Consider the following 114,586-nt stretch of genomic DNA (forward strand, 5'->3'; position numbering starts at 1 on the left):
CGGTGATCCGGGGCGCGGACATGACCGCAATGTTACGAGTACCAGGCCGCTAGATTGGCCCTGTGCATGTGGACAAGGTGATCCTGGCCGCTCCCCGGGGTTTCTGCGCCGGCGTGGAGATGGCCATCAAGGCGCTGGCCTGGCTGGTCCGCACCTTCGACGGGCCGGTGTACTGCTACCACGAGATCGTCCACAACAAGCTGGTGGTGCGACGCTTCGAGAAGCTCGGCGTGGTGTTCGTCGACGACATATCCGAGGTGCCCCCCGGCCACCCGATCATGCTGTCGGCCCACGGCTCGGCCCCCGAGGTGGTGGCCGCGGCCACCGAGCAGGCCAGCTACATGGTCGATGCGGTGTGCCCGCTGGTCACCAAGGTGCACCACGAGGTCAAGGTCCGGGCCGGCAAGGGCTACCGCATCATCTACGTCGGCCACGAAGACCACGAAGAGGCGGTGGGCACCATGGCGGTGGCCCCCAAGGCCATCCACCCGGTGGAGTCCACCGAAGACGTGGATGCGCTGCCCGAATTCACCGAGCCGGTGGCCCTTTTGGCCCAGACCACCCTGTCGCACCGCGACTGGGAGGGGGTGCTGCACGCGGCCCGCGAACGGTTCCCCGACATGTGGACGCCGGGGCGCAGCGATCTGTGCTTCGCCACCACCAACCGCCAGGCCGCGCTGACCGCCATCGTCAGGCGGTGCGACACCTTCGTGGTCGTCGGCTCGGCCAACTCCTCCAACACCCAGGCGCTGGAGAAGCTGGCCCGCGAGCTGGGCTGCGAGAACGTCTACCGGGTGAACCGGGCCGCAGAGCTGCCCGACGACATCACCGGGGTCGTCGGGGTCACCGCGGGGGCATCCGCGCCCGAGGAGCTGATCAACGAGGTGTTGGAGCGCCTCGACCCGGCCGAGGGCATCGAGGAGGTCTCGGTCACCGGCGAGGACGAGTACTTCCCCCCGCCCCGCAACCTCCGAGAGCTCATCGAGGCCTCCGGCTCGCTGGCCTCCTTCACCCTGGGCGGCCCCCCCTCACCCCCCAAGATGGTCGACCGCCAAGTAGCCGCCAGCGACGTCCTAGACGTCCTAACCGCCACCCGCTAACTGTCATTAACGAAGTGGGGGGCTGGGGGCGGGGGTCGGTAGAATCTCGGGCGTGAGCCGCGCCGTGCGGGCCCTGCGGGGCGCCACCACCATCGACGTCGACACCGCCGAGCAGATTGAAGAGCGGATCATCGCGCTGTTGTCCGAGTTGTTCGACCGCAACGACATCCACCACGACGACTTGATCAGCATCGTGTTCACCGCCACCTCCGACATCAACTCGGTCTTTCCGGCGGCACCGGCCCGGTCATTTGGCCTGGGCGACGTGCCGCTGCTGTGCGCCCAGGAGCTGGACATCGACGGGGGCACGCCGCTTTGTTTGCGGGTGCTCATCCATCTGAACACCGAGCGGGGGCGCGAAGAACTGCACCACATCTACCTGGAAGGCGCCCAGGGCCTGCGCGACGACCTTCCCGAGTGATGATGGGCAAGCAGGCCGCCATCATCGGCACCGGCCTCATCGGGGGCTCCATCGGCCTGGCCCTGCGCGAGCGGGGCTGGCAGGTGGTGGGCACCGACGAGGACGAGGCGGTGGCCGCCGAGGCTCTGCGCCGCGGGGCGCTCGATTCACTGGGGCCGCCCACCGACGCCGACATCGTGTTCGTGGCCACCCCGGTGGGGGTGGCCGCCGCCGAGGCCCGCAAGGCACTGGCCGAGGGCGCAGGACTGGTAACCGATGTGGGCAGCGTGAAGGCCCCCATCGTGGGTGCGGTGAACGACCGCCGCTTCGTGGGCGGCCACCCCATGGCCGGCAGCGAGCAGGAGGGGGTGGCCGGCGCCCGGGCCGACCTGTTCCAGAACGCCGTGTGGGTGCTGACCCCCACCGACGACACCGACGACGACTCGTTGGTGCAGATCCGCTCGGTGGTGGCCTCGCTGGGGGCCGATGTGGTGTCGCTGGCCCCCGAGCGCCACGACGCCTTGGTGGCGGTGGTGTCGCATGTGCCGCATCTCACCGCGGCCACGCTCATGGCGATGGCCGACGAACGCTCCGAGGAGCATCAGGTGATGCTGCGCCTCGCCGCCGGGGGCTTTCGGGACATGACCCGCATCGCGTCGGGCCATCCGGGGATCTGGCCCGACATCTGCGACGAGAACTCCGAGGCCATCTGCTCGGTGCTCGACCGGTTCATCGCCGCGCTGACGGGCGTGCGCTCCCTGGTGGCCGAGGGCAACCGGGGCGGGCTCTTGGAGCTGTTGGAGCAGGCCCGAAGCGCCCGGGCCCACCTGCCCTACGGCTTGGATCGAGACGTATCGCTGGCCGAGGTGCGGGTGCCGGTGTTCGACCGCCCCGGCGAGCTGGCCCGAATCACCAGCCTCACCACCGACGTCGGAGTGAACATCTTCGACTTGGAGATCGCCCACTCGGTGGAAGGCGGCCAGGGCGTGGCCATCTTGGTGGTGAACGCCGAGGCAGCCGACGGGCTGCTCGAGGCGCTGGGGAAGCAGGGCTACGCCCCGTCGTCAAGAGCCCTGTCGTGACGGCTTTGACTGTCGGCGGGCCGCGTCCCTTTGTCGGACGAATACGGGTGCCCGGCGACAAATCGATCTCGCACCGGGCGCTGATGATCGCCGCCCTCGGCCGGCAGCGCTGCACCATCCAGGGCCTGTCCGACGGCGACGATGTGACCCACACCCGCCTAGCCGTAGAGGCCTTGGGCGCCCGGGTTGAGGACCATGGATCGGGGGGCGTCACTGTATCCGGCGGCCTGACCGGGGCCTCCGATCCCATTTACCTCGGGAACTCCGGCACCGGCATCCGGCTGCTGACCGGTTTGGTGGCCGGATACGGCTTCACCACGACCCTGGACGGCGACGCCTCCATCCGGCGACGTCCGATGGATCGGATCATCGAGCCGCTGTCGGCCATGGGGGCGTCGGTGCGCGGCAGCGGTGAGGGCGGCACCCTGGCACCGCTGAAGGTGCAGGGCCGGACGCTGCGGGGCATCGACTACACCCTCCCGGTGGCCTCGGCGCAGGTGAAGAGCGCGGTGCTGCTGGCCGGTCTGCGGGCTGAGGGGCCGACCACCGTTCGCGAACCGGCGCCTACCCGGGCCCACACCGAGGAGATGCTGGCCGACGCCGGCGTCAGGGTGGAATGCGGCGACGGCTCGGTGACCGTTTGGCCCGGCGACGTCGAGCCCCCCCATTTAATAGGTATACCTGGCGACCCATCGCAGGCCGCCTTCTGGCTGGTAGGGGCGTGCATCGCCCCAGACAGCGACCTAACGGTGGAAAACGTGTACCTCGGCTCGGCCCGGGGCGGCTTCGTCGACGTGCTGGCCCGCATGGGCGCCGACATCACCGTTGACTCGGATTCTGGTGACATCCGGGCTCGCACGAGCGAACTGCGGGCCACCCACGTGACCGCCGACGAGCTGCCGGGGTGCATCGACGAGGTGCCCATCTTGGCGGTGGCCGCGGCGGCCGCCGAAGGGGTCACCGTGTTCGAGGGGATTGCCGAGCTGCGGGTCAAAGAGAGCGACCGAGTGGCGGCCATCATCGAGATGCTAAACGTGCTGGGGGCCGAGAGCGAGATCGACGGGGAGACGTTGGCGGTGTCGGGAGACGGACGTCTGGGCGGCGGTACGGTGGACTCCCATGGGGATCACCGGATGGCGATGGCCGCGGCCATCGCCGGAGCCGCGGGTTCGGCCCCAGTGACCGTCGAGGGATTCGAGGCCACTGCCACCAGCTATCCGGGCTTTGCCCGCGACCTGAGCCGCGTCACAGGATGGACCCCATGAGGGTGATCGAGGATGAGCGCTCGGGAGGGTGATCAGATGAGGGTGATCGCCATCGACGGGCCGGCGGGGTCGGGCAAATCGACGGTGGCCCGGCGGCTGGCCGAGCGGCTGGGGCTGGAGTACCTGGACACTGGGGCGATGTACCGGTCGGTGGCGTTCGCGGCGATGTACCGGGAAGTGGATTTGGCCGACACCGACGCCATCGTGGAAGTGGCCCGATCCAGCGATATCCGCGTCGACGACGCGTCGGTCACCGTGGACGGCGTGGACGCCACCACCCAGATCCGAGGCCCGGAGGTGACCCGGTCGGTGAGCACGGTGGCGGCCATCTCCGGGGTGCGGGAGGTGCTGCGGGTGCGCCAGCGGGCGTGGGCCATGGAGCGGGGCGGCGGGGTGCTGGAGGGCCGCGACATCGGCACCGTGGTGTTCCCCGACGCTGAGCTGAAGGTGTATCTGAGCGCCTCGACCGAGGTGCGCGCCGAGCGCCGGGCGGGCGAGGTGAGCGCGCTCGACTACGAGACGGTGGCCGCCGATCTGGCCGCCCGCGACGCGGCCGACTCCACCCGCCAGCACGACCCGCTGGCCCAGGCCCCCGACGCCATACACATCGACACCACCCGCCTCACCGTCGACGAGGTGGTGGACCTGCTGATCGCCCGGCTGGCATGAACCGGCCCGAGCTTCACCCAGAGGAGTTGGAGGCCAAGGGGCGCCTGGCCGGCGTGGTGTTCCACTTCTTCGTGCAGAGGCTGGCTCGGGCGGTGTTCGGGGCGTACTTCCGGTGCTACACCCGGGGGCGTCGCAACCTGCCCCGGGAGGGCGGCGTGATCATCGCCCCCACCCATCGCTCCAACCTCGACACCCTCTTGGTGGGTGCGTCAGCCGGCCGGGCGCCGCGCTATTTCGCCAAGAGCGGCTTGTTCCGGGGCCCGATCACCACGCGGTTTCTGGTGACCATGGGCGCCTTTCCCGTTCGGCGGGAGATGGTCGACCGCAGCGCGCTGAAGGCGGCGCTGACGGTGCTGGAGGCCGAAAAGACGCTGGTGGTGTTCCCTGAGGGTGAGCGCAAGTCGGGCTCCCGCATATTCCCATTGCTGGACGGTGTGGCCTGGCTGGCGGGCAAGGCCCGGGTGCCGGTGGTGCCGGTGGCCGTCGGCGGCACCGAGCGGGCCATGGGCATCGGCATCCGCATGCCCCGCCCCCGCACCGTGAGGATTGTGTGGGGCGAGCCGCTGGCCCCGCCCGAAACCGACGACCGGGGACGGGTCAGCCGGGAGGCTCTCACCGCATACTCAGTGGAGCTGCGGGAGATCCTTCAGACCATGTTTGACAACGTACAACAGGAGTTGGGGATACCCACTGCGCCGCCCGATCACTCATCGGATTAAGAGAGTTCAGGTCCCGTCGCCCCCGAACTCAGAATCGGTGGCGGTGCCGGTGCGCTCCAGCGCTCGGACCTCGGTTTGCGACAGCTCTCGCCACTCACCAGGCGCAAGGCTGCGGTCGGCTAGCGGACCGATGCGGGTGCGCACCAGGCGGAGCACCGGGTGGCCCACCGCCTCGCACATCCGCCGCACCAGGCGGTTGCGGCCCTCGTGTACCACGATGCGCACCACCGAGGGCTCCAGCAGCGACACCGCCATGGCCCGGGCCGCCCCGTCGTCCAGCTCCACCCCCTCGCGCAGCCGCCGCAGCGCCCCTCGGCTGGGGCGGCCCTCCACGTGGGCCAGATACTCCTTGTCCACCCCGAACGAGGGATGGGTTAGCCGGTGGGTCAGCTCGCCGTCGTTGGTCAACAACAACAGCCCCTCGCTGTCGGCGTCGAGGCGCCCCACCGGGAAAACCCGGGGCTCTTCCGGCACCATCTGAACCACCGTGGGCCGCCCCTGGGGGTCGGAGGCGGTGGTCACCGCGCCGGGGGGCTTATTTAATAGGTAATACACGAGATCGGCCCGCAGCCCCACCAAGGCCCCGTCCACCGCCACTGAATCATGGTCGGGATCGACTCGCTGGCCCAGCCGGGCCGGCTGCCCGTTCACGGTGATGCGGCCCTCGGCCACCATCTCCTCCACCGCCCGCCGACTGGCCACCCCCGCCCGAGCCAGCACCTTCTGAATCCGCTCTGGCGCGCTACCCATACGGGGTTACCATGGCATGCGTTGGCTGATGTTGCCGAGGCATTGGGGTGGGACAAGCATATGGGTGTGGGTAGTTGCGCCGTATTGAGCTCCTGGCGGGTCGCAGGGGCGGCTGCTTTGGTGGGGGCTTTGGCGCTGTGGGGCGCCTTGCTGGCCCCGATGCCCACCGCGGGGGCCCAGCCGAGCGTGCCCGCTGAACCGGTCAATGTGACGTCGACGCCCGGCGACAGCCAGGTCACGCTGGCTTGGACCCCGGGCGACGACAACGGCAGCACCATCATCCGCTACGAGTACACCTACGACGAGAACGGCGTGGCGGTCAACGTGTGGTACCCCATTCCCGGCAGCAATCGCCACACCACCGGCTACACGGTCACCGGCTTGACCAACGGCAACACCTACCGGTTCCATCTGCGGGCGGTCAACTACGAGGGCAACGGAGCGGTGGCCACCGCGGTGTCGCTGCCCTCCATACCGGCCACCACCCCCGACCCGGTCACCGAGCTGATAGCCACTCCGGGCAACTCCCAGGCCACATTGACCTGGATTCCCGGCTCCGACGGCGGCTCGCCCATCCTGTACTACGAGTTCCGGCAGAGGTCCGGCGACGGCCCCTACAGCCCGTGGACCATCATGGTCGGCTCTACCGGTGCCACCACCAGCTACATCGTGACCGGCTTGACCAACGGCGTCACCTACTGGTTCCAAGTTCGTGCGGTGAACGCCATAGGACCGACACCAGCGCCGCCCGAGCCTGAGCCGGAGGAGGAAGAGCCCGAGGAAGAAGAGCCCGAGGAAGAAGAGCCGGAAGAAGAAGAGCCCGAGGAAGAAGAGCCCGAGGAAGAAGAGCCGGAAGAAGAAGAGCCCGATACCACCGAGCCCGAAGACGACACCGAGTCCGAGCCGGAGACCACCGAGCCCGAAGACGACACCGAGCCGGAGGAGGACGAGTCCGATACCACCGAGCCCGAAGACGACACCGAGCCGGAGGAGGACGAGTCCGATACCACCGAGCCCGAAGACGACACCGAGCCGGAGGAGGAAGAGCCCGATACCACCGAGCCCGAAGACGACACCGAGCCGGAGGAGGACGAGCCCGATACCACCGAGCCCGAAGACGACACCGAGCCAGAGGAGGACGAGCCCGAAGCCACCGAGCCCGAAGACGACACTGAGCCGGTGGAGGAAGAGCCCGATACCACCGAGCCCGAAGACGGCACCGAGCCCGACATCCCGGTGGTGCCGCCGGCTGGCGGACTGTTCTACTCAGGCGTCATCACCGGGCCGACCTTCTGCGCCAACCAGTCGCTGGGCGGGCCCATCACCTATCCGCACGACTCCGATGACGACGGCGTGGCCGATGTGTGCTCGCTGCCCTACACCCGCCGCGAGGCCATCGCCCGCCAGCAAGCGCTGGTTGCACTGGCCCACCAGCACGCCGACATCTACACAAAGCTGGTGAACCAGGCCTGTGCCGCCACCGAGGGCACCGCGGCCTGCGGCGGCAAGACCCTGAGCGAGCCGCCCCCCGTCCCTCCCGCCGGCGACCCGCTCTACTCCGGCGAGATCATCACCGGCCCGGGCTTCTGCGCCAACCTGTCGTTGGGCGGCCCCACGACCTACCCGCACGACTCAAATGGCGACGGTGTGGCCGATGTGTGCTCGCTGCCCTACACCCGCCGCGAGGCCATCGCCCGCCAGCAAGCCGCCATCACCCTGGCGGCAACGTTCCCCGCGCAGTATCGAACCCTGCTACAGAACAGTTGCCAGGCCCTGGCCAACACCGACTACGGCGACAACCCCGCCGATCTAGCCAACGACATCTGCGCCTAAGCGCCGCCGCCAGCCTCCCCGCCACCGGCCCCGTCGCCGTTGGCGTCAGAAACCGGGGTTGGGCGGCTGTCGGCCATGAGGCTGGTCTCCAAGGCCTCGATCACCTCGGCGCCGGGCACGAAGTCCACCAGCGGGGGCAGGTCGCGCAACGAGTCGAGCCCCAAGCGCTCCAAAAACGCCGCGGTGGTGGCGAACAGCCGGGCGTTGCCCGGGCCGGGGTCGCGCCCCGCCTCATATATAAGGCCCCGCTGCTCGAGCGTGCGCATGGCCCCCTCGGCGTTCACCCCCCGAATGGCCGACACCTGGGCCCGCGACAAAGGCTGCTTGTAGGCCACGATGGCCAGCGTCTCCAAAGCCGCCGACGACAGCCGGGCGCTCTGGCCGCTCACCACGAACCGCTTCACGTAGCCCTCGGCGTCGGGATGGCTGCGGTAGCGGTAGCCGCCGGCGGCCCGCACCAGCTCGAACCCCCGCCCCTCGGCCCGGTACTCGTCGGCCAGCTCGTCGCAGATGGCCTCCACCTCGCCGATGGGGATCTCGATGAGCTGGGCCATGAGCCCCGGCGCCACCGGCGCCTCGGCCACCATCACCATGGCCTCCACCGCCCGGCGGGCCTCTTGGCGGTCATCCCTCATAGGCGTATATCCCCACGCCGCCACACTAATGCGCCACCCCCAACGCCACGGTGACTCCCCCGTCGGGGCGCACGGCGACATCAATTGGACCTTGGCGGCCAAATCACCCCAACGCCTCCCGACTTTTTGAACGATCAGTCCCCACAACCTGGTAGGATTGAGAAGTCATGACAGCCGGCTCCCATGGCTTGCGACCGCGCTCTGAGCGCTCTGATGAGGCGTATCTCACCAAGCTCAGATGGCCCGACGCAGTGGTGTGCCCCAAGTGCGGCTCCGCCGATCTGTCCATCAGAACAAAGCGGCCCGTGACCCAGTGGCGGTGCCGAACCTGCCGGGGGGATTTCACGGTCACCACCCACACCGCCATGCACGGCTCCAAGGTGGGAATCGCCAAATGGATTGCGGCAGCACAGCGTGTAGACATCAGCCCTTCTGCACTGGTGCGTGAGTTGGGAGTATCGGCTCCCGCGGCTCGCCGTATCTCTGCTGCTTTGGAAATGACGGGAAAGCCGGCGGGAGAAGACCGCTTGATGGCGTTGCTGCACCAACACCACGATCCCGCACAGGCGCTGCGAGACCGGCTTCCCGCCACGTTCGACCCCGACGACAACCCGGTTGCCGACCTGAGCAGGGGGCAGCGGGCCGTGATGGGAGTGCTGCGGAACCGGATCAGGGGCACCGCCCTCGATCAAGTCGCCGCCGAGGCCGGTCTGTCCGAGGATCACGCCCGCCGGTGCCTGAAGTCGCTGGCGCAGCGAGGCTACGCCCGTTGCGAGCAGGCCAGCGTGCCGTGGGGCTACGGGTCGCTGAAGCTGCCCCTGTGGTCGCTCGACCTCAACGAGGAGTGCATCACCGCAATGGCGTACCTGCCGCCGCGACCAGAAAAGACAGACCACGCCTGCCCCGAGCAAGTGCCGCCCGAGTTCTGGAGCCTGTTTTGGAGCGGGTCGAGCGCCAAAGACCTCAGGCTCCCCGAAGATGCCTTCTTCGTGGCCACGACCCTCCTCGACGGCCCCGACCCTGTGGCCCGAACCTGGGCGCTGCGATGCCTGCCAAAAGAGGCGCTGCAAAGGTGCCGGAAGATGCGCGGCTACGACACCGGGGAAATCGCCGCCCGCATCGACAAAGCCCTTGCCCAACGCGTCCATGCCTGAGATCGACGCCTGGAGCGACATCTTGTCGCCGGAGATGCGCGAAGTGTGGCCCATCTTGCAAACCGCCACGCGGCGCATCGACGGTTGTCTGATGGGCGGCACCGCTTTGGCCATACACCTGCGCCACCGCATCTCCTACGACCTCGACTACATGACCCACGAGGGCTTCTCCGGCGACAGTCTCGCCCGGCAGTTCAAAGAGGCCGCAGGAGACATCGAGGTGGACGCCAGCGGTCCCGACCAGATGCACGCCAGGGTCAGGGGAGTCTTGGTCCAGGTGTTCCGAACCCCCCAAAGGGGGGCCAACCCCGGCCACGTCAAGACTCTCCAGCGGCCCCTCGCAATAGACGGGCTGCCCGTGGCGTCGCTGCCCGACCTTTTGGCCTCCAAGCTCGATGTCATCATGTACCGCCCGAAGCTGCGCGACTACATCGATCTGATGGCGATGGACACAGCAGGCCCCTACACCCTCGAAGACGGACTCGCCTTCCACATGCAGCGCTACGGGATCACACCGGCCTCCAGTGACGCCGCCCGCATGGTCGAACTCCTTGAAGCCCCCGGCGATCTCGACCTCGACCCGATATTCGAAGACCGCAAAGACGAGGTGCTCCAATACCTCTCCCGCCGCGCCGCCGACTTGGAACAACGCCTGTACCAAATGCGCCGCGCGCCGGTTGGCCAAAGCCAGCCCGAGCCCTCAGATAGAAAAGGCCAAGCTGGCCTGACCTCATCCTTCGACGAGGCAATCAAAGGGTCGCGCCCACAGCCTCCACCGCCCGGCGGGCCTCTTGGCGGTCATCCCTCATAGGCGTCGGTCTCCAATAGCGATGCCAATCCGTCGTCGCCGGCGTCGTCGCCGCTCCAGGCGATAACGATGCGCCCGAACACCGACGCCTGCGACACCTCCACCAGCCCCCGCTTGAACAGCTCCAACACGGCCAAGAAGTACACCACCACCTCGATGCCGGTGGCCAAGTGCTCGGTGAGGTCCCGAAACCCCACCGGGCCCATAGCAGGCAGCCGGGCGGCCAGGTCGGTGGCCACCTCGTTCACGGTGAAGGGGATGTCGGTCACATGGGCCAGGCTCACCTTGGGCTCGGGCCGCACCGCGGTGGCCCGCACAAACGCCGCCCGCAGGTCTTCGGGGCCGATCCCGGCCAAAAAGTCGGGCACCAGGTCCATATAGCGCTCATCGGGCCCCGCAATGCGCCCCAGCCCCCGCCCGGCCGCCGAAGCCAGCTTCTCCAGCGCCGCCGAGGCTGCTTTGAAGGTGTGGCACTCCAACAACCGGGCCAACAGCAGGTCGCGCTCGCTCCACAGGGCCAGCTCCTCATCGAGGTCCACCGAGCTGGGATCGGGCAGCAACCGGCTGCTTTTGAGCTGCACCAGGGTGGCCGCGATCAACAAGAACTCGGTGGCCACCTCCAAGTCGAGCTGCTCCATGCGGTCGAGCTCGGCCAGGTAGGCGTCCACGATGTCGCCCACCACCACCTCGTACAGATCAACCTCGTCGCGCAAGATGAGGTGCAACAACAGATCGAACGGCCCCTCGAACACCTCGGTTCGCACTTCGAACGGCCCGTCGGAAACCTCGCTTCGCACCACCACCGGCCCCTCGGAAACCCCGGTGTCTGGCGCTGCTGTCACGCCGCCACAATACTGCCCTGTCTCAACGGCTTTGGGGACTCATTACATTCATTACAGAAGCGTTAAGAAAGTTCACAACTAATGGGCCAAAGGCTTGTATCTCAGTACCTGACCTCATAGAGTGTCCCCTATGGCTAAAAATGTTTTCTCAGGATTTCGCTCCGCGCGGCATCGCCACGTGGAGTCTTCGCGCGCCCGGCGACGGGTAACAACGTGGGCCGCGCTAGGCATTCTAGCGCTGCTGGCCACGCTGTTAACACCGTTGTCCACGGCAAGCGCGCAGCCGAGTGCGCCGGCGGCGCCCACGGTTACATCGGCGACCCACGGCGATAAGAGCGTGACGCTGACGTGGAACGCAGGCGCTGACGGCGGTGCCACCGTCACCCGGTGGGAGTACACGTATTCCGTGGGTGCCGCTGGCTCGGAAGTTGCAACAAATGTGTGGACCCCGATACCGGGCAGCAATCGCCACACCGATCGGCACACCGTCACCGGATTGACCAACGGCCAAAGCTACGTCTTCGACCTGCGGGCCGTAAACGACGCCGGAAACGGGGCTGAGGCCTCCAGCGTTTCTGGTGAGGTTACCGCCAATCGCACCGCTGTACCGTCTACCGTTCCGTCGGCGCCCCTTAACCTGAGGGGCACGGAGGATAATTCGCAGGTCGTGCTGACCTGGACGGCAGCCGCTCCCGATGCCACCACCATCAACCGCCAGAACGGTTGGTCGCCGATCACGAGGTACGAGTACCAGCAGAAGACGGGCGACGGTGACTACTCCCCGTGGAGCATCATCATCAATCCTGATCCCGCCACCACCCCCAATGCCGCGCTGGCCACTCATACGGTCACCGGGTTGACCAACGGCAACACCTACCAGTTCAAGGTTCGGGCGGTAAACGACAACGGCAATGGTGCGGAAACCGAATCGGCGCCGGTCACCATCGCCACCACCCCAGGGCGTCCCCGCTCGCTGACCGCGGTACCGGGCAACGCCCAAGTCACGCTGTCGTGGGTGGCCAGCGGCGACGGCGGCTCCCCGATCCTGAGTTGGCAGTTCCGCCAAGCATTGAGCACTGAGACCTTTGAGCCCACAACCCCCGCCTGGGTCACGATTCCGGGCAGCAACGCCGACACCACGAGCTACACCGTGGTCAGCTTGGACAACTCCCTGCAATACAAGTTCCAGATCCGAGCGGTGAACGCCGAGGGTCCGGGCAGCACCGCGGAGAGCGCGGTGGTGGACCCAGGAATGCCCCCTGGCGCACCGACAGCCGTGCAGGGCGCCGCAGCCGAAAACTCCGTCACGGTCACCTGGACCCCGCCGCTGAACGAAGCTGGCAACGCCCTCAATGACGGCGGCTCCCCGATCATCCGCTACGAGTACTCGCAGAAGACCGGCAGCGGCGACTACGGCGAATGGGCAGCCATAGCGGCGAGTGACCTCTTCACCACTACTAGCGCTGAAGACCGCACCCTCACCGCTACCGCCGTTGAAGTCAATGCCACGCAGGGGACGATGGGCTTCGTCGTTCGCGGTTTGACCCCCGGCACGGCGTACCAATTCCGGGTTCGGGCCGTCAACGCCACGGGCCCCGGTGAGGCCGGTTCCATGCCCGGTCCTGCATACCCGGGCACCAAGCCTCCGGCCCCGGCCAACCTGAGCGCCCGGGCCAACTACGACGCCGCATCCGGCGATGCCACAATCACCTTGACGTGGACCTCCGGCGGCGACGGCGGCTCCCCCATTACCCATTGGCAGTATCTGACCAACACCTCGCTGGCTGATCTGTCCACCGCAGCGGGCGCTGATGCGACCGAGTGGGTGAACATCTGTGACAACTCCACTGGCATGGCTCCGACTTGCGGATCCACCACCAGCGTCACAATTCCCCGTGCCGATCCAGACGGACCGACTGGCCCAGCACCGGCCCCCGACGGCACCTTGACCTATGTGGATCGGACCACTCCTGGAACTCCAGCCTTGAGTCAAGCTGAGCACCACTTCGTGGTCCGGGCCGTGAACGCCCGCGGCAACGGCTTCCAGTCTGGTACCGACAGCGCCCGGTTCAGCCCGACTGTCCCGTCGGCGCCCCCGGCCGTGTTCATCGGCGCGACCACGGGCACGAGCATCACTTTGACCTGGAGGCCCTCGGTTGATGGCGGCTCTGCCATTACCCGCTACGAGTACTCCCTGAAGGTCGGAGACGGTTCATACGGAGCATGGGTTGCCGACGACACCCCCACTGATAACAGTGCGACCTACACCGTGCCCACCGGCACACCGGCTGGCACCGTGCATACCTTCCGGGTTCGGGCTGTGAATGTGCGGGGCAACGGTAGCCATACCGAGTCTCCATCGATCATCCCCGGTGCCCCCGGTTCGCCTGGTGCGTCTGTAGCCGCCGATGTGGCCGCTGGCACCGCTCCCCGGCTCACGGCAAGCCCGGGTACCACCGAGGTCACCCTGGCCATGACTGGCGCCACCGGCGGCGTCGTTGCTTCCGGCGGCGTCACCCAGTGGGAGTACTCCTACAAGGTCGGTGATGGCGACTGGGGCGGCTGGCTGTTCGCTGGCCAGGACGGGGAATTCGCTCCTGGTGAGATCAACCCCTCCCTTACTACTGGCAGCACCATTGACGGCTTGCAGAACGGCGTGGTGCATCAGTTCAGGATTCGCGCCCGCAACGGCCCACTGGCCGGCCCGGTTCTGGTGTCCAACCCGGTCACTCCCGGGGTTGCCCCGCCCGCGGCGCAGGGCTTCACCGTGGCTGGCGGCGACCGGAGCGTCACCTTGTCGTGGACCTCAGGCGGCAGCGGCGGCCCAGCCATCATGAAATGGCAGTACTGCGCCCTGACGGTGTCGACACCTCCTGTACCTCCCGCCACCACGCCCACGGTTGTCAGTCAGGATTGCGACAACGACGTCGCCAATGCCGCTCAATGGGTGGACATTCGCGGAGGCGGTGAGGTCACCAGCCACACCATCGGCATTCCGCCCGCCCCTCGCCTGGTGAACGGCACCACCTACACCTACCGGCTGCGGGCCATGAACGCCATCGGCAACGGCGCTCTCGCCCAGGCCGCACCGGCGACGCCGGGTCGGGCGCCGACAGCTCCTGCTCGGGCGCTGGTTGATCCCGGCGACGGCCAGGTCACCATCACGGTGGATCCGCCATCGTCCAACAACGGCAGCCCGGTTGTGGGCTACCAGGTTCGCAAGAGCCAGGACGGCGGTCCCTACGACGCTTGGGAGTCCTTGGGCACGACTGGGAGGAGCCCGTCTGCTCTGCGCGGCGCGGTGGTTTCCGGTCTAACCAACGGTTCGAGCTACACCTTCCAGGTGAGGGCGGTGAACGCCTACGGTCCCGGTGCTGAGGTCGATACCGCTTCGACCACCCCAACCGGTGCTCCCACGGCCAACCAGCTGTCAGCCGATCCCGGCGACGGCCAGGTGGCCCTCAGCTGGAATCCGCTCAGCAGCGGCGGCAGCACCATCGTCAAGTGGCAGTATCGCCAGAGCGAGTCCGGCGGCGGCTACGGCGCCTGGATGGACATCGCCGACAGCGGCCCGTCCACCACCTCCCATACGGTGACCGGACTGTCCAACGGTGTCAGCTACGCCTTCGAGGTGCGCGGTGTGAACGTGAACCTCGAGATGGTCAACGCCGAGCCGATCACTTCGGCTGCGGTCATGCCGTCTGCTGTTCCGCCGGCGCCTTCGGTGTCGGCTGAGCGGGGCAACGGCCAGGTCGACCTGACCTGGACTGCTGGCACCTCCGGTGCGGCCGGCGAGGCTACCTACGCCGCTCCGACCACTGGTTGGCAGGTCCGCACCAATGACGGTGCCTGGACCGACGTGCCCGACAGCAATGCCGACACCACCAGCCACTCTGTTACCGGCCTCGACAACGGCACCGCCTACACCTTCGAGGTGCGGGCAGTGAACTCCGAGGGCGGCGGCGCGGCTGGCAGCGCTGGCCCGGTAACCCCGGCCACCACGCCTTCGGCGCCTGATGTCTCCGCTGAGCGGGGCGACGGCAGCGTGACGCTGTCGTGGACCGCCGGCGACGACGGCGGCTCGGCGGTCACCGCCTGGCACCTCCAGGTGAATGACGGCGAGTGGATGGCTATCGACGGCAGCGATGCCGACACTGCCAGCCACACCGTGACCGGCCTCGACAATGGCACTGCCTACACCTTCGGTGTGCGGGCGGCCAACGACGTGGGCGACGGTGCTGCCGGCAGCGCCTCGGCCACCCCGGCCACCACGCCTTCGGCTCCTGAGGTCACCGCGATCGCCGGCGACGGCACGGTCACGCTGACCTGGACCGCCGGCGATGACGGCGGCTCGGCGGTCACCGCCTGGCACCTCCAGGTGAACGGCGGCGACTGGAATGACCTGTCGGCCTTCGGCCTCGGCCCCGACACCCGGGCCGTGCCGGTGCCCACCCTCACCAACGGCACCACCTACACCTTCGGTGTGCGGGCGGCCAACGATGTGGGCAACGGCGCCGCCGGCGAGGCCACGGCCACTCCGGCCACCACCCCGGCTGCGCCGACGGTCACTGCCTCCGGCAGCCTCGGCCAGATCGAGGTCTCGTGGACCGCGGGCGATGACGGCGGCTCGGCGGTCACCGCCTGGCACTACCGCATGAAGTTCGGCGCAGGCGACTACGGCGACTGGAATGAGGCCTCGGCCGATACCACCAGCGTCACCCTGTCTGATCTGGACACCGGCACCGGCGTGCTCACCTACACCTTCCAGGTGCGGGCCGTGAACGCCATCGGCGAAGGCGCCACCGGCACCTCCAACGATGCGATGCCGGCCATGGCCTCGCCGGAGAACGGCGTGTTCTACACCGGGGTGATCACCGGTCCAGACTTCTGCACCAACTTCTCCCTCGGAGGGGCGCACCTGATCGCCCACGACTCCGACGGCGACGGCGTTGCCGACGTGTGCTCGCTGCCCTACACCCGCCGTGAGGCCATCGCTCGCCAGAGTGCGGTTGAGGCCCTGGCCGTCCAGTACGCCGACGCCTATGCGGCGCTGGTGAACGCGGCCTGCGCCATGGTGGAAGGCGACGACGACTGCGGCGGCGAGATGCTGGCCGATCCTCCGGCGATCCCGATCAACGACGGCGGTGCCTTCTACTCCGGCATCATCACCGGCCCGAGCTTCTGCGCCAACCGCTCGCTCGGCGGGCCCGCCACCTATCCGCACGACTCCGACGGCGACGGCGTCGCCGACGTGTGCGCACTGCCCTACACCCGCCGCGAGGCCGTCGCCCGCCAGATCGCTGGCGACACCCTCGCAGCCATGAGCCCCGCATCGTTCAGGCGTGAACTCGCCTCGGCGTGTCGCGGTCTCACCGGCGGCGACTACGGCGACGATCCGGCCCACCTGGCCAACGACGCCTGCGCCTAAGGGGCAAGAACCCATAGCCGGCCCCACGAGGGACCGGCCCTGAGAAAACAAAAACCAAACCCGGCTCCCCCGGTAGGCCCAGCCACCGGGGGAGCCGGCGTTTAACCCCGGGGCCGGTGGTCGGCCCGTTGCGGGCTTACCGATGCGGGGTTAGGGCGGCGGCGAAGCTTCCCCCTTTTCAAGCTCCTCTTTTGAAGGGGGGATGGTATGGGTTCGTATTGGCTTGCGCTGGTCGGTGTTGCTGTGACTCAGGCGGTTAATATCGGGATCATGTGGGCGAAGGGGAGGCGCCAGGAAAAGGGCGACCGGATCTCCGATTTGCAGGCGGCTCAAGACACCCGCTTCGACGACATGAACCGGCGCTTCGACGAATCGCGCGACGACATGAACCGGCGCTTCGACGAATCGCGCGACGACATGAACCGGCGTTTCGACGAAGCCCGCGCCGACTCCGACAAGAAGTTCGCCGAGATGCGCGCCGACTCCGACAAAAAGCACGATGCCCTCGTCGCCTTGATCACCGCTCAGGGCCAAGAGATCAAAGAGCTGGAGATCAAGTTCACCGAAAAGCTCAACGCCGGGCTGGGCGACCTCCGCACCGAGATGCACAAGGGCTTCCGGGATCACGGCGAGCGCTTGGCCCGCATTGAGACCCGGCTCGAGTTCAGTCACCCCATCCCCGATCCCGACCACACCCCGGCAGATTCCGAAGCCACCGTGTTGCCTGGACCCGGGCGCAGCTGAACGACCACATCAGCATGCACGGATCCCAGTGCATCATCAGTAACTGACACAGACACGCCGAAGCCGGGTAGAGTTCCGGGCGAAGTCCCTAGTCTCTGTCGTGTGGCTAGGCCCATCAGAAACCCGCTTCGGCGGGTTTCTGTGCTTTATGACCACAACGCAGCTCATCCCACGGCCCTTTCCGGTCAACTGGCCATCTCGCTGCCGCCACTGCGCACCGTCCTCAGCGACCCGGCTCCGGGGCGACGAGGCCGGCGCCGGCGCCCGGTTGGCCCAGCCGTTGGGGGAGCAGGCGTTTCACCCTTCCCGCATCGGCGCTGAGGCTCGAGATTTCGGCGCGACAAGTTGTTGGAAGTTTTTTTACGAAAAGTGTTGTAAGCGAACTGTAATGAAGTAATGTGCTCTTCATGACAAAAAGAGCTTTTACAGCATTGAGTTCTATTGGGGTTCGCCCCACAACCCCTGGCGGGCACTCACGCGCGCCCCGGCGGCGGGTCACTATGTGGGCCGCGCTGGGCATTTTGGCGCTTTTGGCCACGCTGTTGACACCGCTGACGTCTGCGAGCGCGCAGCCGGGAGTGCCGGGTCACGTCACTGATCTTGTGGCGACGCCTGGTGATGGACAGGTCACGCTGAGCTGGACCAGGCCGGTGGAGAATCAAAGCACGATCCTCCGGTATGAGTACCAGCAGACGACTCCGGCGACGAGTCTATGGATACAGATTCCGGGCAGCAGTCGGGACACCACCCGCCATACCGTCACCGGCTTGCGGAACGGCACCGGGTACCAGTTCCAGATTCGGGCCGTCAATAGTGTGGGCAGCCAGCCTGACACCTCGACCTTTACGCTGTCGGGTCCCAGGGTTGCTGGCACTATCACCCCCGGTACTGTCACGCCGTCTACTGTTCCGATGGCGCCTGCGAACCTGCGGGCTGTGGCTGGTAACTCCGAGGTCGGATTGCACTGGACGGCGCTCACAGCTACCCCGGGCCGTGAGCAAGGGTTTTCAGTCATCACGTCGTACGAGTACCGGCAGAAGACGGGCGACGGTGACTATTCCCCGTGGACCATCATCATCGGCTCTGGTGCCACTACCGGTACCTCGGTTGGTACTGACGGTACTCTGGGCACCGCTGACGACGTGCCGGGCCACACGGTCAGAGGGTTGACCAACGGCATCACCTACCAGTTCGAGATCAGGGCCCGCAACGCCAATGGTGCGGGAGCAGCCGCTGAGACCGACCCGGTCACCATCGCTTCTGTTCCGGGGCGGCCCCGCTCTTTGACCGCAACGCCGGGCAACAAGAGCGTCACCTTGGAGTGGACGCCGAGCAGCGACGGCGGCTCCCCCATCGTGAGCTGGCAGTTCCGCCTCCAGAGTTCCGCTGACGACACTCCGATAACTGGTGATTTCCCCGCTGCCACCGCATGGGTCAACATTCCTGACAGCAACGCTGACACCACGAGCTACACCGTGCTCAGCTTGGACAACGCCATGATTTACCGGTTCCAGGTCAGGGCGGTCAACGCCCGCGGCGTGGGTGGTGTGGCCCAGAGCGCGGTGGTGAATCCCGGAATGCCGCCGGGTGCGCCGACCGTCCTGGCCGATAGCGCGACGGCCAATTCCGTCACCTTGACGTGGATGCCGCCTCTCACCGGTGGCGCGCTCAATGACGGGGGCTCCCCGATCCTCCGCTACGAGTACTCCCAGAAGGCCGGCGACGGCGACTACGGCGAGTGGACGGCCATCGCAGCCAACGCTCTGTTCCCGACAACTGGAGCTACCCTTACTGCGACTTCTTCGGCCGGTGATCGGGTACTCAATACCGCCACTCCGGTAGACCTTTCTGATACCACTGATGACGTAGCCGGTATGGGTACGACGATCAGGGGTTTGACCGCGGGCACCTCCTACCTGTTCAGGGTCCGGGCGGTCAACGCCTCCGGCGGTGGCCAGCCTGCGGTGTTGGCCCGTCCGGTGAACCCGGGCACCAAGCCCCCGGCACCGGCCCGGTTGAGCGCCACCGCGGTGTACGACGCCCCAAGCGGCAATGCCCAGATCATGCTGTCGTGGACTTCCGGCGGCGACGGCGGCTCCCCCATCACCATGTGGCAGTACGTGACCGCCACCTCGCTCTCCGATTTGGCTACCGCGGCGGCTGGCGCGGATACCTGGGTGACCATCTGCGACAACTCTCGAGGCGCAGCTCCGGATTGTGCAACCACCACCAGCGTCTCGGTGCCCCGTGCACCAACCGCCGCTGGCACGTTGCCCGACGGCGACTTGAGCTTCGTGGATAGGACCACTGCCACCGACCCGGCGTTGAGCACAGATGAGCATCACTTCATCATCCGGGCAGTCAACGCCCGCGGCAGCGGCTTCCAGTCGGGTACCGACAGCGCGAGGTTCAGCCCCACAGTCCCATCGGCGCCCGCAGTCGTGCATATCGACTCGACCACGGCTACGACCATCGTTTTGAGCTGGCCGCCTTCGGTTGACGGAGGTGCCAAAATCACCGGCGGCACTACTCTTCGCTACGAGTACTCCGTGAAGGTCGGCGACGGTTCGTACGGTGGCTGGGTGACCGGCGCTGCACCTGCAACCGCCACGGCAACCTACACCGTGCCCACCGGCACGCCACCCGGCACTTTGCACACGTTCAGGGTTCGGGCCCTCAACGCCAGAGGCGCCGGTGCTGCCACCGAGTCGGCCTCGGTCGCCGCCGGTGCCCCGGGTACGCCCGGCGCCGACGACTTGGCCACTACCGCCACCATTGGCCGCGCGTATAACGCCCCGGCCCTAGTGGCAGTACCAGGGGTAACTCGGGCCACCCTGCACTTGGTGGGCACCACTGGCACCACCACCGCCGCCACCCGCTGGGAGTACTCCTACAAGGTGGGCGACGGCGATTACGGCAACTGGACGTTCAACACGAACGCCACCAATTTCAACGGCAGCGCCGGTACCGGCACTCTTACTGAAGGACTGGTCATCGACGGTCTGGAGAACGGGATGGCTCACACCTTCAGGATCCGCGCCCTCAACGGTCCGCTGTCCAGCCCCATTCTTGAATCCGCACCCGTCACTCCGGGGGTCGCCCCGCCAGCGCCGCAGGGTCTCACCGCGGCTGCCGGCGACAAGAGCGTCACGTTGACGTGGACCTCGGCAGGCAGCGGCGGACCGCCGATCCTCGAGTGGGAGTACTGCATCTCCGGCCACACGGCACCTGATGCTCCAACCACGCCAGTGGCTCCGGCGGACGCCAACACCTGTGCCATTGGCGACGCCGACGACGCCGGCGGCTGGACCGACGTTCCCAGGAGCAATGCCGACACCACCGAGCACACCGTTAAGTTGACCGCGGTCGCCGATCCCACTTCGGTGCTCACCAACGGCAACACCTACACCTTCCGGGTTCGGTCCAGGAACATCATCGGTGGCGGGGATCCCGCTCAGTCCAACCCGGCGACGCCGGGCAAGGCCCCGAGCGTTCCCGCCCGGGTGTTGGCGGTTGCAGGCGACGGCCGTGTCACCATCACGGTGGATGCGCCGCTGAATATCCCTGGCGACCCCGGCCGCACGGTCACGGGCTACCAGGTCCGCAAGCGCCAAGGCGACGGCCCCTACGACGCGTGGGAGTCCCTGGGCACGAGCGCACCGCAGCCATTGTCTGCTCATAGAGGCGTTGCGGTGACCGGCTTGGTCAACGGCGCCACCTACACCTTCCAGGTGCGGGCCGTGAACGGCTTCGGCCCCGGCTTCGCCACCACCTCGAATCCGGCCACCCCGAGGGGTGCTCCCACCGCCAACATGCTGGGCGCTGATCCCGGCGACGGCCAGGTAGTGCTCAGCTGGGCACCGGGCACCTCCGGCGGCAGCGCCATCACCAAGTGGCAGTACCGCCAGAGCGAGTCCGGCGAGGGCTACGGCCCATGGACCGACATCGCCGACAGCGGCCCGGAAACCTCCAGCCACACCGTGACTGGCCTGTCCAACGGCATCAGCTACACCTTCGAGGTGCGGGCTGTGAACCGCCAGGGCAACGCTGTGCCGATCACCTCGGCTGCGACCATGCCGTCCGCCGTTCCGCCTGCACCCACGGTGTCGGCTGAGCGGGGCAACGGCCAGGTCGACCTGAGCTGGACGGCCGGTACCTCCGGTGATGTCGGCGAGGATGACTACGCCGCTCCGACCACTGGTTGGCATGTCCGCCACAAGGCTGGCGACGGCGAGTACGGCGCATGGACCCCGATTGCCGACAGCGGCCCGGACACCACCAGCCACTCGGTGACCGGCCTAGACAACGGCACCGCCTACACCTTCGAGGTGCGGGCCGTGAACGCTCTGGGCAGCGGTGAAGCCGGCGAAGCTGGTCCGGAAACCCCGGCCACCACGCCTTCGGCCCCCGACCTTTCCGCTGAGCGCGGCGACGGCGAGGTGACCCTGTCGTGGACCGCTGGCGACCACGGCGGCTCCGCAGTCACCGTCTGGCACCTCCAGGTGAACGACGGCGAGTGGATGCCCATCGAGGGCAGCGGTGCCGACACCGATAGCCACACCGTGAGCAGCCTCGACAACGGCACCCCCTACACCTTCAGTGTGCGGGCGGTCAACGACGTGGGCAACGGTGCCGCTGGCACTGCCTCGGCCACCCCGGCCACCACGCCTTCAGCGCCTGAGGTCACCGCGACCGCCGGCGACGGCATGGTGACCCTGTCGTGGACTGCCGGCGACCACGGCGGCTCGCCAGTCACCGCCTGGCACCTCCAGGTGAGCGGCGGCGACTGGACCGACCTGAGCACCTTCGGAGTTGGCCCCGATGCCACTGGCGTGCCAGTGCCTGGCCTCACCAACGGCACCACCTACACCTTCGCGGTGCGGGCGGCCAACGATGTGGGCAACGGCGCAGCAGGCGAAGCCACGGCTACACCGGCCACCACTCCGGCGGCGCCCACGGTTACCGCTACCGGCGCCGCTGGCCAGATCACGGTCTCGTGGACCGCTGGCGATGACGGCGGCTCGGCGGTCACCGCCTGGCACTACCGCATGAAGTTCGGTTCCGGCGACTACGGCGAGTGGAATGAGGCCGATGCTTCCGCCAGCAGCGTCACCCTCACCGGGCTCGACACCGGTACTGGCGTGCTCACCTACACATTCCATGTGCGGGCTGTGAACGCCATCGGTGAAGGCGAAGCCGGCGAGTCCAACGACGCGATGCCCGCCATGGCGTCGCCCGAGAACGGCACCTTCTACTCCGGAGTGATCACCGGTGCGGACTTCTGCACCGACTACTCCCTGGGAGGCGCCCACCTCATCGCTCACGACTCCGACGGTGACGGCGTTGCCGACGTGTGCTCGCTGCCCTTCACCCGCCGTGAGGCCATCGCCCGCCAGAGTGCGGTCGAGGCCCTGGCCGTACAACACTCCGACGCCTATGCGGCGCTGGTGAACGCGGCCTGCGACATGGTGGAAGGCGACGACGACTGCGGCGGCGAGATGCTCGCCGATCCTCCGGCGATCCCGATCAATGATGGCGGTGCCTTCTACTCCGGCATCGTCACCGGCCCGAGCTTCTGCGCCAACCGGTCGCTCGGCGGGCCCGCCACCTACCCGCACGACGGCGACGGCGATGGCGTCGCGGATGTCTGTGCCCTTCCCTACACCCGGCGCGAGGCCGTCGCCCGCCAGATCGCTGGCGACACCCTCGCAGCCATGAACCCGGCAGCCTTCCGCCGTGAGCTGGCCTCGGCCTGCCGCGGCCTCACCGGCGGAGACTACGGCGACGACGCCGAAGACTTGGCCGCCGACGCGTGCGCATAGGCGCAAAAACTCAAAGCCGGCCCCACTAGGGACCGGCCCTGAGAAAACTAGCCAAAGCCGGCTCCCCCGGAAGGCGAAAGCCTCCGGGGGAGTCGGTGTTTAACCCCTCAGGTGATGTCGGTGCCTGAAAGCAGTTCGAGTCGAGCCTGCCGGACGGGGCGCTATGCGCCCCTCCTGCTGTCCCGCCCCTGCACTTAATGAGGGCACCGACAACGGTGGGGCAGCTCATCTGGATATTCGACCGGCTCTCCGAGTCAATCGAACAGAGCAGCGAGGGCCTCTCCCAGGCCGTGGTGGATGGAATCATGAAGCGCCTCCAACACTGGGTTTCCCGAATTTCCCGAGGGATTCAGGGCCTCTGACCGGCCAGCAGCCCCCTAAGGCGAGCCGTCGGCCCGCTAGTGGGACACTTGCCTTTTCGCCGGATACCATGTATACACAGCATGTTGAGGAGGTGTGCGATGAACGAAAGCCAAGTCGAAGCGAACTATGCCGCCTACCAGGCAGAACACAAGGAAAGGTTAGAGCGGGATCATCAGGGCAAAACCGCCCTGATGCACGACGGTAAAGTCATCGACATCCTGGAAGACCAGGGAACCGCCTACCAGACCGGCTTGGACCGATTCGGGCTGGGCAATTTCTCCCTGATCGTTGTCGGCGAGAAACCCGTTCACATGGGCGTGCTCACCGTGAATCTCGGCTAACTGGCAAATCAGACCATGCCGACATTCAATGTCGAGGTCGCAGACGACCAAATAATCCTAAAGGCATCAATCCTCATCCCAGGGGCAGAAGATGACAACCCCCCTCCGGCTTTCGACGCCCTGGTTGACACGGGGGCTCAAATGACCATGGTCTCGAGTAGGGTTATCGAAGAAGTGGGGGCTGAGAGCACGAGCAGCCGCAAGATCATCCCGGTCAGCGGAGAGCCGCTGACCGTCCCCACTTATTGGCTCGGAGTCTTTATCCCAATCGCTATGGACAATGCCGATCCGAACATCTTCGCCGCGGGAAGAGAGCTAAGGGTCGCCCAGCTCCCCTATGAGCCGTTGAACTACGACATTCTCCTCGGAATGGACCTGCTTATTGGCTTCCACATCACGATGGTCGGCGGTCACTTCGTCCTCAGCAACTGACTGCCCCCAGCGTGCGGCCGTTTCCCCGACACCTTTGTCCACACCCGGTAGCGAGCGTAAGAGGGAACAGTCGGCATCTAGGAGATCTGAATGTCTTAAGCGGCTTCCTAGACAGGAACGATGCAAAGGCGGCCTCTTTGGCTGCGAACGAACGCAAACGGCTGCGCCAAGCCGCAAAGCTGCTCCGTCGGGCGGGAGGCGGTGACTTTTTCGGAGCTGCAACCCGCTTCGAGCAATTGCCGAATGACGCGAGCAGCCGCATGAGCGGCTTCCCACAACCTCCCAGCGGAGCCGCAAGCGTTTAACCCTTCATCTCCACTTACCCGCATGACTCGGATGGCGACGGAGTGGCCGATGTGTGCGCCCTGCCGTACACCCGGCGCGAGGCCGTCGCCCGCCAGATCGCTGGCGACACTCTCGCAGCCATGAACCCGGCAGCCTTCCGCCGTGAGCTGGCCTCGGCCTGCCGTGGCCTCACTGGCGGAGACTACGGCGACGACGCCGACGACTTGGCCGGGGACGCGTGCGCATAGGCGCAAAAACTCAAAGCCGGACCCACTAGGGACCGGCCCTGAGAAAACTAGCCAAAGCCGGCTCCCCCGGAAGGCGAAAGCCTCCGGGGGAGCCGGTGTTTAACCCTACGTTTCGGCTGGCCAGGCTCTAGGATGGCGGGCTGTGGCTCGTGTGTTTTCGGGGATACAGCCGTCGGGCGGGATGCATCTGGGCAACCTGCTGGGGGCGCTGCGCAACTGGGTGGCCTATCAGCACGAGCACGAGGCGGTGTACTGCGTGGTGGACCTCCACGCCCTCACCACCGCCCCCGACCCCGCCGAGCTGCGCCGCAACACCGTGGCGGCGGCCACTTTGCTCATGTCGGTGGGCATCGACCCTGAGCGCTCCACGCTGTTCGTGCAGAGCGCGGTAAGCGAGCACGCTGAGCTGGCCTGGATGATGGAGTGCACGGTGGGCTTCGGGGAGCTGCGCCGCATGACCCAGTTCAAGGACAAGTCCGACCGCACCGAGTTCGTGTCGGCCGGGCTGTTCACCTACCCCGCCCTCCAGGCCGCCGACATCTTGTTGTACGACACCGACCTGGTGCCCGTGGGCGACGACCAGCGCCAGCACATCGAGCTGTGCCGCGACATCGCCGAGCGGTTCAACCACCGCTACGGCGACACCTTCGTGGTGCCCGCCCACGTGATCCCCGAAGCCGGGGCCCGGGTCATGGACCTCCAGAACCCCGACGACAAGATGTCGAAGTCGCTGGAGTCGGCGGGAACCGTGGGCATCTTGGAAGACGCCGACGGGGTGGCCCGCAAGTTCAAGCGGGCGGTGACCGACAGCGACGGTGAGGTGCGCTACGACCCCGAGGCCAAGGCGGGAGTGTCCAACCTGTTGGGCATCTTGGCCTCGGCCACCGGGCGCACCCCCGAGGCGGTGGCCGACGACTACGCCCAGTACGGCCCGCTCAAAGCCGACACCGCCGACGCGGTGAACGAGCTCCTCGACCCCATCCGCACCCGCTACGCCGAGCTGTCATCCGACCCCGCCGAAGTAGCCCGCCTCCTCCACACCGGCGCCGACAAAGCCCGCACCGTGGCCGTCGCCACTCTAAAAAGAGCCCGATCCAACGCCGGCCTCCTCCCCCGTTCCTAGCCCACTACGCCCTCCTAAAGTTTAGGTAATGATATAATTGACTAAACTCTAGGAGGGAGTGTTTAGGTGTCAGTAAAGGGCTGGCCGGCTGCGGGCCGACGGGCTGTCGTCGTCGACAACGAGCTGTACCGCCCCTGGATCGACGACAGCGAGCCGCGTATCACAGTCGTGCAGACAGTGCCCGCGGCGATAGCGGATCAGCCGGTGCCGCCGCCTGGGCGGCATGCGACCCAGGCGGTTGAGGCGGCCCGAGATGAGATCGGCCGCTTGCGGGCCCACTCGGGGAATGCGACCGGGGTGCTGGGGCACTTGAGCGCGGTGTTGATCCGCGCCGACGCGGTGGCGTCGTCGCAGATCGAGCAGATCACCACCTCGAGCGAGGCGTTGGCGGTCGCGTTGGCCGATCTGGGAGACGAGGGGGCCGACCCGGTCCCCCGGGGCACTGAGTTGGTGGCGGCGAACGTTGCGACCGCGCTGCACGCCTTTCGGTCCGACGAGGCGGTCGATGTCGAGTGGTTTCACCGGCGACACCGCAGCCTTTTGGCCGCTGACTCCGAAATGTTGCCTCGGTATCTCGGAGCGTGGAGGGACTGCGCGGTGTGGATCGGCGAGAACCGCCAGACCGCGGACTTCGAGGGCCCGCCCCACGACCAGGTGGCGGCGCTGATGGACGACCTGGTCCGCTTTGCTGCCCGCCGGGACCTGCACCCCGTGATTCACGCCGCGATAGCGCACGCCCAGTTCGAGACGATCCACCCCTACGTCGACGGGAACGGCCGTGTCGGCCGGCTGTTGATCCACCCCCTCCTCGACGCCGGGCCGGCGCCGGTTCCAGTGGCCCACGGCCTGTTGCACGACCCGGCGGGCTACGTGGGAGGCCTCAGCGCCTACCGGGCTGGAGACGTTGACGCCTGGGTGGCCGCGTTCGCGGCCGCGGTGGCCGACGGCGCCATCGCCGCTATCCGCCTCGTCGGGCGAATCGACGACCTGCGACAAGCCTTCCGAGACCGCATCCGCACCCGGGCCGGATCGGCGGTGGACCATATCTTGGACTCGCTCATCCACACCCCGGCCATCACCGCCCGCCACATACAGGAGACCTACGGCGTGACTCCAGGCCGGGCATCGCAAATACTCCACCAGCTCGCCGAAGCCGACGTGCTCAGATCCAGTACCCACCGAGCCGACCGATCCCAGGTGTGGGTAGCCCACCACGTCATCGACGCCATCGACACCATCAACACCACCCTCCCCCGCCGCCACCTCCCCACCCCCTAACCAGAGCCGTAACCGCGCCCCAGCGACCACTAAACACCACACCGCTGATATTCTCGATCCGTGACTCGCGCCCTTTGTGGAGCGACCCGAGTCCCGAATAGCTGAGGAACCCCATGTCTGAGATCACCCCGTTCACTGTCGATATTCCCGACGCCGCTTTGGAAGACCTGCACCGGCGGCTGCGGGACGCCCGCTGGCCCGACCAGCTTCCTGACGCTGGCTGGGACTACGGGGCTGAGATGGGCTACATCCAGGAGTTGGCCCGCTATTGGGCCGATGAGTACGACTGGCGGGCCGCGGAGGCCGAGCTGAACCAGCTCGACCACTACACCACGACCATCGACGGCCAGAACATCCACTTCATCCACCAGCGCTCGCCCCACCCCGACGCCTACCCGCTGGTCATCAGCCACGGGTGGCCCGGCACCGTGGTGGAGTTCCTCGACATCATCGGCCTGCTCACCGAGCCCGACGACCCCGCCGATGCCTTCCACGTGGTGGCCCCCTCACTGCCCGGCTACGGCTTCTCGGGGCCGACGGCTGACCGGGGCTGGGACGCCGTGCGCACCGCCCGGGCGTTCGGCGAGCTCATGGGGCGCCTCGGCTATGACCGCTACGGCGCCCAGGGAGGCGACTGGGGGTCGTTCATCTCCCAGAACATCGGCCGCACCGACCCCGACCACTGCGAGGCGGTGCATGTGAACTTCTTGTTCGGCACCGCCCCCGAAGACGGCCCCGGCGAGCTCACCGAGGCCGAGCAGGCCGGGCTGGGCCGGGCCAACCTCTACTTCACCGAGGGCGCCGGCTACATGCAGATCCAGAGCACCAAGCCCCAGACCCTGGCCTACGGCCTCACCGACTCGGCCGTGGGGCAACTGGCCTGGATCGCCGAGAAGTTCTTGGCCTGGACCGACAACGACGGCACCATCGAATCGGCGGTGAGCCGCGACCGCCTGCTCACCAACATCTCGCTCTACTGGTTCACCGCCACCGCGGGCTCCTCGGCCCGCATGTACTACGAGGTGCTGCGCCCCGGCGCGCCGGGCATCACCGACCCCCTCGACACGCCCTTGGGCATGGCCAGCTTCCCCCAGGAGATCATGCAAGCCCCCCGCCGCTGGCTCGAGGACAGCTACAACATCGTCCACTGGAGCGACATGGAAGAAGGCGGCCACTTCGCCGCCATGGAAGAACCCGAGGCCCTAGCCCAAGACATCCGCCAATTCTTCCGCCGCTTCCGCTAACCCGAGGGCGAATGAGTCAACTGTCGCGCGGGTATGCTGGCCAGGTGGAAGTTGCCGTCAACATTCCCGATGACCTCTTCAAACAAGCCGAGAGTGTTGCTTCTGAGCAGCGCATAACCCGCTCTGAGCTCTATGCCCGAGCCTTGGAGTCCCTCTTGGCTTCTAACGGTCCCTCTGATACGTCGTCCGCCCCTCCTCACCCAGCATGGTTGGCATTTAGTGACGAGGAGATCACCCGGAATCTCAACGAGCACGCTGCCAAACACGACCCCAAGCTTGATCCTGGCCTCGCCGAAGCCCAATTCAGGACTCTCCTGAAGCATTGGGAGTGGGAGGAGTGAGGAGAGGCGACGTCTACTGGGTCAACCTCCGCAACCCCATTGGCTCCGAACCCGGCTACCGGCGTCCGGTGCTGATCGTTTCTGCTGACAGTTTCAACGAAAGCAGACTGGGAACTGTTGTCGCCGCCGCCATCACTTCCAACCTCGGACTCTCCGACATGGCGGGTGTGGTGGCAATTCCAGCGAACGGAACCGGACTAGAACGTGATTCGGTGATCAACCTGACCCAACTTGCCACTCTCGACAAAGATCAGGTGACCGACTGGACCGGAGCGACCCTCGAGGGCGAGGTGATGCGCCAAGTGGACGCTGCCTTGTCGCAGGTTCTGCAACTCGACCGCTGATGAGGTTGCCGTCGCTGCCTCGGGGGTTGGCCGCGGGGGTGGCTCGGGGGGCGGGGCGGCTGTCGCAGCGGCTGGGGCGGGGCGGGGGGACGACGCTGCCTGGACTGGTGCTGACGCGGTTGCGGCCGGAGGCCACCGCGGAGATGGCCCAGAGCGTTCCTGGGGGCGTGATCTTGTTGTCGGGGACCAACGGCAAGACCACTACCGCTCGGCTGATTCGGGCCGTTCTGGACGCCTCGGGCGCTCGGGTGGTGGCCAACACCGCCGGATCGAACCTTGAGCGGGGGGTGGCCGCCGCGCTGCTCGACGCCGAAGGGGCCGAGATGGCCCTGTTCGAGGTGGACGAGGCCGCCCTGCCGGGGTTGATGACCCAGACCCGGCCCCGGGCGGTGGCCCTGATGAACCTGTTCCGCGACCAGCTCGACCGCTACGGCGAGCTCGAGCACCTGGTGGACCGCTGGCGGGAGGCGGTGGCCGGGCTCGATCCGGCCACGGTGGTGATCTACAACGCCGATGACCCCGCGGTGGCCGAGGTGGCCGGCCAGCACCCCACCACCGTGTCCTACGGCATCGACGACGCCCGGGTGGGCCGTGACCGCCTCCCCCACGCGGCCGACACCACCGACTGTCGCCGCTGCGGTGCGCCGCTGCACTACGACATGGTGACCATCGCCCACCTGGGCCGGTGGTCGTGCCCCGAATGCGGCCTGAGCCGGCCTCAGCCCGACGTAGGGGCCACCAGGGTGGAGCTGCACGGCATGGGCGGCCAGCGCCTGGCTCTGGACGCCCCTGGTGGCCCCATCGAGCTGTCGCTGCGCCTGCCGGGCATGCACAACGCCTACAACGCCGTCGCGGCCACCGCCACCGCCCTGGCCCTGGGTCTGGCTCCCGAGTCGATCGGCCCGGCGCTGGCTCGCCGCCCGGCCGCTTTCGGGCGGGCCGAGCGCACCTCGGTGGGCGATGCCCGAATCACCACGCTGTTGGCCAAGAACCCCGCCGGGGCCAACGAGAACATCCGCACCATGCTGTTGGAGGACGGCCCCCTGCACGTGGTGGTGCTGCTCAACGACCGCACCGCCGATGGCCAAGACGTGTCGTGGATCTGGGATGTGGACTACGAGCTGCTGTTGGACAACGACCGGCTGGCGTCGCTCACGGTGGGCGGCGACCGGGCCTACGACATGGCCCTGCGCTTCCGCTACGCCGGGCTCGATACCGACCGGATATCGGTGATGCCCTCGGTGCCCGCCGCCCTCGACGCCGGCCTGAGGGCCTGTGGCACCGGCGAGCTCTACGTGCTGCCCACCTACACCGCCCTGTTGGAGCTCCAGGGCGTGCTGGCCGACCGGGGCCTGGCCCCCGCCTTCTGGGAGGACCAGTGAGCACCGCTGACACTCCCCCGGTCCGGCTCTGCCACCTGTACCCCGACCAGCTGAACATCTACGCCGACCGGGGCAACATCGCGGTGTTCGATCGCCGCCTGAGGTGGCGTGGGTTGGCATTGGAGGTGGCCGAGGTGGGCCTGGGCGATCCCATCCCGGCCGACTGCGACCTCTACTACCTGGGCGGCGGCCAAGACCGCGACCAACTTCTGGTGGCCGAGGACCTGGCCCACAAGGCCGACCCGCTGCGCCAGGCCGCGGCCGATGGCGCGGTGGTGCTGGGGGTGTGCGGCGGATACCAGCTCTTGGGCCACCGCTACGTTGCCGCCGACGGTGGGATCATGCCCGGCATCGGGCTGTTGGATCTGGAGACCACCGCCGGTGGCAGCCGGCTCATCGGCGACGTGGTGTTGGAGGTGACCCTGGAGGGCCGCACCGCCACGGTGGTGGGCTATGAGAACCACGCCGGGCGCACCCACCTGGGCGGTGGCTGCACGCCGCTGGGCCGCCTGCGCCGGGGCCACGGCAACAACGGCGCCGACGGCTGCGAGGGGGCGGTGGCCGGTCGCACGGTGGGCACCTATCTGCACGGGCCGCTCCTGCCCAAGAACCCCTGGCTGGCCGATACCCTGCTGGGCTGGGCGCTGGACCATGCCGGGTGCCCGGCTGAACTGGCGCCGCTGGACGACGACCTCGAACACGCGGCCCACGCCGTGGCCCAAACCAGAGCAGGACAAAGACGATGAGCGCACCATCTGACGCCCGCCCCCGCCCCATCATCATCGACACCGACCCCGGCCAAGACGACGCCATCGCCATTCTGGCCGCCCTGGCCTCCCCCGAGCTCGAGGTGTTGGGCATCACCGCGGTGGCCGGCAACGTGCCCTTGGCGCTCACCGCCCGCAACGCCTGCATGCTGGTGGAGCTGGCCGGGCGCCCCGAGGTGCCGGTGTTCGCCGGCTGCGACCGCCCGCTGCGCCGGGAGCTGGTCACCGCCGAGCACGTCCACGGCAAGACCGGCATCGACGGGGCCGACCTGCCCGAGCCGGCTGTCGCCCTGCAACCCCGCCACGCGGTGGACTGGATGGCCGAGACCGTGCTGGCCGCCGGCGAGCGGGAGATCACCATCTGCCCGGTGGGCCCGATGACCAACGTGGCCACCATGCTGGAGGCCGCCCCCGAGGCGGCGGCCAACATCCGCGAGATCGTCTGCATGGGGGGAGGGTTCTTCGGCGGCGGCAACACCACCCCCACCGCGGAGTTCAACGTGTTCGTCGACCCCGACGCCGCCCAGATCGTGCTGCACTGCGGGGCCCCGGTCACCATGCTGCCCCTGGACGTGACCCACAAGGCGCTGATGGAAGACGCCTGGATCAACCGGGTGCGGGGGTTGGGCACCAGCACCGGGGCCGCCGCCGCGGGGATGCTCGACTTCTACGAGCGCTACGACGTGGACAAGTACGGCACCACCGGCGGCCCCCTCCACGACCCCAACGTGATCGCCTACCTGCTGCGCCCCGACCTCTACGGCGGCCGCCACTGCAACGTGGAGGTGGAGACCGACTCCCCCCTCACTGCCGGCATGACCGTGGTCGACTGGTGGGACGTCACCGACCGCCCCCCCAACTGCCACTACATCACCGACGTGGACTCAAACGGCTTCTACGAGCTGCTCTACGACCTCCTGGGCCGCCTTCCCTAGCCGCTCGGCGGTCAGGCCTCAGTCAGCCCGCACGGCCGGCCAGAGCGTCGATCTCGGCGTCGTCGTAGCCCAGCTCGGCCAGGATTTCGCGGGTGTGGTGGCCGGGGTGGACGGGGCCGGTGCCCACCGCGGCGGGGGTGTCTGAGAAGGTGAGGGGCAGCCGCAGCGCGGCCACCTCGTTTCCGTCGGGGCCGGGGACCATCGAGAACACGTTGAGGTGCTCCACCTGGGGGTCGGCAAACGTCTCGTCCACCGCCAGCACCGGCCCGCACGGGCACCCGGCGGCGTTGAGCCGCTCCACCCACTCGGCGGTGGTGGCGGTGGCCAGGCGTTGCTTGATGATCTCGTCCAGTTCCTGGCGGTGGGCTCGGCGGGTTTCGAGATCGGCGAACCGGGGATCGGCCACCAGCTCGGGAGCGCCCAGCGCTTCGGCGAAGGTCTCCCACCGGGCCATGGGGGCCACGTTGACATGCCCGTCGGCGGTGGGGAACATGCCCATGGGCACCACCGTGGGGTGGTTGTTGCCCTCCTGCGGGGGCACCTCGCCGTCGGTCAGCCACCGCACCGCCTGGAAGTCCATGAAGTTGATGGCCGCCTCCAGAAGCGACGTGTGGACCCACTGGCCCTTGCCGGTGCGCTCCCGGGCCAAGAGGGCGGCCAGCACGCCCTGGGTGAGAAATGTGCCCGCCGCGGTGTCGGAGACCGCGATGCCCACCCGCCACGGCCCGCTGCCTGGTGGGCCGGTCACGCTCATCAGCCCGCTCAGCCCCTGGGCGATCTGGTCGACCCCCGGACGGCTGGCGTAGGGCCCGTCCTGGCCGAACCCCGACAGGCTGGCGTACACCACCCGGGGATTGCGGGCCGACACCACGTCGTAGTCGATGCCCAGCCGGTGCTTGACCGCGGGCCGGTAGTTCTCCACCACCACGTCGGCTCGGTCGGCCAGCCGCAGGAACGCCTCCCGGCCCTTCGAGTCGGCCAGATTCAGCACCACCGAGCGCTTGTTGCGCCTCAGGTTGAACCGATCGGAGTCGCCCAGCACCAGCCGGCCCGGCCGGTCCACACAGATCACCGCCGCGCCCATGTCGGCGAGCTGGCGGGTGCAGGTGGGGCCGGCCCGGGCGGTGGTCAGATCGATCACCCGCACGCCGGCCAGCGGCCCGTTGCCCGCACTCTGTTGGTCGTACAGCGACATCGTGCTACTACTACCAGATGGCCCAACCAGTGGAAACCGGCACCGACAAGTTGATCGGCGAGATCGACGGCGCAATCGGCCGCATCACCTTCGACAACCCCGAGCGCCACAACGCCATCACACCCGACATGTTCGCCGCGCTGGCCACCGTTGTCGACGCCTACGAGCACGACCCCGCCATCCGGGTGGTGGTGATCTCCGGGGCAGGAGGCAAGGCGTTCGCCTCCGGGGCCGATATCGGCAACCTGGACTCGGCTCGGGGCCCGGGCCGCGAGCCCTCCTCCGGCGATGCCCGCACCAGCCGGGGGCCGGCCGCGCTGGGCCGGCTCACCAAGCCGCTGATCGCCGCGGTCGACGGCTACTGCCTGGGGGGCGGGCTGTTGGTGGCGCTGCACGCCGACCTGCTGGTGGCCACCGACCGGGCCCAGTTCGGCATTCCCGCCGCCCGCCTGGGGGTGGGCTATCCCATCGAGGGGGTCGAGCAGCTCGTCGGGCGGGTGGGCGACGCCAACGCCGCGCTCATCTTGATGACCGGGAATCGGTTCAGCGCCGAGGAGGCCCGGCGGATGGGCCTGGCCCATGCGGTGGTGCCCCCCGGCCGGCTCGACGATGAGGTTGATCGGCTGGGCGAGCGCCTGGTGGCCAACGCCCCGCTCACCCTGCGGGCCGTCAAGCTGTCGATCGCCGCCGCGGCCGGACGGGGCGATCGCCAGGCCGCCTTGGACGCCATCGCCGACTGCTGGGCCAGCGAGGATTTCGCCGAGGGCCGGGCTGCCTTCGCCGAGCACCGAGACCCCCGATTCCAGGGACGCTGAGCGTAGACTTGCCCGCACCGCGCTATGTCCACGGTTGCCGCTTTCTTCGTCTTTCTGCTGATCATGCTGGCGCTGGCCACCCTGGCCATCATCTTGGACTGGATGGGCAAGCCCATCCGCCGCACCTTCCGCCCCCGCACCACCGGAACACCAGGCTGGCTGGCCACCGACACCCCGGTGCCGACAGAGACCCCGGTGCCGACAGAGACCCCGACCCCCGACTTCGCCGCCCCACCAGCGGATTCCTCCCCCGAGCCCCTAGCCCCCGAACCACTAGCCCCCGAACCGCTAGCCCTCGAGCCAGGAGACCTGCCCGAGCCGAGCTTCGCACCCGAACCAGCACCCCAACCCCAGCCCGCCACGCCGTCGGGCCCGTGGCAGGCCGGCGACTCCATCTTCAAGCTCACCCCCCGGGGCACCCTCCCGTCGATCACCGCAGTGCGCCGCCGCTACTGGAAGAACCTCTCCGAGCGCCGCTCGTCGCTGGTGTTCGGCGAGGCCAACCGAGCCCTCATGGCCATAGGCCAACCCCCCCAGCGCTTCAACCCCAGAACCGGCTCCATCGAAGAACTCGACCTCCCCGAACCCATGCTCCGCCAAGCCTGGACCACCGGCCGAAACCCCACCCCCACCTGGAACGACCCAGGCCTAGACCCCTACGCCACCCCGTCCTAGCTGCCGCACTTACTAGTTTCGTTGTAGCGGTTTCAGTCTTGACCTTCGGTCTGGTGCGATATGATGAGCCTGTGCAAGCGCCAGATCCCGAACCAAGCGTTGGAGCGGCGGAATCAAGCGACGGCTCATCCCAATCCTGGCCCGATCTGCCGGAGTTCGAACTCTACAACGACACATTCGCTGAGAAGGGCGCCGCCACCCAGTACCGCTCCGAGGAATAGACGGGGTACTACCCCAACGGCGGATGGACACAAGATGGTATCCGAGGGGCGCGGGGTGCCCGTAGCTAACATCATGCCCGCCACCCACGGTCGGCTTGGGCTGCGGGGCTTACTGGTCGGCCTGGTCGAGATCCCGTCGGACGTCGACGTCGACGCGCTGGAGACAGTCGATGACAACTGGTTGGAGGCATTTCTCGCCAGATGGGACGATGAGCTAGACACCGGAGAGGGATGGGCCTCTGCGGATTGTTGACGCCCGCTCCTAGTTGGCATCGGGAGCGTAGAATGCTCCGAACCGCCCTATGTCTTCAGTCGCCGACCACGCCCCCCTCAGCGATCAGTTTGCCGATGGGGCTGAGACGGTTTGGTATGGGGGGCGGGAGGTGAGGCCGCTGCTGCGGTTGGCGGTTTCGGAGGGGACCAGGGTGCGGGTGGAGCGCATCAATGCTCGGCCCGACCGCCGCCAGGCCCTCAAGCTGGCCTGTGTGGACGGCCTCTTGGAGGTGGACGAGGCGGTCTCGGAGATTATCTCGCTGTGGTCCGACACCAGCCCCGCCGCAGTGGAGATGACCGTGCTCGGCGCCCGGGCCCGGCGCCTCGAGGTGTGGAACGCCTGGGATCTGGGCGGCCTCGAATCGGCCTGGCTGGGCAACGCCGGCATCATCATGGAGCCCAGCGAGCACCGCCTGACCCTGCATTGCAGCGACGGCCTGGGCCCCCCCACCTTCACCGACCTCCAAGTCCACCTCGCAGTAGCCCAACCGGGCTGATTCGCGGGAAACTCTTGCATGGCCATTTCGCTCGACGACCTCACGGCTGACACTTCCTTCACCCAGCACGTGAAGGGCCAGGTAACGTTTCTGCCCGAGCCCGAGCGGGCCGACCGGTGGACGCCAATGATCTCGGTGGACGACCACATTGTGGAGCCCCCTGGGGCGTTCGCCGACCGGTTCCCGGCCAAGTATGCCGACGACGCCCCCCGGGTGGCCACCCTCGACGACGGGTCGGAGACCTGGCTGTATGCCGGGCATTCGCTGCCCAATGTGGGGTTCAACGCGGTGGCGGGCCGCCCGGTGAGCGAGTACAGCTTTGAGCCCACCCGCTTTGAGGACATGCGCCGGGGCTCGTGGGACATCGACGCCCGGATCGCCGACATGGACCTCAACGGGGTGTACGCCTCGCTGTGCTTCCCGTCGTTCCTCCCCGGCTTCTGCGGCCAGCGGTTCCAACAGCTCACCGACGACCCCGAACTGGCCCTGGCCGCGGTGCGGGCCTGGAACGACTGGAACATCGAGGAGTGGTCCGGGGCCTACCCCGACCGCATGATCCCCTGCCAGCTCACCTATTTCCTCGACCCCGAGGTGGGCGCGGCCGAGGTGTACCGCAACGCCGAGCGGGGTTTTAAGGCCATCAGCTTCTCCGAGGCTCCCCACTCGTTGGGGTTCCCCTCGCTGCACTCGGGCCATTGGGATCCGATCATGGCCGCCTGCGAGGAGACCGAGACGGTGGTGTGCCTCCACGTCGGCTCGTCGGGCACCTCGCCGGCCACCTCCCCCGACGCACCGTCCGACACGGTGGGGGTGCTGTTCTTCGGCTACGCCATGTTCGCCGCGGTCGACTGGCTGTACTCCAAGATCCCGGTGCGGTTCCCCAACATCAAGATCGCCCTCAGCGAGGGCGGCCTGGGCTGGGTGGCCGGGCTGTTGGACCGCCTGGAGCACGTCCGCAAGTACGACTCCATGTACGGCACCTGGAACGACGTGGAGCTCTCCCCCGCCGACACCTTGCGCCGCAACTTCTGGTTCTGCGCCATCGACGACCCCTCGGCCTTCGACCACCGCCACTACATGGGCCTGGAGAACCTCATGGTGGAATCCGACTACCCCCACGCCGACTCCACCTGGCCCAACACCCAAGAACTGCTCCGCAAACAACTCGCCGGCATCCCCGCCGACGAAGTAGCCCAAATCTGCTGGGCCAACGCCAGCGCCCTCTTCCGCCACCCCATCCCCAACTCCGTAATAGCCAACCCCAACAGCTTCTAGAGCCGCCCGAGCAATGCCGCTGGCTGGTGAAATGTTGTTGTGGTCTGCAAATGGGCTGGGTAGGATGCCCTCGGTGGAGCTGGGGGGACTCGAACCCCCGCGGCGAGGTGTCAAGTCTGCACCGCCCCGACCTACCGGGCAGCCCCAAGTGGAGAAAGCGAAGCTCTCTCCAAGGGCCGCACCGGGTCTCCTACAAAGGCCCGGTGCGGCCCTTAGTATTGTACGGAAAGACATGACACTTCTCAATAAGTCTGCTAATATATTCAAATATACTGAAAGGGAGGACTCCCGCTGAACGAACTTGCCGCCGATCCTGAGGTGGCTGCTGGCTATGTGGCTGCTGGGTGGTGGGGGGATGACACGCCCACCGACCTGATTCGCCGCAACGCTGCTGAGCGGCCTGATGACACTGCGTATGTCACTTGGAGCCGGCCCAAGGGTGAGACCGAGGATGCGAGTGGGAGCATCGACCGGACTTCGTGGGCGGGTTACGACCGGCTGTCCGACCGGGTGGCCGCTGCTCTGCTGGCCGCGGGGTTGGATCGGGGCGACCGGGTGGCGGTGATCTTGCCTGACGGCGCGGCGGTTCACGCCGCCTTCACCGGGGCCGACAAGGCCGGGGTAGTGGTCATGGGGATCGGCCACCGGGCCGGGCCGGCGGAGATCGCCCATCTGGTGGAGAAATCCGGGGCTCGGGCCATCATCACCGGGGCTGAGCACCGGGGGCGCCCAGCCGACGACACAGTGGCTGAGTTGCGGCGCAGCATTCCCGCTCTGGCCCACCACATCACCATTGACGGCCCCGGCCAGGGGGCGGCCATCAGCCTCGACGGTCAGCCCGCCCCGTCTCCAGATTCGGTCCTCAGCTTCGCCGAGGCCATTGAGGCCCGCCGCCTGGGCGCCTCGGAGCTGTGCCTGTTGAACTCCACCTCGGGCACCACCGGGCTGCCCAAGTGCGTGATGCAGACCCACAACCGGTGGTTCTACTTCCACCAGAAGGCGGTGGAGTACAGCGGGCTGGGCTCCGACGAGGTGTTCTGCGTGCCGGTGCCGGCCCCGTTCGGCTTCGGGCTGTGGACCGCCCACTACTCCCCCACCATCTTGGGGGTGCCCACCGTGGTGATGGCCGACTTCGACGCCGATGCCCTGATCCGGTTGATCGAGGCCGAGCGGGTGACCGTGCTGTGCGCGGTGACCACCCAGTTCATCATGATGCTGAACTCTCCGGTGTTCGACGACCACGACCTGTCGTCGCTGCGGCTGATGTTCACCGGAGGCGAGGCCATCCCCTATCAGCGGGCATCCGAGTTCGAGGACCGCACCGGCTGTACGGTGCTCAACTTCTACGGCTCCAACGAGACCGGGATGCTGAGCGGCACCCGCCTGAGCGATCCCCGTTCGGCCCGGCTGCGCTCCGGCGGCAAGTGCGAGCCGGAGATGGACTGCGCGCTGTACGACCCCGACGACGGCCAGCGGCTTCCCGAGCTGAGGGGCCGGGGTCAGCCCGCCTGCCGGGGACCGGCCACCGCGCTGGGCTACTACGACGACGCCAAGGCCAACACCGAGCTGATGACCGACGATGGCCGGATGCTGATGGGCGACATCGTGGAGATCGACGACGACGGCTACCTGCGGGTGGTGGGCCGCACGTCGGACTTCATCATCCGGGGCGGCAAGAACATCAGCGCCCCCGCGGTGGAAGACGAGGTGATGACCCACCCGGCAGTGGCCATGGTGGCCGCCGTGGCCGCCCCCGACCCGGTGTTCGGCGAGCGGGTGGCCGCCTACGTGGAGCTGACTGCTGGCACCAGCCTGGATTTGGACGGGCTCCGGGAGCACTTGGCCGGCCGGGGCGTGTCCCGGGAGTGGTGGCCCGAGCACCTGTTCACAGTGGACGCCCTCCCCCGCTCCTCCGGCGGCAAGGTGGCCAAGGGCCAGCTCAAAAAAGACGCCGCCGACCGGCTGGCCGCAGGCTCCGGCAACTAGCGCTGGGTCAAGACGATGGCCAGCCAGCGCCCGCTGAGCGGGAACTCCACGAGCTGGGCCATGGCATCCACCAAGAACTCCAGCGCCTTTTTCGGGTCTTGGCCCTCGGGCAGCTCATACACCAGGCCCCGCTTGATGTGGTCTTGGCGCCGATTCCACCCCTCGGGCTCGCTCACCCCCCGCTCCTCCAGCAGATTGGCCGCGTGGCGCCCGCCGGCGTGCTGCAAGCCCACCGACGCCGCCTGCCATTTGTCGCGGTAGTGGTGGCCCGGCACCCAGGTGCCCAGCGGGATGGCCGGCCCCTTGGCGGTGAACAGCTTGAATATGGCCGACTCGGGCGGCCGGTGCTCGTCGGCCACCACCGGCTGCACGTTCATCCACCCCTTGCCGTCGCCCCGAGCCGCCAGGGTCAGCATCTCGTGGGTCACTTCCTCGAGGGCCAACCGCTCAAACCGGATATGCCGCTTTTCGAGCGCCATCGCTAGCGGCCCGCCGTCAACGCCATCAGACCACCGTAGCCACCCGTCGCCCTGCCAGACACCGCCCAACCAGAGATCAGGCCGCCGCGCTCGGTAGCCTCGGAGCAGATGGTTGACCCTCCCGCCGACGTCATCGCCCCCGACCGGCCCCTGCGGGTGGCCGTTTTGGTCAAGCAGATCCCGGTGTTCGAGGACATGGTGCTGGGCCCCGACGGCCGCATGGTGCGAGACGGCATCGACCTGCACATGAACGACTACTGCCGCCGAGCGGTGGCCAAGGGCACCGAGGTGGCCCGGGCCAGCGGGGGCACGGTCACCGTGGTCACCCTGGGGCCGCCGTCGGCCGAGAACGTGTGCCGGGAGGCCATCCTGTTCGGGGTGGACGGCGGCATCCACATCTGCGACGACGAGTTTGCCGGCTCCGACACCTGGGCCACCGCCAAGGCCCTGGCCGCCGCCCTGGAGCGGTTCGGGCCGTTCGATCTGGTGATGATGGGGCGCAACTCGGTGGACGCCGACACCGGCCAGGTGCCGCCCCAGATGGCCGAGTTGCTGGGGCTGCCGTTCGCCACCGGGGTCCGCCATTTCTCACTGCACGGCGACCGCCTGGAGCTCCGATTGGAGCACGACGACGAGTGGGTGGACGTGGCCGTGGAGCTGCCCGCAGTGGTGTCGTGCGCCGAACGGCTGTGCGATCCGTGCAAGATCAAAGATCCGGTGGCCTGGGCCACCGTCGACGGCTCGCTCATCCAGACGGTGAGCGCCGCCGAGTTGGGCCCCGGTCCGTGGGGCCAGGAGGCCAGCCCCACCTCCGTTGGCCCCGTCCACATGATCGACGTGCAGCGCTCTCGTTCGATGCTGACCGGCCCGCTGGAAGACCAGATCGATGAGGCCATGGCCATTCTGGCCGACCGGGGGGCGCTGGTCGGCAGCTCCAACCCCGAGCCCGCAATAGTGCCCGGAGGCTCGTCAATCGACGCCAGCGGTGCGGCCATCGCCGTGCTGGTGGAGCCCGGCCGGGAACGGGTGACCCGAGAGCTCTTGGGGGCCGCGGCCGACCTCGCCGCTGACATCGGCGGGTGGGTGGCCGCCGTTGGCCCCGGCCTCGACGATCCCGACGAGGACCTCGGCCCGTGGGGGGCCGACGGGCAGATCGGCATCGCCGACGGCCCCCGCGGAAGCGCTCCAGCGGAGGAGGACTTGGCCGCGGCCATCACCGCGTGGGCCGCCGATGCCCAGCCGTGGGCCGTGTTGGCGCCGGGAACGGCCTGGGGTCGGGAGGTGGCCTCCCGGATGGCGGCATCGCTGGGGGCCGGGCTCACCGGCGACGCCGTCGGGCTGCAAATCGACGACCAGGGCAAGATGATCGCCATGAAGCCGGCTTTCGGCGGCTGGCTGGTGGCCGAGATCGGCTGCTCATCTGTGGTGCAGATGGCCACAGTGCGCCCCGGCGTGCTCCCCCTCCCCCGCCCCAACCCCGACCGGCCGCCGGCCCGCCGCCGGTCGCTGGCCTCGCCGGGCCGCAGCCGCCTGGAGATCACCCGGCGCTACCGGGACGACGACAGCGACGAGCTGGCCACCGCCTCGGTGGTGATCGGCGTGGGCCAGGGGGTGGTTCCGGCCGACTATCCCAAGCTGGAGAAGCATCGGGCCGCGATAGGCGCCGCCCTGTGCGCCACCCGCAAGGTCACCGACTACGGATGGATGCCCCGGGCCCGCCAGGTGGGCATCACCGGCCACAGCATCAGCCCCCAGCTCTATTTCGCCATCGGCATGAGCGGGAAGTTCAACCACACCGTGGGAGTGCGCAACGCCGGCACCGTGGTGGGGATCAACCCCGACCCCGAAGCCCCGCTGTGGGACGTGGTGGACATCGGCATCGTGGGCGACTGGGCCGAGGTGTTCGACGCCCTCATCCCCCGCGTGGCCGAAGCCCAGGGGGGCTGACGGCCCAGACGACCGGTGGCCCAGCCGACAAATGGCTCAGGCCACCACCAGCTCTTTGGGCGATCGGGTGAGCCGCCGAGGGCCGTCGTCGGCCACCAGCACGGTGTCTTCCACCCGGGCGCCGCAGATGCCGGGGAGGTACACGCCGGGCTCCACGGTGATGACATGGCCGGTTTGCAGGGACTCCTCCGCGCTGGCCCGCACCCAGGGCTGCTCGTGGATGTCGAGGCCCACGCCGTGGCCGGTGCCGTGGACAAAGGCGTCGGCCCATCCCTCGGCGGCGATGCGGTCGCGACAGGCCTTGTCCACCTCGGCAATGGGGGTGCCGACCGCCGCCTGGGCCACACCGAGCTGCTGGGCGTCCCTCACGGTGTCGAACACCTTTTGGGCCTCGGGATCGGGCTCGCCCACCGCCATGGTCCGGGTCATGTCGGAGCGGTAGCCGTCCACCACCGCGCCCATGTCCACGATGACTAGCTCACCGTGGCCGATGGGTCGGTCGGTGGGGCGTATGTGGGGCAGCGCGGCGTTGGGGCCGGCGGCCACGATCGTTCGAAATGCGCTCCCGTCGGCCCCCCGACGGCGAAGGGCGGTGTCCAAGGCCAGGGCCACCTCGGCCTCGGTGGGGCCGGCGGCCAGCATGGGGCGGACCTCGGCCAGGGTGTCGTCGGCGATGGCCGCCGCGGCGGCCATTCGGTCGATTTCACCGTCGTCTTTGATCTGGCGGCAGCGCTCCACCACCCCGGCAGTGGGCACCAGCTCGGCCTCGCTGAACCATTCGGCGTACTTGCGCTGGTCGGCCCAGCTCACCGAGGCCGCCTCCAAGCCGATGCGACCCACCCCGGCGGCGGCTGCGGCCAGGATCTCCTTGGGGGCGTCGTTGGTGATCTCGATGCGCACGGTTGCCCCGGCTTGGCCGGTCTCGGCCTCGGATTGCTCGGTGTAGCGGCGGTCGGTGACCAGCACCAGCTCGTCGGCCCCCAGCCACACCAGCCCGGCCGAGCCGGTGAACCCGGTGAGGTAGCGCACGTTGACCATGTTGGCCACCACCAGTGCGTCGCAGCCGGCATCTGAGGCCGCAGCCCGCACCCGATCGGCCCGCCCCGCCACGTCCATGGGGGCGAGGTTGGCGAGGTCGGTCACTTTGACATCATCTGGCGAGCAGCCGGGCCACCGCTTCGACGGCCAGCTCGTAGCCGTGGCCTCCGAAGCCCACGATGGTGCCGGTGGCCACCGGGCTGACCACCGAGGTGTGGCGCCAGGGTTCCCGGGCGTTGGGGTTGGACAGGTGCAGCTCCACCACCGGGCCCTCGAAGGCGGCCAGGGCGTCGTGGATGGCCCAGGAGTAGTGGGTGAACGCCCCGGGGTTGATGATGATGGCCCCACAGCGGCGCCGGGCCCCGTGGATGTGGCCGATGAGGGTGGCCTCGTCGTTGGACTGGTGGTGCTCGACGCCCAGCCCGTGGCGCTCGGCGGTTGCGGTTGCGGTGGCCACGTGGTTTTCGAGGGTGTCGGTGCCGTACACCTCGGGCTCCCGATCGCCCAGCAGGTTGAGGTTGGGCCCCGACAGCAACAGGATCGTCGAGCTCATCGGATGGCCTCCAGGGTTTCGAGCATGAGGGCGGGATCGAGCCCGGTTACCGCCTCGATGCCGTGGGGGCCGTCCAGCATGAAGGTGACCCCCCCGACGGCCTTCTTGTCGCGGCTGAACAGTTCGACCAGGCCAGCGGCGTCGGCATCGGCGGGCAGCGAGGTGGGCAGGCCGTAGCCGCTCACCACCCGGCGGTGTTCATCCACCCGGTGGGCGTCGATGCGCCCGGCGCGGTGGGCCAACTCGGCGGCGTACACCAGGCCGACGGCCACCGCTTCGCCGTGGCGGAGGTCGTAGCCACCGTGGGCTTCGAGGGCGTGGGCCAGGGTGTGGCCGTAGTTGAGCACCGCCCGGCGGCCGGACTCGCGCTCGTCGTCGGCCACCACCTCGGCCTTGATGGCCACGCAGCGGGCGATGCGCTCGACCAGGGGCAGCGAGTCGAGTCCGGCATCGGCGATGAAGTGGTACTTGGCCATCTCCCCCAGCCCCGACCGCATCTCCTCGGGGGGCAGGGTGTCGAGGGCCTCGGTGTCGCACAGCACCGCAGACGGCTGCCAGAAGGCCCCCACCAGGTTTTTGCCCTCGGGGAGGTTGACGCCGGTCTTGCCTCCCACCGAGGCGTCGATCTGGCCCAACAGGGTGGTGGCCACGTACACCATCCGGATGCCCCGGTGGTAGACGGCGGCGGTGAACCCGGCCAGGTCGGTGACCGCGCCCCCGCCCACGGCCACCACCGCGTCGCGGCGGGTGAGCCCCCATTGGGCGAACTCGCGGCACAGCTCCTCGACCGCGCCCAGCGTCTTGATGTGCTCGCCGTCGTCGGTGATGAACACCCGGTGCTCGACGCCGGGGTCCACGGTGAGGCCCGCGTCGGCCACCGCCGCCTGGGTGACCACCGCCACCCGGCTCGCCCCGCCAGGGACGACCTCGGCCAGCCGATGGCGGACGCCAGGGCCCACCCACACGTCGTAGGAACGCTCGCCCAGCTCGACCGGCACCCGCAGGGCCTGGTCCAGGTCAGTGCCCGCGGTCATCGCCGCGCCTCGTCAATGTCGGTTGACGCGGTCATCGGGCCGCGGTCTGCTGGGGTCGGATGAGCCTGATCCGCTCCGCGACCTGGTTGGCCTCCAGACCGTCGATGTCGATTACCCGGTGGGCGGTCTCGTGGTACAGCGCGGCCCGGGCGTCGCTGATCTGGATTAGGTCGGCCACGGGGTCTTCGCCCAGCAGGGGGCGATTGTCGCCGGAGCGCACCCGCCGGCTGAGCGTCTCTATGGAGGCCCGGAGCCAGCACACCCAGGCCCGCTTGCGCAAAAGCGCCCGATTTCCCGACCGCAGCACCGCTCCCCCGCCACAGGAGACCACCAGCGGCTGCTCCGACGTCAGGCACTCGGTCAGCTCCGACTGCTCCATGTCGCGAAAGCGGGCCTCGCCGTCGTTCTGGAAGATCTCCTGAATCGACCGGCCCTGGCGCTCTTCGATGGCCGCGTCCAAGTCCACGAACCGCAGTCCCTCCGACTGGGCCAGCCAGAACCCCACCGTCGATTTTCCCGACCCCATCATCCCGATCAGGGCCACGTGAGGTCGAGGGTCCACGGGAAAATACTACCTGTCACCAGTATGTGGGCACCGCAAGGGTTATCACCGCGGCGGCGGTGGCCATCGCGGGGCCGAAGGGGAACACGGTGGGGCGGGGATTGGAGGGATCGGCCAAGGGATCAGGCAAAACCTCGTTGCCCCACTGGCGCATGCCCCATACCAAAAGGCCCATAGCGGCCCCGAAAAGCGAGGCCAGCAAGAAGGCGAAGAACACCGCCAGCATCGACTGTCCGTAGTCGGTTGCGATCCAGCCCAGCGCCAGGCCCACCGGCAGGGCCAGCTTCACGTCGCCCAGGCCGAGGCTGCCGCCCGAGAACACGTAGAGCAGCGACATGATGGCGCCGTAGAAGCCGGCGGCCGCGGCGGCTTGCCCGATGGTTCCCGGTTGATTTCGCAACAGCGAGATGAGGGTCATCAGCATCAACAGCAGGGCGACGGTGGGGAACACGATGCCGTTGGGTATGCGGTAGAGGTACAGATCCACGGTGGTGACCCCGGCCAGGCCGATGAACAGCGCCCACACCGGGACCACATCCCAGGTGGTGCCCAATACCCCGCCCGCGGTCCCCAGGGCGATGGCGGTGAACGACGGGACCAGCACCCGCAGGGATCGGCTGTCGCGCACGCCGAAGGTCCATACCAGCCGCAGGAGGTTGCGGCCCGCGACGGTTCCGATGGCCAGTCCGGCGATGACCATGGCCATCCGGGTCATCGCCCCTCTTCCCTACTGCGAAGAGCTCGGCTCATCTCCTGGCCAGCGCGGCGGTGGCCGCCGCGGTCATGGCGTCGACCGGCGGCTCGGCCCCGGTCCAGATCCGAACGGCGTGGGCTGCTTGGTGTACCAGCATCCCCACTCCGGTGGATGCGGGCACGCCCCGGCGCCGGCATTCGGCCAACAGCGGGGTTTGCAGCGGGTTGTAGACCAGCTCAGCCACGTGCTGGCCGGGGTGGAGGAGGTCGGGATCGAGGGGGAGGTTGCCGGCGCCCTCGGTCTCGGCCATCCCCACCGGGGTGGCGTTCACCACCAAGCGGAACCGGCCGATGTCGCCGGGGCCGGCCACTGTTCCCGCCGAGCCGGCCAGCTCGGCGGCCGACGCCGCCCGCTCGGGGCGACGGGCGATCACCGCCACTTCGGCAGCCCCTCGGCGGGCCAACTCGGCCACTACCGCCCGGGCTGCTCCGCCGGCGCCCAGAACGGCACAGGCGATGTCGGCCAGCTCCACCCCGTCGGCCCCCAGGGCGTCGCAGAATCCGGCGCCGTCGGTGTTGTGGCCGATGAGGCGGTCGCCGTCGCGGCTAACGCAGTTCACCACTCCCAGGGCCGTTGCTGCGGGGCTGAGCTCGTCCACCGCGATGGCCACATCGGCCTTGTGGGGCATGGTCACCGACAGCCCGGCCATGCCTCGGGTTCTCATGTGGTCGAGCGCCTGGGCGGCCTCTCCGGCGGGCACCTCGAACGCGGCGTAGATCCAATCCAGGCCCAGCTCGTCGAACGCGGCTTGGCAGATGACCGGCGACAGGGAATGGCGCACCGGAAAGCCGATCACCCCGGCGGCGACTTCGGTGTCGGGGGCCATCCCGATGGGAGTCAGCACCCCAGATCCCTCTCTCGGCAGAGGTCCACCGCCACCTGGTGCTCCTCGAAGGTGTTGCTGAAGGTGTGGGCGCCGGGCACCGGTTCGTCGGTGCGGGCGTAGAACAGCCAGAAGCCGTTGGCGGGGTTCAGCGCCGCCTCCAGCGACGCCCGCCCGGGAGCGGCGATGGGGCCGGGCGGCAGGCCGGTTCGGTTGTACACGTTGTAGGGGTTGTCCACCCGCAGGTCGGCCAGCGTCAGCGGTTCGGAGGGCTTGTTCAGCGCGTAGCGCACCGCAGCGTCGATCTGAAGCGGCATGTCGAAGCCCAAACGGTTGTAGATCACCCGGGCGATCTTGGCCCGGTCCTCTTCGATGAGGGCCTCCTTTTCGATCAGCGAGGCCACGATGACGACTTCGTACGGGCTCAACTGCACTGTATTGGGGGCGGCGTCCAAGCCCACGTCGGCGGCCACCGCGTCGAACTGGTTGATCATGCGGACCACGAGGGCGGCCTCGTCCTCGGCGGTGGCCGAATCGAGCAGATAGGTGTCGGGGAAGAGCATGCCCTCCAGTGTGCTGGTGGGCGGCTGGTAGTCGGACCGCAAGGGCGGGAAGGCCATGGCCCGGGCCAGATCGTCGGCGTCGAAGGTGGGAAGCTGTTCCAGAAGCTGGCCTTGCATCTGGGCCAGAGTGAGGCCCTCGGGCACCACCACTCGGAGGGCGTCTTCGGCCGGGCCGGGGGCCGGGCCGGCCAACAGCACGTCTTTGGCGTGCCACACCGCCATGTTCTCGTTCAAGACGTAGTTGCCGGCCTGGAAGTCGCCGGCGCCCTTGTAGCGCAGGTAGTAGCGGAACACCGTGGAGTTGGCCACCACGCCGTCGTCTTCGAGGATGCGGGCGATGTCGTTGATGGACGCCCCCTGGGGGATGTTGACCACCAGCTCGGGGCCCTCGTCGCCGGGCGGGTCGAGGCGGTCGTCGACCCAGCCCTTGATCACCAGCCCGGCCACCAGCATGACGACCCCCAACGAGGCCAAGATGATGAGCACCCGGGTGAGGGTGGAGGTCCGGCGGGGCAACCAGTCCCAATCTTGGGGATCGTCGTCGGTCATGGGGATTCCTGCGGCGAATCCTGTTGGGCCGCGTCCAGCCAGCCCTGGAGGATGACCGACGCGGCCACCATGTCGACCCGTTTGCGGCGGGCTTTTCCGCTGAGGCCCGACTCGGCCAGGGACCGCTCGGCGATGACGGTGGTCAGCCGCTCATCGTGGGTCAACACCGGCACATCCAGCGCGGCCTCGAGCTGGCTGACCTCGCTCTGGGCGCCGCGGGCGGCGGGACCGGCGGTGCCGTCCAGCGACAGGGGCAGGCCCACCACCACGAGCTCGGCCTCGTATTCGGCCACCAGCTCGGCGATGCGGCGGTGGTCGCCCGGGCGGCTGCCTGAGCGCTCGATCACGGTCAGCGGGGTGGCCACGCGGCCCTCGCCGTCGGACACCGCCACGCCGATGCGGCGCTCACCGAGGTCGATGCCCAGTGCCCGGGCCGCCATCAGCTCCCGATGCCAGCAGCCGCTCGCACCTGGCTCAGAGCCTCATCCAAGCGCGACGGGTCGCGGCCCCCGGCGATGGCCAGCTTGGCGTCGCGGCCCCCGCCGCCGCCGATGGTGGCGGACGCCTCGGCGATCAGCTCGCCGGCGTGCAGGTCGCTATCGGCCGCCACCGCAGCCACCAGGGCTGCGCCGCCGCCGTCGGGGGCCGCTCCCAGCACCACCGCGGCCACGCCGGGGCGATCCCGGGTGGCGATGGCCAGATCGCGCAGCTGACCCCGGTCTAGGCCTTCGACCAGCGCCACCACGACTCCGTCGACCGCCTGCTGGGCCAGATCTCCGGATTGATCGGCCGAAGCCGCCTTGCGCAGCTCGGCCAGCTCGGCCCGGAGGCTCTTGATCTCGGCCATGCGCTTATCGGCCCCGTCCACCAGCTGATCGGCGGGGACGCCCAGGCGCTCGGCGGTTAGGGCCACCAGCTGCTCCTGTTCGGTGAGCAGCTCGACCGGCCGGGTGCCGGTGACCGCTTCGATGCGGCGGATGTTGGCCCCGATCGAGCCCTCGGAGACGATCTTCACCGGGCCGATGTCGCCCAGGGCCCGCACGTGGGTGCCGCCGCACAGCTCGATGGAGTGCGGGCCGGCCTCCAGCACCCGGACCCGCTCGCCGTACTTGTCGCCGAAAAAGGCGATGGCCCCGGCCGCGGTGGCCTCGGCCATCGACGTCTCGTAGTTGCGGGTGGCGGGGTTGTCCAAGATGTCGGCGTTGGCCAGCCGTTCGATCTCGGCGATCTGGTCGGCCTTGACGGCCTCGAAGTGGGTGAAGTCGAAGCGCAGCCGGTTGTCGTCCACCAGCGAGCCCTGCTGTTTGACGTGGTCGCCCAGGGTGGCCTTCAGCGCCCAGTGCAGCAGGTGGGTGGCGGTGTGGTTGCGCCGGATGGCGGCCCGGCGGTCGGCGTCGATGGCCGCGATCACCGTCTGGCCCACGGTGATCTCCCCGTCGATCTGTCCTTCGATCTCGTCGATGTGGTGCAGGTGCAGCTCGGGCACCACATAGGTGGTGTCGGCGATACGGGCCGAGCCGGTGGGTGAGGTGATGGTGCCGGTGTCGCCCACCTGGCCGCCGGCTTCGGCGTAGAACGGGGTCCGGTCCAGGATGATCCCGTCATCGGTGACGGCCACCACCACGGCCTCGGCGGTGTCGAACTCGCGGCCAATGAATTCGGTGGGGCCGTGCTCGTTGACCAGCGCGAAATAGGCCGAGACGTCGGCCGAGGTGGCGTGGCGGGCGTCGAAGTCCTCCCGGGCCCGGGAGCGCTGGCCCTCCATGAGCTGGTCGAAGCCCTCCCGGTCTACGGCCACGTCTTGCTCGCGGGCCGTCTCCTCGGTGACCTCGAACGGGAAGCCGTAGGTGTCGTGCAGCAAAAAGGCCAGATCGCCCGACAGCGCCTCGCCCTCACCGAGGCGGTCGATGGCGTCGTCGAGGATCTGCGATCCCTGGGCCAGGGTCGACCGGAAGCCCTCCTCTTCGCGGGCCACCACTTCCCGCACGAAGCTGTGGTTGGCGGCGATGTCGGGGTAGTCGTGGCCCATGATGTCGACCACCTTGTCGACCAGGCTGGGGGTGACCACCTCGGTGACCCCGAGCAGGTAGGCCCGGCGGATGGCCCGGCGCATGATGCGGCGCAGCACGTAGCCCCGGTCTTCGTTGGAGGGGAATACCCCGTCGGAGATGAGGAAGGTCATGGTGCGGGCGTGCTCGGCCAGAATCCGCAGGGTGAGGTCGCTGTGGTCGGCCGCCCCCAGCTTCACCCCGGTGACCGCGCTGGCCTCCCCCACCAGCTCGGCCATCTCGTCGATGTCGAACACCGACTCCACCCCCTGTATCAGGGTGAGGATGCGCTCCAGGCCGGCCCCGGTGTCGATGCTGGGCTTGGGCAGCGGGACCAGGCCGTCGGGCTGCTGGTCGTACTGCATGAACACCAGGTTCCAGAACTCCAGGAAGCGCTCGTCGCCGCCGTGGGCCGGGCCGCCGTCGTCGCCGAACTCCGGCCCCTTGTCGAAGAAGATCTCCGAGCAGGGGCCGCACGGGCCGGTGTCGGCCATGCGCCAGTAGTTGTCCTCGTCCATCCGCTGGATGCGGTCGGGGGCCACCCCGGCAACGTCCCGCCAGATCTCGGCGGCCTCGTCGTCGGAGAGGTGGACGGTGATCCACAGCCGGTCGGGGTCGAAGCCCAGGCCCTCGGTGACGAACTCCCAGGCCCAGCCGATGGCCTCGGTCTTGAAGTAGTCGCCGAAGCTGAAGTTGCCCAGCATCTCGAAGAACGTGAGATGGCGGCGGGTGCGGCCGATCTCGTCGAGGTCGTTGTGCTTGCCCCCGGCCCGCACGCATTTCTGGACGGTGACCGCCCGGCGGTGGGGGGCGGTCTCCTCGCCCAAGAAGTAGGGCTTGAACGGCACCATGCCGGCAACGGTGAACAAAACGGTGGGGTCGTGGGGGATCAGGCTGGCCGACGGCAGCACGGCGTGGTCTCGCTCGCCGAAGAAGGTGGTGAACGCGCTGCGGATCTCCTGGGCTCGCTTGGGGGTCATGGTGCCGCCTTCACCGGCCAGGGGGATCCTCAAGGGCCCGGCGGGCGATCTCGGCCCGGTAGCGCCGGACCGCGGCGGTGCCCTCGGCCAGCGCCGCCCGGGCTTCGGAGACGGCCGCTCGGGCCCGGGCGCCCACGTCGCTGCCCGCTTGGCGGGGGGGCGGCCGTCGGGTGGCCTGGCGCAGCTTGCGGCGCAGGTAGGAGGCCCCGGTCGCCCCGGCGCCCACCCCGGCGGCAAACCACACGAATCGCTTGGCCATCAGTCGTCCTCGCGGTCGGATTGGTCGTCTCGGCGGTCCGTCATTTGCTGGCGAATCTCCTTTTCGGCACCGTGTTCAGAGGGATGGTAATAGCGGCGATCCTCAAAGTGGTCGGGGCGATATTGCTGGCTCACCCAGCCCTGGGGATCATCATGAGGATACACGTAGCCCGCACCGTGCCCTAGACCGGCCGCCCCCGAGTAGTGGGCGTCGCGGAGGTGGGGAGGCACTTCGCCGCTGCCCTGGCCAGCGTCGGCCCGAGCCCGTCCCAGCGCGGTGGTGACGGTGTTGGACTTGGGGGCGGTGGCCAGGTACACCACCGCATGGGCCAGGTTGAGCTGCGCCTCGGGCAGGCCCACGTACTCCACCGCCCGGGCGGCGGCGTCGGCCACCACCAGCGCCTGGGAGTCGGCCATGCCGATGTCCTCGGAGGCCAGGATCACCATGCGGCGGGCGATGAACCGGGGGTCCTCCCCGGCCTCCAGCATTCGCGACAGCCAGTAGAGCCCGGCGTCGGGATCGGAGCCCCGGAGGCTCTTGATGAAGGCGCTGATGATGTCGTAGTGCTCGTCGCGGCCATAGCGGACCGCGCTGGCCCCCAGGGCGCTCTCGGCGTCGTCCAGGGTGACTCGGGGCGGGGTGTCGGGGCGGGCCGACGCCAGGGCCACGGCCACCTCCAGGCTGGTCAGGGCTTGGCGGCCGTCGCCGGCGGCCTGGATCGACAGGTGATCCAGCGCATCGTCGTCGGCCTCTGCCTCTTCGGCCCGCAGCCCCCGGGCCAGCAGTTCGCCCAGAGAGTCACTGTCGAGGGGCTCGAGGCGGAACAGGGTGGAGCGGGACCGCAGGGGCGGGTTCACCTCGAAGTAGGGGTTCTCGGTGGTGGCCCCGATCAGGGTGATGAGCCCGGATTCGACCGCGGGCAACAGGGCGTCCTGCTGGGCCCGGTTGAACCGGTGGACCTCGTCGAGGAACAAGATGGTGCCCTGATCGCGCTGACCCAGGCGGTCGCGGGCCTGGGCAATCACCTCCCGCACGTCTTTGACCGTGGCCGTCACCGCCGAGAGCTGGATGTAGGCCCGTGCCGTGGTGTTGGCCACCAGCCGGGCGATGGTGGTCTTGCCGGTGCCCGGCGGCCCCCACAAGATGGCCGACGACAGGCGGTCGGACTCGATGAGGCTGCGGAGCGGCTTGCCGGGGCCGAGCAGGTGCTCCTGGCCGACCAGCTCATCGAGGGTGCGGGGACGGAGGCGGTCGGCCAGCGGGGCCGTCTTGGCCAGGCGCTCGGCGGCCGCGGCGGCAAACAGGTCGTCGCTCATCGCGGGCCTGTCTGCACGCCGGCCGCCATCGGCTCAATCGGCGGCGGGGGGCGGGAGGACGCGCAGGCCGAGTTCGTCGAGATGGCGGTCGGCAATGGGGGTGGGCGAGTTGGACAGCGGATCGGCGCCCGACTGGGTCTTGGGGAAGGCGATCACCTCGCGGATGTTCTCCTCGCCGGCCAAGATGGCCACCAGCCGGTCGATGCCGAAGGCGAACCCGGCGTGGGGCGGGGCCCCGTAGCGGAAGGCGTCCAGCAAGAAGCCGAATCGCTCCTCGGCCTCGGCGTCGCTGATGCCCAGCGTCCGGAACACCGCCCGCTGGATGTCGGGCCGGTGGATCCGCACGCTGCCCGAGCCCAGCTCCCAGCCGTTGAGCACCAGGTCATAAGCCTGGGAGCGCACCGCCAGCAGCTCCTCGCCGGCGCCGTCCAGAAGTCCCACGTCGTCGGGGTGGGGCATGGTGAACGGGTGGTGGGCCGATATGGGCCGGCCCTGGTCGTCGATGGCCTCGAACAGCGGGAAGTCGGTGACCCACACGAAGTGCAGGCCGCCCTCGGTGACCGGGGGTCGGCCCAGCTCCAGTCGGAGCAGGCCCAGCACGTCGCGCACCTTGCGGCGGCGGTCGGCGATCAGCAACAGCAGGTCGCCGGGCTCGGCGTCCAGGGCCGGGCCCAGCGCGGCCTGCTCTTCGTCGGACATGAACTTGGTCAGCGCGCCGTCGAGGGCGCCGTCGTCGCCCACCCGGAACCAGGCCAGGCCCTTGGCCCCCCATTGCTGGCACTTCTTGGTGAGCTCGTCGATGGCGTTGCGCCCCAGGCTGCGGCCGCCCCCCTTGTGGTTGATGCCCTTGACGCACTCCACCTGGAAGACCTTGGCCTCGGTGCCCTCGAACAGCCCGGTCAGCTCGACCAGCTCCATGCCGAAGCGCACGTCGGGCTTGTCGGAGCCGTAGCGCTCCATGGCGTCGGTCCAGGTCATGAAGATGGGTTCGTCGGGGCGGTCGCCGGTAACCGCCTCCACCGCAGCGGCCACCGCCTCGGTGATGAAGGCCATCACCTCGTCTTGGCTCGCGAAGCTGGCCTCGGCGTCGAGCTGCATGAACTCGAACTGCCGGTCGGCCCGGAGGTCTTCGTCGCGCAGGCAGCGGGCGATCTGGTAATAGCGGTCGAGGCCCCCCACCATGCAGAGCTGCTTGAAGATCTGGGGCGACTGGGGCAGGGCGTAGAACCGGCCCGGATGAAGGCGGGACGGCACCACGAAGTCGCGGGCCCCCTCGGGGGTGGAGGCCACCAGCATGGGGGTCTCGATCTCGGTGAAGCGCTGGGCCTCCATGGAGCGGCGGATGGCGCTGTTCACCGTGGCCCGCAGCTCCAGGTTGCGCTGGAGGCGCTCCCCCCGCAGGTCGACGTAGCGGTAGCGCAGGCGCACGGTCTCGTCCACCTCGGTGCGGGAGTGGAGCGGGAACGGCGGGGGCTCCGCGGCCGACAGCACCTCCACCTGGCAGTCGCCCACCTCGATTTCCCCGGTGGCCAGCTTGGGGTTGGCCGTGTCTTCGGGCCGGGGCCGCACGGTGCCGGTGATGCGCACCACGTACTCCGAGCGCAGATCGTGGCGCTCGTCGACCACGCACTGGATCACCCCCGTGCGATCCCGCAGGTCGATGAACGCCAAGTGCTCCCCATGCTCCCGCCGTCGGTCCACCCAACCACAAACCGACACCTCCCGCCCAACGTCACCAGCCCGCAACTCCCCGCAATAGTCAGTTCGCATCGGGTTCATCTCATCCCTTCGAGTACCTGGGGCAAGACAGCCACAGCGCACGATCCTACCGCTCCAATGCTGTTGGTCCGCATCCCCTTAACATCCCCCTAACATCCCTCTTGTCCACCCAGGCATTGCCGCAACATTGCCTAGGGGTAGGAAAGCCCTCAGTTCAACCGCACGGAGTTGATGTGCCTTGGTCGCCAGGTGTCAGTTCCAGTGTCGGGAAATGCCTCAGGCGGCGGGACGACGCGGTGCTCGCCCGTTCGCCGGTCGTGTTCCACCTGATAGTGGCGGTCGTGAATGTCGCCGTGGCAGTCGTTGCACACCGTGACAAGGTTGGAGTAATCGGTTTTGCCGCCGTTCTTCCAATGCTCAATGTGATGAGCGAAGCTGCGGTTGGCATCCGCCCCGCAGCCCACACACGCCTTGTCGCGCACCATCAATGCAATCCTCTGGGCATCTGAAGCACAACGGCGCCGCCGTCCCAACCAGAGGTCTTGGGTTCTGGCGTTGAACACCGCCGGAAAGATGTCCGCCTCGCACGCCAGCTTGACCAGTTCGCTAGCTGGAAGCGGGGTGCCGTCGGAAATGCGGGCGTTGGCCAATTCTCTGCGGGTGGCGTCGTAGTCGGCCACTAGGACCAGCGCGATGCCTGCGGCCCTGCCCTTTTCGGGATGCAAGATCAGCTCCGCCAATGCATCGGCGGCACGCTGTTGGTGGGTGCGCCGGTTCTTGGGGTCTTCGGCCCGCCACAGCTCCCGCTCCTTGTCGGCCAGCGCTCCCGCGATGTGGTTGCCGGTGATCGGGTCGAACTCGGCATTGAGCACGTACATGCCCGTGTCCCCGTTTTGGAACAGGCGGGCCGAGCGCTTCTGCTTTCGCCTGTCGTGGATCGATTGGCCGTCGTCGCCCAACAACTCGTGCTGCTGGCGCTTGACGGTCTTGGCCAACTCGTCATAGGTCTGGGTCTTGGCGGCCTCCACGAGCTCTCGTTCGTCAATCGGCCCCTCAGACGACGCCCGGGCGATCAGCCGGGCATGGTCGGCAGGTACCTCGCCCGACGCCAGCGCCTCAGAAGTCGCCGACAATCCAGCCAGCCGCTCAGCCGCCTTCACGTCGTGGTGAGCCTTGGAGGGTGACGACCGAAGCACCTCGCGGGCCATCTTCTTGGCCCCAGCGGTGTCATGGCGGCGAGCCATCTCGGCCATTGTCTGGGCCTTCAACGCCTCCAACTGCGACTCAGCCTCACCCAGCAGCCCCAACCGGCTACGCAAACCACCATCAGACAACCCAGCCACATCGAAGCGATCGACACAAACCGCCGCCCCGCAACCTCCATTGGCCGCAGTCTCAATCCCGGCTTGACCAGGGAGAACTGGCGAAAACTCCATGCCTGTAGTCTACCAAGACCAGTGACAATATCACCCTGGATCATTGAAAAATAGCTAACAAAAGCTAAAACTTACTTCCATTGTGCAAGAGATAGCGAAAAGATCCTTCACACCAGCGAAGATGGCCTTGCCGTCTGGCCCTAGACGCCGACACCGCTGAGTGCGGTACTGCTATTGCCTGCGATCAGCAAGCCGTCAAAACGAGGGGCCTAGCGCGGTAGTCGGGCAGGTATTCGTCTGGTGGCATCTCTAGTCCGAGTCGGAGAGCCTCGCTGCGTATCCACCGCAGCACCATCGCCAAGAGCATGTAGCGGTGGGCACAGATACCGATTCTCTCTATCACCTCTAAGGTATAGCCGATAACACGGTGTATGTTCGCGCAGTTGCTGTCTATGGCCTCGCGATGCAGCGCTTCGTTGTGGCCGATGTAGTAGCCGCGCAGCCAGACGCACTTCTCAACGAATGAGCGGTCGGGCACAGGGTCCAACCATGAGCCGCACGCCTCCGCCCAACCGACATACCACGAACCAGACTCGTATAGGCCGTACCGAACACTGTCTGGTGTTCGGAGGTGGAAGTCCAAGTAGGCGTCGTAGACGCAGGTTAGGTTGCTTCCCATCCCGCCGAAGTTGATGGCGTGCGCCGATCTGCTCCAGTTGTCGGCGCATTCTTGGTACACGCTGAGGTAGTCGCCCGGCTGAGACCAGTGCCAGCCGTCCGGCGGGGTGGGGCCGTTCGCATAGGTGGGGTAGGAGTCCGGGTAGGCATCGCCGCCGCCGCTCACGGCGCCTCCCCGCAGGCAGGCGGTGATGTAGCCGAGAGCCTCCTTGTCGGAGACGCGTTCGGGCTTGTAGTAGTAGCTGTCTTTCTCATAGCGCAGCCAAAGGCCGGGGGGATCGGACCGCGAACCCGAGGCCATGAACATCGGGTCGCCCAACTCGGGCAGTCGTGTGGCGCACGGCAGCCCGTCGTCGCCGATGCCGACTCCGGGCTCGTCGGAGGGGGCAGGGTTGTCGCACGGGAACGCGAACGACGCTGCGACCAGGTTGGGGCAGGCGACGGGGGGGCCGGGCAGCGGCAGATATCCGTCGCTCACCAGCAGAAAGTCCTGCTCTGCGTCTTCGCCGCTGTTGACGGCGTTCACCATCCATTGCCCGTTCTCCCACCACCTGAAGTCGTACCGGCAGGTCGGATCAGGCTTCCAGCCCTCAACAGCCATAACCGGGTCTGACAAAGAACAGGCAAAGGCCTCGCCAGGCTGGGCCAGCGTGTCGGCCTCACCGGGGCGGATGGAGTCGGTGCTCCTGACTCCCTGGTCCCACACCTGCTCGGTCCACGCCTGCCCGTCCCAGGTGCGCTGCTCGTGGCGGCAGGTCGGATCGGGATACCAGCCGGGGTCGGGCAGGGGGGCCATGGCGGCGGCTCGAAGGGCAGCGAGGGCTTCGTCGTCGAGCACCAAATAGCAGCCGATGGAGTCGTGGTAGCCCCAGCTGAGCCGGGCGATCACAGTCTCGCGGTCGAAGGTCTTGGCCACGTCCACGGGGTACTCGCCGAACTTGTGGTACTCGAAGCACCGCCTCGACGCGTCGGTCGGAGCGGCGGGAAGGTCTTGGGGAACCGGAGCGGCCCGCAACACGGCCAGCGCGTCGTCGTCAAGAGTCAGGTAGCAGCCGATGGTGTCGTGCCAGTTCCAACTGGTCTGTGCCAGCACGGTCTCGCCGTCGGCGGCCTTGGCCACGTCGACGGGGTACTCGCCGAACCCGTGATGGCCGAAGCAGCGCACCGCCACGGCGGTCGCAGGCTCAGGGGCCGCGTGCGATGGTGACTGGCTCGCCGCCTCAACCCCTGCGGAGGCGACCAGGGCGACCGCTAGCACGGAGCAGGCTGTGACCCTGGCGGCGCGGCGAAGGAGGCGCTGGGTGATTTGAGTAGACGACAACCGTGATATGACCGCAGATGGTATCGGCAACATAGAAACAGCGTGCTCCAGACGGGCTTGGGAATTGGAAGTGCCCGCTTGGGTAGTAGAACGGGCATTTTTGATTGCAAAGTGCCCGTTTTTGCCATTTAGCGGTTAGTTTGGTGGGTGTGGGGAGGTACGTTGACCGCGTTCACGACGGTGTTCTGGGGCCAGAGCCGTACAAGGCGCTGGTGCCGCACGGAATCGCCGGTTGGAGTCCGGAGTTGAGCCAAGGTACGGCCCAGCGGGTTAAGGCCGCTAGTGATCGGATGGCGGGATTGGGAGCCAGGCTGCCCAACCATCCCGCCTTGGAGTGGTGCCTGAACCGCTCCGAGGGGATCGCGACCAGCGATGTGGAGGGGGTCTCGACGACGCTGCGGTCGTTGAGCCTGCTTGAGTCGCTGCGGGTCGAGCGCGACCCTGAGCGCCAGGAGCGCGACAAACAGGCTCTCGGGGCGGTCCGGCTTGCCGCCCATGCTGTGGCCGTCGGACGCAGGGCGCAGGTCCCGGTGCGTGTTTCCGATCTGAGCGAGATGCACAGGCGGCTGTTCGAGGGCGTCGATGTGCCGTTCGAGCCTGGAAGTGTGCGCGGCGACGACATCTGGGTCGGGCCGACAGGGGCCACGCCACCGGAAGCCCTGTTCGTCGCGCCGCCAGCGGAGTATGTGCTCCCTCTCTGTGAGGACTTGGCGGACTATGTGTCGGCGCACGACCTTGAGCACCCTTTGGTCAAGGCCGCAATCGCCCACTTGCAGTTCGAGACGATCCATCCGTTCCCCGATGGGAACGGGCGTGTCGGCCGGGCGCTGATCCACTGCATTTTGCAGCGCAACTGGCCGACTTTGAGGCCTGTGCCGCTCTCGGCTGCGATTGCCGAGCACAAGCAGGACTACTTCGCGGCGCTGCGGCCCTACCAGACCTACACGGGCGACAGCGAGAGCCAGGTGCGCGATGCCTGCGGGGAGGCCGCGGTGTCGTACATCGCTGACGCGGCCATTGTGGCCTGCGACTACGCAGAGGCGGTCGGCCATGCCATAGATGACATGCTGGCCAAGTGGGATGGTCTGGGCCTGAGGTCGCACTCGGCGGCGGCGGCCACCCTGGACGTAATGGCCACGATGCCGGCGGCGGGTGTCGTCTACCTCTGTGAGGCGACTGGTCGCAGCCCCAATTCGGTGAGGCGCGGCCTCCGCAGTCTGGTCTCAGCAGGGGCGTTGACGGAATCACGGGACGAGGACACCGGGCGCAGAGTGTTCGAGGTGCCCGAGTTGCTAAAGGTCGTCGACCACCGCCAGAGACTCTTGCAGGTCTGCTGGCAATCGCACCAAGCAGGTCTGGAACTCTCGGCAGCCGAGCTCGTTGCCCAGTGGCGCCGCGCCGATTAGATGGCGTACCGCTACTCGGGCTTGCTCTCCTTCGCCAGCCTCTTAGCCACGTCATTTATGACGTTGGCCCGGGGCAGCGCGCTCTGGCCCTCTCCGGAGCGCAGGTCGCGCAGGGTGACGATGCCGGACTCCAGCTCGTCGTCGCCCACTAGGAGGGCCAGTCGGGCGCCGGAGCGGTCGGCCACTTTCATCTGGGCTTTCATCGAGCGGGCGTCGAAGGCCCGGTCGGCGGAGATGCCGTGGCGGCGCAGTTCGAAGGTGAGGTCGCGCCCGGCGTTGCCGCCGGTCACGTCCACCACGAACACGTCGACGGCCCCAGCCGTCTCAGTGAGGGCGTCTTCGGCGTCGGCGGCCAGCAGGATGCGCTCGATGCCGGCGCCGAAGCCCACCCCGGGGGCGGGCTTGCCCCCCAACGACTCAGCCAGCCCGTCGTAGCGCCCGCCACCGCCCACCGCGTTTTGGGCTGAGGTCAAAGCACCGGCGGCGAACTCCCAGGTGGAATGGGTGTAGTAGTCCAATCCTCGCACCAGGCGGGGGTCGATTTCGTAGGCCACCCCAAGGGCGTCCAACCCGGCTTGCACCCGCTCAAAGTGGGCGGCGGCGTCATCGGAGAGGCCATCGGTGATCTGCGGGGCGTCGGCCACCACGGCCATGGTGCGCTCCCGTTTGGAGTCCAGCACCCGCAGCGGGTGGTCGGCGGCATTGGCCCGGTCGGCATCGTCCAACTCCCCTACCCGCTGGCCCAGCCAGGCAGCCAGCCGCTCGGCGTAGGCCTGCCGGTCGCCGGGGCTGCCCATTGAGTTCAGCCGCAGCGACAGGCGGCTCAGGCCTAATGCCCGGTAGAAGTCGTGCTGGAGGGCGATGACCTCAACGTCGAGGTCGGGATCGGCCGAGCCGATGGCCTCCGCCCCCACTTGGTGGTGCTGGCGGAACCGCCCGGCCTGGGGCTCCTCGTAACGGAAGCAGGGCGTGAGATACCACACCTTCCACGGCACGGTGGGCCGGTGCTGGTTGAAGGCCCGTACCACCGGCGCGGTGCCCTCGGGACGCAGGGCCAGGTGGCGGTCGCCCTTGTCGAAGAAGTCGTACATCTCCTTGCGGACCACCTCGGTGCCCTCGCCCAAGCGCTGGAACACCCCGATGTCCTCGAACATGGGACTCTGCACCAGCCCATACCCAGCCCGCCCAAACACGTCGGCAAACACCCCCACCAGCGCCTGCCACCGATCCGACTCCGGCGGCAAAATGTCGCGCGTCCCCTTCGGCGCCTGAAACATCTCGGCCACGGCCCCCGATGCTACCGGCGCACTGCGACCATGTATTTCTTTGTTTCCAATAGTCTGAAGTGATGCCGGATGGCTCAGGGCCGCTTCCTGCCCGCGAAAGCTCAACTGTGCCGGCACGTGAGCGCAGTTGGGGCGAGCGATTCGCCATGGCTGTGTCATATCCGGCGGTACTGGGACTGGCCTTTGCCCTCTTCGCGGTCTTGATGGCCTCGGACGTTCACGTGACGCTGGCTTCTTACGCGGCCGTGCTCACCGGAGCAGTCCTCGTCACCCTCCACGAGCTGAAACTGCCCTACCGAACGGCTTGGAGGCCCTCGCAACACGACGTGCGCGCCGATGTGGAGTTCATGCTGGCCGTCCAGGTGGCCCTTCCCCTCTTCTTGTCCTTCCTGGCTGTCATCGCCATCGCCGATGTCTTGAAGAACGCGGGCCATTCGCTCGATGGCCTGTGGCCTCACGGCCAGCCCATTGCGGTGCAGGCCATCCTCATGCTGGTTGTCGCCGACTTTTTCCGGTACTGGCTGCACCGGGCCTTCCACAAGTTCGAGTCGATGTGGCGGTTCCATGCGGTTCACCACTCACCCCACCGCCTCTACTGGGTGAATGTGGGGCGCTTTCACCCAATCGAGAAGGCAGTGCAATTTTGCGCCGACGCGCTGCCGTTCGTGCTGGTGGGCGTGGGCGGGGAAGCCCTGGCCGCGTATTTCGTGTTCTACGCGGTCAACGGGTTCTACCAGCACTCGAATTGCGATGTGCGGCTGGGGCCACTCAACCACCTGGTGAGCGGCCCCGAACTGCACCGCTGGCACCATTCGATGATTCCCGCCGAGTCCGACAACAACTTCGGCAACAACCTGATCGTGTGGGACACGCTGTTCGGCACGCGCTATCTGCCCACCAGCCGAAAGGTGGGCCCGCTTGGGCTGATCAACCAGGACTATCCCTTGGGCTTCATGGCCCAGATGCGAACCCCGTTCGTCGCCGGGCTGGACAAAGCCAAAACGGCTGAGCAGAGCCGATAACAGGAAGCAACCGGAGGCCGCCAGCAGATGTCCAGCAGAATCGGCTACCTCGCCCTGAGGGCTGGGCTCTCATTGAAGAGCGGCCGGCGGCACCGGAGGATCCTGGCTGACGCGAAGTCGCCCGATGCCGCGAGCGAGGCCCTCTTGCGCCGCATCCTCGCCGAGAACGCCGACACCACCTTCGGAAAGGCCCACGGATTCGCCCATATCACCACTGCTGACCAATACCGGCAGGCTGTCCCCGTTCAGACCTACGAGTCGCTGCGCGACCACATCGAGCGTCAAGAGCTCACTGGCGAGCCGTGTCTGACGGCAGAGCAGCCGGTGTTCTACAACCGCACCAGCGGCACCGTGGCGGCACCCAAGGACATCCCGATCACCAAGTCGGCCCTCGCCCGCATCCAGGGCCTCCAGCGGCTGACCGCCTATGTGATGGCGAGGAACACCTCCATGCTCACGGGCAAGGTGTTCTCGATCACCGGCGCGGCGATCGAAGGCACCATGCCGGGAGGGACCCCCTTCGGGTCAGCCTCAGGACTGCTGAACGCCAGTCAGGGCCGGCTGATCAGGCGGCGTTACGTGCTGCCCGCCGAGCTGTCCGACATTGCCGACAACGATGCCCGCTATCTCCTCACCGGCATTCTGGGGGCCGCCGACCAGTCGGTGACCTGTCTGGCCACAGCCAACCCCTCCACGCTGGTGCGGCTGATGGATGTGATCAACCAGAACGCCGATCTGGTGATCGCAGCGGTGGCCGAGGGGCGGCCGCCGGTCGGCCTGGACGTTGGGCAGATGAAAACCGACTCCCTACTCCAGCCTCAGCCCGAGCGGGCCGGGGAACTGGAGCAGCGCCGCAACGCTGCGGGCGGGTTGACCTACGCCGACCTGTGGCCCGAGCTATCCGGGGTCCTCACCTGGACCGGGGGGAGCTGCGGTGTGGCGGTGGCGAATCTGAGGCCGCTGCTGACCGATGCATGCCCGGTGTACGAGCTCGGCTACCTGGCCAGCGAGGTGACGGGCACGGTCAATCTCGACCCGCATCGAACGGCCTGCGTACCGACGCTGGGCGACGTCTTCTTCGAGTTCGCCCCCAGCGAAGAATGGGAAACGGCCACCCAGACCGACCAGCGGGGCACAGAACTCCTGACGCTGGAGCAACTGCAAGAAGGTCGCGACTACTACGTGATCGTGACCACCACCAGCGGCCTCTACCGCTACGACATGAGCGACATCGTGCGGGTGACCGGCTTTGTGGGGGCGACCCCTACCCTGGTCTTCGTTCAGAAGGGGAAAGGCATCACCAGTATCACCGGCGAGAAGCTGCACGAAGGGCAAGTCATCAACGCGGTGACTTCTGTATTGGGCCAGCAGGGCCTAGCCCACGCGTTCTTCATCATGCTGGCCGATGTCGACCGCGCCGGGTACTCGCTGTACTTCGAGCCGGCCCCAGACCAATCCGGATTACTTCGGGTCTCCGACCTAGCCCGCCAGGTCGACGAGCACCTCGCCGATCTGAACATCGAATACAAGTCGAAGAGAGCGAGTCGGCGGCTCAATCAGCTGACCGTCAAGCCTGTTGTGTCCGGCACCGGAGATGCCTTTCGCCGCCAGCGGGTGGCCGACGGCCAGCGGGATGTGCAATTCAAGTTCGTCCACCTCCAGTACCGCCACGAATGCGATTTCGACTTCGAAGGCGTCGCCTCTGCTGGGGACACTGCCTGAACGCCATGCGCTTGGAGCGCCTCGAGGCCTACACGTTTCCGATGCCGTTCAAGACCGTGATACGCCATGCCTCTGCCAGCCGACGGCAGGTGGAAAATCTGATTGTGGTCGCCCATGCCCAAGACGGCCAGACCGGCTTCGGAGAAGGCTGCCCTCGAGAGTATGTGACCGGGGAGACAATGGTCAGCGGCAGCCGATTCATCGCGCAGCACGCCGACTCGCTCATCGCCGAGGTCGGCGACGCCCCGAGCCTGCGGGCTTGGATCGCATCCCATCGAGATGCCATCGACGCCAATCCCGCCGCCTTCTGCGCAATGGAAACCGCCGTGCTCGATTTGCTGGGCAAGACCCGAAAGCAAACAGTGGAAGAAGTCCTGGGGCTGAAATTCCCCTTCGGCGAGTTCCGGTATTCGGCGGTATTGGCCGACTGGCCGTATCCCCTGTACCGGTGGCAGCACGGCCGCTATCGAGTACGCGGCTTCAGTGACTATAAGGCGAAGCTCTCCGGGGATGTCTACCGCGACCGTCGCAAGCTCCGTCCCTTCTCGTCCCGTTCCGGCCGGCGACTGCGGCTGCGGGTGGATGCCAACAATCTCTGGACTACGCCCGACGAGTGCCAGAACCATCTCAACGCCATGCCCGTTGCACCATTCGCCATAGAGGAGCCACTGCGGTCGGGCGACCTGCAAGGCTGCCGGCAGATCGCCGAAGCGACGGGATTGCAGATCATCTTGGACGAGAGCCTGGCCCGAGCCGGCCAGATGGAGGCTCTCCACGATCCCGAGCGGTGGATCGTGAATCTTCGGGTCTCCAAGATGGGCGGCGTGATCCGCTCTCTGGAGGTTGCCCAGGAGGCTGCTCGTCGAGGCGTGGGGGTGATTGTGGGGTGCCACGTGGGTGAGACCAGCGTTTTGTCTCGGTCAGCCCTCACGGTGATGCAGGCCGTGGGCCACGGCCTGGTCGCCGCAGAAGGGGCGTTCGGGACCCAACTGCTGCGCCGTGACCTGACGGTGCCGAGCCTCAGGTTCGACTGGGCAGGACGACTGGAGCTGGGCCGAGTCGCCGGCCTGGGCGCGAGCGGCTTCGGCCTGGATCTCGACCCCAATGCGGGGCTGATCCCGCTGCACCCGCAGAGGGCCCAAGAAATGGAGCAGCCATGAGGAACGAGAGATTTGCGGCTGTCACCGCCGTGCTGGGCATCGCCTTTCTGGGCCGGGTTCTCGGCCAGATCATCCAGCGCTGGGCGCCGGTGGACTTTCTGCCCGATTATGAGAGGTGGCAGGGCAGCGGGCTGTGGTATCCCGCGCTGCTGGGACTTCAGATTGCGATCCTGCTGCTCTTCATCGTGGTGGTGACTCGCATGAACCGCGGCTTGAGCTTGCTCGGTCCGCGCTGGGTCCGGCCGATCTTCGTGCTGGGTGTGCTGTATTTCGCCATCATGGGAATCCGGCTGCTCATCGGGGTGCTGGCCGATGTCAACGTGCTGGGAGACGACTCCTTCACGTCGGCCAACTGGTTCAGCACGACCATTCCCCCGATCTTCCACCTCGTGTTGGCCACCGGGTTGATGCTGATCTCGAAATACCAGCGACGTCTGGCCGATGACCCCGATGGCTTCGCGGCGAAGATCGCCTAGCCCGCAGCGGTGGGAAGGACTCGGTAGGCGCTGTAGACCGACTCGATGCCGCGGATGGTGCGGAGGAGGGCGTCGAGGTGGGTGCTGTCGATCAGCTCGAAGTCGAACCGCATGATGGAGATCTGGTCGGCGCCGGTGCGGGTCTCGCAGGCCAGGATGTTCACCGAGCCGGTGGACAGGGCGTTGGCCACGTCTCGCAGCAGGCGGGTGCGGTCGAATGCCTTCACCTCGATGGTCACCGAATAGGCGCCGGTGCGCTCGGCGCTCCAATCGACGTCGATGAGGCGGTCGCCCTGCTCGAACGACAGCGACACGGCGTTGGCGCACTCCGTCCGGTGGACCGACACCCCCCGGCCCCGGGTGACGAAGCCGATGATCTCATCGGGGGGAACCGGCTTGCAGCAGCGGGCCAGGTTGACCAGCACATCACCGAGGCCCTCCACATCCACCGGCTGATCGGTGTGGCGGGGCAGCGCCGCCGGCGACGGGGCCACGACCGAATCGTCATCCAGGTCTTCATCCGCAGTGGGCTCCACCCGCAGGCCGGCCACCCGCTCGGCTACCGCTTGGGCCGACACATGGCGCTCCCCCACCGCGGCGAACAGGGTGTCGAGGTCGCGGTAGTTCATGTCTTTGGCCGCCTGCACCAGCTCGTCGCCGGACAGAATCTTGGCCACCGGGAGGCGCTCGCGGCGCAGGCCGGCGGCTACTGCGTCGCGGCCGGCCTTGATGGCGTCTTCCCGGCGGGCCTGGGCGAACCACTGGCGGATCTTGTTGCGGGCCCGATGCGATGCCACCAACCCAAGCCAGTCGCGCGACGGCCCCTTGTCGGCCACCTTGGAGGTGAAGATCTCCACCATGTCGCCGGGTCGCAGCTCTCGATCCAATGGCACGAGCTGGCCGTTGACCCGGGCGCCGATGCAGGCGTGGCCCACCTCGGTGTGGATGGAGTAGGCGAAGTCGATGGGGATCGCCCCCATGGGCAGCGACACCACGTCGCCTTTGGGGGTGAACACCTGCACCTCGTCGTGGTCGAGGTCGGTCTTGAGATTGCTCAAGAACTCGGCGGCGTCGGAGGTCTCCTGCTGCCAGTCGATGATGCGGCTCAGCCAGGCCAGATCGTCGGTGGTGGCCCCCTCCTTGTAGTCCCAGTGGGCCGCCACCCCCTGCTCGGCCCGGGCGTGCATCTCATTGGTGCGAAGCTGCACCTCCAGCGACTTGCCCCCCGGCCCGACCACCGTGGTGTGCAGCGACTGGTAGAGGTTGAACTTGGGCATGGCGATGTAGTCCTTGAACCGCCCCTGCACCGGCTTCCAGGTGGCGTGGATGGAGCCCAGCGCGGCGTAGCAGTCGCGCACCGAATCGACGATGACCCGGATGCCCACCAAGTCGAAGATCTCGTCGAAGCTCCGCTCTTTGACCATCATCTTCTCGTAGATGCTCCAGAGGTGCTTGGGGCGACCGGTGACCTGGGCTTGGATGCCCAGCTCGGCCAGGCGGGCGTCCACGCTGGACAGCACCTGGGTGAGATACAGGTCGCGCTCGGGCGCCCGGGTGGCCACCATGCGGTCGATCTCGGCGTAGCGCTTGGGGTGGAGGGCGGCGAAGGCCAGGTCTTCAAGCTGGAGCTTCATGTCCTGCATGCCCAGGCGGTTGGCCAGCGGGGCGTAGATGTCTATCGTCTCGCGGGCCACCCGGTGCTGCTTCTCCAGCGGCAGCGCGGCCAGCGTGCGCATGTTGTGCAGCCGGTCGGACAGCTTCACCACCAGCACCCGCAGATCCTTGGCGATGGCCACCAGCATCTTGCGCATGGAGGCGGCCTGCTCCTCCTCCTGGGTGTTGAACTTGAGCCGGTCGAGCCGGGTGACGCTGTCGACGATGGAAGCCACCTCGCCGCCGAAATGCCGGTCGACTTCGGCCAAGTCCATGGCGGTGTCCTCGATGGCGTCGTGCAGCAGCGCAGCGATGACCGATACGTCGTCGAGCCCCAGCTCGATCACGATGTGGGCCACGGCCAGGGGGTGCGACACGTAGGGCTCACCGGATTTGCGAACCTGCCCGGCGTGGGCCTCCTCGGCCAGGCGGTAGGCCGTCTCGACCCGCTCCCCAGTGTCGTTGGGGTGGCGCTCGAGATAGGCGTCGATCAGCAGGGCGACATCCTGGTCGGGCTGCTCCAACCGGGGCCGCGCCTGATCAGCCAGAGTCATTCGTCGCCCCAATCGCAGAACAGCGAGGTCACCGGGCAGCCGTTGCCCAGCCGGCCCCGGCCGCCGAGAAAGCCCAGCTCCAAGAGGAAGCCCACTCCGACGACCTCGGCGTCTTTTGACTTGACCAGGTCAACCGCGGCGGCCGCTGTGCCCCCGGTGGCCAACACGTCGTCCACGATGAGCACCCGCTGGCCGGAGGACAAAGCGTCGCTGTGAGCCTCCAGAGAGGCCGTGCCGTACTCAAGCTGATAGTCGACCGACACGGTGCTGTAGGGGAGTTTGCCCGGCTTGCGGAAGGGCACGAAGCCCAAGCCCAGCCGATAGGCCACCGGTGCCCCCAGGATGAATCCCCGGGCCTCGACCCCCACCACCCGGTCGGCCGGGGTGTCGGCGAAGCGGTCGGCCAGCGCATCGGCCGCCCACCGCAGGGCCTCGCCGTCGTCGAGCAGCGGGGTGATGTCCTTGAACAAGATCCCCTCGGTGGGAAAGTCGGGGATATCCCTGATAAGGCTCTCAGGCCAACCGGACTCCACCGTTCCAATCCTACCCGTGAACCCGGAGGGCTACCGCCGCTTGCGCTTTCGGGGGCGAGGGGGGATGACCGTTCCGGTGGGAGGGGGCCGGCGGGACGCTCCGGCCGCCGGGGGCGCCACCGGCGGCGAGGGCCGGCCGACGGCCACGTCTTCCACGTCGTGCACCGTGGTGCCCCGGGACTGGGCCCGGGCCTCGAGGCGCTCTCGCAACTCGGCGAACTCCGGCTGGCGCTCCTTCATCCACGCCGCGGCCGGCGCGGCCACGAACAGCGACGAATAGGTGCCCACCAACAGGCCGATGAGCAGGGCCACGGCGAACTCAGACAAAGTGACCGCCCCCAGCACCAGGGTGCCGATCACCAGCATCGACAGCACCGGCAATACTGAGGTGATGGTGGTGTTCACCGACCGCAAAAGCACGGTGTTGAGCGCCGAGTTCATGATCCGGGTGTAGGTGGCCCGCCCGACTAGGGCCGAGCGGCGCTGGTAGTCGCGGTTCTTGTCGAACACCACCAAGGTGTCGTACAACGAGTAGCCCATGATGGTGAGGAAGGCGATGACGGTGGCCGGAGTCACCTCGAACTGGAACAGGGCGTAGATGCCCACGGTGATGACGATGTCGTGGGCCACCGCCACCAGGGCGGCCAGGGCCATCCGCCACTCCAGGGTCAGCGTGATGTAGATGGCCACCACGATGAAGAACACGATCAACGCCCGGATGGCCTTGTCGGTGATCTCATCGCCCCACGAGGCGCTGATGGAGCTGAAGCTGATGTCGTCGAGGCTCTGGCCGGTGAGGGTGGCCAGGGCCAGCGACACCTCGGCCACGCTGGAGGCGTCGGTGGCGTCCAACTCGGCTCTCACCCGCAGCACGTCGCCGCCCACGAACTGGATCTTGGCGTCGGCCTGGCCCACGTCTCGAAGGGCGTCGCGCACATCGGCGGTGGAGGTATCGGGCGCCGAGGCCTCCCACACCGTGCCGCCCTCGAACTCGATGCCCAGGTTGACCCCCCGCACCAAGAGGGCGATGGCGCTGATGAGGATCAGGGCGGCGGACACCTTCAGGGCGGTCTTCCACGCCTCGGGGAAGTCGACCTTGGTCTGGTTGCGCCACAGGCGCTGGAGGCGGTTCATGATGCCTCAGCTCCCGCGGGCATAGCCTCTTCCCTGGTGGGCAGGCCGAGGCGGTGGGGATGGGCCATCAGGCTCGGAGAACGGGCCATGAGCTGGGCGCAGGGCCGCAGGAAGAAGTAGGTGGCCACCAGGTCGAGCACCGAGGCCAAGCCCAGCATGAGGGCGAAGCCCCGAACCGACCCGGCCGAGAGCCAGTACAAGATGACCGCGGCGATGAGCGAGGCGAAGTTGGCCCGGAAGATGGTGCGGAACGCGGCCGCGAACGACTGCTCCAGCGACGAGCGCAGCATGCGGCCGGTGGCCACGTCTTCTTTGAGGTGCTCGAAGTAGACCACGTTGGAGTCGAGCGACACGCCGATGGCCACGATGAGGCCGGTGACCCCGGCCAGGGTCAGCGCCAGATCCTGGGTCTCGCCCAACCAGGCCACGATCACCCACAACAGGGTGGCCGACACGCCCAGGCTCAACATGGCGACCAGGCCCAAAAGCCGATACATGCCCACCATGTACAAGAACACCAGCGCCAGCCCGACGATGCCGGCGATGACCCCGGCCCGCAGAGAGTCGCCCCCGATGGTGGCCGACACCGCCCGGCTGGTGCTGTCGCTCTGGGGGTCGGTGGGGTCTTGGAACTCGATGGGCAGGGCGCCGTAGCGCAGCACCAGGGCCAGGTCCTCGGCCTCCTCCTCGGAGAAGTTGCCGGAGATGATTCCGCTCCCGCCGAAGCGGGCTTCGTTCACCACCGGGGCCGATTCCACCGAGCCGTCCACCACAATGGCGACCTGGGCGGTGGGGCAGAATTCGGATAGCGAGTTGCACACCAGGGCGAGCTCGTCGAACTTGTCGGCGCCCTCCTCGCCGCCCTTCAGGTTGAACTCCACCACGTACTCGTTGGTGAACCCCCGGTCGGCGCTGGACAGGCCCGCGCCCGTGAGCGTGGACGGACCCAGCAGGTAGCGCCTCGACCCGTCTTGGTGGGGCAAGACCACGAAGCGGTCGAGCAGGTCATCGGCTGAGCTAGTGGTGGGCAGGGCCGAGAGGTCGAGTCCCGTAGGGCACGGGGCCAAGCCCCGGTCGTCCAGCTCGGGAATGGGCAGCTCCGGGGGTGGGGGCAGCTCGGCCCCGGAGTCGTCTACGGGGGCGGGTTCAGGGTCGAGCGGTGTGCACACCGGGCGGAAGCGCAGCTCGGCGGTCTGGCCCACGATGTCTATGGCCCGCTGCTGGTCGCTTATGCCGGGGAGCTGGACTACCACCCGGCCGCCCTGGCGGGTCACGTCGGGCTCGGCCACGCCCAACCCGTCGATGCGGTCGCGGATGATCTCGACGGCTATGTCGAGATCGCCCTCGCCTATGGCCACCGGGCGGTCGGGGTCGTCGGCCGGCACCAGCACCACTTCGACCCCGCCCTTGAGGTCGAGCCCGAGAAGCGGCCGGTTGCCCGCGGCCAGCGAGGCAGCCAGCAGCCCCGCGGCCGCAGCCACGATGAGGGCAAGGGAAACCAGCGATCGGCGGCTCATTGACGCTGGATGTGGGGGCTAGGCGTCAGCGTCGTCGCCATCGACGTCGAAGTCGGAGTACACGATCTTGTTGGCGATGGTCTCGCGGCTGATCTTGATCTCGACACCGTCGGATATCTCGATGAACACGGTGCCGCCGTCGAAATCGGTGATCATCCCGTACAGGCCTGATGCGGTGATCACCTCGTCGCCCACATCAAGGGAGTCGAGCAGCGCTCGCTGTTCGCGCGCTTTGCGCTGCTGGGGACGCACCATGAAGAAGTACATGGCGACGAACATCAAAAGCAGAAGCGGAAGGATCTCCAAGGCTCAGAATCCTACCGGAAGACCTGGCTGGTAAACGACTCGGCGGGCTGGGCCCAAATGATGGCATTCAGCATGTCAGCCCCACGCCTCGGCCACCCGGTGGCGAAGCTGGTGGAAGGTGCCCGCGGCGATGGCCTCTTGGGCGGTGTCCATGAGGGCCAGCAGCCAGGCCACGTTGTGGAGGGTGAGCAGCCGGGCCGCCGACGGCTCGTCCACGTTGAACAGGTGGCGGAGGTAGGCCCGGGAGTAGCGGGCCGCCGGGCTGGCCGGGAAGTGGGGGTCGATCGGGCCGTCGTCGGTGGCCAGCGATGAGTTGCCCATGTTCACGCGGCCCTCCCAGGTGAGGGCGGTGCCGTGGCGGGCGAGTCGGGTGGGCAGCACGCAGTCGAACATGTCCACTCCCAAGGCGACGCTTTCCACCAGCCCGACCGGATCGCCCAGCCCCATGAAGTAGCGGGGCTGATCGTCGGGCAGCTTGGGGGTGGTGGCCTCCAGCGCGGCCATCATCTGCTCGGAGCTCTCCCCCACCGACAGCCCGCCCACCGCGTAGCCGTCGAAGCCCACCTCGATGGTCCGAGCCGCGCTCTCGGCCCGCAGAGCGGCGTCGATGCCCCCTTGGACGATGCCGAATTGGTTGGCGCCGGCCTCGTGGCCGTTCATTTCCAAAAAGCGGCGGCGGGCTCGGGCGGCCCAAGCGGCGGTGCGGTCCACCGCCAGGCGCTGGGCCGTGGCGGGCGCCTCCGACGGAGGACACACATCCAAGGCCATCTGGATGTCGGAGCCGAGTTGGAGTTGCACGTCTACCACCCGCTCGGCAGTGAAGCGGTGGGTCGATCCGTCGTAGGTGGATTGGAAGGTGGCACCGTCGTCGTCCACCTTGGGATCCAGCGAGAACACCTGGTAGCCGCCGGAGTCGGTGAGCACGTGGCCCGACCAGCCGGTGAACCCGTGGACGCCGCCCATCTGCTGCACCACGTCGGCGCCGGGTCGCATCATCAGGTGGTAGGTGTTGGCCAGCACCACCGAGGGCTTGAGGGCCTCGAGGTCGGCGGTGTCGAGGGTGCGGACCGCGGCCCGGGTGCCCACCGGCATGAAGCAAGGGGTGGTGAACGAGCCCCTCGGGGTGGTGATGCGCCCTGTGCGGGCCTGCCCGTCGCGGGCCAACACGTCGAATTGGAGGGTCACTGCCCTGGCATTTTCGTGCAGAACATGGCATCTCCCAACGACAGGAAACGGTAGCCCTCGGCCAGGGCGGTGGTGTAGAGGTTGCGCCAGCGGGGGCCGACGAATGCGGCCAACAGGGCCAGGAGGCTGGACCGGGGCAGATGGAAGTTGGTGAGCAGCGCGTCTACCACCGCGAACCGGTACCCCGGTGTGATGAACAGATCGGTCGGGGCGCAGGCCGATCCGGTGGCGGCGGCCGACTCCAGGGCCCGCACCACGGTGGTGCCCACCGCCACCACCCGCTCGGCCCGGACGCAGGCGGCCAGCGTGGCCTCGGGGATCCGGTACATCTCGGTGTGCATGACGTGGTCGTCGAGGTTGTCGGCCGCAACCGGGGTGAACGTGGCCGTTCCCACGGCCAGCTCCAGCTCGCACACCACCGCCCCGGCCGCCCGGCAGCGGTCGATCACCTCCTCGGTGAGGTGGAGCCCGGCGGTGGGTGCGGCGGCCGACACCGGCCGGTCGGCATAGACCGTCTGATAGCGCTCGAGGTCGGAGAGCTCCTCGGTCACATAGGGGGGCAGGGGCACCTCTCCGGCTTGGTCCATGAGGGCGTGGGGATCGCCGATGGGCCTCACCCAGCGCCGGCCGTCGTCGCCGATCCGCTCCCCCACCTCCATCACCGGCTCGTCGTCGAACCACAACTCGGTGCCCGGCGGCACCCGGCGGCCGGGACGCACCAGCGCACTCCACCAGCCGCCGTCGCCCGGTTCCAGCAACAGCACCTCGACCCGACCCCCGGTGGCCTTGGCCAGCCGCAGCCGGGCGGGCATCACCCGGCTGTTGTTCACCACCAGCACGTCGCCGGGGCCCAGCAACTCGGGCAGATCGCGGGTTTGACGGTGCTCGGACGGAGCGGTCGGCCCCCGGTCAACCAGCAGCCGGGAACTGTCCCGGGGCTCGGCGGGCTGCTGGGCGATAACGGCTTCGGGCAGCTCGTAGTCCAGCTCCGCGGTCCGCACGTCTTGTTTCTACCCGACCAGCGCCCTTATCCCGAAAACTGTCACCGGTGGCCGGTAGTTTGGGGCTGATGCTGGTGATGGGGATCGACCCCGGCTTGTCTCGTTGCGGCTATGGCGTGGTGCGCCAAAAGGGCCGCGCCACCGAGGCGGTGGCCGCCGGGATCATCCGCACCGACAAGGACGATCCCGTCCCCCAGCGACTGCATGAGCTCCAGAGCGAACTGGTCGAGCTGCTGGGCGAATACCAGCCCGATGCGGTGGCCATCGAGCAGGTGCTGTTCCAGGTGAACGTCCGCACCGCCATGGGGGTGGGCCAGGCCAGCGGGGTGGCCATGGCCGCGGCGGCCGGAGCGGGCGCCGAGGTGTTCGAGTACTCCCCCACCCAGATCAAAAAAGCGGTTACCGGCTGGGGCGCCGCCGACAAAGACCAGATGGGACAGATGGTGCAGACCCTGCTGAGATTGCCCCAACCCCTGAAGCCGGTGGACGCGGCCGACGCCATTGCGGTGGCCCTCTGCCATCTGGCCCACCGCCCGGCCGCATCTCGGATCCAGGCGGCGCTGTGATCGGCCTGCTGCGGGGCACGCTGGCCCTGCGGGATCACGACGAGGTGATCGTGGAGGCCGCCGGCATCGGCTACCGGGTGGCTGTATCGCCCGACACCTCGGCCTCCCTGGGAGAGTTGGGCCAACAAGTGCTGCTGCACACCCACCACCACATCCGAGAGGACGCCCAGACCCTCTACGGGTTCGACACCGTTGACAAGCGCCGGGTCTTCGAGGGTCTGATCTCGGCTCACGGCGTGGGGCCGGCGATGGGCATGGCCATCATGTCGGTGTTCGGGCCCGAAGAGCTGGCCGGGATTCTGGCCACCGACGACATCAACGCCCTGTGCCTGGTGCCCGGAGTGGGCAAGAAGACCGCAGCCCGGCTGCTGGTGGAGCTCAAATCCCGACTCGATATCGGCGACGTGACCACCGCGGTGGCGTCGACCGAGTCGGTGGGCGATCAGCCAGCCGATGCCCGCAGCGTGGTTCGCCAAGCATTGGCCGAGTTGGGCTACAGCGCCGAGGAGATTCGCGGTGCCATCGCGGCTTTGCCCCCGGGTGACGACTCCTCTGTCCTGCTCAAAGCGGCCCTCCGCCACCTGGCCTCGGGGATATGAGCAGGCCATGAGCAAGAGAGAGGAACTGCTGGCCGGGACCCCGCTGCCCGAAGACGCCGCGGCCGAGTCGGGATTGCGGCCGGCCCGGCTGGACGAGTTCGTGGGCCAGTCGGAGCTGAAGGAGCATCTTCACATCATCTTGGGGGCAGCTCGGGCCCGGTCGCAGCCAGCCGACCATCTGCTGTTCGCCGGGCCTCCGGGCTTGGGCAAGACCACATTGGCCCACATCGTGGCCAAGGAGATGGAGGCGGGACTGCACGTCACCTCGGGGCCGGCGCTGGAGCGGGCCGGCGACCTGGCCGCCATCTTGTCCAAGCTGGAGGACGGCGACATCTTGTTCATCGATGAGATCCATCGGCTGCCCCGCATCGTCGAAGAGGTGATGTACCCGGCCATGGAGGACTTCAACGTCGACATCGTGCTGGGCAAGGGGCCCGCGGCCCAGTCGGTCCGCCTCGATCTGGCCAAATTCACCCTGGTGGGGGCCACCACCCGCACTGGTCTCATCACCGGACCGCTGCGGGATCGGTTCGGCTTGGTGTCGCGGCTGGATTACTACACCACCGTCGACTTGGAGGCCATCGTCGTGCGGGCCGCGGCCATCCTCGACATTCAGGTCGACCCGGCAGGCGCGGCCGAAATCGCCTGCCGGGCCCGGGGCACTCCTCGCATCGCCAATCGGCTGCTGCGCCGGGTGCGCGATTACGCCGAGGTCCGGGCCGACGGGGTGATCGACCAGCAGACCGCGGCCGCCGGGTTGAACCTGTTCGCCGTGGATCAGGCCGGTCTCGACAAGATCGACCGGGCCATCCTGTCAGCTCTCTGCGAGCGCTTCGGAGGTGGACCGGTCGGCCTGTCCACCCTGGCCATCAGCGTCAGCGAACCGGCCGAGACTGTTGAGGATGTATACGAGCCTTTCCTCATCCAGCAAGGCCTGCTCATGCGCACCCCCCGAGGCCGAGTAGCCACCCCCACCGCCTGGCACCACCTAGGCCTAGCCCCACCGCCCAGCGCTGGGGACCAGTCGAACTTGTTCGACTAACTCAGCCGGCGGCGGCTTGGAGGATTTCGTCGGGGATGTCGAAGTTGGCGTACACGTCTTGGACGTCGTCGTGGTCGTCGAGGGCGTCGATGAGGCGGAGGACGGCCCGGGCGGCCTCGGTGCTGTCGACGCCCACCACCGACGTGGGCAGCATGGTGGAGTTGGCCGACACGAAGGCGATCTCCACATCAGCCAGGGCGTCGCGCATGGTCGATAGGTAGGAGGGATCGCAGGTGAGCCGCCAGGTGTCGCCCTCGTCGGCCAAATCCTCGCCGCCGGCGTCGAGGGCGGCCATCATCAGCTCGTCCTCGTCCACTGAGCGGTCCAGAATCACCACCCCTTTGCGCTCGAACTGCCAGGCCACTGCGCCGGGCTCGGCCAGTGACCCGCCGTTGCGGGTGAACAGCGTGCGCACCTCCGAGCTGGTTCGGTTGCGGTTGTCGGTAAGCGTCTCCACGTAGAGGGCCACGCCGCCGGGGGCGTACCCCTCGTAGAACACCGACTCATACGACACCCCCTCCAGCTCGCCGGTCCCCCGCTTGATGGCCCGCTCGATGGTGTCGAGGGGCACCGAGTTGTCCCTGGCCTTCTGGAACATGGTGCGAAGCGTGGGGTTGGCGTCGATGTCGCCGCCCCCCTCGCGGGCGGCCACCTCCACTTGGCGGATGAGCTTGGCGAACAGCTTGCCCCGCCGCTTGTCAGCCGCCCCCTTGCGGTGCTTGATGGTGGCCCATTTGGAGTGTCCAGACATGGGTGCTCTCCCCTATTCCCCTATTCCTGCTCCACAAACCAACGGTGGATTCGATCGTCATCGGCCAACTCGGGATGGAACGACGACACCACGGCCGAGCCTTGGCGGCACAGCACCGGCACCCCGTCCAATTCGGCCAGAACCTCCACCCCCGCGCCGGCCGACTCGGCCACCGGGGCCCGGATGAACACGCCGGGGAACGGCGACTCCCATCCCTCGACGTCGATCGGCGCGTGAAATGACTCCGACTGGCGGCCATAGCCGTTGCGCCGCACCGCCACATCGACGGCGCCGAAGCAGCGCTGGCCGGGATAGCCGTCCACCACCTCGGAGGCCAGAAGGATCATTCCGGCACAGGTTCCCAGCACCGGCAGGCCGTCGGCCAAGCGGTCGGCCAGCGGGTCGGCCAGGCGGTTGGCGTCCAACAGCTTGGCGATGGCGGTGGACTCGCCGCCGGGAATCACCAAGCGGTCGACCTCGGCCAGCTCCTCGGGGGTGCGGACTTGGACCGCGGCCACCCCCAGCCGGTTCAGGACCTGCTCATGCAGTCCGAAGGCACCCTGAAGGGCCAGAATCCCGACTTTCACCCGGGGGCTCCGGGTCTCGGGGCGAAGCTTCGATCTGCTGCACGGTGGGGCGCGGCTACCAGCCGCGGTCGGCCAACCGGGTTTCGAGGCCGTCGATCTCTAGGCCGGGCATGGGCTCGCCCAGGCCGCGGCTGACTTTGGCCAGGATGTGGGCATCGCGGTAGTTGGTGGCCGCCTCCACGATGGCCTTGGCCCGGGGCGCCGGATCGGAGGACTTGAAGATCCCCGAGCCCACGAACACCGCCTCGGCGCCGAGCTGCATCACCAGTCCGGCGTCGGCCGGCGTGGATATGCCCCCCGCGCAGAACATCGGCACCGGCAGCCAGCCGGTCTCGGCCACCTCCCGAACCAGCGGCAGCGGGGCCTGGAGCTGCTTGGCCCAGTCGAACAGCTCGGCCGAGTCGGCCTGGGTGATCTTGCGGATGTCGCCGATGATCGAGCGCAGATGGCGGACGGCCTCCACGATGTTGCCGGTTCCGGCCTCGCCCTTGGAGCGGATCATGCACGCGCCCTCGGAGATGCGCCGCAGAGCCTCGCCCAGGTTGGTGGCCCCGCACACGAACGGCACGGTGAACGCCCACTTGTCAATGTGGTGGGCCTCATCGGCGGGGGTCAGCACCTCGCTCTCGTCGATGTAGTCCACATCGAGGGCTTCCAGAATCTGGGCCTCGACGAAGTGGCCGATCCGGGCCTTGGCCATGACCGGGATGGTGACCGCCTCCTGGATGCCGGTGATCATCTCGGGATCGCTCATGCGGGCCACCCCGCCGTCGCGGCGGATGTCGGCGGGAACCCGTTCCAACGCCATGACCGCCACTGCCCCGGCGTCCTCGGCGATCTTGGCCTGCTCGGGGGTGACCACGTCCATGATCACGCCGCCCTTGAGCATCTCGGCCAGCCCTCGCTTGACCAAAGTGGTCCCCGTCTCGCGCCCCGACATCGACTCAGCGGTCATGTGTGCATTCTATGGCTTCGCGCATCGAAAAAGCGGTGTCGGTTTCCCGTAGCGCTCCGAGCTAGCGCTTCCTGAGCAGGTTCTCGGTGAAGTCCTCCACCATCACCAAGACATCTCCTCCAGGCAGGGCGATGAAGGTCTGGCCGGGGGTGAGCCGCACCGGATTGCCGTCGCCGTCGGTCACCTGCCACGGCTGGGCGGCCGACGAGCGGGTCCACTGGCCCCGGATCAGGTGGCCGTCGGTGAACACCAGGGCGACCCCGCCGTTGGCATCGACGGTGATGGCCTCGGGACTCCGGGGATCGGAAGCGCTGCCGGTGTAGCGGGTTTGGAGCACCACCACGTTGGTCGGCGCTATCTGAACGGGGTCGGCATCGCGGTTGGGGGTGCCGTCGGGATGGCGGGGCATGACCATGTGGGCGGTTCCGTCTTGCCAGCGGGCCCAACCGCCCAACTCCTCGTCCCAGGCGAACTGAGCTAAAAGGCCGAGACCGCCGCTGCCGCTCAGGTAGCGGATCTCCACGCCGGGCACCGGCTGAGCGCTGGACGGGAGGCTCTCGCCTGGTTGGCGGTACTCGAACAGCGGCTCGGGCGCTTCCAGGCGGCTGGGGGCGGCATTCCAGATGGCCGAGGTGGTGGTGTACAGGTTCCACGGCGGCACCCGATCGGCCACCCGCCAGTAGTCGTCGGGCAGGTTGTCCCAGCGCAGCTCGTAGAGCTTGCCGTTGGACTGGCCCTGGGAGATTTCCCGGAGCACGCCCGGATTGGCCCCGGAGTGGCCGAATATCGGCTGGCCGAAGTTGGCCAGGATATTGGGATCAGAACTGCGGGCCGACCGGACCGGGCCCACCGGGATGGCATCCTGGCTGTGGAAGACGGCCATCAGCCGGGTGATCCCCTCCACCCGGGCCTCGATGATCACATCGGCTTGGTCGATGCCGGTTTGCGGACGGCCCACGCTGCTGGTGCCGATCTTCACCGCCAACGCAGGCCGATTCATGATGGAGGAATCTTCTAGCGGCTCCCCGGTGAGCGGCTCGGTGGGGACCGGTGGAGGGGCGGGGGCGGTCGGGTCGGCATCAGGGGCACCGTCTTCTCCGGGCCCCTGGGTCGCATCAGGATCTGGGTCGGTGCCGCCCGAGTCAGTGCCGTTGGGGTCGGTGTCGCCCGAGCCGGTGCCGTCGGGTTCGGTGCCCGACGGGGCGGCGGTGGAATCGCCGGGGTCGGCCGGCGCTCCGTCGCCGCCGGGCGTACCCGTCGCATCGGTGGCTGGTGCGGCGGTGCCGGTTCCCGCCTCACCGTCGGCGGGGTCGCTGTCGTTCGAGGTGCCGCAGGCGGCGGCCAGGGCCGCGGCCAGCAACAGGGCGACGATTCTTGCGCGCCAGAGGGCGCGCCGAGCGGCGGGCAGGCTTCTCATCAGAGTTCGTTCAGCGCGGCGATGCGGGTTTCCAGCCGGGGGTGGCGGACGGGATCGGCGACCCCCCAATCAGGCTCATCGATCCACATGTGCAACGCAGCCACTGTGGCCGATGGTACTTCAGCGGTTTGGCTGGAAAGTGTCATCAGCGCAGACAGCAGACCGGGCGGATACCGGGTGAGCGACACCGCCTCGAAGTCGGCTTCCAGACTCCGGCCCGCGGGCAGTACCCGGCTCATCACCCGGCGGCGCAACCAGCCGGCCGCCCCCAGCGGCCAGGCCAAAAGGATGCCGACCAGCGTCTCGAAGGCGGCATCACCCCGGCGGATGCGGCACAGATGATGGGCCAGCAGTCCCTCCAATGCGATGCGCTCGAGCTGCTTGACTGCGCCGGTGGTGACGACGATGGCGGCATGGGCGGGGGTGCGGGCCACGGCCAGGGCATTGACGGAGTCGGATCGGATGACGCGCAGCTCGGGAGTGGGAATGCCGTGGTTCACGCACAGGCCCTCGAGCACATTGGCGAGTATCTCCTCGGCCTCGCCGCGGGGGGCCTTGCCGCCGGTCAGGCGTATCAGCAACCGCCAGGCGGTCAGGCGCAGGCCACCAACGACGGCCGCCCCCGCCACCACCGCGATGATGAGGGCAACCAGCCAGGGCAGGCCCACCAGGGCGAGGACAACCAGCACTACCACCCCGACAAATGCGCCCAGAAGGCCGAGGATCGCCGCGGTCCGACGGGGTCCGCGGCTCATGATTCCGCCTTGGTCGGGCTGGACTGGCGCTTGGGGGCGCGGACCGGGCGGCGGGCGGCCAAGTCGGCATAGATCTCGATGTAGCGACTGGCCAGCTTGTCCATGGAGAACTGCTGGGCCCGGTCCAGCCCCGATTCCACCAGGGCGCCCGCCGTGTCGGGGTCGTACAGCACTCGCTTGAGGGTGACGGCCAATGCGGCGGCATCGCCGGGCTCAGACAGCAGCGCGTCGCGCCCGGGACGGGCCACGATGGCGTAGGCGTCCAGGTCGGAGGCCACGATCGGAGTCCGGGCAGCCATGGCTTCCAGCAGCACCACCCCGAACGACTCGCCGAACAACGACGGGGCGCAGAACACGTCGGCGCCCTGCAAGCGGGCCTGTTTCTCCGCGTCGGAGATCCGGCCCAGCCACTCGACGCGGTGGTCGTTGCCGGGCTGCGCCTTAAGGGCCTCGGTCTCCGGGCCGTCGCCTCCCACCCACAGCCGCACCTCGGGCGGCAGATGCTGAAGGGCGTCGATGAGGATGCCCAGCCCCTTGCGGGGCTCGTGGCGGCCCACGAAGAAGATGGTGGGTTGCGATGTCTCAATCGGCTCGGCCGAGGGCGCCTCCAACTCCACGCCGTTGAACACCAGCTCGTACTGGCCGCCCAGTTGCTCTTGGGCCAAGCGGCGGGCGTCCTCGGACACCGCGCAGCGATGGTCCAGGCGGTTGGCCACGGCCTGCACGATGGGGCGCAGATACTGATAGGCGGTGCTGTGGCCAGCCCGGTGAAAGGTACCCAAAAGAGGCGCCGACTTCATGACCGCGGCCGTGTTGGTGGGGCCGGGGGCCAATGGCTCGTGAATGTGGATCACGTCGAATTGCTCGTCGCGCAGCACCCGGATGGTGCGGAGCTGGGCCGGGGGGTCGGGGGCCAAGGGGGCGATGGAACCGTTGGCCGCAGTGGGCAGGCTGTTGCCCAGCGGCGTGACCGACTCGTCGGGGGGAGGGCCGTCGCACGGCGCCAGCACTCGGGCTTCCACCCCCATGCGGCGCAGGGAGCGGGCCAGTCCCATGACCTGTCCCTGGACACCGCCGGGAATGGTCAGGGAGTAGGGGCACACCAGCCCTACCCTCATCCCGGCACCCTCTCTTTGCGGGAATGCAGGAGGGGGTCATCGCGGCCGGAATGGTCGATGCCCCTGCGTTCTTGGCGGAAACGTTGCAGGGCCTCGGTGTCGCTGGGCCAGTTGGGCTGCATGAGGTGCCACTGCTCGGGGGCGGCGCGGATCAGCTCTTCCAAAGCCAGGGCCAGATCTTGGGTGATCCGGGCCACATCGGCCCGCAGCCTGCCTTGACGCTCGGCGGGGACCGGGGGCAGCACTACACCGCGATGGTTGGGGCCATCCTGGTAGACCGCGGTGGGCAGGATTGCCGCGCCGGTCCGCAGGGCCAAAGCGGCCGGACCGCCGGGCAGCAGCGTGCGCTCTCCGAAGAACTCCACCTCCACTCCCCCGCGGCCCACCTGTCGATCAGCGAGCAGGCACACCACCTGCCCAGAGCGCAGCGACTTGATGAGCGTCGAGACGGAGTCGGGACCCAGGGCCACAATGTCGATGCCCATGCGGCGCCGCTCCTCCACCATCCAATCGAACAGCCGAGCGGTTTTGAGCGGTTCGACCACCGAGATCACCGGGTACCCGGGGATGCGGGCCATCCATGTTCCGGCCCACTCCCAGCCCCCGAGGTGGGGAAGCGCCAGTATGGGGGCCGTGCCGGTGTCGATGGCCTCTTGAATGTAGTGATATCCCTGGTGGCTGAATCCGGCTGCGACCTCGGCGTCGTCCAAATCGCCGATCCGGGCGCCGTCGAACCAGTACCGAGCGTACGACTCGAACGAGGCCTGCACCGCCTGGGCCAGCGACTCGCCTTGCAATTCGGGGCCGCACACCCGCTGGAGACGGCGCTCGGTGATGAAGCGGCGCTCGGGCAGCAAACGGTAGGCAGAGCGGCTGATGGCCCGGGTGAGGGCGGCCCCCACCGATTGGGGCAGTCGGCGGGCCAAAGCCGCGCCGCTGCGGTACAGCACGACGTCGGCCGAGAGCCGGTGGGTTCGAGCAGAAGGAGGAGCGGTCCCCTCGGCAGCAGTCATACCGAGTGCAGGCTGTCGGCTTGACGCCATACCTTGACAAATCGGTGCACGGCGGTGGCCGCGGTGAGGCCGAGCATGGCCCACAGCACCGGGATCAGAACGAAGCTGAAGGCCAGTCCGGCGCCCAGAACAACGAACCGCTCGGCCCGCTCCATGAGGCCGCCCTTGGCATCGAGCCCCAGCGACTCGGCCTTGGCCCGCTGATAGGAGACCAGCAAGGACACCCCCATGAGGGCGACCGGCAGCATGAAGATGTGACCGGGCTCCGTTGACCCCAGATGCCAGGTCAACCCCCCGAACAGCAGGGCGTCGCACACCCGGTCGCTGACGGAGTCGAAGAAGGCGCCCCGAACCGAGCTGGTGCCCGATGCTTTGGCGATGGGCCCGTCGAGGGCGTCGGACAGACCGGCGAGGATCAAAAAGACCAGGCCGAGGATGAGTTGGCCTCGGCCGATGACCACGGCGGCTGCCGCGGCCATGGCGATGCCGAAGAAGGTAACCCCATCGGCGCTCACGCCCAACCGGCAGAGGACGGCGCCGATGGGATCGAGCCCACGATTGACCGCCGTGCGCCAATTGCCGTCGAACATGTGACCTCTACTCTACTTCTGAGCTGGAACGGAGGTCAGTCCAGTCTTCGGGATTGGACCGCACGAACTGGGCCCAGTCTTCGGGATTGGGCTGCACGAGCTGGTCGATCACCTCGCCGCTGATGCCGTCCACGAATACCAGGCCCCGTTGGTCGGGCTGGGGCTCGTTGGAATAGAGCAGAATGCGCCATGTGGGGCGGCTGAACCATCCCCGCCACCCCATTTGGGCCGATGCGTGCCCCACCGGAAAGCCCACTGCGCCGACGGCGATTACCAGCGCGTCCGACTCGTCGACCTTCAGCTCCTTGCCGCAGACGAACCCGTAGACGGCGAAGGCGGCCAAGGCAATGGCGGCGGCCAAGAGCCCCCCGTTGACCAGGGGACTGTCGGAGGCCACCGCCCACACCACGGTGCAGACCACGGCGGCCCCCAGGTAGATGATGGCCGGGATCCGGCGGCGGCTGTTGTTGGGAAACAGGTAGGGGCCGACGTAGTCGCTGACGTTCAGCTCTTGGGGCAGCTCATCAGTTATTTCCGCGTCGGACACAACGGAAGGCTACCCAGCTTCCCAAGCGTTTCTCAGCTTGGACCACGACTCCGACAAGGGCTCGGGAAGCACTCGGGCTTCGGCCACGGTGGTCATGAAGTTGGTGTCGCCCTGCCAGCGGGGCATGCAGTGAACATGCAGATGATCGGGAAGGCCGGCGCCGGCGGCGGCCCCTAAGTTGATGCCGACGTTCACACCTTCGGGGTTGTAGGCCCGACGGATGGCGGCCACGGCCGCTCGCACGGCGGACCACAGCTCCTCGCTCTCGGCGTCGGTGAGATCGGCCAAGTCGGCCACGGCCCGATTGGGGACCACCATCAGGTGGCCGCTTCCGTAGGGATGGGCGTTGAGCACCGCGAAGCACGTGTTGCCCCGCCACAAGATGCCGGTCTCTTCGTCGGGCTCGGACGCCGCCAAGATGCGCTCAAACAGCGTTCCCTCTTCAGACTCGGAGTCGGCGGCGCCCAGTCCGGCCACATACCGGCTGCGCCACGGGGCCCACAAGCGCTCAAGCATCAGCGGTGGGCATCCACTTCGTCGCGCAGTCGATTGGCGAAGTCGCCCAGCAGCACGCCTCGCTCATCGCCGTCGCTGCCCCGGGCGTTCACCCCCACGGTGCCGTGGGCCACATCGTCGTCGCCCACCACCAGCACATAGGGCAGCTTTTGGAGCTTGGCCGCCCGGATGCGCCGGCCCAGCGGCTCTTGAGAGTCGGACACCTCCACTCGGAACCCGGCTTCGCTCAGGTGAGCCGCCACCTCGGCGGCATAGTCGCCATGGGAGGCGGCCACCGGCAAGACGGCCGCTTGGACCGGGGCCAGCCAGGCCGGGAAGGCGCCGCTGCAATGTTCGATGAGTACCCCAAAGAAGCGCTCGATCGCCCCCATGAGAGCGCGGTGGATCACTACCGGTCGGTGGCGGCCACCATCGGAGCCCACGTACTCCAGGTCGAATCGCTCGGGGAGCTGGAAGTCCACCTGGATGGTGGACAGCTGCCAGCTCCGCCCGATGGCGTCGCGCACATCGATGTCGATCTTGGGCCCGTAGAAGGCGCCCCCGCCCTCGTCCAACTCGTACTCCAACCCGGAGGCCTTGAGGGCATCCCGAAGAGCGTCGGTGGCCAAATCCCATTCGGCGTCGTCGCCGATCGACTTCTCCAGCGGCCGGGTGGCCAGTCGAGCCTCGAACGTATCGAATCCAAACGCCCGCAGCACCGAGAGCACGAACGCCACCAACGAGGCGATCTCAGCGGGGGCTTGCTCCCGGGTGGCGAAGATGTGGCTGTCGTCCTGGGTGAATCCCCGGATGCGCATCAGGCCGTGCACCGCCCCCGACAGCTCGTAGCGGTATACCGTGCCCAGCTCGAACAGCCGAATGGGCAGGTCGCGATAGGACCGCTGGTTGCTCTTGTAGATCAGCATGTGGAAGGGGCAGTTCATCGGCTTGAGGTGGTAGGAGGTACCGTCCAATTCCATGGGCGGGTACATGCTCTCCCGGTAAAAGTCCAGGTGGCCGCTGGTCTCCCACAGCTCCGAGCGGGCGATGTGGGGGGTGACCACCGACTGGTAGTCCCCTTCGTCGTGCCGGTTCCGGCTGTAGTCCTCGATGATGCGGCGCACCGCAGCCCCTTTGGGGTGCCACACCGCCAGCCCCGGTCCCAGCTCGGTGGGCCATGACAGCAGGTCGAGTTCGCGGGCCAGGCGCCGGTGGTCGCGCTTTTCCGCCTCGGCCAGCCGGTGCAGATGGGAGGCCAAGTCTTTGCGGGAGGCCCAGGCCGTGCCGTAGATGCGCTGGAGGGAGGGTTGGCCGGCGTCGCGGCGCCAATAGGCCCCGGCCACGCTCATCAGCTTGAAGTGCCCCAGCCGGCCGGTGGAAGGCACGTGCGGGCCGCGGCACAAGTCGATGAAGGAATCCGAGTTGCGGTAGTAGCTGATCTGGCCGTCGCCGGACACCTCGTCGGCCAGCTCATCGGCCGCCTGCCCACTGGCATCGGCATCGGAGGCCATGGCCACCGTTTCGATGATCTCCCGCTTGTAGGGGTGGTCGGCAAACAGCTCAAGCCCCTCGGCGGCCGACGCCTCGTGGCGCTCGAAGGGCTGGTCGGCGGCGATGATGTCCTGCATCCGGGCTTCGATGGCCTCAAGGTCGTCATCGCTGATGGTGGCGCCGTCGGGCAGATCGAAGTCGTAGTAGAAGCCGTCTTCTATGGGCGGGCCCACCGCGTAAGTGGCGCCGGGGTACATCTCCAACACCGCCTGGGCCAGCACATGGGCGGTGGAATGGCGCAGCGTTTCCAGGCCGGCGTCGCTGTCGGCGGTGATGATCGCCACCTGCTGGCCGTCGGCCAGCGAAACGCTCAAATCGACCTCGGCATCGTCCACGGTGGCGATTAGGGCGGCTTTGGCCAGGCCGGGACCGATGTCGGAAGCCAGGTCACCCGCGGTCGCCCCGGTAGGAAGCGTGCGGGTGCTGCCGTCGGGAAGGGTGACGCAAATGTCAGACATGACAAGCCAATTTAACCATTCGCCCTGCCTCGGCTCGTTCCATTATCGGCGTTAGATTTGGACGCCCAGCAGCCCGGCTGCGGCTCTGGTGCCCCCCGAGGAGGCCGCGTCATCTATGGCCGCCACCGCCGAGGGGGTGTCGAGATCATCGTCCAGACAGGTCCGCACCCGGTCGAGCACCTTCGCAGCCGCGTCGGCGCGGCCGTCGGCCCCCGCCTGCCATGCGTCGAGGCGTTCGGCCGCGGCGGGCATGATCGAGTCGTTCCACTCCCATGAGTCCCGGTAGTGGTGGGCCACGATGGCCAAGCGGATGGCCCGAGGGTCGTACTCCTTGAGCAGGTCGGAGACGAACACCAGGTTGCCCAGCGACTTGGACATCTTGGCCCCGTCCATCCGCACCATGGCCTGATGCATCCAGAGGCGCACGAACTGCTTGCCGGTGACCACCTCCGACTGGGCGGCCTCGCACTCGTGGTGGGGGTAGATCAGGTCGGATCCGCCCCCGTGGATATCGACGGTCTCGCCCAACTCCCGCATGGCCAGCGCCGAGCACTCGATGTGCCAGCCGGGACGGCCCGGTCCCCACTTGGAGTCCCAGGCGGGCTCGTCGGGGGCGGACTTCTGCCACAGCACGAAATCCAGGGGATCGCGTTTGTGGGGGTCGTCGGGATTGCCCCCGTGCTCGGCGGCCAACGCCAGCATGGTGTCGCGGTCGAAGTGGCTGACCTGGCCGAAGCGGTCGAAGGTGGAGATGTCGAAGTACACCGACCCGCCCGATTGATAGGCGTTGCCCCGGTCGAGCACGAGACCGATCATCTTGCGGATGTCGGCAATGGCTGAGGTGGCCCGGGGCTCCGACCAGGACGGCAGCATTCCCAGGGCCTCCATGTCGGAATCGAACCGGGCGGTCTCGGCCGCGGCCAGATCCAGATAGTGGACGCCGATCTCCCGGGCTTTGCGCAAGATGTCGTCGTCCACGTCGGTGATGTTGCGCACGCAGCGGGTCTCGTGGCCCCGGTCGCGCAACCGCCGCTGGAGCACGTCGTAGGCCACATAGGTGGCGGCGTGGCCCAGGTGGGTGGCGTCGTAGGGGGTGATGCCGCAGGTGTACATGGCCACCACCGGACCGGGCTCGAACGGCACCACCGCTTGGCGGGCCGTGTCGTAGAGGCGCATCGGACCTTCGTGGTCGGCGCCGGCGGGCAGGGACGGCATCGCTCAGCCGTCTTCGAGGTCCAACCCGGTGAACCGGACCGCCACCCGGGTCTTATAGCGGACGTTGAGTTGCAGCAGCACCGCGGTGAAAGCCTCTACCGGGCTGGCGCCCGACAGCGGGCCGGCGTCGAGGGCTCGGACACCGGGGAGCTTGTTCATGATCTTCATGGTGGTGGTGGTGGCCTCGGGGTGGTCGGAGCACACCAGCACATCGCAGTCCACCGGCTGGTTCAGATCGCCCAGATCGTGGGCGGGAACATGGTGGAGGGCGCCCGACACCAGGGCCTGGGGCACTGCCGCCTGCACTGCGGCCGCGATGGAGCCTCGAGACGGCACCAGCGGCTGGAACTCCCGGCCCATTTTGGCCAAGGCGTTGGCCATGCTGATGACCACCTTGCCGGCCAGCTCGTCGGCCACGGTCGCCGCGGTGGCCGCGGCGGCATCCCACGGGGTGGCCACTACCACCACCTCGCAGGAGGCGGCACCGGGGTTGGCCGCACCGGAAAGGGGGAGATCATGGTCGGGCCATTGGGCCAGCAGGCCTTCGCAGATCTCGTCGGCCCGCTCGGCCGAGCGCGACCCCACCACGGTCTTGATTCCCACCGATGCCAACCGGACGGCCAAGGCGCGGCCCGCCGGACCTGTGCCTCCGAGAATCCCAATCCTCATCGCCCTTACGGTATAGGAGGTGTCTTCTCAAACCCACATGGGGCCACCCTCCGGCTCGTTCTCGGGAACGGTCGTGCCCGCAGTTGTCCCGAACCCACATAGGACCACCATGGTGATCGGCGACGAGTAGCCTCGAACGATCATGGGACTCCTTGACGGGAAACGGATTCTGGTCACCGGCGTGCTGACCGACGCCTCGCTGGCCTTCGGAATTGCCTCACTGGCCGCCTCTGAGGGCGCCGATCTGGTGCTGACCGGCGCAGGGCGGGGCCTCAGCCTCACCGAGCGCACCGCCCGCAAGCTGCCGGGCTCGCCCCCGGTGCTGGCCTTCGACGTGACCGACCCTGACCACCCCGCCGCCTTGCGCGATGAGTTGGCCGACCGGTGGGGTTCAGTGGACGGCGCGGTGCACGCCATCGGGTTCGCCCCCGAGGTCTGTTTGGGCGACGACTTCATGGCCGCGGGATGGGACGACGTGAAGGTGGCGCTGGAGATCTCGGCCTACTCGCTCAAGACTCTGGCCGAGGTGGTGGTGCCGTTGATGGACAACGGCGGTTCAATCGTGGGACTCGACTTCGACGCCACCGTGGCCTGGCCCTTCTACAACTGGATGGGGGTGGCCAAGGCGGCCTTCGAGTCCACCGCTCGCTATCTGGCCCGCTCGCTCGGCGAGCAGGGCATCCGGGTGAATCTGGTGGCCGCCGGGCCGGTGCGCACCATGGCCGCCCGCTCTATTCCCAGCTTCGAGGTGTTCGAGGATACCTGGGGCGACAAAGCCCCCCTGGGCTGGGACGTGAAGGACAGCTCAGCGGTGGCCAAGGCCGCGGTGGCGCTGCTGTCGGATTGGTTCCCGATGACCACCGGCGAGATGGTCCACGTGGACGGCGGCTACCACGCCATGGGGGCCTGAGCCTCGAATCGTCTAGGCGTCGGCGAGGGGGTGGACGAAGTCGTCGGCGAAGCGGTTGATGGCATCCCGGTAGGCCGATGCATTCTCCAGGAGGCCTGCCCGGTTGTCGGTGCTGACGTCTTCGAGTTCTGCCCAGGGAAGGGCGTACAGCCCGGTGATGCCCAACTCCTCTTCGGCCCGGCGGTAGAGATCCAGTGATGGAGGCTCGTAGAAGCCGGAGATGATGTCGAAGTGATCGTCGGCCCGACCCTCTTCGGCCAACAGCGTCCGCAGTCGGGCCACGATGCCGGCCAGGGTGTCCCAGTCGTAGGCGTTGCCAACCCACCCGTCGGCATGGCGGGCCGCTCGGCGCAAGGCGGGCCCGGAGTGGCCGCCGGTATAGATGGGGATGGGCTGGTCGGGGGCCGGTCCCATCATCATGGCCGGGATGTCGTAGTACTCGCCGTGGAACTCCACCCAGCCCGGCTTCCACAGCTCCCGCAGCGCCTCGATCATCTCGTTGGTGCGGGGGCCGCGGTTGTCGAAGTCCTGTCCCATCTGCTCGAACTCCTCGCGCATCCAGCCCGCGGCCATGCCCAGAGCCACCCGGTTTTCGGATATCACCGCGGCGGTCGAGACTTGCTTGGCCACCGCCAGGATGGGTCGGTTGGGGGCGATGTAGATGTTGTTGGAGAAGTGCAGACGCTCGGTGGCCCCGATCATGGCCCCGATGGTCACCCAGGTATCGGGCCACGACGTCTCCGGGTCCCAAATGGGCCGGCCGTCTTCGTAGGGCGAATACGGATAGGGGCTGCTGAGCTCTTGGGGATAGAAGATGTGATCGGACAGCACCATTCCGTGATATCCGGCCTCATCCACCATCCGGGCGATGGGCACCAGCTCGGTGCTCTTCATGAACGCGGTAACGCACCAGAATTTCATGCCGTCATTATGTCCGATGGTTCGACAGGGCGGGTCCGGTGGGGTCGGTCTCGTCGATGAGGTCGCCCACCAGCACCTCCAGCACGTCCTCCAGGGTGACCAGACCGATGGTGCGCCGACGAGCGCCTTGGCGCACGACGGCCAGATGGCGTCGGCTTCCCCGCATCAGCGCCAGCGCGCCTTCGAGCGAGGTTTCCTCCTCGATCACCGGCACTACCCGGATCAGGTCGTCGCTGAGGGGCTGTGCCGAGCGGGGGCCGGTGGCGTCGAGGAGGTCTTTGGCGTGAATGAATCCCACCACTTGATCGATGGAGCTGTCTTGGACCAGGACCCGAGAGTGGCCGCTGGCGTTCATGACGTCGAGCACCTCGGCCATTGTGGCCTCCCGCTCCACCGCCACGATCCGGTCGCGGGGCACCATGACCGTGTGAACCGGGCGAGCGGCCAGCTCCAGCGCGCTGGACAGCAGCGACCGGTCGAATTCGTCCAAGAACCCCTCGGCCGCCGAGTGCTCTACCAGGGCGGCGAACTCCTGGGGGGTGCGGGCGGTGGGCAGCTCGTCGACGGGCTCCACGCCGCACAGGCGGACAATGCCCCGGCTGAGCCGGTTCAACAGCCCGATGAGCGGGCCGAAGACGATCGCGTAGAGGCGGTTCACCGGGGCCAGCCACATGGCGGTGCGCTCGGCCCCGGCCAGGGCGATGTTCTTGGGGACCATCTCTCCCAGCACCATGTGCAGGTAGACCACCAAGGCCAGCGACACCGCGAACGAGATGGTGTGCAGCGCCCCCGAGGGCAGATGGACGAACGACTCAATCGCCCGCTCGATGAGGCGGGCCACCGCCGGCTCGGCCATAAAGCCCAACCCCAGCGACGCCATGGTGATGCCGAGCTGGGCGCCCGCCAATTGCCGGTTGAGGTCGCTCATGGCAGCCAGAGCCATTCGGGCCCGGCGGTTGCCGGCTTCGGCCAGGGGCTCCAGCCGAGACCGGCGGGCGGCGATAAGCGCGAACTCCACCGCCACGAAGCCGGCATTGGCCAGCAACAGCACCACCGCTACGCAGATATACAGCGCAGTCATCGGCTGGCCCCCTCATGGGGCACCGAGGCCACTGGGCGCAGGCGCACGGTGTCGATGCGGCGGCGATCCACCGACTCGATCTGGAACTCCCAGCCTTGGTAGCGGAACACCTCGCCGACGGTTGGGAGGCGCTGGAGGTGGTCCAAGATGAAGCCGGCCAACGTCTCGTAGTCCCCATCGGGCACCCGGAGCCCGGTCATGTCCCCCAGCTCGTCGGGATGGATTCCTCCCTGGACCACCAGCTCTCCGGCGTCGCGGGCCACCGGCGGGGGCTCGGTGTCGTCGTGCTCGTCGGCGATCTCGCCCACGATCTCCTCCACCAAATCCTCCTGGGTGACGATGCCCGCGGTGCCGCCGTGCTCGTCCATGACCACCGCCAGCGGGCTGCGCTGTGATCTCATGTCCAGCAGCAGGGAGCGCAGGTTCCGGGTTTCGGGGACGACGAGCGGCGCCCGCATGATCTCGGTGACCGGGGTGGCCGCCCACCGCTCGGCCGGCACCTGGTACACGTTCTTGACCAGGGCCACCCCCACCACGTCGTCGATGTCGGCCCCGATCACCGGGAAGCGGGAGAATCCGGTCTGGCTCGACAGGGCGACCAGTTCAGCCACCGACTGGTGGTGCTCGATGGGGCACACCGACACCCGGGGTACCAGCACATCGGCGGCGTCTCGCTCCGCAAAGCGGATGGCTCGAGTCAGCAGGCGAACTCGGGCTGGTCGCATCGCTCCCTCTTGCCCCGAGGACCGGATCAGCCAGGCCAGCTCCTCGCGGGAACGGGCCTCGCTGAGCTCCTCGGCGGGTTCGATCCCCAGCCGGGTCACCACCCAGTTGGCCGAGCCGTCCAATAGGCGGATGAACGGCCCGGCTACTGCTTCGAAGCCCCTCATGGGAGCGGCCAGCCTCATCGCGGTGGGCAGTGGGCGGGCAATGGCCAGGGTCTTGGGCACCAGCTCGCCGAGCACCATTTGGACGATCACCGCGATGACCAGCGCAGCGGCGATGGACAGCCCTTCGGCAGCCCCCCCTGCGACGCGATCAGCGGCTGGCTCCAGCGCGGCCGCGATAGAGGGCCGGGCGATGAAGCCCAGCGCCAGGGACGTGACGGTGATGCCGAACTGGGCCCCAGAAAGCTGGAACGACAGGGTTTTGAGCAGCGACAGGGTGGTCCGAGCGGCTCGGCGGCCCTCGGCGGCCAGGCGCTCGATGCGGATCCGGTCCACCGCCACCAGGGCGAACTCCACCGCCACAAATACCGCGTTGGCCCCGATCAGGAGCGCGGCAGCCACCAGGCCGAGAGCGGTTGTCCAGCTCATCGGGGGTCAACTACCCGGCATTGGGCTTGGCACCGTCCATAATCTTTAGGGAAACTAACCATGTGAGTCTCAAACAATCACCGACTCGAACCGCTCAAGAAGCGGCTCAGGCGGCGACCCGGCTTGCCCGCCAAGTGGCGGTGGCGCTGGGAGACTTAGACCTTTCACCCTCACAGTATCGCCTGCTGTTGTTCTTATCGGAAGGAAACGCCGCCGCGTCGGCGGTGGCTGGTCGGCTGGCGGTGAGCCGGCCCAGCGTGACGGCGCTGGCTGACGGGTTGGAAAGACGGGGCTTGCTCCAGCGGAAGTCCGATCCCGCCGATCGCCGCAAGGTGGCCCACGAGCTGACCGAGGCCGGGAAATTGGCGCTAGCTGCGGCCGACGACGCGGTGGCCGAGCAGATTTCCGCTATCGCGGGCCATCTTGACGCTGACCAGGCCGATCAGGCCTTGGAGGGGCTGGCCCTCTGGAATGAGGCGCTTAACCGGGCTCGCGGTCAAGGGGCAGCTCAAAAGTGACCACGACCGAGACCGGGCCTGTCGGCATTCCGGAGCTCGAGCCCGACCAGACAGGGGCTCAGTCAGAAATACCCGAATTCGAACCGATCGCGGTAGCGGCCCAGTACGAGCCCCCAACCGCGGGGATCGACCCCGACCGAACCAAGGGCTGGATGAAGCGGCTCATGCCGCTGCTTCGGGCCCATCGGCGGACGCTGGTCATCGGGGTGGTCACCGGCGTGTTCGCACTGGCCACCCAGGTCGCGGTGCCGGCCGCAGGTCGCTCGGCGGTGGACGCGGCCATCACCGGAGATCGCCGGGGTCTGTGGATCGTGGCGGTACTCATCGGGGTGTTCGGCCTCGGCCGGCTGGTGTTCGGCGGGGTCAACCGCTTCTACCTGTTCAAGCTGGGCTGGGACGTGGAGACCGACCTGCGGGCCATCATGTACCAGCACCTCACCCGCCTGTCGTTCTCCTACTACGACCGCACCCAGTCGGGAGACGTCATCTCCCGGGCCAACAGCGACATCCGGTCGTTGCAGCTGTTGCTGGCGTTCGGACCGCTCATCAGCATGAACTTGCTGATGTTCGTGATGGCCCTGGGCTTCATGCTGTACATCCACCCCTGGCTGGCGCTGGCCGCGCTGGCCCCGCTGCCCGGCGTCTATTGGTTCGGCCTCAAGTTCCGCAATCAGGTGTTCCCGTTGTCGTGGGTCACCCAGGCTCGCATGGCCGATTTGGCCACCATCGTGGACGAGAACGTCAACGGCACCCGGGTGGTGAAGTCGTTCGCCGCTGAGAAGCGCCAGATCGCCCTGCTGGGACGGTCGGCGCAGCGCATCCAGTGGACCAACGTGGAGATCGCCAAGAGCCGATCCCGCTGGAATCCAATCATCGAGTCGCTGCCCCGGCTGGGCACCGCCATGGTGGTGCTTTACGGGGGCTGGCTGGCCATCGAGGGAATAGTGTCGGTGGGAACGCTTTTGGCCTTCAGCGCCTACGTGATCATGCTGCAAGTGCCCTTCCGCATGGCCGGGTTCGTGCTCATGCAGGGCCAGCGGGCCAGCGCCGCCGCCCAGCGGATCTACGAGATTCTCGACGAGGTGCCCGAGATCGTCGACTCGGCCGGCGCGGTGGACATCGTGCAGCCCCGAGGGCAGGTGGACTTCGAAGAGGTCTGTTTCGGCTACAACCCCGAGACCCCGGTGTTGGACGACTTCAACCTGCACATCGAGCCCGGCGAGCGGGTGGCCATCGTGGGCAGCACCGGGAGCGGCAAGTCGACGGTGGCCCGGCTGCTGGACCGGTTCTACGACGTGGATGGCGGGTCGGTGCGCATCGACGGCCTCGACGTGAGGGATGTGACCCTGCGCAGCCTGCGCCACACCGTCGGGCTGGTGCTGGACGAGCCGTTCCTGTTCTCGGCATCGGTTCACGAGAACATCGCCTACGGTCGCCCGACCGCCTCGCGCACCGAGGTGGAGGCCGCCGCGTCGGCCGCCCAAGCTCACGGGTTCATCAGTGAACTGGCCTACGGCTACGACACCGTGGTGGGCGAGCGGGGCTACACCCTGTCGGGCGGTCAGCGCCAGCGCATCGCCATCGCCCGCACGCTGCTGGCCAATCCCAAGGTGCTGGTGCTTGATGACGCCACCAGCGCCATCGACGTGACCGTGGAGGAGGCCATCCACCGGGCGCTGCAAGAGCTCATGGCCGACCGCACCACCATCATCATCGCCCACCGGCTGTCCACCATCAGTCTGGCGGAGCGGGTGGTGGTGCTGGATGAGGGCCGGGTGGCCAATTCGGGGACCCACGCCGAGCTTTTGGCCACCGATCCCCACTATGTGGAGATCCTGGCCCGCCACAGCGACGACGAGTCGGGCGATGTGTCGGGCAACGGCGATGGCTTCACGACTTCTTGGAATGGGCGCTAATGGGGTGGGGAGGATACTTCGGGGGTCCCCAGGCCCAGAGCGCGGCCCGCGACGCGGGGCTCCCCCACGCCGGTGTGCCCGGCAACCTGCGGGTCCAAGTCGAGGAGGTGCTGAGGGACGAGCCCGACTATCCGCCGGTCGAGGTGGACTTCAGCCACCGCCAACCGGCCGATCCGCCGCTGACGCTGCGCTCTCTCCTGTGGCCCTTCCGGCGCCAGCTGGCGGTGGCGCTGCTGCTGGTGGTGATCGAGTCGGCCATGATGCAGTCGGGGCCGCTTTTGGCCCAGATCGGCATCGACCACGGCGTCAGCTCCGGCAACGTGCGGCTTCTGCTGGTAGTGGCCGCCGTGTTCATGGGTACGGTGCTGGCCCATGCGCTGAGCTCATCGCTGCGCATCCGCTACACCGGGCAGCTGGGAGAGCAGCTCATGTATGCCCTGCGGATGCGGGTGTTCTCCCACTACCAGCGGCTGTCGCTGGACTTCTTCACCAGAGAGAAGGCGGGCGTACTGATGACCCGCATGACCAGCGACATCGAGGCCCTGACCGTGCTGTTCCAAGAGGGTTTGGTGAACTTCGCCGTACAGGGACTGGTGCTCATCGTGATCACCGGCGTGCTGTTCTATCTGAACCCGCTGCTGGCGCTGCTGACCTTGGTGATCGTGGTTCCCGGAACATTCTTGCTCAGCATCTGGTTCCGCAAGGTGTCCGACCGGTACTACGGGCTGGTCCGAGACCGCATTGCCGAGGTGCTGGCCGACCTCCAGGAGAGCCTGGCCGGGATCCGGGTGATCACCGCCCACAACCGCCGACGCCACAACATGGTTCACCACACCAACGTGGTAGGGCGGCATAAGGACGCCAATTTGGCCGGGGTGCGGGCGGCGTCCATCTACGCCCCCACCACTGAGGCCATCATGATCATCGGTCAGGCCATCTTGCTGGTGATCGGCGGAACCATGGTGGTCAACGGCAGCCTCACCGCCGGGGAGCTAACCGCCTTCGTGCTCTATCTGACCTTCTTCTTCGCCCCTATCCAGCAGCTCGTGCAGCTCTACAACGGCTACCAGCAGGGGCAGGCCTCGGCCAAGAAGCTACGCGAGGTTCTGGAAAACGAGCCCTCGGTGGCCGAAGCGGCCAATGCGGTGGATCTGCCCACCATCGAAGGGGAGATCACCCTCGACCGGGTGAGCTTCGGCTACGACGACGACACCCCGGTGCTGCACGACGTGAGCTTGCGGCTGGCCCCGGGCGAGAGCCTGGCCGTTGTGGGGCCCACCGGTGCGGGCAAGTCCACGGTGGCCAAGCTGATCGTGAGGTTCTACGACCCCCAGCAGGGGACGGTGCGCATCGACGGCTGTGATCTGCGGACGGTGACGCTGGCTTCGCTGCGCCGCCAGTTGGGGGTGGTCCCCCAGGAGCCTTTCTTGTTCTACGGCTCTATCCGGGACAACGTGGCCTTCGCCCGACCCGATGCCTCGATGGCCGAGGTGCTGGAAGCTTGTCGGGTGGTCGGACTGACCGAGTTGCTGGAACGGCTGCCGGATGACGTCAACTCCCAGGTGCACGAGCGGGGGGCGTCGCTGTCGGCTGGCGAGCGGCAACTGCTGGCGCTGGCCCGGGCGTTTCTGGCCCGGCCCCGGGTGCTGGTGCTCGACGAGGCCACGTCCAATCTGGACCTGCGGTCGGAGTCCAAGATCGAGGCTGCCTTGGATGTGGTGCTGGAGGGGCGGACCGCCATCATCATCGCCCACCGACTGGCCACCGCCATGCGGGCTGACCGGATCGCGGTGGTGGAAGACGGCCGGATCACCGAGATCGGCACCCACGACGAGCTGGTGGCCCTGGGCGGCCACTACGCCGACATGTACGCCACCTGGATGGCCCACACCAACTGAGCGCGATGGACAGCCCGACGCGGACCTTGGCGCTTCGGATGGCCGACGTGGGGTTCACTCGCGACAAGCGGCCCATCCTGGCCGACGTCAACTGGGAGGTGGCCGACGGCCAGCGGTGGGTGGTGCTGGGGGCCAACGGCAGCGGCAAGACCACGCTGCTGCGGATCGCCGCGTTATACGAGCACCCCACCACCGGCACCGTGGAGGTGCTGGGCCAGCGATTGGGCGAAGTGGACGTGCGCCGGATGCGGCATCGGGTGGGGTTCGTGTCGCCCGCGCTGGCGCAGATGCTTAGGCCCCATTTGACCGCCGCTGACGTGGTGATGACCGCCCGCCATGGCGCGCTGGAACCGTGGTGGCACGACTACACCGACGACGATCGCGAGCGGGCGGAGAAGCTGCTGGAACAGGTGGGGGCGGCTGGCATGGGCGACCGCACGATCGACACCCTGTCGTCGGGCGAGCGCCAGCGGGTGCAGATTGCCCGCAGCCTGATGACCGACCCCGGCCTCGTGCTGCTGGACGAGCCGGCCTCCACCCTGGATTTGGGCGGCCGGGAGATGCTGGTGACCGACCTCTCCGGGCTGGCTGCCGACCTCGCCGCCCCTCCCCTGGTCATGGTCACCCACCGCACCGAGGAAATCCCCGCCGGCTTCACCCACGCCCTCTTGCTGCGCGACGGCGAGGTACTAGCCCAGGGCCCGTTGCAACAAGTGCTGACCTCCGAATCCCTCTCAGCCTGCTTCAACCTCCCCCTAGAACTAGAACATCGCAACGGCCGCTGGCACTCCCAAGCTTGTTGAGGGGGATCTCCCCGAAACTGTCATCACCACGATGTAATTTCAAGAGGTGGGATCTTCCCGGCTTAGACAAGGGACGGCTACCTCCAATTTCGGGGTAAGTCGGCGGGAAGGACATGATTCCTCCGCGTTCTACAGCCGGTTTCCGGTGCCGGAAATCAGCGAGGAAGATGAGGTCTCCGCTCCGACTTGTGTCGACCAACTTTGGGTGGGCGATGCGCGCAAGATGGACCTGTCTGGCGAGATCGCCGACAACTCAGTTGCACTCGTGGTGACTTCTCCCCCCTACTTTGTGGGCAAGGAATATGAGGAAGCAGTCGGACAAGGCCATATACCCGCCGACTACGTGGATTTCCTGGACATGCTGGAAGAGGTCTTTTCCCAGTGCGTGGCCAAGCTGGAACCGGGCGGACGTCTCGCGGTAAACGTGGCCAACTTGGGCCGTCGCCCGTATCGGTCCTTGTCGGCCGACGTGACGGCCATACTCCAAGACCGCCTGGGGCTGCTGCTGCGGGGCGAGGTGATCTGGCACAAGGCGAAGGGGGCTGGGGGCAATTGCGCATGGGGCAGCTTCAAGAGTCCTGGCAATCCAGTGATTCGCGACCTCACCGAGAGGGTGGTGATCGCCTCCAAAGGTCGCTTCGACCGAGCCCTCACCGCAGCCGAACGGGCTAGCCGAGGGCTGCCGTCGGAGGGCTCCATATCGGTAGACGAGTTCATGGAGGCCACCACTGACGTGTGGGAGATTGCCGCCGAGTCTGCCTCCCGGGTGGGGCATCCCGCCCCGTTCCCCGTGGAACTGCCCGAACGGTTGATCAATCTCTACACCTACCCAGGCGATCTGGTGCTCGATCCGTTTATGGGCGCCGGTACAACTGCTGTGGCCGCTCTTCGTGCCGGGAGGCACTATGTCGGATTCGACACCGATTCCGAATACCTAGCCATAGCTGAACAGCGCATCGACGAAGAGCGAATACGGCTTCAGAGCATGGGACGAGATCGCGTCGTCGCGGGCATTCTTGGAGAGAATGGAGACAAGGCACGCGATCTTGCCCGATCTGTGCTGGAATCTGAGGGCTTTCGAGTGGTCAGAGAACGGGTGCGTCTCCCATGCGGAGTTGACGTCGACTTTGAGGCCGCTGACCACCATGGTGAACCGTGGCTGTTCGACGTGGCAGGTGCGTTCAGCATCACTCAGCGACCCGGGCTGCGCCGAGCAGACACGCTGTGGAAGGCATTGGGCAAGGCCGCAGTCCTGCACGCCGACGGACAGAACCCTCCGCTTGTGCTGCTGACCACCGACCTTCCCGCCCCCAACAGCCCCGGACATCGAGCCCTCAAAGCAGCTACCGGCGCGGGCAAGCCGGTCCACGACGTGATCGAAATACAGGACCCTGACGACGTATCTCGTCTTGCCGATTTGGCTCGCGGTCAAGCCTGAGCGGACCGCTACCCCTAGAGCGAGATGACTTGGCCGCCTTGTTGGGTGGCTTGCCAGCGGAGGGCTTTGCGCTCGGCGAAGCCGATGCCGCCGTTCATGATCAGCGCGATCAGGGCCAGGATGAACACGATGGCGAACGTGTCGCCGTAGGAGAGCTGGTTGGCCGCGGTGATGAGGCGCTGGCCGAGGCCCCGGCGGGCCGAGAAGATCTCGCCGAACACCACCGCCAGCACCGAGATCACCGCCGACAGCCGCAGCGCGCCGAAGACTGCCGGGGTGATGCCGGGCAGCGTGACCTTGGTGAAGAGCTGGCGCTGGGATGCCCCCATGGTGCGGGCCACCAAGTCCAAGTCGGGGTCGACCAGGGCCACCGCGGCTTGGGTGGGCACCTGCACGATGAAGAACACGATGATCACGGCCAAGACCACCTTGGAGGTCTCGCCCACGCCGTACACGATCAAGATCAGCGGCAGGAAGGCGATCTTGGGCATGGCGTTGATGATGACGATAAACGGCCCGAATGTCTTGGACAATCGCTGGAAGCGCCCCAGAATGATGCCGATAACCAATCCGAGGATTGAGCCGATGACGAAGCCGAACAGCGCCTCCTTCACCGTGACCCAGAGGTCTTGCCAGAACAGCTTCTCGTGGTAGATCTGGGTGAAGTACTCCCAGGTCTCCCCGGGGCTGGCTCGGAACGTCTCGGGCACATCGGGGAAAGGCTGGATGCCGGCAATCGAGAGCCATTCCCAGCCGTTCCAGACCACTTCGTAATGCCACAGCGCCCAGATCCCGAACAGAATCCCGATCCTCAATATCTGCACCGGGATGTCGAGCTGGCGCAGGCGGTATCTCCAAATGGACTCTTGGGGGATCAGCGCCTCCACTTCTTCCTGGCTGAGCGCGTCGGCCAACCCGACTTGGTCGGCCATATCGGCTTCCCGAGGCTCGTCGACGTCAGACGATCTCACCGCGCAACTCCTCCCAGATCCTGTGCTCGGTCTCTCGGAAGACCGGGTCGAAGCGGAGCTCGTCGATCACTCGGGGCCGGGCCAGATCGACGATGGTGTCCGACTTGATGCGGCCGGGGCGGGCGGTCATCACCACCACCCGGTCGGCCAGCAGCACGGCCTCTTCGAGGTCGTGGGTCACGAAGATCACCGTCTTGTGGGTCTCGTACCACAGCTCCAAAAACTCAGACTGGACGGTGAGGCGGGTCTGGGCGTCGAGGGCCCCAAAGGGCTCGTCCATGAGCCACAGGTCGGGGTCGATGGCCAGCGTGCGGGCGATGGCCACCCTCTGGCGCATGCCCTGGCTGAGCTGAGACGGGAACGAGTCGGCGAAGCCCTCCAGTCGCAGCTTGGACAACAGCTCCATGGCCCGCTCGCGCCGCTCTCCCCGGGGCACGCCCCGGAACTCAAGGCCGAGCTCAACGTTGCGGCGAGCCGTGCGCCACGGGCTCAGCCCCGAGCGGGCCAGCATGTAGCCGATGTCGTCGCTGGGGCCGTCGATCTCCTCGCCATGGCGCATCACCGATCCCCGGGTGGCGCCGATGATCCCGGCCAGCATGTTCAAGATGGTGGTCTTGCCGCAGCCGCTCGGCCCCACCACGGCCACGAATTGGCCGGGTGGGATGGAGAGGTCGATGTCTTGGACGGCGAGTACCGGCTCGTCTTTGGGGTGATCGCCCCCGAAGATGAGGGTTACATCCTTCAGTTCGACTGCTGGATTCACAACGCCACCATCAAGACACCTTAGTCAGCCCCTCCGGTCGGGCGACCTGATCACAGGCCGCCCGACCAGTAGAGGGGTGTGTTATGGAGAAACCGTGAAATCGTCGAAGTCCTGGGCCTCTTCGAGGATGCCCCGGCCTACCGCGTAGTCCACGTTGTTCTGGAGCCGGGCAGGCTGGAGAGCGCCGTTGAGCGACAAGCTCCCGATGTTGGAATCGAAGATCGTCTCAGCGACTGCACCTTCCAAGCTGAGGAAGTCTCGCATGTACGCCAAGACCGCTTCACGGTTAGCGGGATTGCGCATGAAGTCCATGGCTTGGCGGGATGCCCTGGCGAATATGGCCACCGTGTTGGGGTTCTCCTCGGCGAACTGCCGGGAAGTGGTGTTGACCAACGACGGCCAGTCGAGCTCCGTCGGACCCTCCCCGGCTCGCAGGGCAAACGGAGCGTAACCGATGTCGTCGACCGCGGCCTGGCTCAAACCGGGCTCGAAGGTGATGGCCCAATCCACCTCGCCGGACGACAATGCGGCCAGCGTGGTGCCCGACAATCCGGTAGCGATATAGGTGGCGCCGTCAGGATCAAGACCGGCGGAGTCGATCAGCTGACGGGCGATCTGTTCGGCCGCCGCGCCGCGGGCCACTACGCCGACGTTGGTGCCCTCAAGCTCTTGCATGGCGCACTGCCAGTCGCCCTGTTCGCAATCGATCGGTCCGAAGTTGTTGGACACCACGATGTCGAAGAAGTGCTTGTCCACCAACTGCTGGAACATCACGACGTCGAAGCCGGCGTTGCGGATGCCCAGCATGTTGTCGGGCGTGTTGCCCACAAACTGGACCTCACCGGCGATCAGCGCCGCGGCGTTGGCCGGACCAGAGGGACACTGGATGAACTCGCCGGTGACTCCGCGGTCGGAGAGGAATCCCTCCTCAACTGCGATATGGGCGATCATGCCGTTGAACGATGGTGCCTGGCAGATGCCAACCGTGGTCGCCTCCGGCACAAGCGCTGCCGGCAGGATCACATCGATGCCCGGGCCTACTGCGAATTCGCCGAATTCCTGGGCTGCGCCGAGGATGCCCCGGCCCACGGCGTAGTTGACGTTGTTGGTGATCCTGACTGGATCGAGTTCAGCGGTCACCGTCATCGAGCCGATGTTGTTGTCGAATATGTACGCCGCCATTTCAGGGTCGAGGCCCAGATGGGCGTCCAACTCCTCCAGGACCGCGTCGCGGTTGGCCGGGTCGCGCAACCACTCCATGGCCTCGAGGATCGCGGCCCGGTAGTGCAAGACGGTGTTGGGATTGGCGTCCCAATAAGAGCGTGCGGTGAGCATGATCGCCGATGGCCAGTCCAGTTCGGTCGGACCGTCGCCCGCCCGCAGCCGGAACGGGGCGTATCCGATGTCGTCGAGTTCGGCTGTGCTCAAACCGGGCTCAAAGGTGATGGCCCAATCCACCTCGTCGGCGTCCAAGGCGGCCAGCGTGGTGCCAGCCAAGCCGGTGGCGATGTAGGTGGAGTCGTCGGGGTCGAACCCGGCAGAGTCCAAGAGCTGGCGGGCGATCTGCTCGGCGGCGACCCCTCGGGCGACAACGCCAACTCGGGTGCCGTTGAGCGCGGCCATGGCGCATTCCCAATCGCCCTGCGGGCAGTCGATTTCGCCGAAGTTGTTGCTGACCACAATGTCGAAGAAGTGGTTGTCGACAACCTGGGCGAACATCACCACGTCGAAGTCAGCGTTGCGGATTCCCAGCATGTTGTCGGGGGTGTTCAGGGCAATGTCAACCTGCCCGGAGACCAAGGCGGCGGCTTGGGCAGCACCGGAGTGGCAGGCCACGAAGTCCATCTGGAATCCCCGGTTCTCAGCGAAGCCCCGATTGGCCATCACCTTGGCATAGATCTGGGTGAACGACGGCGCGTCGCACACCGTGACCACGGTGTCTTCGGGCGGACCGATTTCCTCAATGACAACGGCATCGTCGGCCATGTCGTCGCCGGAGTCGTCGGCGGCTCCATCGTCGCCGGAGTCGTCGGCCATGTCGTCGCCGGAGTCGTCGGTAGCTCCATCGTCGCCGGAGTCGTCGGCCATGTCGTCGCCGGAGTCGTCGGCCATGTCGTCGCCGGAATCGTCCGTGGACGGTGCCGGACCCGTTCCAGGGTCGTCGTCATCATTGCCACAGGCGGTGGCAACCAACGAAAACGCCAACAGAATGGCGAAAAGCGAATACAGCCAGGAACGCGTCTTCATGGAGTCCCCCTCGGGCAGGCGCGATTGCGCGACGTTCAGGGCGATAGTTCAGCACTAATAAATTGGAAGCGCAAGATTTACGGTTGGGCGCGCTACTACGCTGCCCTTGATGCCCGAAAACAGCCCTCCCAACATCTTGCTATTGGTGTCCGACCAGGAGCGCCAGCGGGACTGGCTGCCGCCCGGAGTGCCGCTACCCGCCCGCCAGCGCCTGTTGGACCGGTCGCTGGAATTCCGCCGCCACTACACGCACAGTTCGCCGTGCTCGCCGTCGCGGGCAACCCTGTTCACCGGGCTCCACATGGACGAGCACGGGGTGACCGAGAACTCCAGCTATCCCAACAACACCCAGCTCTCCACCGACATCCCCACCCTGGGCACCCGGCTGCGGGAGGCCGGCTACCGCACCGCCTACAAAGGCAAGTGGCACCTTGAAGCCTCCGCTGAGCCCGATATGGAGGCCTACGGGTTCTCCGACTGGACCGGCAACGACATGGCCTTTTGGGGGCTGCCCGGCAGCGGCACCGAGTTCGACGAGCCCATCGCCGCCGACTCCGCGGCCTGGCTGCGCGACCAGCGGGGCGCAACCGAGCCGTGGTTCTTGACGGTGGGCTTGGTGAACCCCCACGACATCATGTGGTTCCCGCTCGACCAGCCTTGGTTCTGGGAGCAGGCGCCCGACTATGTGGCCCAGAGCCGGGAGAAGCTCGACCGGCGCAAGTGGGGCCGGGCCACCAACCTGCCCGCCTTCGCCCACGAAATCGAGCGGTGGTGTACCGAGCTGCCCGAGAACTTCGACGACGACCTCCACACCAAGCCCGATGTGCACCGCCGGTGGCTGCTGGAGATGGAGCGCAACAGCACCCCCGGGCCGATGGACCCCGGCGACCACGACCTGTGGCTGCGCCAGCTCGACTACTACGTGAAGCTCCACCAGTTGAGCGACCAGTGCCTAGCGGTGATCTTGGCCGCGCTGGACGACATCGACCAGTGGGACAACACCGTGGTGGTGTTCACCTCCGACCACGGCGACCAATGCGGTTCCCACGGGCTGCGGTCCAAGGGGCCGTGGAACTACGAGGAGACCATGCGGATCCCGCTTTACTTGTCGGCGCCGGGGCTGACTGATGCAGGGACGGCCACCGAGTCGCTTACCTGCCACACCGACTTGGCCGCCACCATCTTGGAGTTGGCCGGGGTGGATGCTGCTGATCTGCCCGGCCAGAGCCTGAGCCCGCTGTTCGACGACCAGTCGGCGGTGATCCGCGACCACGTCCTGTTCGCCCAGCGATGGCCGTGGTATCTGGGGGTGGAGAAGGTGCGCTACGCCTCTTCCGGGGTGTTCGACGGCCGCCACAAGTACTGCCGCTACTACGGCATCGGCGGCGGGGTCAGCAACCTGGGCGTGTCGCTGGGCGACTCAATGCTGTTCGGGCCCGATGCCGACTTCGATGATCACGACCACGAGTGGTACGACCACGATGACGATCCTGGTGAGTTGGTGAATTTGGCTAATGATCGGGGCCGGCGTCGGGAACTGCGGGAGCGGTTTGAGATGCTGAAGGAACTGGAAGCGGCGGAGTACCGGGGCTAGCTACTCCAGGGACATTCCGAATTCTCGGAAGTCTTCTAGTAGGACGTCGTCGGCGTCGGGGGCGGGGGGGCCGGGGGTGTAGGTCACCAGACTTAGAGTGCCGGTGTAGGGGAAAGTGCGGTGGCGCTGGTACAGGTCCCATGACACTGGGGACCGTCGGTTGAGTCCGACGTCGATGCCTTGCCAGGGTAGGAAGCCGATCATTTGGGGGACTTCGGGGAGTGTGGTTCCGGCCTGACCGTCGGCGCTGACAGTGAAATTCCAGATGCGGCCGCCGGGGGCGGCGGCGTCGACCACAACTTGGCGGCACTCCCCCGGTAATTCCATTGGCTCGGCGGATAGGTATCGGCCGGAGCTGTTTACCACGAAGTGCAGGGCATTGTTTTCGATGTAGAGCACGTAGCCCGACGCCTGGCTGCCGTGGGCCACCAGCACGCCCTGGTCGCCGGGCTGGTGGTGCAGTTCCACGTTGATGGTGAAGTTGCCCCCGGCGATGAGCCGGGACGACCGCAATCGCTCCACGGTGGGCGATCCGGGCAGGATGCGCAGCTCTCGGGTGAGTTTGGCGTGCTCTGGCGGTTTCACCGTGCGGAACAGCCCGGAGGCTTCGTCGAGAGGGAAGACCCGGTTGCGCCAGGCGGCCTCTTCCCAGGCGTCCACCATCTCGGCCAGCTTCTCGGGCTCGGCGTCGGCCAGATCGTTGCGCTCGTTGAAATCGTCGGCCAGGTTGAACAGCTCCCAGCGATCTTCGCTGAACGGGGTGTGGTGCTCGTGGAAGATGGCCGCCCCCCAGCCGTCGCGGTACATGCCCCGGTGGCCGATGCACTCGATGTACTGCTCAGTGTGGTCGGAGGGGGCATCGGCATCGCTCAGCGTGGCCGCGAACGAGACGCCGTCGGGGGCATCAGAGGCCTGTCCCTGGCGCTCGGTGGGCACGTCGAGGCCGAGCAGGTCGGCCAGGGTGGGCAGCAGGTCGGTGATGTGGGTGTACTGGTGGCGCAGCTCCCCGCCCATGGCCGCGGTGCGAGCCGGCCACGACAGCACCATGGGCACCGAGTGGCCGCCCCGGTGGGCGGTGATCTTGTAGAGCCGGAAGGGGGTGTTGCAGGCCATGGCCCAGCCCCGGGGATAGTGGGGCCAGGTGGTGGGGCCGCCGATGGCGTCGGCCTCAAGGGCGGCCACCTCGAAGTCGCCCACGTCAGGCGAGGGCCGGGCGCCGGTGCCGCTGTGAGTGAAATACGACGTGCTGCCCTGGGCCCGGCCTTCCCGGGACGCCCCGTTGTCGCTGGTGAACACGAAGATGGTGTTGTCGAGCTGGCCTAGAGCCTCTAGCTCGGCTGAGATGCGGGCCACGCTCTCGTCGATCGACTCCACCATGGCGGCGTACACCTCCATGTAGCGGGCCATGACCCGGCGGTCGGGCTCGGGGTAGCTGTCCCAGGCCGCCACGTCCTCGTTGGGCTCGGTGTTGCGAGGGGGCAGCTCGGCATCGGACGGGACAATGCCCAATTCCTTTTGACGGGCCAGGCGCTCCTCGCGTAGTTGGTCCCAGCCCTTGTCGTAGTTGCCCCGGTGGCGGGCGGTGTCCTCGGCTTTGGCGTGCAGCGGCGCGTGGACCGCCCCGTGGGCGTAGTAAAGAAACAGCGGCTTGTCGGGGTCGGTGGTCTTGACCTCGCGGATCATGCGGCAGGCCCGGTCGGTGAGATCGTCGGTCAGGTAGTAGCCCTCGGGATACTCGTCAACGTGCACGGGGTTGTTGCCCTCATAAAGCTGGTGGGGGAAGTGGAAGTCGGTGAGGGCCTCCAAGAACCCGTAGTACTGGTCGAAGCCCCGTTGGAGCGGCCACGAGTGGGTGTCGCCCGCGATGGACAGGTCGGACTCCAAACACAGATGCCACTTGCCCACCGCCGCGGTGGCGTAGCCGTTGGCCTTGAGCATCTCGGCCAGCGTCGACTGGTTGTGGGGCAGCTCGCCGGCATAGCCGGGGAAGCCGGGGTTGGCGTTGGCCACGAATCCCATTCCCGCGTGGTGGGAGTTGAGCCCGGTCAACAGCGCTGCCCGGGTGGGCGAGCACAGCGGGGTGACGTGGAAGTTGGTATAGCGCACGCCGGAGGCGGCTAGCGCGTCGATGGCCGGGGTGGGGATCTCTGAGCCGTAGCAGCCCAGATCGGAGAATCCCAGATCGTCGGCCAGCACGACCACGATGTTGGGGGCATCGGCGGGCGGCGTGGGCTTGGGGGGCCACCACGACTCCGAGGTGGCGATGATGCGTCCGATCTTGCCCCCGAAGCCGGGATAATGCTCTTGCTGGCGCTGATCGGTCATCTATGCCCCCTAGGTCGGCTGGGACATTAGTGCTTGCCCTTAGGGTTAACCATCCTCCGGCGGGGCGGCGGGAGCTATTCGAGGCCCATTCCGATTTCTCGTAGTTCGGCTAGGCGGACTTCTTCGGTGTCGGGGGCGGGGGGGCCGGGCTTGTAGGTCACTTGGTGGATGGTGCCGGTGTAGGGGAAGGAGCCGTGGCGCTGGTGGAGTTGCCACGACACCGGGGATCGGCGGTCGACGCCCACGTCGATGCCCTCCCAGGGGATGAAGCCGTAGATCTGGGGGATGTCAGTCGCGGTGATGCCGGTTTGGCCGTCGGCGCTCACGGTGATGTTCCAGATGCGCCCGCCGGGGGCGGCGACGTCCAGAACTATCTGCCCGCACTCCCCCGGCAAGTCCATGGGGTCGAACACCATGGGCTGGCCGCCGCTGTTCACCTCGAAGTACAGGGCGCCGTCTTCGATGTACAGCACATAGCCCGACGCCTGCCCGCCGTGGGCCACCAGCACCCCTTGGTCGCCGGGTTGGTGGTGCAGGTCGACGGTGACGGTGAAGTTTCCCCCGGCGATGACCCGAGACGCCCGGTAGCGCTCCACGGTGGGCGTGCCGGGGCGGATCCGCAGCGGCCGGGTGAGCAGGTCGTGCTCGGCCGGGCGGAGCAGGCGGTATAGGCCGGTGCCCTCGTCGAGGGGGTAGACCCGGTTGCGCCAGGCGGCCCGTTCCCAGGCATCCACCAGCTCGGCCAGCTTCTCGGGTTCGGCCTCGGCCAGGTCGTTGCGCTCGTTGAGGTCCTCCTCCAGGTTGAACAGCTCCCAGCGGTCGGTGCTGAACGGGGTCATGAACTCGTGGAAGGCGGCCGCCCCCCAGCCGTCGCGGTAGTAGGCCCGGTGGCCGATGCACTCGTAGTACTGCTCGGTGCGCTCGGAGGGGGCATCGGGGTCGCCCAGCGTGGCGGCGAACGACACCCCGTCGGGGGCTTCGGAGGCCAGTCCCCGGCGCTCGGTTGGGACCTCTACCCCCACCATCTCCGAAAGGGTGGGCAAAAGGTCGATTATGTGGGCGTACTGGTGGCGCAGTTCCCCGCCAACCGACGCGGTGCGGGCCGGCCACGAGAATACGAACGGCACCGAGTGGCCGCCCCGATAGGAGGTGATCTTGTAGAGCCGGAAAGGGGTGTTGCAGGCCATGGCCCAGCCTCGGGGGTAGTGGGGCCAGGTGGTGGGGCCGCCGATGGCGTCGAGGGCGTTCATCTCCTCTTCGCCCACTTCGGCCGACGACATCGCTCCGGGGTTGCTGTAGGTGAAGTACGAAGTGGTTCCCTGGGCCCGGCCTTCCCGGGACGCCCCGTTGTCGCTGGTGAACACGAAGATGGTGTTGTCGAGCTGGCCGATGGCCTCCAGCTCCGCCCGGATGCGGGCCACGCTGTCGTCGACCGACTCCACCATGGCGGCATACACCTCCATGTAGCGGGCCATGACCCGGCGCTCGCCCTCGGGATAGCTGTCCCACGCCCGCACATCCTCGTCGGGTTCGAAGTTCCGGGGCGGCAGCTCAGTGTCCGGGGGCACGATGCCCAGCTCGATCTGGCGGGCCAGACGCTCCTCCCGGAGCTGATCCCAGCCCTTCTCGTAGTTGCCCCGATGGCGGGCGATGTCCTCGGCTTTGGCGTGCAGCGGAGCGTGCACGGCTCCGTGGGCGTAGTACAGGAAGAACGGCTTGTCGGGGTCGGTGGCCTTGACCTCCCGGATCATGCGGCAGGCCCGGTCGGTTAGATCGTCGGTCAGGTAGTAGCCCTCGGGGTACTCGGCGATGTCGATGGGGCTGTTTCCCTCATACATCAGGTGGGGGTGATGGAAGTTGGTCAGGGCCTCCAAGAAGCCGTAGAACTGGTCGAAGCCCCGCTGGAGCGGCCACGAGTGGTTGTCGCCAGCGATCGACAAGTCGGTTTCCTTGCACAGGTGCCACTTGCCCACGGCCATGGTGGCGTATCCGCTGGCCTTGAGCATCTCGGCCAGCGTTTGCTGGTTGTGGGGCAGCTCGCTGGCGTAACCGGGGAAGCCCGGATCGGCGTTGGCCACGAACCCCACCCCCACATGATGCGAGTTGAGCCCGGTGAGCATGGCGGCCCGGGTGGGCGAGCACAGCGGGGTGACGTGGAAGTTTGTGTAGCGGACCCCGGTGGCGGCCAGCTCGTCGATGGCGGGGGTGGCGATCTCCGACCCGTAGCAGCTCAGGTCGGAGAAGCCCAGGTCGTCGGCCAGCACAATCACGATGTTGGGAGCGCCCTCAGGCGGGGTAGGCCGAGGCGGCCACCACGACTTGGAGGCGGCCATGATCTTGCCCACCGTGCCCTCGAACCCGGGATAGTGCTCCTGCTGGCGCTGATCGGTCATCGGATCTCCTTGTGGCTCGCCGCCGACACAATACGGCACGCCTCGCCCGGCATCGACGGGCGGAGCTCAGGCGGGTTGATAGCCCTCGAGAATGGTGCCCTTGAAGAAGTCGGGATTGGCCCCGGCGCAGAGCTGCACGGCGTTGTCGCACATGAAGGCCCTGAACTCCGGCTCACTGAGCCATCCGTTCTCCACCTGCTCGTAAGCCTCGGGCATCACGTCGACCATGTTGGCCACGTCCCAGTGGGCGATGTCGGAGCTGAAGACGGCGTTGAGGGGGACGCCGCCCGGTAGCTCGGGGTCGAAGGCCAGCCGGGTGAGCGGGTCGTCGGCCTCACAGCCGAACCAGCAGGATGTTGAGATCTGGCGAATCACGTCGTCGGGTCCCGTGATGCCCGAGGCCTCGAAGTCGTTCACCACGTCGGTGGTGCGGAAGAAGTCGGCGAACTGGGCACCGAAGCCGGGCTCGGGATTGAGCTTCCCGGCGTGCTCGGCCAGCAGCCGGTCGAACCGGTCGGGGTCGAAGGCGTCGGGGTCGTAGGCGGGCAAGCCCTCGGGGCCGCGCTTGTGGTAGTGGCCGATCATGTCGTGTACCAGCTGCACCGCCCAAGTGGTGCCCCCTTCGAGAAAGGCCAGCCGCAGATCGGGGAACCGGTGGAGCACCCCGCCGAACAGCAGCGACTTGAGGGTGGCCTCGCTGGCCCCCGCGAAGTTGCCCATGTGGTTGTAGGAGAAGTTGGTGATCGACCGCCGTCCGCTCCACCCCATCGAACCGGAGTGGAAGCCGGCCACCACGCCCAGCTCCACCAGCCGCTGCCACAGCGGGTCGTAGTCGTAGGCGCTGTCGAGGCCCAGCGAGTCGACCCAGGTGCCCCCGCCTTCCAGGTCGCGCACCGCGAAGCCGCCCAGCATCGCCACCTTGAAGCCCAGATCAACCACGGCGTGGTCCAGCGCTTCGACCGCTTCTTGGGGGGTGGCGGTGGGGATGGTGGCCACCGGCACCAAGCGGTCGCCGAAGCCGTCATAAACGTCGGCGGTGTAGCGGTTCCAGGCCCGGCACAGCCCCCGGCGGATCTCGTCGTTGCGCTGGCTGGGCACCACCAGCCCCCACGTGGGGTAGCAGAGGGCCAGATCCAAGCCCAGCTCGTCTAACCGGCGATACATGAGCTCGGGGGCCATGGCTGCGGCCAGGTCGTCGGTGTTGCCAAACGGGACACCCCACCACGTCTGGCGGAACGGGCGCACCCGGGGGCGTTCCTCGGGAGCCACCCCGGCCCAGTGGGGACTCCCATCGAAGGTGCCCGTGGCCCACAGCGCGTTCAACCCCTCGCTGATGCCCTCGTCCCGCACGTAGCGGTCGAGGTCGGGCCAGTGCTCCCAATAGTGGCCGTCGCTGTCGACCACCGGATGGTCGAGCCGCTCTCTGACGTCGCCGGGAGACATCTCGCTCATGGGCTGAGACTAGTGAGCACCCCGTAGAGTGTGCCGGTAATGACCGGGGCAGTGACATGAGCGGCGAGCGCAACCGACGGTGGATCCTGCGGGCACGGCCCCAGGGAGACATAGACACCGACGACCTGGAGATGACCGAGTTGTCGGTGCCAGCCCTGGACGAGGGCCAGATGCTGGTGCGCAATACCTACCTGTCGGTGGACCCCACCAACCGGATCTGGATGAGCGACATGGACGCCTACATGCCCCCGGTGGAGGTGGGCGAGCCCATGCGGGGGCGGACGTGGGGCACGGTGATCGAGTCGCGCCATCCGGACTTCTCGATCGGCGACGTGGTGACCGGCGGGCACATCTGGGAGGAGTACTCGGTGCAGGACCAGGCCGAGGCTATTCCCATGGACTTAGGAGTGCCCCTGGAAGCGTTCACCAGCGTGCTCGGCCCCACCGGCATGACCGCCTACTGGAGCCTGTTGGACATAGGCGAGCCCCGCCCGGGCGAGACCCTGGTGGTGTCGGCGGCCGCGGGGGCCACCGGCTCGGTGGCGGGCCAGATCGGCAAGATCGCCGGCTGCCGGGTGGTGGGCGTGGCCGGAGGGCCGGAGAAGTGCCGGTTCGTGACCGAGGAGCTGGGCTTCGACGCCTGCGTGGACCACAAGGCCGGCAACCTCGACGAGCAGTTCCGGGCGGCGTGCCCCGACGGGATCGACGTGGACTTCGAGAACGTGGGCGGCGAGGTGATGGACGCCGTTTTGGGCCAGGTGAACAACCACGCCCGGGTGGTGCTGTGCGGCATGATCTCCACCTACAACGCCGAGGGCGACTGGTGGTCGCCCCGACTGTTTCGCAATATCTTGTTCCGGCGGTTGAAGGTGCAGGGCGTGATCATCATCGACTACTTCCACCGCTTCGGCGAGGCGCTCCCCATCCTGGCCCAGTGGGTGAGCGACGGGCGCGTCCGCTACCGGGTAGACGTGGTGGACGGCATCGAGAACGCCCCCGAGGCGCTGGCCCGGCTCTTCGAGGGCCGCAATATCGGCAAACAGCTTGTGAGAGTTTCAGCCGACTAGCGTGCCAGCCATGACTCCTGAAGATTTGGTGGAAATCGAGGCCATTCGCCAGCTCAAGGCCCGGTACTTCCGGTTCATGGACCAGAAGCGGTGGGACGAGTGGGAGGACGTGTTCTGCGACGACGTGGTGATCTCCACTCCCGACGACACCGGGGAGGACTCCGACATCACTGGCAACAAGGCCTTCCGGGTGTACTTGGAGCCCATCTTGGCCCCGATCATCACCACCCACCACGGGCACATGAGCGAGATCAGCATCGACGGGCCTGATACCGCCTCGGCTGTGTGGTCGATGGAGGACCACTTGGACTGGCCGCCGGAGAGCGGGGTGGGGCAGATGTGGGGTACTGGGTGGTACGAGGAGACTTACCGCAAGTGTGATGATGGTCAGTGGCGGATTGCCTCTCTGCTTTTGCGGCGGCAGCGGGTGGAGGTTGAGGGGAATCGGGTGTTTCCAGCGGAGCGGCCTACGGGATAACTGCCAGCACTACCCCCTCGGACACTGTTATTTGGGGAGTGGGGGTGGTGGCTTGGTTGCTTACTCCTCGGCTTGTGAGAGGTTCCAGAACCTCGTCGTTTAGGGGCCATTTGAGGCCGGTGGTGGTTACTTTCGCTGGTCCGCCTAGAGCGAATAGGGAGACGGTGTCTCCGGGTTCTGCTTCTAGGGTGCGGTGGCTGTGGACAATTAGGACTTGGGTGTTGTTTAGCCAGGCTTCTATTTGTACTCCGGACCATTGGGGGGAGGCTAGGACTGTGAGGTTGCCGATTAGGTGGTCTAGGCGGCCGCCTCCGGCGCCTATGACGATCACTCGGTCGGCTAGGCGGGTGGCTAGTTCTAGGGCTAGTTCTAGGTCGGTTTGGTCTTTGTCGGGGGGGTGGCGTTCTATTCGGGTTCCGGACTGTTCGGCGGTGGTTAGGGCTTCGGGTGACACTGAGTCCATGTCGCCTACTGCTATTGCCACTGTCAGGCCGGCTGCTTGGGCGTGGTCGAGGCCGGAGTCCGCGGCTACCACTACCGGGTTAGCGGGGAGGCGGGCGATTTCTTCTGGGGTTGGGGGGTCTCCGCCAGCTACTACGACCACGGTGACCTTGGGCTCGGTTGGCGGTGTCATCAGAATGGGCGGGTGATGGCTCGGGTGGGACCGAAGTTGTGGAGGCCGCCGGCGTGGAGGTTGCCGAGGCCGCCGGCGCACATCACGATCACGTCGGAGGGGTGCTCCACGATGTAGGCGGTGCCGTCGGGGCTGATGCGGTCGCGCTCAGCCAGCCACTGTTTGTGGGTCTCGGGAAATTGATCCACCTGGTGGCAGGCGTTTTGCCACAGGGCTTCTTGCACGTCTTCGATGGTGGGGTAGGCCGCGGCCAACATGTCGGCCCAGGGCGGGGGCACCACCACCATCACCTCGGCCCCCCAGTGGGAGATGTAGGCGTTGGTGCCCACGTAGGCCAGCGACTGGCCGATGACCCAGGCCAGCGAGCGGCCGTCGTCGGCCGCGATGTCGGCGATGTCCATGGTGCCGATGGTGCCGTAGACGGTGACTGCGTCGCCGCTCACCCCCCGGCGCTCGGCCAGCGGCGGCCACGGGGAGCGCTCCTCCCACTCCCCCATGACCAGGCCCACTACCCGGGCGGGTTGGCCGAGGACGCACTTTGAGGTCTCGCCGGCCACTTGGCCGCCCACGTTGCGCATCACCAGGCGGATGGCCCGGCCGATGGCTGGTCCGGCCCCCGCAGCACCACCGAAACAGCCGGCCTGGTAGGGCACGTCGAGCCGATCTCGGGCCGGGCCGTTCACGAACAGGCACGGCACTACCGAACTGGTGGTGGTGTTGAGGGCGAAAAGGTCGAAGGGGCGTTCGGCCATGGCTTCCAGCGCGGCCATCATCAGCGGCATGGCCTCGGGGGCGGCCCCGGCCATGCAGGCGTTCACAGCCAGCTTCTCCACCGTGCACCAGGCGTTGGCCGGCGGCACTTCCAACAGCACCGAATCGGCCGGTCGGCCAGCCTCAGCGGTGAACTGGGCCACCCGCTCTGGGGTGGGCGGAATCAGGGGCAAGCCGTCGCCCCAGCCCTGAGCCGTGGCCCAGCGCATGAACTCCGCGGGGTCGTCGGGGGCCTCGACCTGCCCGTCGGGAATGGCGTCGCCGTCAGGGGCCATCTACGAGGGCACTCCCAGCGAGTCCAACAGCGACGGCCAGAAGTCGTGGGCGATCTGGCGCACTTCCTGCTCGGGACGGGTGTCCAGCGGGTAGGGAAGCACGCACAGCCGCAGGCCAGGCCGCTCCATGTTGCGGGCCATGATTTCGGCCAGCGACACAAATTCTTCGGTTACGACGGCGACCGCCGTCTTGTCCTGGGCCGCCACCGCAACTGCGTCGTGGACGGTCCAAGACGTGCAGCTGCCTCAATTGCCCAAGCCGACGATGGCGATGTCCACGTCCGTGGCGAAGCCATCCAACTCCTCGAGCACCGCGTCTTCGAGCTTGACGTCCTGGCGGGACTCCGAGCACCACGGCACCACCTCGGCCCCGGCCGCCTCCAGCTTGCGGGTCCACTCGTCGGTGGTCCACAGGAACGAGCGCCACGTGAGGTCGTAGCGGATGCCCACCCGTTTGCCGGTCAGCGGACCGGCATCGGGGCCCCGATCAGGGTCGATCAGCGGCGGAGCAGCCGTCGGATCCAATACCAACATGGGTGCAGACTACCGGCCGGTGCTGATGATGCCGGTTTGAGATGCCGCCGGCGGCTACCGGCCGGTGAAATCAGGGGGACGGCCCTGTTGGCGGGATTCGATCCACTCCCGAAAATCGGCTGAGCGCGACGACAGCTCCATGGCAAATGCCTCTTCGCTCATGTGGGCCTCCAGACTGCGTTCTCTGCCCCGCTGGACGAGGGCCTTGGCCAAGCCGACGGCAACGGAGGCCGAGGAGGCCAACCGGTCGACCAAATCGGCTACTTCGGCATCGACACGGCCTTCAGGTGCCGCTCGGTATATGAGTCCCCAATCGGCCGCCTCCGACCCAGAGATCTCCTCCCCCAGCATCAACATGCCCTTGGCCCGGGCCACGCCGGCCAGTCGGGGCAATAGCCAGGAGATCCCGCTGTCGGGGGTGATGCCCATCGACGTGAACGGCGCCCGCAGTCGGGCGTTGTCAGCCGCCACTGTGAAATCGGCGGCCAAAGCCAGGCTAAGACCCAGGCCCACGGTCCAACCCCGCACCGCGCACACGATGGGGACTTGCACTTCCAGGAAAACCGGGATGAGCCGATTCACCAGATAGGGCATACGGCGGGAAATGCTGCCCGGCCGAGGACGGTTGCCATCGCCCGCCCGTTCCGCCAGATCGAAGCCGCTGCAAAAGTGATCGCCCGCCGCATTGAGCAAAATCACCCTGATCTCTTCGTCGGCGCTGGCCGCTTCCAGAGTGTCAATGAGGGCCAGCACAATGTCGTCGGTCAACGCGTTGCGTCGATGGGGCCGATCAAGGGTCAGGGTCAATACCGGCGGGGCCGAGACCACTCGCAGCCCTTCGGGTGGTGCGGGATAGGGCTTCATGTCCGGCACAGGCTAGCCAAAATTAGCTAGAGACGAGTTCGGCAGCACCGAACACCACCGAGAACCTCACGCACCAGATCACCACGGTGGAGTAGACGTCGAGGTCGAGATCGCGGGGGATCTCGTAGTTCTGAGAGCCGACGTTCCCCTTGAGGTCGCCGAGGTCGACATAGACGTCGGTGAACTGGCCGACGGGAGCATCGGGGGGAGCCGCGCTCAGGTAGACGTTCAGGTCGGGGCCGTTGTCAGTCCTGAAATCCTCGAACCGCAGGAACCGCTGGCCGGTACCGTCGCCCAGCACGTCGACCCGTCCCTGAGTGGGGTGGCTGCGGCTGATGAACTCGCCCGACGCCTCCACCCTCACCTGGGGCATATCAGGCATGGTCTCTTCGACTGGCATCTCCTCGGGCATGCCGAGCTCTTCCATGGCTTCGTCCATCTCGGCGATGAGCTCCTCCGACAACTCGTCGCCCGGCATGGGGCCTGTGGCCAGAGCCGGGGTGGCGGAATCGGTCTCGGGTGTCGGGGCGGGAGCGTCGGGCGCCGCCGCGGTTGACTCCGCAGCCGGTGGGCCGGGATCGCCCGTCGTGGGTTCGGGTCCGGTTGGCTCGGCAGCCGGGGCTTCAGCCGCCGCGCCGCTGTCGAACACCGGGCCGGCCTCATCAACTTCGTCGTCGATGAAGTAGGTCTGGAAGGCGAACCAGAAGAACACCAACCAGATCAACACACCTAGCAGGGCGGCCAACACCACGGCGATGAGCACTTTGGCTCGGGTCGGCAGTGCCTTCAACCAGCCCCACAAGCGGGATATCAGCCGTTTCATACCACTCAATGTACGGGGAGAAATCCAAAATCACAGATGAT

103 protein-coding genes, 1 tRNA gene and 2 pseudogenes (1 of these 106 running past the window's edge) are annotated in these 114,586 nt (G+C 67.6%); 49 read left to right on the plus strand and 57 right to left on the minus strand.

What is annotated here, in order from left to right; genetic code table 11:
- On the minus strand, positions 1–22 hold the start of the coding sequence (locus ACOGJC_RS16345) for a DUF512 domain-containing protein (RefSeq protein ID WP_419846058.1). It extends 1,379 nt beyond the left edge of the window; 22 of the gene's 1,401 nt are visible here — the first part of the coding sequence; its start codon is at positions 20–22; its stop codon lies off the left edge, out of view.
- A gap of 40 nt (positions 23–62) precedes the next feature.
- Here ACOGJC_RS16345 and ispH point away from each other — a divergent pair, with 40 nt between their 5' ends.
- The 6 genes from ispH to ACOGJC_RS16375 are packed head-to-tail and all read left to right on the plus strand — an operon-like array spanning position 63 to position 5,235.
- A complete protein-coding gene (gene ispH / locus ACOGJC_RS16350; RefSeq protein ID WP_419846059.1) occupies positions 63–1,100 on the plus strand; it encodes a 4-hydroxy-3-methylbut-2-enyl diphosphate reductase in 1,038 nt (345 codons plus the stop codon).
- 52 nt (positions 1,101–1,152) lie between these two features.
- Positions 1,153–1,521 carry a chorismate mutase gene (gene aroH / locus ACOGJC_RS16355; protein WP_419846060.1) on the plus strand — a complete coding sequence of 123 codons (369 nt, stop codon included), beginning with the start codon at positions 1,153–1,155 and terminating at the stop codon, positions 1,519–1,521.
- Between the two features lie 2 nt (positions 1,522–1,523).
- On the plus strand, positions 1,524–2,582 hold the full coding sequence (locus ACOGJC_RS16360) for a prephenate dehydrogenase/arogenate dehydrogenase family protein (protein WP_419846061.1): 1,059 nt from the start codon (positions 1,524–1,526) through the stop codon (positions 2,580–2,582).
- On the plus strand, positions 2,579–3,847 hold the full coding sequence (aroA, locus tag ACOGJC_RS16365) for a 3-phosphoshikimate 1-carboxyvinyltransferase (protein WP_419846062.1): 1,269 nt from the start codon (positions 2,579–2,581) through the stop codon (positions 3,845–3,847). The genes ACOGJC_RS16360 and aroA overlap by 4 nt, the downstream gene beginning before the upstream one ends.
- 12 nt (positions 3,848–3,859) lie before the next feature.
- A complete protein-coding gene (gene cmk / locus ACOGJC_RS16370) occupies positions 3,860–4,516 on the plus strand; it encodes a (d)CMP kinase (RefSeq protein WP_419846063.1) in 657 nt (218 codons plus the stop codon).
- On the plus strand, positions 4,513–5,235 hold the full coding sequence (locus ACOGJC_RS16375) for a lysophospholipid acyltransferase family protein (protein ID WP_419846064.1): 723 nt from the start codon (positions 4,513–4,515) through the stop codon (positions 5,233–5,235). The genes cmk and ACOGJC_RS16375 overlap by 4 nt, the downstream gene beginning before the upstream one ends.
- Before the next feature lie 6 nt (positions 5,236–5,241).
- Here ACOGJC_RS16375 and ACOGJC_RS16380 read toward each other — a convergent pair whose 3' ends face one another.
- Positions 5,242–5,985 (minus strand): pseudouridine synthase, encoded by a 744-nt coding sequence (locus ACOGJC_RS16380; protein WP_419846065.1) that lies wholly within the window; start codon positions 5,983–5,985, stop codon positions 5,242–5,244.
- 84 nt (positions 5,986–6,069) lie between these two features.
- Between ACOGJC_RS16380 and ACOGJC_RS16385 the strand changes: the two genes are divergently transcribed.
- The gene (locus ACOGJC_RS16385) at positions 6,070–7,818 is read left to right on the plus strand and encodes a fibronectin type III domain-containing protein (protein ID WP_419846066.1); all 1,749 of its coding nucleotides are present in this window, start codon (positions 6,070–6,072) and stop codon (positions 7,816–7,818) included.
- On the opposite strand, the gene scpB is transcribed toward ACOGJC_RS16385, so the two are convergent.
- On the minus strand, positions 7,815–8,453 hold the full coding sequence (gene scpB, locus ACOGJC_RS16390) for an SMC-Scp complex subunit ScpB (RefSeq protein WP_419846067.1): 639 nt from the start codon (positions 8,451–8,453) through the stop codon (positions 7,815–7,817). The genes ACOGJC_RS16385 and scpB overlap by 4 nt on opposite strands.
- A gap of 167 nt (positions 8,454–8,620) precedes the next feature.
- On the opposite strand from scpB, the gene ACOGJC_RS16395 reads away from it, so the two are divergent.
- Together ACOGJC_RS16395 and ACOGJC_RS16400 are read left to right on the plus strand one after the other, a co-directional pair.
- Positions 8,621–9,607 (plus strand): transposase, encoded by a 987-nt coding sequence (locus ACOGJC_RS16395; RefSeq protein WP_419846068.1) that lies wholly within the window; start codon positions 8,621–8,623, stop codon positions 9,605–9,607.
- Entirely contained in the window at positions 9,600–10,418 is an 819-nt protein-coding gene (locus ACOGJC_RS16400) for a nucleotidyl transferase AbiEii/AbiGii toxin family protein (RefSeq protein WP_419846069.1), read from the plus strand. Before ACOGJC_RS16395 ends, ACOGJC_RS16400 begins: the two co-directional genes overlap by 8 nt.
- Here the strand turns inward: ACOGJC_RS16400 and ACOGJC_RS16405 are convergent.
- A complete protein-coding gene (locus ACOGJC_RS16405) occupies positions 10,406–11,257 on the minus strand; it encodes a segregation and condensation protein A (RefSeq protein WP_419846070.1) in 852 nt (283 codons plus the stop codon). The genes ACOGJC_RS16400 and ACOGJC_RS16405 overlap by 13 nt on opposite strands.
- A 130-nt stretch (positions 11,258–11,387) precedes the next feature.
- On the opposite strand from ACOGJC_RS16405, the gene ACOGJC_RS16410 reads away from it, so the two are divergent.
- The 15 genes and pseudogenes from ACOGJC_RS16410 to ACOGJC_RS16480 all read left to right on the plus strand — a co-directional run bounded on the left by ACOGJC_RS16410 (position 11,388) and on the right by ACOGJC_RS16480 (position 32,334).
- Positions 11,388–16,685 (plus strand): fibronectin type III domain-containing protein, encoded by a 5,298-nt coding sequence (locus ACOGJC_RS16410; protein ID WP_419846071.1) that lies wholly within the window; start codon positions 11,388–11,390, stop codon positions 16,683–16,685.
- A 207-nt stretch (positions 16,686–16,892) separates the two neighbouring features.
- Entirely contained in the window at positions 16,893–17,429 is a 537-nt protein-coding gene (locus ACOGJC_RS16415) for a hypothetical protein (RefSeq protein WP_419846072.1), read from the plus strand.
- A gap of 500 nt (positions 17,430–17,929) precedes the next feature.
- Positions 17,930–18,250, plus strand: a pseudogene (locus tag ACOGJC_RS16420) (fibronectin type III domain-containing protein); the annotation flags it as partial.
- A 90-nt stretch (positions 18,251–18,340) separates the two neighbouring features.
- Positions 18,341–23,251 carry a fibronectin type III domain-containing protein gene (locus tag ACOGJC_RS16425; RefSeq protein WP_419848258.1) on the plus strand — a complete coding sequence of 1,637 codons (4,911 nt, stop codon included), beginning with the start codon at positions 18,341–18,343 and terminating at the stop codon, positions 23,249–23,251.
- Between the two features lie 461 nt (positions 23,252–23,712).
- Complete coding sequence (locus ACOGJC_RS16430; protein WP_419846073.1) at positions 23,713–23,955, plus strand: hypothetical protein; 243 nt, start codon at positions 23,713–23,715, stop codon at positions 23,953–23,955.
- Positions 23,956–23,970: 15 nt separating this feature from the next.
- Positions 23,971–24,387, plus strand: coding sequence for a hypothetical protein (locus tag ACOGJC_RS16435; protein ID WP_419846074.1), 417 nt, complete (start codon positions 23,971–23,973; stop codon positions 24,385–24,387).
- 347 nt (positions 24,388–24,734) lie between these two features.
- On the plus strand, positions 24,735–24,920 hold the full coding sequence (locus tag ACOGJC_RS16440) for a hypothetical protein (RefSeq protein WP_419846075.1): 186 nt from the start codon (positions 24,735–24,737) through the stop codon (positions 24,918–24,920).
- A gap of 142 nt (positions 24,921–25,062) precedes the next feature.
- Positions 25,063–26,043, plus strand: a complete 981-nt coding sequence (gene trpS, locus ACOGJC_RS16445) for a tryptophan--tRNA ligase (protein ID WP_419846076.1) — start codon at positions 25,063–25,065, stop codon at positions 26,041–26,043.
- 66 nt (positions 26,044–26,109) lie between these two features.
- On the plus strand, positions 26,110–27,321 hold the full coding sequence (locus ACOGJC_RS16450) for a Fic family protein (RefSeq protein WP_419846077.1): 1,212 nt from the start codon (positions 26,110–26,112) through the stop codon (positions 27,319–27,321).
- Between the two features lie 113 nt (positions 27,322–27,434).
- The gene (locus tag ACOGJC_RS16455; RefSeq protein ID WP_419846078.1) at positions 27,435–28,565 is read left to right on the plus strand and encodes an epoxide hydrolase family protein; all 1,131 of its coding nucleotides are present in this window, start codon (positions 27,435–27,437) and stop codon (positions 28,563–28,565) included.
- Between the two features lie 44 nt (positions 28,566–28,609).
- Entirely contained in the window at positions 28,610–28,906 is a 297-nt protein-coding gene (locus ACOGJC_RS16460) for a hypothetical protein (RefSeq protein ID WP_419846079.1), read from the plus strand.
- A complete protein-coding gene (locus ACOGJC_RS16465) occupies positions 28,903–29,250 on the plus strand; it encodes a type II toxin-antitoxin system PemK/MazF family toxin (RefSeq protein WP_419846080.1) in 348 nt (115 codons plus the stop codon). The genes ACOGJC_RS16460 and ACOGJC_RS16465 overlap by 4 nt, the downstream gene beginning before the upstream one ends.
- Positions 29,250–30,632 (plus strand): MurT ligase domain-containing protein, encoded by a 1,383-nt coding sequence (locus ACOGJC_RS16470; protein WP_419846081.1) that lies wholly within the window; start codon positions 29,250–29,252, stop codon positions 30,630–30,632. The genes ACOGJC_RS16465 and ACOGJC_RS16470 overlap by 1 nt, the downstream gene beginning before the upstream one ends.
- A complete protein-coding gene (locus tag ACOGJC_RS16475) occupies positions 30,629–31,378 on the plus strand; it encodes a type 1 glutamine amidotransferase (RefSeq protein WP_419846082.1) in 750 nt (249 codons plus the stop codon). The genes ACOGJC_RS16470 and ACOGJC_RS16475 overlap by 4 nt, the downstream gene beginning before the upstream one ends.
- Entirely contained in the window at positions 31,375–32,334 is a 960-nt protein-coding gene (locus ACOGJC_RS16480; RefSeq protein WP_419846083.1) for a nucleoside hydrolase, read from the plus strand. The genes ACOGJC_RS16475 and ACOGJC_RS16480 overlap by 4 nt, the downstream gene beginning before the upstream one ends.
- A 22-nt stretch (positions 32,335–32,356) precedes the next feature.
- Here ACOGJC_RS16480 and ACOGJC_RS16485 read toward each other — a convergent pair whose 3' ends face one another.
- Positions 32,357–33,529: a CaiB/BaiF CoA transferase family protein gene (locus ACOGJC_RS16485; RefSeq protein ID WP_419846084.1), complete on the minus strand. Its 1,173-nt coding sequence runs from the start codon at positions 33,527–33,529 to the stop codon at positions 32,357–32,359.
- Positions 33,530–33,546: 17 nt separating this feature from the next.
- Between ACOGJC_RS16485 and ACOGJC_RS16490 the strand changes: the two genes are divergently transcribed.
- The 6 genes from ACOGJC_RS16490 (at position 33,547) to ACOGJC_RS16515 (ending at position 37,285) form a co-directional block, all read left to right on the plus strand.
- Positions 33,547–34,344 carry an enoyl-CoA hydratase-related protein gene (locus tag ACOGJC_RS16490; protein ID WP_419846085.1) on the plus strand — a complete coding sequence of 266 codons (798 nt, stop codon included), beginning with the start codon at positions 33,547–33,549 and terminating at the stop codon, positions 34,342–34,344.
- 24 nt (positions 34,345–34,368) lie between these two features.
- Complete coding sequence (locus ACOGJC_RS16495) at positions 34,369–35,019, plus strand: hypothetical protein (RefSeq protein ID WP_419846086.1); 651 nt, start codon at positions 34,369–34,371, stop codon at positions 35,017–35,019.
- 71 nt (positions 35,020–35,090) lie between these two features.
- Complete coding sequence (locus ACOGJC_RS16500; RefSeq protein WP_419846087.1) at positions 35,091–35,240, plus strand: hypothetical protein; 150 nt, start codon at positions 35,091–35,093, stop codon at positions 35,238–35,240.
- 55 nt (positions 35,241–35,295) lie between these two features.
- The gene (locus ACOGJC_RS16505) at positions 35,296–35,493 is read left to right on the plus strand and encodes a hypothetical protein (protein ID WP_419846088.1); all 198 of its coding nucleotides are present in this window, start codon (positions 35,296–35,298) and stop codon (positions 35,491–35,493) included.
- A gap of 49 nt (positions 35,494–35,542) precedes the next feature.
- Positions 35,543–36,010, plus strand: a complete 468-nt coding sequence (locus tag ACOGJC_RS16510; RefSeq protein ID WP_419846089.1) for a hypothetical protein — start codon at positions 35,543–35,545, stop codon at positions 36,008–36,010.
- A gap of 18 nt (positions 36,011–36,028) precedes the next feature.
- Positions 36,029–37,285: an amidohydrolase family protein gene (locus ACOGJC_RS16515; protein WP_419846090.1), complete on the plus strand. Its 1,257-nt coding sequence runs from the start codon at positions 36,029–36,031 to the stop codon at positions 37,283–37,285.
- A 74-nt stretch (positions 37,286–37,359) separates the two neighbouring features.
- Here the strand turns inward: ACOGJC_RS16515 and ACOGJC_RS16520 are convergent.
- Positions 37,360–37,431 (minus strand) — tRNA-Ser (locus tag ACOGJC_RS16520).
- A 172-nt stretch (positions 37,432–37,603) separates the two neighbouring features.
- Between ACOGJC_RS16520 and ACOGJC_RS16525 the strand changes: the two genes are divergently transcribed.
- Positions 37,604–39,271: a class I adenylate-forming enzyme family protein gene (locus tag ACOGJC_RS16525; RefSeq protein WP_419846091.1), complete on the plus strand. Its 1,668-nt coding sequence runs from the start codon at positions 37,604–37,606 to the stop codon at positions 39,269–39,271.
- On the opposite strand, the gene ACOGJC_RS16530 is transcribed toward ACOGJC_RS16525, so the two are convergent.
- Positions 39,268–39,750 carry a hypothetical protein gene (locus ACOGJC_RS16530; RefSeq protein WP_419846092.1) on the minus strand — a complete coding sequence of 161 codons (483 nt, stop codon included), beginning with the start codon at positions 39,748–39,750 and terminating at the stop codon, positions 39,268–39,270. The genes ACOGJC_RS16525 and ACOGJC_RS16530 overlap by 4 nt on opposite strands.
- A 108-nt stretch (positions 39,751–39,858) precedes the next feature.
- On the opposite strand from ACOGJC_RS16530, the gene ACOGJC_RS16535 reads away from it, so the two are divergent.
- Positions 39,859–41,697, plus strand: coding sequence for an FAD-binding protein (locus ACOGJC_RS16535; protein ID WP_419846093.1), 1,839 nt, complete (start codon positions 39,859–39,861; stop codon positions 41,695–41,697).
- Positions 41,698–41,733: 36 nt separating this feature from the next.
- On the opposite strand, the gene ACOGJC_RS16540 is transcribed toward ACOGJC_RS16535, so the two are convergent.
- The 14 genes from ACOGJC_RS16540 to ACOGJC_RS16605 form a co-directional block, all read right to left on the minus strand.
- Positions 41,734–42,840, minus strand: coding sequence for a M24 family metallopeptidase (locus ACOGJC_RS16540; protein WP_419846094.1), 1,107 nt, complete (start codon positions 42,838–42,840; stop codon positions 41,734–41,736).
- 7 nt (positions 42,841–42,847) lie between these two features.
- Complete coding sequence (locus tag ACOGJC_RS16545; protein ID WP_419846095.1) at positions 42,848–43,288, minus strand: type II 3-dehydroquinate dehydratase; 441 nt, start codon at positions 43,286–43,288, stop codon at positions 42,848–42,850.
- Positions 43,285–44,322 (minus strand): 3-dehydroquinate synthase family protein, encoded by a 1,038-nt coding sequence (locus ACOGJC_RS16550; protein WP_419846096.1) that lies wholly within the window; start codon positions 44,320–44,322, stop codon positions 43,285–43,287. Before ACOGJC_RS16550 ends, ACOGJC_RS16545 begins: the two co-directional genes overlap by 4 nt.
- A gap of 31 nt (positions 44,323–44,353) precedes the next feature.
- A complete protein-coding gene (locus ACOGJC_RS16555) occupies positions 44,354–44,884 on the minus strand; it encodes a shikimate kinase (RefSeq protein ID WP_419846097.1) in 531 nt (176 codons plus the stop codon).
- Between the two features lie 16 nt (positions 44,885–44,900).
- Positions 44,901–45,599 carry a prepilin peptidase gene (locus ACOGJC_RS16560; RefSeq protein WP_419846098.1) on the minus strand — a complete coding sequence of 233 codons (699 nt, stop codon included), beginning with the start codon at positions 45,597–45,599 and terminating at the stop codon, positions 44,901–44,903.
- Positions 45,600–45,630: 31 nt separating this feature from the next.
- The gene (gene aroE, locus ACOGJC_RS16565) at positions 45,631–46,482 is read right to left on the minus strand and encodes a shikimate dehydrogenase (RefSeq protein ID WP_419846099.1); all 852 of its coding nucleotides are present in this window, start codon (positions 46,480–46,482) and stop codon (positions 45,631–45,633) included.
- Positions 46,476–47,573: an endolytic transglycosylase MltG gene (gene mltG / locus ACOGJC_RS16570; RefSeq protein WP_419846100.1), complete on the minus strand. Its 1,098-nt coding sequence runs from the start codon at positions 47,571–47,573 to the stop codon at positions 46,476–46,478. The genes aroE and mltG overlap by 7 nt, the downstream gene beginning before the upstream one ends.
- Positions 47,570–48,013, minus strand: coding sequence for a Holliday junction resolvase RuvX (gene ruvX / locus ACOGJC_RS16575; RefSeq protein WP_419846101.1), 444 nt, complete (start codon positions 48,011–48,013; stop codon positions 47,570–47,572). The genes mltG and ruvX overlap by 4 nt, the downstream gene beginning before the upstream one ends.
- A complete protein-coding gene (alaS, locus tag ACOGJC_RS16580) occupies positions 48,013–50,601 on the minus strand; it encodes an alanine--tRNA ligase (protein WP_419846102.1) in 2,589 nt (862 codons plus the stop codon). The genes ruvX and alaS overlap by 1 nt, the downstream gene beginning before the upstream one ends.
- 10 nt (positions 50,602–50,611) lie before the next feature.
- Positions 50,612–50,860: a hypothetical protein gene (locus ACOGJC_RS16585; RefSeq protein WP_419846103.1), complete on the minus strand. Its 249-nt coding sequence runs from the start codon at positions 50,858–50,860 to the stop codon at positions 50,612–50,614.
- Complete coding sequence (locus ACOGJC_RS16590) at positions 50,860–52,176, minus strand: replication-associated recombination protein A (RefSeq protein ID WP_419846104.1); 1,317 nt, start codon at positions 52,174–52,176, stop codon at positions 50,860–50,862. Before ACOGJC_RS16590 ends, ACOGJC_RS16585 begins: the two co-directional genes overlap by 1 nt.
- A gap of 33 nt (positions 52,177–52,209) precedes the next feature.
- Positions 52,210–53,946, minus strand: a complete 1,737-nt coding sequence (gene aspS, locus ACOGJC_RS16595; RefSeq protein ID WP_419846105.1) for an aspartate--tRNA ligase — start codon at positions 53,944–53,946, stop codon at positions 52,210–52,212.
- Positions 53,947–54,104: 158 nt separating this feature from the next.
- Positions 54,105–55,331: an HNH endonuclease gene (locus ACOGJC_RS16600; protein ID WP_419846106.1), complete on the minus strand. Its 1,227-nt coding sequence runs from the start codon at positions 55,329–55,331 to the stop codon at positions 54,105–54,107.
- A gap of 184 nt (positions 55,332–55,515) precedes the next feature.
- Positions 55,516–57,207 (minus strand): DUF2510 domain-containing protein, encoded by a 1,692-nt coding sequence (locus tag ACOGJC_RS16605; protein WP_419846107.1) that lies wholly within the window; start codon positions 57,205–57,207, stop codon positions 55,516–55,518.
- A gap of 212 nt (positions 57,208–57,419) precedes the next feature.
- On the opposite strand from ACOGJC_RS16605, the gene ACOGJC_RS16610 reads away from it, so the two are divergent.
- On the plus strand, positions 57,420–58,676 hold the full coding sequence (locus tag ACOGJC_RS16610) for a Fic family protein (RefSeq protein WP_419846108.1): 1,257 nt from the start codon (positions 57,420–57,422) through the stop codon (positions 58,674–58,676).
- 11 nt (positions 58,677–58,687) lie between these two features.
- Here ACOGJC_RS16610 and hisS read toward each other — a convergent pair whose 3' ends face one another.
- Positions 58,688–59,953, minus strand: a complete 1,266-nt coding sequence (gene hisS, locus ACOGJC_RS16615; RefSeq protein ID WP_419848259.1) for a histidine--tRNA ligase — start codon at positions 59,951–59,953, stop codon at positions 58,688–58,690.
- Positions 59,954–60,108: 155 nt separating this feature from the next.
- Between hisS and ACOGJC_RS16620 the strand changes: the two genes are divergently transcribed.
- From ACOGJC_RS16620 to ACOGJC_RS16635, 4 genes are read left to right on the plus strand one after another with little or no spacing between them, the layout of a single operon-like run.
- Positions 60,109–60,984, plus strand: a complete 876-nt coding sequence (locus ACOGJC_RS16620; RefSeq protein ID WP_419846109.1) for a sterol desaturase family protein — start codon at positions 60,109–60,111, stop codon at positions 60,982–60,984.
- A gap of 27 nt (positions 60,985–61,011) precedes the next feature.
- A complete protein-coding gene (locus ACOGJC_RS16625; protein ID WP_419846110.1) occupies positions 61,012–62,706 on the plus strand; it encodes a GH3 auxin-responsive promoter family protein in 1,695 nt (564 codons plus the stop codon).
- Between the two features lie 5 nt (positions 62,707–62,711).
- Positions 62,712–63,866: a mandelate racemase/muconate lactonizing enzyme family protein gene (locus ACOGJC_RS16630; protein ID WP_419846111.1), complete on the plus strand. Its 1,155-nt coding sequence runs from the start codon at positions 62,712–62,714 to the stop codon at positions 63,864–63,866.
- Positions 63,863–64,342, plus strand: a complete 480-nt coding sequence (locus ACOGJC_RS16635; protein ID WP_419846112.1) for a hypothetical protein — start codon at positions 63,863–63,865, stop codon at positions 64,340–64,342. The genes ACOGJC_RS16630 and ACOGJC_RS16635 overlap by 4 nt, the downstream gene beginning before the upstream one ends.
- Here the strand turns inward: ACOGJC_RS16635 and ACOGJC_RS16640 are convergent.
- The 7 genes from ACOGJC_RS16640 to queA all read right to left on the minus strand — a co-directional run bounded on the left by ACOGJC_RS16640 (position 64,339) and on the right by queA (position 72,225).
- On the minus strand, positions 64,339–66,549 hold the full coding sequence (locus ACOGJC_RS16640) for a RelA/SpoT family protein (protein WP_419846113.1): 2,211 nt from the start codon (positions 66,547–66,549) through the stop codon (positions 64,339–64,341). The genes ACOGJC_RS16635 and ACOGJC_RS16640 overlap by 4 nt on opposite strands.
- Positions 66,546–67,082 carry an adenine phosphoribosyltransferase gene (locus ACOGJC_RS16645; RefSeq protein ID WP_419846114.1) on the minus strand — a complete coding sequence of 179 codons (537 nt, stop codon included), beginning with the start codon at positions 67,080–67,082 and terminating at the stop codon, positions 66,546–66,548. The genes ACOGJC_RS16640 and ACOGJC_RS16645 overlap by 4 nt, the downstream gene beginning before the upstream one ends.
- A gap of 30 nt (positions 67,083–67,112) precedes the next feature.
- Positions 67,113–68,216, minus strand: a complete 1,104-nt coding sequence (secF, locus tag ACOGJC_RS16650; protein WP_419846115.1) for a protein translocase subunit SecF — start codon at positions 68,214–68,216, stop codon at positions 67,113–67,115.
- Positions 68,213–69,733: a protein translocase subunit SecD gene (gene secD, locus ACOGJC_RS16655; RefSeq protein WP_419846116.1), complete on the minus strand. Its 1,521-nt coding sequence runs from the start codon at positions 69,731–69,733 to the stop codon at positions 68,213–68,215. The genes secF and secD overlap by 4 nt, the downstream gene beginning before the upstream one ends.
- An 18-nt stretch (positions 69,734–69,751) precedes the next feature.
- Positions 69,752–70,039 carry a preprotein translocase subunit YajC gene (yajC, locus tag ACOGJC_RS16660; protein WP_419846117.1) on the minus strand — a complete coding sequence of 96 codons (288 nt, stop codon included), beginning with the start codon at positions 70,037–70,039 and terminating at the stop codon, positions 69,752–69,754.
- 75 nt (positions 70,040–70,114) lie between these two features.
- Positions 70,115–71,224 (minus strand): tRNA guanosine(34) transglycosylase Tgt, encoded by a 1,110-nt coding sequence (gene tgt, locus ACOGJC_RS16665; protein ID WP_419846118.1) that lies wholly within the window; start codon positions 71,222–71,224, stop codon positions 70,115–70,117.
- On the minus strand, positions 71,221–72,225 hold the full coding sequence (gene queA / locus ACOGJC_RS16670; RefSeq protein WP_419846119.1) for a tRNA preQ1(34) S-adenosylmethionine ribosyltransferase-isomerase QueA: 1,005 nt from the start codon (positions 72,223–72,225) through the stop codon (positions 71,221–71,223). The genes tgt and queA overlap by 4 nt, the downstream gene beginning before the upstream one ends.
- 68 nt (positions 72,226–72,293) lie before the next feature.
- Here queA and ruvC point away from each other — a divergent pair, with 68 nt between their 5' ends.
- Genes ruvC through ruvB form a run of 3 tightly spaced genes read left to right on the plus strand, consistent with a single transcriptional unit; the run spans position 72,294 to position 74,432 of the window.
- Entirely contained in the window at positions 72,294–72,791 is a 498-nt protein-coding gene (gene ruvC / locus ACOGJC_RS16675) for a crossover junction endodeoxyribonuclease RuvC (protein ID WP_419848260.1), read from the plus strand.
- Positions 72,788–73,390 (plus strand): Holliday junction branch migration protein RuvA, encoded by a 603-nt coding sequence (gene ruvA / locus ACOGJC_RS16680; protein ID WP_419846120.1) that lies wholly within the window; start codon positions 72,788–72,790, stop codon positions 73,388–73,390. The genes ruvC and ruvA overlap by 4 nt, the downstream gene beginning before the upstream one ends.
- Positions 73,391–73,397: 7 nt before the next feature.
- Positions 73,398–74,432: a Holliday junction branch migration DNA helicase RuvB gene (gene ruvB, locus ACOGJC_RS16685; RefSeq protein ID WP_419846121.1), complete on the plus strand. Its 1,035-nt coding sequence runs from the start codon at positions 73,398–73,400 to the stop codon at positions 74,430–74,432.
- 1 nt (position 74,433) lies between these two features.
- Here ruvB and ACOGJC_RS16690 read toward each other — a convergent pair whose 3' ends face one another.
- The 13 genes from ACOGJC_RS16690 to npdG form a co-directional block, all read right to left on the minus strand.
- The gene (locus tag ACOGJC_RS16690; RefSeq protein WP_419846122.1) at positions 74,434–75,183 is read right to left on the minus strand and encodes a YebC/PmpR family DNA-binding transcriptional regulator; all 750 of its coding nucleotides are present in this window, start codon (positions 75,181–75,183) and stop codon (positions 74,434–74,436) included.
- A 20-nt stretch (positions 75,184–75,203) separates the two neighbouring features.
- Positions 75,204–75,770 (minus strand): pyridoxal 5'-phosphate synthase glutaminase subunit PdxT, encoded by a 567-nt coding sequence (gene pdxT, locus ACOGJC_RS16695; protein ID WP_419846123.1) that lies wholly within the window; start codon positions 75,768–75,770, stop codon positions 75,204–75,206.
- Between the two features lie 55 nt (positions 75,771–75,825).
- Positions 75,826–76,725, minus strand: a complete 900-nt coding sequence (gene pdxS / locus ACOGJC_RS16700; RefSeq protein WP_419846124.1) for a pyridoxal 5'-phosphate synthase lyase subunit PdxS — start codon at positions 76,723–76,725, stop codon at positions 75,826–75,828.
- Between the two features lie 61 nt (positions 76,726–76,786).
- Positions 76,787–78,142, minus strand: a complete 1,356-nt coding sequence (locus ACOGJC_RS16705; protein WP_419846125.1) for a DUF3048 domain-containing protein — start codon at positions 78,140–78,142, stop codon at positions 76,787–76,789.
- Positions 78,142–78,897 (minus strand): M48 family metalloprotease, encoded by a 756-nt coding sequence (locus tag ACOGJC_RS16710; RefSeq protein ID WP_419846126.1) that lies wholly within the window; start codon positions 78,895–78,897, stop codon positions 78,142–78,144. The genes ACOGJC_RS16705 and ACOGJC_RS16710 overlap by 1 nt, the downstream gene beginning before the upstream one ends.
- Positions 78,894–80,015 carry a glycosyltransferase family 4 protein gene (locus tag ACOGJC_RS16715; protein ID WP_419846127.1) on the minus strand — a complete coding sequence of 374 codons (1,122 nt, stop codon included), beginning with the start codon at positions 80,013–80,015 and terminating at the stop codon, positions 78,894–78,896. The genes ACOGJC_RS16710 and ACOGJC_RS16715 overlap by 4 nt, the downstream gene beginning before the upstream one ends.
- Positions 80,012–81,028 (minus strand): phosphatidylinositol mannoside acyltransferase, encoded by a 1,017-nt coding sequence (locus ACOGJC_RS16720; RefSeq protein ID WP_419846128.1) that lies wholly within the window; start codon positions 81,026–81,028, stop codon positions 80,012–80,014. Before ACOGJC_RS16720 ends, ACOGJC_RS16715 begins: the two co-directional genes overlap by 4 nt.
- Positions 81,025–81,618, minus strand: coding sequence for a CDP-alcohol phosphatidyltransferase family protein (locus tag ACOGJC_RS16725; protein ID WP_419846129.1), 594 nt, complete (start codon positions 81,616–81,618; stop codon positions 81,025–81,027). The genes ACOGJC_RS16720 and ACOGJC_RS16725 overlap by 4 nt, the downstream gene beginning before the upstream one ends.
- A 7-nt stretch (positions 81,619–81,625) precedes the next feature.
- The gene (locus tag ACOGJC_RS16730; protein ID WP_419846130.1) at positions 81,626–82,165 is read right to left on the minus strand and encodes a hypothetical protein; all 540 of its coding nucleotides are present in this window, start codon (positions 82,163–82,165) and stop codon (positions 81,626–81,628) included.
- A 9-nt stretch (positions 82,166–82,174) separates the two neighbouring features.
- The gene (locus ACOGJC_RS16735) at positions 82,175–82,681 is read right to left on the minus strand and encodes an HIT family protein (RefSeq protein WP_419846131.1); all 507 of its coding nucleotides are present in this window, start codon (positions 82,679–82,681) and stop codon (positions 82,175–82,177) included.
- Positions 82,681–84,669: a threonine--tRNA ligase gene (thrS, locus tag ACOGJC_RS16740; RefSeq protein WP_419846132.1), complete on the minus strand. Its 1,989-nt coding sequence runs from the start codon at positions 84,667–84,669 to the stop codon at positions 82,681–82,683. Before thrS ends, ACOGJC_RS16735 begins: the two co-directional genes overlap by 1 nt.
- Before the next feature lie 51 nt (positions 84,670–84,720).
- Positions 84,721–85,884 (minus strand): cysteine--tRNA ligase, encoded by a 1,164-nt coding sequence (gene cysS / locus ACOGJC_RS16745; RefSeq protein WP_419846133.1) that lies wholly within the window; start codon positions 85,882–85,884, stop codon positions 84,721–84,723.
- A 3-nt stretch (positions 85,885–85,887) separates the two neighbouring features.
- Positions 85,888–86,553, minus strand: a complete 666-nt coding sequence (gene npdG, locus ACOGJC_RS16750; protein WP_419846134.1) for an NADPH-dependent F420 reductase — start codon at positions 86,551–86,553, stop codon at positions 85,888–85,890.
- Between the two features lie 142 nt (positions 86,554–86,695).
- Between npdG and fabI the strand changes: the two genes are divergently transcribed.
- A complete protein-coding gene (gene fabI, locus ACOGJC_RS16755; protein ID WP_419846135.1) occupies positions 86,696–87,463 on the plus strand; it encodes an enoyl-ACP reductase FabI in 768 nt (255 codons plus the stop codon).
- 12 nt (positions 87,464–87,475) lie between these two features.
- Here fabI and ACOGJC_RS16760 read toward each other — a convergent pair whose 3' ends face one another.
- Genes ACOGJC_RS16760 through ACOGJC_RS16770 form a run of 3 tightly spaced genes read right to left on the minus strand, consistent with a single transcriptional unit; the run spans position 87,476 to position 90,781 of the window.
- Positions 87,476–88,384 carry a TIGR03619 family F420-dependent LLM class oxidoreductase gene (locus ACOGJC_RS16760; protein WP_419846136.1) on the minus strand — a complete coding sequence of 303 codons (909 nt, stop codon included), beginning with the start codon at positions 88,382–88,384 and terminating at the stop codon, positions 87,476–87,478.
- A 7-nt stretch (positions 88,385–88,391) separates the two neighbouring features.
- Positions 88,392–89,465, minus strand: coding sequence for a hemolysin family protein (locus ACOGJC_RS16765; RefSeq protein ID WP_419846137.1), 1,074 nt, complete (start codon positions 89,463–89,465; stop codon positions 88,392–88,394).
- Positions 89,462–90,781 (minus strand): hemolysin family protein, encoded by a 1,320-nt coding sequence (locus ACOGJC_RS16770; protein WP_419846138.1) that lies wholly within the window; start codon positions 90,779–90,781, stop codon positions 89,462–89,464. The genes ACOGJC_RS16765 and ACOGJC_RS16770 overlap by 4 nt, the downstream gene beginning before the upstream one ends.
- A gap of 62 nt (positions 90,782–90,843) precedes the next feature.
- On the opposite strand from ACOGJC_RS16770, the gene ACOGJC_RS16775 reads away from it, so the two are divergent.
- The 5 genes from ACOGJC_RS16775 (at position 90,844) to ACOGJC_RS16795 (ending at position 97,354) form a co-directional block, all read left to right on the plus strand.
- A complete protein-coding gene (locus ACOGJC_RS16775; RefSeq protein WP_419846139.1) occupies positions 90,844–91,299 on the plus strand; it encodes a MarR family winged helix-turn-helix transcriptional regulator in 456 nt (151 codons plus the stop codon).
- Positions 91,296–93,215, plus strand: a complete 1,920-nt coding sequence (locus ACOGJC_RS16780; RefSeq protein WP_419846140.1) for an ABC transporter ATP-binding protein — start codon at positions 91,296–91,298, stop codon at positions 93,213–93,215. The genes ACOGJC_RS16775 and ACOGJC_RS16780 overlap by 4 nt, the downstream gene beginning before the upstream one ends.
- Positions 93,215–95,113, plus strand: a complete 1,899-nt coding sequence (locus ACOGJC_RS16785; RefSeq protein WP_419846141.1) for an ABC transporter ATP-binding protein — start codon at positions 93,215–93,217, stop codon at positions 95,111–95,113. Before ACOGJC_RS16780 ends, ACOGJC_RS16785 begins: the two co-directional genes overlap by 1 nt.
- A gap of 5 nt (positions 95,114–95,118) precedes the next feature.
- Entirely contained in the window at positions 95,119–95,916 is a 798-nt protein-coding gene (locus ACOGJC_RS16790) for an ABC transporter ATP-binding protein (RefSeq protein ID WP_419846142.1), read from the plus strand.
- Positions 95,917–96,139: 223 nt separating this feature from the next.
- On the plus strand, positions 96,140–97,354 hold the full coding sequence (locus tag ACOGJC_RS16795; protein WP_419846143.1) for a DNA-methyltransferase: 1,215 nt from the start codon (positions 96,140–96,142) through the stop codon (positions 97,352–97,354).
- 14 nt (positions 97,355–97,368) lie between these two features.
- Here ACOGJC_RS16795 and ACOGJC_RS16800 read toward each other — a convergent pair whose 3' ends face one another.
- From ACOGJC_RS16800 to ACOGJC_RS16810, 3 genes are all read right to left on the minus strand, one after another.
- Positions 97,369–98,325, minus strand: a complete 957-nt coding sequence (locus ACOGJC_RS16800; RefSeq protein WP_419846144.1) for an ABC transporter permease — start codon at positions 98,323–98,325, stop codon at positions 97,369–97,371.
- Complete coding sequence (locus ACOGJC_RS16805) at positions 98,312–99,088, minus strand: ABC transporter ATP-binding protein (protein WP_419846145.1); 777 nt, start codon at positions 99,086–99,088, stop codon at positions 98,312–98,314. Before ACOGJC_RS16805 ends, ACOGJC_RS16800 begins: the two co-directional genes overlap by 14 nt.
- 81 nt (positions 99,089–99,169) lie before the next feature.
- The gene (locus ACOGJC_RS16810) at positions 99,170–101,335 is read right to left on the minus strand and encodes an ABC transporter substrate-binding protein (protein WP_419846146.1); all 2,166 of its coding nucleotides are present in this window, start codon (positions 101,333–101,335) and stop codon (positions 99,170–99,172) included.
- Between the two features lie 109 nt (positions 101,336–101,444).
- Here ACOGJC_RS16810 and ACOGJC_RS16815 point away from each other — a divergent pair, with 109 nt between their 5' ends.
- Positions 101,445–102,929, plus strand: coding sequence for a sulfatase-like hydrolase/transferase (locus ACOGJC_RS16815; protein WP_419846147.1), 1,485 nt, complete (start codon positions 101,445–101,447; stop codon positions 102,927–102,929).
- On the opposite strand, the gene ACOGJC_RS16820 is transcribed toward ACOGJC_RS16815, so the two are convergent.
- The 3 genes from ACOGJC_RS16820 to ACOGJC_RS16830 form a co-directional block, all read right to left on the minus strand.
- Complete coding sequence (locus ACOGJC_RS16820) at positions 102,930–105,254, minus strand: arylsulfatase (protein ID WP_419846148.1); 2,325 nt, start codon at positions 105,252–105,254, stop codon at positions 102,930–102,932.
- Positions 105,255–105,328: 74 nt separating this feature from the next.
- Entirely contained in the window at positions 105,329–107,647 is a 2,319-nt protein-coding gene (locus ACOGJC_RS16825) for an arylsulfatase (RefSeq protein WP_419846149.1), read from the minus strand.
- 66 nt (positions 107,648–107,713) lie between these two features.
- Positions 107,714–109,099 (minus strand): amidohydrolase family protein, encoded by a 1,386-nt coding sequence (locus ACOGJC_RS16830; protein WP_419846150.1) that lies wholly within the window; start codon positions 109,097–109,099, stop codon positions 107,714–107,716.
- A gap of 56 nt (positions 109,100–109,155) precedes the next feature.
- On the opposite strand from ACOGJC_RS16830, the gene ACOGJC_RS16835 reads away from it, so the two are divergent.
- Both ACOGJC_RS16835 and ACOGJC_RS16840 read left to right on the plus strand, forming a co-directional pair.
- The gene (locus ACOGJC_RS16835; protein WP_419846151.1) at positions 109,156–110,166 is read left to right on the plus strand and encodes an NADP-dependent oxidoreductase; all 1,011 of its coding nucleotides are present in this window, start codon (positions 109,156–109,158) and stop codon (positions 110,164–110,166) included.
- Positions 110,167–110,176: 10 nt separating this feature from the next.
- On the plus strand, positions 110,177–110,644 hold the full coding sequence (locus ACOGJC_RS16840; protein WP_419846152.1) for a nuclear transport factor 2 family protein: 468 nt from the start codon (positions 110,177–110,179) through the stop codon (positions 110,642–110,644).
- On the opposite strand, the gene ACOGJC_RS16845 is transcribed toward ACOGJC_RS16840, so the two are convergent.
- From ACOGJC_RS16845 to ACOGJC_RS16870, 6 genes and pseudogenes are all read right to left on the minus strand, one after another.
- Positions 110,634–111,278 carry a thiamine diphosphokinase gene (locus ACOGJC_RS16845; RefSeq protein WP_419846153.1) on the minus strand — a complete coding sequence of 215 codons (645 nt, stop codon included), beginning with the start codon at positions 111,276–111,278 and terminating at the stop codon, positions 110,634–110,636. The two genes, ACOGJC_RS16840 and ACOGJC_RS16845, sit on opposite strands and share 11 nt — an antisense overlap.
- On the minus strand, positions 111,278–112,324 hold the full coding sequence (locus ACOGJC_RS16850) for a hypothetical protein (protein ID WP_419846154.1): 1,047 nt from the start codon (positions 112,322–112,324) through the stop codon (positions 111,278–111,280). The genes ACOGJC_RS16845 and ACOGJC_RS16850 overlap by 1 nt, the downstream gene beginning before the upstream one ends.
- A pseudogene (locus ACOGJC_RS16855) lies at positions 112,325–112,558 on the minus strand (UGSC family (seleno)protein); the annotation flags it as partial.
- Positions 112,559–112,570: 12 nt separating this feature from the next.
- Positions 112,571–112,858: a hypothetical protein gene (locus ACOGJC_RS16860; protein WP_419846155.1), complete on the minus strand. Its 288-nt coding sequence runs from the start codon at positions 112,856–112,858 to the stop codon at positions 112,571–112,573.
- 54 nt (positions 112,859–112,912) lie between these two features.
- Positions 112,913–113,722: an enoyl-CoA hydratase/isomerase family protein gene (locus tag ACOGJC_RS16865; protein WP_419846156.1), complete on the minus strand. Its 810-nt coding sequence runs from the start codon at positions 113,720–113,722 to the stop codon at positions 112,913–112,915.
- Between the two features lie 22 nt (positions 113,723–113,744).
- Positions 113,745–114,545, minus strand: a complete 801-nt coding sequence (locus ACOGJC_RS16870; protein ID WP_419846157.1) for a DM13 domain-containing protein — start codon at positions 114,543–114,545, stop codon at positions 113,745–113,747.
- Positions 114,546–114,586 lie beyond the last annotated feature (41 nt).

The organism is Candidatus Poriferisocius sp. (genome assembly GCF_965204015.1).
Lineage (GTDB): Bacteria > Actinomycetota > Acidimicrobiia > Acidimicrobiales > Bin134 > Poriferisocius.

Excerpts from the sequence above, each read along its gene's own strand:
- ACOGJC_RS16845 (WP_419846153.1), bottom strand. The coding sequence starts at position 111,278 with ATGACACCGCCAACCGAGCCCAAGGTCACCGTGGTCGTAGTAGCTGGC.
- npdG (WP_419846134.1), bottom strand. The coding sequence starts at position 86,553 with ATGAGGATTGGGATTCTCGGAGGCACAGGTCCGGCGGGCCGCGCCTTG.
- ACOGJC_RS16425 (WP_419848258.1), top strand. The coding sequence starts at position 18,341 with ATGGCGCCTGCGAACCTGCGGGCTGTGGCTGGTAACTCCGAGGTCGGA.
- ACOGJC_RS16815 (WP_419846147.1), top strand. The coding sequence starts at position 101,445 with ATGCCCGAAAACAGCCCTCCCAACATCTTGCTATTGGTGTCCGACCAG.
- ACOGJC_RS16810 (WP_419846146.1), bottom strand. The coding sequence starts at position 101,335 with ATGAAGACGCGTTCCTGGCTGTATTCGCTTTTCGCCATTCTGTTGGCG.
- ACOGJC_RS16870 (WP_419846157.1), bottom strand. The coding sequence starts at position 114,545 with ATGAAACGGCTGATATCCCGCTTGTGGGGCTGGTTGAAGGCACTGCCG.
- ACOGJC_RS16710 (WP_419846126.1), bottom strand. The coding sequence starts at position 78,897 with ATGAGCCGCGGACCCCGTCGGACCGCGGCGATCCTCGGCCTTCTGGGC.
- fabI (WP_419846135.1), top strand. The coding sequence starts at position 86,696 with ATGGGACTCCTTGACGGGAAACGGATTCTGGTCACCGGCGTGCTGACC.
- ACOGJC_RS16705 (WP_419846125.1), bottom strand. The coding sequence starts at position 78,142 with ATGAGAAGCCTGCCCGCCGCTCGGCGCGCCCTCTGGCGCGCAAGAATC.
- ACOGJC_RS16620 (WP_419846109.1), top strand. The coding sequence starts at position 60,109 with ATGGCTGTGTCATATCCGGCGGTACTGGGACTGGCCTTTGCCCTCTTC.
- ACOGJC_RS16785 (WP_419846141.1), top strand. The coding sequence starts at position 93,215 with ATGGGGTGGGGAGGATACTTCGGGGGTCCCCAGGCCCAGAGCGCGGCC.
- ACOGJC_RS16545 (WP_419846095.1), bottom strand. The coding sequence starts at position 43,288 with ATGAGCTCGACGATCCTGTTGCTGTCGGGGCCCAACCTCAACCTGCTG.
- ACOGJC_RS16835 (WP_419846151.1), top strand. The coding sequence starts at position 109,156 with ATGAGCGGCGAGCGCAACCGACGGTGGATCCTGCGGGCACGGCCCCAG.
- ACOGJC_RS16485 (WP_419846084.1), bottom strand. The coding sequence starts at position 33,529 with ATGTCGCTGTACGACCAACAGAGTGCGGGCAACGGGCCGCTGGCCGGC.
- mltG (WP_419846100.1), bottom strand. The coding sequence starts at position 47,573 with ATGACCGACGACGATCCCCAAGATTGGGACTGGTTGCCCCGCCGGACC.
- ACOGJC_RS16735 (WP_419846131.1), bottom strand. The coding sequence starts at position 82,681 with ATGCTTGAGCGCTTGTGGGCCCCGTGGCGCAGCCGGTATGTGGCCGGA.
- ACOGJC_RS16530 (WP_419846092.1), bottom strand. The coding sequence starts at position 39,750 with ATGGCGCTCGAAAAGCGGCATATCCGGTTTGAGCGGTTGGCCCTCGAG.
- ACOGJC_RS16795 (WP_419846143.1), top strand. The coding sequence starts at position 96,140 with ATGGACCTGTCTGGCGAGATCGCCGACAACTCAGTTGCACTCGTGGTG.
- pdxS (WP_419846124.1), bottom strand. The coding sequence starts at position 76,725 with ATGACCGCTGAGTCGATGTCGGGGCGCGAGACGGGGACCACTTTGGTC.
- ACOGJC_RS16400 (WP_419846069.1), top strand. The coding sequence starts at position 9,600 with ATGCCTGAGATCGACGCCTGGAGCGACATCTTGTCGCCGGAGATGCGC.
- ACOGJC_RS16765 (WP_419846137.1), bottom strand. The coding sequence starts at position 89,465 with ATGACTGCGCTGTATATCTGCGTAGCGGTGGTGCTGTTGCTGGCCAAT.
- ACOGJC_RS16830 (WP_419846150.1), bottom strand. The coding sequence starts at position 109,099 with ATGAGCGAGATGTCTCCCGGCGACGTCAGAGAGCGGCTCGACCATCCG.
- scpB (WP_419846067.1), bottom strand. The coding sequence starts at position 8,453 with ATGAGGGATGACCGCCAAGAGGCCCGCCGGGCGGTGGAGGCCATGGTG.
- ACOGJC_RS16625 (WP_419846110.1), top strand. The coding sequence starts at position 61,012 with ATGTCCAGCAGAATCGGCTACCTCGCCCTGAGGGCTGGGCTCTCATTG.
- secD (WP_419846116.1), bottom strand. The coding sequence starts at position 69,733 with ATGAGCCGCCGATCGCTGGTTTCCCTTGCCCTCATCGTGGCTGCGGCC.
- ACOGJC_RS16865 (WP_419846156.1), bottom strand. The coding sequence starts at position 113,722 with ATGAAGCCCTATCCCGCACCACCCGAAGGGCTGCGAGTGGTCTCGGCC.
- cysS (WP_419846133.1), bottom strand. The coding sequence starts at position 85,884 with ATGCCGTCCCTGCCCGCCGGCGCCGACCACGAAGGTCCGATGCGCCTC.
- ACOGJC_RS16725 (WP_419846129.1), bottom strand. The coding sequence starts at position 81,618 with ATGTTCGACGGCAATTGGCGCACGGCGGTCAATCGTGGGCTCGATCCC.
- ACOGJC_RS16495 (WP_419846086.1), top strand. The coding sequence starts at position 34,369 with ATGTCCACGGTTGCCGCTTTCTTCGTCTTTCTGCTGATCATGCTGGCG.
- ACOGJC_RS16820 (WP_419846148.1), bottom strand. The coding sequence starts at position 105,254 with ATGACCGATCAGCGCCAGCAAGAGCATTATCCCGGCTTCGGGGGCAAG.
- aspS (WP_419846105.1), bottom strand. The coding sequence starts at position 53,946 with ATGCGAACTGACTATTGCGGGGAGTTGCGGGCTGGTGACGTTGGGCGG.
- ACOGJC_RS16550 (WP_419846096.1), bottom strand. The coding sequence starts at position 44,322 with ATGACCGCGGGCACTGACCTGGACCAGGCCCTGCGGGTGCCGGTCGAG.
- ACOGJC_RS16510 (WP_419846089.1), top strand. The coding sequence starts at position 35,543 with ATGTCTTCAGTCGCCGACCACGCCCCCCTCAGCGATCAGTTTGCCGAT.
- ACOGJC_RS16480 (WP_419846083.1), top strand. The coding sequence starts at position 31,375 with ATGAGCGCACCATCTGACGCCCGCCCCCGCCCCATCATCATCGACACC.
- ACOGJC_RS16395 (WP_419846068.1), top strand. The coding sequence starts at position 8,621 with ATGACAGCCGGCTCCCATGGCTTGCGACCGCGCTCTGAGCGCTCTGAT.
- ACOGJC_RS16860 (WP_419846155.1), bottom strand. The coding sequence starts at position 112,858 with ATGTTGGTATTGGATCCGACGGCTGCTCCGCCGCTGATCGACCCTGAT.
- ACOGJC_RS16760 (WP_419846136.1), bottom strand. The coding sequence starts at position 88,384 with ATGAAATTCTGGTGCGTTACCGCGTTCATGAAGAGCACCGAGCTGGTG.
- ACOGJC_RS16720 (WP_419846128.1), bottom strand. The coding sequence starts at position 81,028 with ATGACTGCTGCCGAGGGGACCGCTCCTCCTTCTGCTCGAACCCACCGG.
- cmk (WP_419846063.1), top strand. The coding sequence starts at position 3,860 with ATGAGCGCTCGGGAGGGTGATCAGATGAGGGTGATCGCCATCGACGGG.
- ruvB (WP_419846121.1), top strand. The coding sequence starts at position 73,398 with ATGAGCAAGAGAGAGGAACTGCTGGCCGGGACCCCGCTGCCCGAAGAC.
- secF (WP_419846115.1), bottom strand. The coding sequence starts at position 68,216 with ATGAACCGCCTCCAGCGCCTGTGGCGCAACCAGACCAAGGTCGACTTC.
- ACOGJC_RS16690 (WP_419846122.1), bottom strand. The coding sequence starts at position 75,183 with ATGTCTGGACACTCCAAATGGGCCACCATCAAGCACCGCAAGGGGGCG.
- ACOGJC_RS16490 (WP_419846085.1), top strand. The coding sequence starts at position 33,547 with ATGGCCCAACCAGTGGAAACCGGCACCGACAAGTTGATCGGCGAGATC.
- thrS (WP_419846132.1), bottom strand. The coding sequence starts at position 84,669 with ATGTCTGACATTTGCGTCACCCTTCCCGACGGCAGCACCCGCACGCTT.
- ruvC (WP_419848260.1), top strand. The coding sequence starts at position 72,294 with ATGCTGGTGATGGGGATCGACCCCGGCTTGTCTCGTTGCGGCTATGGC.
- ACOGJC_RS16850 (WP_419846154.1), bottom strand. The coding sequence starts at position 112,324 with ATGGCCCCTGACGGCGACGCCATTCCCGACGGGCAGGTCGAGGCCCCC.
- ACOGJC_RS16560 (WP_419846098.1), bottom strand. The coding sequence starts at position 45,599 with ATGACCCGGATGGCCATGGTCATCGCCGGACTGGCCATCGGAACCGTC.
- ACOGJC_RS16600 (WP_419846106.1), bottom strand. The coding sequence starts at position 55,331 with ATGGAGTTTTCGCCAGTTCTCCCTGGTCAAGCCGGGATTGAGACTGCG.
- ACOGJC_RS16360 (WP_419846061.1), top strand. The coding sequence starts at position 1,524 with ATGGGCAAGCAGGCCGCCATCATCGGCACCGGCCTCATCGGGGGCTCC.
- ACOGJC_RS16415 (WP_419846072.1), top strand. The coding sequence starts at position 16,893 with ATGGGTTCGTATTGGCTTGCGCTGGTCGGTGTTGCTGTGACTCAGGCG.
- ACOGJC_RS16715 (WP_419846127.1), bottom strand. The coding sequence starts at position 80,015 with ATGAGGGTAGGGCTGGTGTGCCCCTACTCCCTGACCATTCCCGGCGGT.
- ACOGJC_RS16470 (WP_419846081.1), top strand. The coding sequence starts at position 29,250 with ATGAGGTTGCCGTCGCTGCCTCGGGGGTTGGCCGCGGGGGTGGCTCGG.
- ACOGJC_RS16635 (WP_419846112.1), top strand. The coding sequence starts at position 63,863 with ATGAGGAACGAGAGATTTGCGGCTGTCACCGCCGTGCTGGGCATCGCC.
- ACOGJC_RS16770 (WP_419846138.1), bottom strand. The coding sequence starts at position 90,781 with ATGAGCTGGACAACCGCTCTCGGCCTGGTGGCTGCCGCGCTCCTGATC.
- ACOGJC_RS16790 (WP_419846142.1), top strand. The coding sequence starts at position 95,119 with ATGGACAGCCCGACGCGGACCTTGGCGCTTCGGATGGCCGACGTGGGG.
- ACOGJC_RS16435 (WP_419846074.1), top strand. The coding sequence starts at position 23,971 with ATGCCGACATTCAATGTCGAGGTCGCAGACGACCAAATAATCCTAAAG.
- ACOGJC_RS16590 (WP_419846104.1), bottom strand. The coding sequence starts at position 52,176 with ATGAGCGACGACCTGTTTGCCGCCGCGGCCGCCGAGCGCCTGGCCAAG.
- hisS (WP_419848259.1), bottom strand. The coding sequence starts at position 59,953 with ATGTTTCAGGCGCCGAAGGGGACGCGCGACATTTTGCCGCCGGAGTCG.
- ACOGJC_RS16640 (WP_419846113.1), bottom strand. The coding sequence starts at position 66,549 with ATGACTCTGGCTGATCAGGCGCGGCCCCGGTTGGAGCAGCCCGACCAG.
- ACOGJC_RS16455 (WP_419846078.1), top strand. The coding sequence starts at position 27,435 with ATGTCTGAGATCACCCCGTTCACTGTCGATATTCCCGACGCCGCTTTG.
- ruvX (WP_419846101.1), bottom strand. The coding sequence starts at position 48,013 with ATGGCGGCCCGGGCACTGGGCATCGACCTCGGTGAGCGCCGCATCGGC.
- ACOGJC_RS16380 (WP_419846065.1), bottom strand. The coding sequence starts at position 5,985 with ATGGGTAGCGCGCCAGAGCGGATTCAGAAGGTGCTGGCTCGGGCGGGG.
- ACOGJC_RS16515 (WP_419846090.1), top strand. The coding sequence starts at position 36,029 with ATGGCCATTTCGCTCGACGACCTCACGGCTGACACTTCCTTCACCCAG.
- alaS (WP_419846102.1), bottom strand. The coding sequence starts at position 50,601 with ATGACCCCCAAGCGAGCCCAGGAGATCCGCAGCGCGTTCACCACCTTC.
- ACOGJC_RS16375 (WP_419846064.1), top strand. The coding sequence starts at position 4,513 with ATGAACCGGCCCGAGCTTCACCCAGAGGAGTTGGAGGCCAAGGGGCGC.
- ACOGJC_RS16825 (WP_419846149.1), bottom strand. The coding sequence starts at position 107,647 with ATGACCGATCAGCGCCAGCAGGAGCACTATCCCGGGTTCGAGGGCACG.
- ACOGJC_RS16410 (WP_419846071.1), top strand. The coding sequence starts at position 11,388 with ATGGCTAAAAATGTTTTCTCAGGATTTCGCTCCGCGCGGCATCGCCAC.
- ACOGJC_RS16840 (WP_419846152.1), top strand. The coding sequence starts at position 110,177 with ATGACTCCTGAAGATTTGGTGGAAATCGAGGCCATTCGCCAGCTCAAG.
- ACOGJC_RS16585 (WP_419846103.1), bottom strand. The coding sequence starts at position 50,860 with ATGGCCAAGCGATTCGTGTGGTTTGCCGCCGGGGTGGGCGCCGGGGCG.
- ACOGJC_RS16535 (WP_419846093.1), top strand. The coding sequence starts at position 39,859 with ATGGTTGACCCTCCCGCCGACGTCATCGCCCCCGACCGGCCCCTGCGG.
- ACOGJC_RS16630 (WP_419846111.1), top strand. The coding sequence starts at position 62,712 with ATGCGCTTGGAGCGCCTCGAGGCCTACACGTTTCCGATGCCGTTCAAG.
- ACOGJC_RS16430 (WP_419846073.1), top strand. The coding sequence starts at position 23,713 with ATGAACGAAAGCCAAGTCGAAGCGAACTATGCCGCCTACCAGGCAGAA.